Below are 111,849 nucleotides of genomic sequence, written 5' to 3'. Positions count from 1 at the left end.
CGATGGTGTAGCCGAGGATGTAGTCGGCGGCCTTGGCGGCTGGCACGTCCTTGCACGGCCGTTCGATGACGGCGACCAGTTCGCCCTCGTGATGCACCGGGTTGGCGTCGGCGGGAAGCTGAATCGCCACGTTGGGCCCGATGATGGCGGTGTTCGGTTTGAGGAAGATCACCGGCGATTCGGGCGCTTCGCCGCCCATCTCGCGGGCGTGCGCCGCGTAGTTCTTGCCCATGCACACCACCTTGCTGGCCAGGATCGGTGCGAGCAGTCGCACGTCAGCCAGCGGCCAGCTGCGGCCGGTGAAAGTGGGGTTGCGCGAGAGATACTGCTCGGCGATCTCGCGGCACACCGCATCGGAGTTCGGGTCGCCTTCGATGACTACGAAGGCGACGCCGTCGGGACTGGCGATTCGACCAAGACGCATCCGCCCAGCTTAGTGAGGGTGTGTGCTCACCCCTCGAACTGGGCACGCAGGAACGGCGTGGAGTCCGGGATGGAGGCCAGCACGGTGCCGGAATGGTCCTCGTCCGGATAGATCTTCAGCGTCACGTCCTGGCCGTTGGCCCGCAGCTGGTCGTCGAGCGCGATCGACATGCTGGGCGGCACATCACGGTCCTGCATTCCGACACCGAGGAAGATCGGCCGGTCGTACCCGCTGGTCGGGGTGCCCATGTAGGCGGCGAGAGCGTCGGTGATCCCGGGTAGGGAGGCCAACGGGGCGCGGAAGAACCCCGGCGGCGTCAGCCCGTCCAGTGCTTGGCCCAGCGCCGCGGTGCAGAGCGTCTCGGCCTTGTCCGCGCCGGCGCGTCCCGCTGGCGTGAGCACGCTGTCGATACCCAGATCGGGCCGGGCCTCGCGCAGCCCGGCCAGGATGTAGGCCGTGTAACTGGCCGCGACGGGTCCGAGGCCGGGGGGCAGCGGCATGTCCGGGCCACCCTGCCCGACGATGCCCTCGACGTTGAACGGCGTACCGGTGGCGACCACGCCGCGGTAGTCCAGCCCGGTGCCCCGGGTGAACTCGGTGGCCCAGCGGGCACTGTTGACGGCGGCACCCCCGCCTTGCGACTGACCGACGATGGCCCACTTCGGCGACAACGGCAGGTCCAGATCATGCGCGGCGATCACCGAGTCGACGACGCTGTGCGCGGTCGAGACGCTGTTGAGGTAGCTCATCAGCCCCGGCGTGCCCAGGCCCGCGTAATCCGAGCCGACCACCACGTAGCCCTCGTCGAGCCAGTGCGACAGGTATTCGTCGTCACGCTCGCTGCGCGGCAGTGCCGACGGGGTGCAGTCATCGCCCAGGCCGACAGTGCCGTGCGCCCAGGCGATCACGGGCCAGCCGCCGGCGGGTGCGGCGCCGCGGGGGACGAAGACCGCGGCCGTGCTCACCGCCGGTGAGTCGTGTTGGTCGATGGTCGAATACAGGAACCGGTAGGCAGCCGCGGCACCCGGGACCCACAGCGAGTGGTCCAGCGGGACCGACGAGATGAGGTGACCCGGTGCGGGCACCGGGGCGCTGTGATGGCGGGCGTCCAGTCCGGACCAGTCCAACGCGGCCGCCGAAGCAACGGGGACAGGTGACGCGACCGCGATCGATCCGGCGACCAGCAGGGCAGCGACTTTGCGCAGATTCACCGCCCCAGGCTATGGCAGTCTCCAGCCGTCCCACAGTTTAGGATTCTTGTTCAACATTTTGGGAAACCCGTGGCAACATGGCTGCATGCCCACCACGACGATCGGTACCACCCGTCGCTGGTCCATGCTGGTGATCGCGCTCACCGCGACCACATGCGCCAACGTCTTCATCAACGGGGCGGCGTTCCTGATCCCGACCCTGCACACCGAGCGCGGACTCGACCTCGCGCAAGCCGGCACGCTGTCGGCGATGCCCAGCCTCGGCATGGTGACGACGCTGATCCTGTGGGGGTACGTCGTCGACCGGTTCGGCGAAAGGCTGGTGCTGAGCCTGGGTTCCGCCCTGACCGCCGCGGCCGCCTTCGCCGCGGCGTCGGTGGACTCACTCGTCGCGGTCGGCGCGTTTCTGCTGATCGGCGGAATGGCCGCGGCCAGCAGCAATTCGGCCAGCGGCCGATTGGTGGTCGGCTGGTTCCCACCCGAACAGCGCGGCCTGGTGATGGGTATCCGGCAGACCGCCACCCCGCTGGGTGTCGGACTGGGCGCTCTGGTGATCCCGCGACTGGCCGAATCACATGGTGTGGCAACGGCATTGCTGTTCCCCGCCGTCGTCTGCGCGCTGGCGGCGGTCATGTGCCTGATCGGTGTGATCGACCCACCGCGGCCGCCGCGCGCCGAGGCGCCCGACGGGCATCTGGCCAACCCCTACCGCGGATCGTCGATGTTGTGGCGTATCCATGCCGTATCGGTCTTGTTGGTGGTGCCGCAGTCGGTGGTCTGGACGTTCACGCTGGTGTGGCTGATGACCACCCGTGACTGGTCGGCCGCGTCGGCCGGACTGCTGGTGACGGCGGCCCAGATACTGGGCGCCGCCGGACGCATCGCCGCCGGGCGGTGGTCCGATGTGACCGGATCGCGACTGAAACCGATCCGCACCATCGCCGCGGGTGCCGCGGCCTCGATGGCCCTGCTGGCGTTCACCGACTGGCTGCACTCCCCCATCAGCATCGCGCTGGTGGTGATCGCCTCGGTGATCACCGTGTCCGACAACGGATTGGCGTTCACCGCGATCGCCGAGATCGCGGGGCCGTTCTGGAGCGGGCGCGCGCTGGGCACCCAGAACACCAGTCAGCACCTGGCCTCCGCGGCGGCTTCACCGCTGTTCGGCGCACTCATCGGCGTGTTCGGATTTCCGGCGGCATTCGCGGTGTGCGCACTGTTTCCCGTCGTGGCAATTCCGCTGGTGCCCACCGACCCGCAGCCGTGAATCAGGCGCTCATATCCCCTGTTTCGGGAATCCCGTCGGCCAGTCCGTAGCGCAGGTGCACGGTGCCCTTCGGGCTGGCCGCCGGCGGTTCCAGGAGCGTCAGATTCGAGGGCACCGCACCGCCGTCGAAGATCCGCTTTCCGGTTCCGAGCACGATCGGGTGCACCCACAGGTCCAGTCGGTCGAAGAGCTTCTCCCGCAACAGGGTCTGCACCAGGTTCAGGCTTCCGACGACGCGCACCTGTTCATGCCGGTCCCGAATGTCGCGCACCTCGCCGGCCAGGTCGGAACCGATCTGGGTCGATCCGGCCCAGGCCAGATCAGGCGTGCCGCGAGACGCGACGTATTTCGGGATGCTGTTGAACAGCGTGCCGAACTCGTCGTCCTGGTGTGGCCAGTACGCGGCGAATATGTCGTAGGTCCGCCTGCCGAGCAGCAGGGCGTCGGTGCCTTCGTACGCGGCAGCGACCTGTGCGCCGGCGATCTCGTCGATCAGCGGCGCCTGCCAGCCGCCGAAGGAGAAGTCCTCCGGGTCCTCGTCGGGACCGCCCGGGGCCTGCCCGACGAGGTCGAGCGTGGCGAAGAGTTCGATCTGAATGTTTCCCATATCAGGCAGACCGGCGGACGCCGCCAGATTCATCGCGCGGCAGTATCCGCAACGCCGCGACCAGAAAACACAGTGCGCCGACGAACGTGCCCAGGTTGGCCAGCCGCTCGTCGACGGTCACCCCGGTCTTGGTGACGAATGCCGCCAGCGCGGACACCCCGAACGCGACGCAACCCAGCAGATTGATCCATTCTGCTTGCCAGTCAACCGATTTCGGCGCCCATAACCCGATCACCAGCACGCCGAGCACGCCCGAGATGAGAAAGGCCGTGGATCCGGTGGCGTCCGGGGCCCACACGTAGCGCCGCTCACCGTGAATAGTGTGCGCCCACACCGACGCCCCGGTGCTGATGTTGAACAGGATGGTGCCGGCGAACTGCACGGCCGAGGACCACCAGGCGGTCCCGCGCTCGGAGAGCCGCAGCTGCATCCACGCGGCGGTGGTGAAGAACCACGATCCGATGAAGCACAACGCATTCGCCGCGCCCGATCCGGCGGCGGCCGAGAATCCGGGTACCGTCGCCGCCGCGAAGAAGGCCGAACCGACGGCGAACAGGTAGCACTGTCGGCGCAGAGTGGCGAATCCGGCCATCACCCCGCCTCGAGGTTTTCCGCGCACCGGGTCAGCAGTTCGGCCAACTGGCCGCGGCTACGGTCGGCCAACCCGTCGAGCATCACCTCTTCGACCCCGAAAACGGCGTTGTCGGCGTCGTGCAGGCGATCCCGGCCGTCGTCGGTCAGGCGCAGCGCCTGGCTGCGACCGCGGGGCGGGCCGGAGGACTCCACCAACCCCGCGGCACGCAGACCAGCCAGCAGATCCTGCAGGGTCTGGCGTGTCACGAAGCATCGCCGGGACAATTCGGCGGCCGACGCCTCGGGCTGATCGGCCAGGGCGCGCATCACGACGTACTGCGCCATCGACACCCCGAGACCGCGCAGCGCCGCATCCGAGCGTCGCCGCAGCGAGTGCTGAACACGTTTCACGAGATACCCCGGGGAGGCGTCCGGATCGAACCGTTCCATGACAGGAACCTTACATTGGGCTAGGCTTGCATGTAAGGAACCTGACACAAGGAGGATTGATGACAACCATCAGCACCCAAGGCGACTGCGCCACGCTGATCAACGTGTTCACCGTCGAACCCGACCTCGCAGCAGAACTCGCCGACCTGCTGACCGACGCCACCGAACGGGTCATGCAGTTCCTGCCGGGTTTTCGCAGCGCCAACATTCACGTCAGCACCGACGGCACGCGCGTCACCAACTACGCCCAATGGGCGGATGAGCAGGCCTTCCGGGCGATGCTCGACGATCCGGCCGCCCGTGACCACATGGGCAAGGCCGCCGCGCTCGCGGTGAGCTTCGACCCACACTTCTACACCGTGCACTCGGTGCACGAGCGGACCACCTAGAGCAGCGAGAGGATCCGCTCGCCCACCTCGGCGGTGGACTGCTTGTCGTCCGCGCGGGTCGCCAGGTGCTCGGTGACGGCCTTGTCGACGCGGGCCGCCGCCTCGGTTTCGCCGAGATGGGCCAGCAGCAGCGCCACGCTCATCACGGCGGCCGTCGGATCAGCGATGCCCTGCCCCGCGATATCGGGCGCACTGCCGTGCACCGGCTCGAACATCGACGGATTGGTGCGTGTCGCATCGATGTTGCCGCTGGCGGCCAGCCCGATACCACCGCACACCGCGGCCGACAGGTCGGTGATGATGTCGCCGAAGAGGTTGTCGGTGACGATCACGTCGAACCGGCCCGGATCGGTGACCATGTGGATGGTGGCCGCGTCGATGTGCTGGTAGGCGACCTCGACGTCCGGGAACTCCGCGCCCACCTCGGCGACGACCCGGGACCACAGGCTGCCCGCGAAGGTCAGCACGTTCGTCTTGTGCACCAGCGTCAGGTGCTTACGCCGGGACTGGGCGCGCGCGAACGCATCCCGCACCACCCGCTCGACACCGAACGCGGTGTTCACGCTGACCTCGGTGGCGACCTCCTGCGGAGTGCCGACGCGCAGGGCGCCGCCGTTGCCGGTATAGGGACCTTCGGTGCCCTCGCGCACGACGACGAAGTCGATCCCGGTCACGCCGGCCAGCGGGCTGGTGACACCTGGGTACAGCCGGCCCGGACGCAGGTTCACGTGATGATCAAGGGCGAACCGCAATTTGAGGAGCAGGCCGCGCTCGAGCACGCCGCTGGGCACCGACGGGTCGCCGATCGCGCCGAGCAGGATGGCGTCATAGCCGCGCAGTTCCTCGATGGTTTCCGCGGTGAGCAGTTCGCCGGACGCGTGGTAGCGCCGAGCGCCCAGGTCGTACTCGGTGCGGTCCACTCCCGGTAGCACGGTCTCGAGCACCTTGAGCGCCTCGGCGATGACCTCGGGACCGATACCGTCGCCGGCGATGACAGCTAGTTTCACGACAGGTCAACCACTTCCAGTGTGGTGGCACCGACCGCCTTCGCGATCGCGGCGCGCACGTTTTCGGGGACGTCGGTGTCCAGGCGCAGGATGATGGTCGCGCTGTCGCCGCCGGCGTCCTGGCTCAGCTGGGCGGCCAGGATGTTGACGTCCGACCCGCCGAGCTCGGTGCCGATCTTGCCCAGGGCGCCCGGCTGATCGCTGTAGTTGACCACCAGGTTGTAGCCCTCGGCGCGCAGATCGAAGTTGCGGCCGTTGATCTGCACCAGCTTCTGCACCTGCTGCGGACCGGACAGCGTGCCCGCCACATTGAGCGCATTACCGTCGGCGTAGACCGCGCGCACGTCAACCACGCTGCGGTGGTTCGGGCTCTCGGTGGCCGTCGAGATCTCGGCGGTCACGCCGCGATCCTTGGCCAGCGCGGGCGCGTTGACGAACGTCACCTGTTCGTCGACGACGGCCGAGAACAGGCCGCGCAGCGCCGAAAGCTTCAGCACCTCAACCTCTTCGGCGCCTCCAGCGGCCAGCTCGCCGCGCACCTGCACGTTCAGCGACACCGGCGCCGCGTCGGACAGCGCGCCGACCAGCAGACCCAGCTTGCGCACCAGGTCCAGCCACGGCGCCACTTCCTCACCGACCGCGCCGCCGCCGACATTGACCGCGTCGGGCACGAACTCGCCGGCCAGGGCCAGTTTCACGCTGGCCGCCACGTCGGTGCCGGCCCGGTCCTGGGCTTCTTCGGTGGACGCGCCGAGGTGCGGGGTGACGACCACCTGGGGCAGTTCGAACAGCGGGCTGTCGGTGCATGGTTCGGTGGCGAACACGTCCAGACCGGCGGCACGCACGTGCCCGCTGGTGATGGCGTCGGCCAGCGCCTGCTCGTCGATCAGGCCACCGCGGGCAGCGTTGACGATGATGACGCCGGGCTTGGTCTTGGCCAGGTTCTCCTTGCCGAGCAGACCGGCGGTCTCCTTGGTCTTGGGCAGGTGCACCGAGATGAAATCGGCGCGCCCCAGCAGTTCGTCCAGCGCCAGCAGCTCGATACCGAGCTGTGCGGCGCGGGCCTGCGAGACGTAAGGGTCATAAGCGGTGACGTGGGCGCCGAACGCGGCGAGGCGCTGCGCGACCAGCTGGCCAATCCGGCCCAGGCCGACGACGCCGACCGTCTTGCCGAAGATCTCGGTGCCCGAGAAGGACGACCGCTTCCAGGTGTGCTCGCGCAGCGTGGCATCGGCGGCCGGGATCTGGCGGGCGGCCGAGAGCAACAGCGCCAGCGCGTGCTCGGCGGCGCTGTGGATGTTGGAGGTGGGGGCGTTGACCACCAGCACACCGCGAGCGGTGGCAGCGTCGACATCGACGTTGTCCAGACCCACACCCGCGCGGGCGACGATCTTGAGCTTGGACGCCGCGGCCAGCACCTCGGCGTCGACGGTGGTGGCCGAACGGACCAGCAGGGCGTCGGCGTCGACCACCGCGGCCAGCAGCTTCGGGCGGTCCGGGCCATCCACCCAGCGGACCTCTACCTGGTCGCCGAGGGCGGCGACGGTCGATGCGGCGAGTTTGTCGGCGATCAGTACAACGGGGAGACTCACGCGGGTCAGGATAGTGTGTGGCGGCCACCACGCCCGCACCGCGTGCGGTGTACTGAACGCGTGGACGTCACGATTGTCGGAAGTGGACCCAACGGCCTGACGGCCGCCGTCATCCTGGCCAGGGCCGGGCTCGCGGTGCGCGTCATCGAGGCACAACCCACCCCGGGCGGTGGCGCACGCACGCTGCCCGACCCCGAATATCCCGGGGTCACCCACGACATCTGCTCGGCGGTGCATCCGCTGGCGCTGGCATCGCCGTTCTTCGCCGCCTATGACCTGACCGCGCGCGGGGTCGAATTGGCGGTGCCGGAGATCTCCTATGCCAGCCCGCTGCCCGACCGCCCGGCGGCGATCGGGTATCTCGACATCGAACGCACCTGTGCCGAACTGGAACACGGGGCGTCATGGCGCCGCCTGCTCGGCCCTCTGGTCGACGACTGGGATGCGGTGGTGCGGCTGATCCTCGGCGACAAGCGGTCGGTGCCCCCGCTGGCGGCGGCACTGAAGGTGGGCCCGCGCCTGCTCACCCAGGGCAGCCCACTGTGGGGGGCGCTGCAGGGCGCAGACGCGCGCGCCCTGTTCAGTGGTGTTGCCGCGCATACCATTTCGCAGATGCCGTCGCTGGTGTCCAGCGGCGCCGGCCTGATGCTGGGCACGCTGGGGCACGCGGTGGGCTGGGCCATCCCGGTCGGCGGATCCCAAGCCATCCCCGACGCGCTGCTGGCCGACCTGCTCGACCACGGCGGTGAATTGGAACTGGGCGCAGAGGTGACCAGTCCGCCCGCCGGGGTGGTGCTCTATGACACCGCGCCGACCGCACTGCTGTCGATCTATGGCGACGCCCTGCCCTCGGGATACGCCAAGGCCCTGGAGCGCTACCGGTACGGACCGGGCGTCGCGAAGGTCGATTTCGTGCTGTCTGGCGACATCCCCTGGACCGATCCCCGGCTGGCCCAGGCCCCGACCCTGCACCTCGGCGGCAGCCGGGAGCAGATGGCTCTGGCCGAGGCCGAGATCGCCGCGGGCCGGCACGCCGAGTGGCCGATGGTGCTGGCCGCACTGCCCCATGTCGCGGACCCGAGCCGGGTCGACAGCGCCGGCCGCCGTCCACTCTGGACGTATGCCCATGTGCCGCATGGCTCTTCACGGGATATGACCGAAGCGGTGACGGCCATCTTCGAGCGGTTCGCGCCCGGCTTCCGCGATGTCGTCGTCGCCGCCCGCAGCGTCCCCGCGTCACGACTGGCCGACCACAACGCCAACCTGGTCGGCGGCGACATCGGCGTGGGCGGCAACAACATGATCAGCGCACTCGCCGGTCCGACACCGCGACTGGATCCGTGGAGCACCCCGATCCCCAAGGCGTATCTGTGCTCGTCGGCCACCCCGCCCGGCGGCGGCGTGCACGGGATGGCCGGGTACTACGCGGCACGCACGGTGCTGCGCCGCGAATTCGGGATCAAGGAAATGCCCGCCCTGGCACCGTGAGGCCGGCGCCGTTGTGGGTATTACCACCGGGTGAGCAAAGATCTGCACAAAGGCGACAAGGTGTCCTGGCAGAGCCACGGCACCACCGTGCCCGGCACCGTCGAAGAGAAGATCACCTCCGACACCGAGGCCGCCGGACGACAGGTGCGGGCCGACGCCGACGACCCGCAGTACCGGGTGCGCAGCGACAAGTCCGGCCGTGATGCCGTGCACAAACCGGACGCCCTCAAGCGGCGCACCTGATGGCGCGACTGGACGACGCGCACGCACGTCCCGAGGGCGTGAGTGACGACACCGTCGAGGCCGTCGGGAAAGTGTCCGAGGCGCTGGAGTACGTCGAGCGGGCGCGCGGCCACCTGTACTCGTTCCATCAGTTGATGGGTCACGCGGACCTGCTGCTGGGCGAGGCGGCCGACGCCCTGCGTGACGCCGGGCACCGCGACATCGCCGGCCGCCTCAGCGAGGACATGGTCGGGCGCAACGTCATCCGCGGCCGCTGGACTTTCCAGGTCGTCGAGGAGTTCGACGACGACTACTGGTCCAGGTTCCGTGAGCACGAGAAGCGGGTGCGCGACGAACTGCTGGACGGCAACCGGCATGTGTTCGAGGCAGAGATGAAAGAGGACCGCCGCACCAAGGGCCGCGACGGTCACGAAGCCACCCCCTGAACGCCGAAAGGCCAGTTATTGCACGCCATTTCGAGCTCGGCGTGCAATAACTGGCCAGTGGGCGTCTGGTTAGGCCGTTTCGGTGATCGGCCGGTCGACCCAGCTCATCAGGTCGCGCAGCTTCTTGCCGGTGACCTCGATGGGGTGCTCGGCGTTGGCCTTGCGCAGACCCTCGAGCTCGGTGTTGCCGTTCTCGACGTTGGCGACCAGGCGGCGGGTGAACTCGCCGGACTGGATGTCCTTGAGGATGTCCTGCATGCGCTTCTTGGTGTCGGCGTCGATGACCCGCGGGCCCGACAGGTAGCCACCGAACTCGGCGGTGTCGGACACCGAGTAGTTCATCCGGGCGATGCCGCCCTCATACATGAGGTCGACGATCAGCTTGAGCTCGTGCAGCACCTCGAAGTAGGCCATCTCGGGGGCGTAGCCGGCCTCGACCATGACCTCGAAACCGGTCTTGACCAGTTCCTCGGTGCCACCGCACAGCACGGCCTGCTCACCGAACAGGTCGGTCTCGGTCTCTTCCTTGAACGTCGTCTTGATGACGCCGGCGCGCCCGCCGCCGATGGCCGAGGCGTAGGACAGCGCCAGGGCCTGACCCTCGCCCTTGGGGTCCTGGTCGACGGCGATCAGGGCGGGGACGCCCTTGCCGTCGACGAACTGCCGGCGCACCAGGTGGCCGGGGCCCTTGGGCGCGACCATGCCGACGGTGACGTTGGCCGGTGCCTTGATCAGGCCGAAGTGGATGTTCAGACCGTGCCCGAAGAACAGCGCGTTGCCGTCTTCGAGGTTCGGCTCGATGTCGTTGCGGAAGATCTCTGCCTGCGCGGTGTCGGGCGCCAGCAGCATGATCACGTCGGCCCACTTGGCCACCTCGGCCGGGGTGTCGACCTCCAGGCCCTGCTCCTCGACCTTGACGCGGGACTTCGAGCCCTCTTTCAGGCCGACCTTGACCTGCACACCGGAGTCGCGCAGGGACAGCGAATGGGCGTGGCCCTGGCTGCCGTAGCCGATCACCGCGACCTTGCGGCCCTGGATGATCGACAGATCCGCGTCAGCGTCGTAGAACAGTTCGATTGCCACTGAATTTTCCTTCTCTTGTCTCTTTGGTTCGTTCTGTGAAGCTATTTGGCGGTGCCGATGCCGCGCGGCCCGCGCGACAGCGACACAATCCCGGACTGCACGATCTCACGGATCCCGTAGGGCTCCAGCACCCGCAGGAACGCCTCCAGTTTGGCCGGGGTTCCGGTGGCCTCGATGGTCAGGGACTCGGTGGACACGTCCACAACCTTGGCACGGAACAGATTGACCGCTTCAATCACCTGGCTGCGAGTGGTCGCGTCGGTACGCACCTTGATCAGCGCGAGTTCGCGCGAGACCGACTGTTCTTCGTCCTGCTCGACGATCTTGATCACGTTGATCAGCTTGTTGAGCTGCTTGGTGACCTGCTCAAGGGGGAAATCCTCGACCTGGACGACGATCGTCATCCGGGACAGGTGCTTCTGCTCGGTGGCACCGACGGCGAGGCTCTGGATGTTGAAGCCACGCCGGGAGAACAGCGAGGCGACGCGGGCCAGAACACCCGGCTTGTCCTCGACGAGGACGCTCAGGGTGTGGGTGGAGATCGTCACGCGTGCCCCTCTTCCGAATCGAACAGCGGGCGGATGCCGCGTGCTGCCTGGATCTCGTCGTTGCTCGTGCCGGCGGCGACCATCGGCCACACCTGCGCGTCCGCGCCGACCACGAAGTCGATGACGACCGGCCGGTCGTTGATGGCCCGCGCCTGGTTGATCACGTCCTCGACGTCTTCGGCACGCTCACAACGCAATCCGACGCAACCCAGCGCCTCGGCCAGCTTCAGGAAGTCGGGGATCCGGCGGCTGTGCGTGGACAGGTCGGTCTGGCTGTAGCGCTTCTCGTAGAAGAGCGTCTGCCACTGCCGGACCATGCCCAGGTTGCCGTTGTTGATGAGGGCGACCTTGATGGGCGCGCCCTCGATGGCGCAAGTGGCCAGTTCCTGATTGGTCATCTGGAAGCAGCCGTCGCCGTCGATGGCCCACACCTCTGCCTCGGGCCTGCCGAACTTGGCGCCCATGGCGGCCGGCACCGCGTAGCCCATGGTGCCCAGGCCTCCGGAGTTCAGCCAGGTCTTGGGGTTCTCGTACTTGACGAACTGCGCGGCCCACATCTGGTGCTGACCGACGCCCGCGACGTAGAGCGCTTCGGGTCCGGCGAGCTGACCCAGCTTCTCGATGACGAACTCGGGGCTCAGGCTGCCGTCACTCTGCGGGCCGTAGCTCAGCGGGTACGTCGACTTGATGCTGGACAGGTACTCCCACCAGTTGTCCATCTTCAGCGACGCCGCGTTGGTCCCGTCGCGGCGCAGGACCTCCAGCAGATCGGTGATGACGTTGCGGACGTCACCGACGATCGGCACATCGGCGTTCCGATTCTTGCCGATTTCGGCGGGGTCGATGTCGGCGTGGATGACCTTGGCGCCGGGTGCGAACGAGTCCAGCTTGCCGGTCACCCGGTCGTCGAAACGGGTGCCCAGGGCGATCAGCAGATCGGCCTTCTGCAGCGCCGCGACGGCCGACACCGTTCCGTGCATGCCGGGCATGCCCATGTGCTGCGGGTGGCTGTCCGGGAAGGCGCCGCGGGCCATCAGCGTGGTGACCACCGGGATACCGGTCAGTTCGGCCAGGTCCATCAGCTCGTCGGTGGCCTCGCCACGGATGACGCCGCCGCCGACGTAGAGCACCGGCTTGCGGGACTCCGCGATCAGCTTGGCGGCTTCGCGAACCTGCCGGCTGTGCGGCTTGGTGTTCGGCTTGTAGCCGGGCAGATCCATCACCGGCGGCCAGGCGAAGGTGCACTGGCCCTGCAGGATGTCCTTCGGGATGTCCACGAGCACTGCACCGGGGCGTCCGGAGGCGGCGATGTGGAATGCCTCGGCGATCACCCGCGGGATGTCGTCGCCGTTGCGCACCAGGAAGTTGTGCTTGGTGATCGGCATGGTCATGCCGGTGATGTCGGCCTCTTGGAAGGCGTCGGTGCCGATCAGGCTCCGGCCGACCTGGCCGGTGATGGCGACGACCGGGATGGAATCCATCTGGGCGTCGGCCAGCGGGGTGACCAGGTTGGTGGCACCGGGACCCGAGGTGGCCATCATCACACCGACCTTGCCGGTGGCGTGGGCGTAGCCGCTGGCGGCGTGACCGGCGCCCTGCTCGTGCCGGACCAGCACGTGCCGCAGCTTCTGCGAGTCGTAGAGCGGGTCGTACACGGGCAGCACCGCGCCGCCGGGGATGCCGAAGATCACCTCGACGCCGATCTCCTCCAGCGAACGCACCACCGACTGCGCGCCGGTGAGTTCAACGGGGGCAACATGTTTCGGTTGCGGGGCGGGCTTGCTCGCCGGCGGGTTCTCGCGCTGGGCGGACTCGGGGGGCCGCGTGGTGGGAGCGCTCACGGTGTCCTCTTCGTGGTCGGAATCTGGGGTTCGGCTGTGTCGGATCTGGTTCTCGGGCAACAAAAAACCCCCGTCAGCGGAAGCCGCTGTACGAGGGTTGGCGCGTCGATGCTGTGTGCTATGCCCCAATGAGGGCCAGCGCGGCATCAACGCGCCAACCAAGTACTACGACAATCTCGGGGTTCTGCATAACAACCGACGGTAGCCCGCGCACTGGTCAAAGGTCAAATTGCCTCGGCACCGCGACAAAGGCACTGCGGCGCAGTGCGAAGATGGCATGGTGAGTTCCGCTCGTGCGCAGACCGACGTCGTCATCCGCATCTCCCCGATGGCCCACTTCGGGGTGGGTTTCTTCACCCTGGGCCTACTCGCCTTGATCTTCGCCTGGCCGGGCTACGCCGCAGTGCTGCTGATCATCCCGATCCTGTTGTCGGCGGCCATCTTCCGGTATCGCACGGTGGCAGATCGGGAGCAGGTCAACGTCCGCACCCTGTTGGGCAGCCGCACCGTGCGCTGGGCGGAGATCGACGGCCTGCGCTTCACCAAGAGTTCGTGGGCGCGGGCCCGTCTGACCGACGGCAGCGAGACCGTCCTGCCCGCGGTGACCTTCTCGACGTTGCCGTTGCTGAACTCGGTCAGCGGCGGCCGGGTGCCCAACCCGTACGAGTGACTAAGCGATCGGATTCGCGCCGTTGAGCAGGATCCAGAACCCCACGCCGACACCGATGCCCAGCAGCAGCGCCAGGAACGATCCGACGAAGGGACGCCGCGCCCAACCGCGCCCGGCATCCAGCCCGTAGCGACCGGGACCGGTCAGCGTCAGCGCCGCCGCCACCAGCACGAGGGTCACCTGATGCTCATGGCCCGATGGGATGACGAAGCTGACGAAGCTGTGGTCGGGTGTCGCCGCGATGGACGCCAGCAGTGCGTTGATCAGGTATGCCAGCGCGGCCGCAGCGGCCAGCGGCGTGAACAGCCCGAGCACCAGCAGCACGCCCGCGCCGATCTGCGCGCCCGCCGCGACGTAGGTGATGAGGCCGGCGTGCTGATAGCCCAGGTCGCTCAGCGAGCCCTCGAAACCACCCAGGCCCGCGCCACCCCACCAGCCGAACGCCTTCTGCAGTCCGTGGATGACCAGAAGTACGCCCAGCCCGGCACGCAGAAGGAACAGACCCAGGTCGGTGGTGCCGCGCCGGCCCGCAGCGCGAATGCGCTGGTCGGCGTCGTGCGGCTCGATCTCGGTCGGGACAGCGGGAGGTGCGGCCGCGTACGGGTTCGCCACCGCGGGCGATACATAGGGCAGCGGCTCGGGGTCGCCGAGCAGTGCGTAGCCGGATTGCTCCGGCTTGGCGGACCCGGCCGAGCCGTCCACGTCATAACGTGGAATGGCCGTGGTCTCGAAATCGCCGCCGTAGGTCGAGGAAGGAAGGTCGTCTTCGGGGTCGACCAGCCGCGCCGACGCCGGCCGTTGCCAGTCGGTCATGCCATGAGGTTCAGCGGTCACGATTGCCAGGGTAAATGCAGAACACGCCGCAACCCTGGATTGGCGCGTCACAAACCTGCATGTATTCACACTGTTGCCCAGTTGTGACACGGTGCTGTTGTGAGAGAAGGGGCGCGACGGGCACCTTCATGGCACCGCCGGAGAATTGATCCGTAGTCTGGCCTGCATGAGATTGGGCGGCCCGACGCTGACGGCGCTTCGAGGCGTTGCGGTGCTGTGCACGGTGATGACGGCAGCCGTGGGCTGCGCCCGCTTCGATGACGCCCAGTCGCAGCCGTTCACCACCGAGCCGCAAATGGAGGCCCCGCCTTCGTCGTCGCCGCCGCCTCCCCCGCCGCTGCCGGGCGCACCGTTCCCCAAGGAATGCCCCGCGCCGGGCGTCATGCAGGGCTGCCTGGAAAGCACCAGCGGCCTGATCATGCTGCCCGACAGCCAATCCGCACTGGTGGCCGAGCGGGTGACGGGTGCCGTCAAGGATGTGTCGACGAAGGCCGAACCGAAGGTCAAGGTCGTCATCCCCGTCGACCCGTCCGGTGACGGCGGCCTGCTGGACATCGTGTTGTCCCCCACTTACACCCAGGACCGGCTGATGTACGCCTACGTCAGCACGCCGAGCGACAACCGGGTGATCCGCATCGCCGACGGCGACGTGCCCAAGCCGCTGCTGACCGGTATTCCCAAGGGCACCGCCGGCAATGCCGGTTCACTGATCTTCACCAGCCCGACGACGCTGGTGGTGCAGACCGGTGACGCCGGCAACCCGGCGCTGGCCAATGACCCGGCCTCGCTGGCCGGCAAGATCCTGCGCATCGAGCAGCCCACCACCGTCGAGCAGGCCCCGCCGACCACCGCGCTGTCCGGGATGGGTGCTGCCGGTTCGATGTGCATCGATCAGGCCGACGGCTCGCTCTACGTCACCGACCGGACCCCGACGGCGGATCGCCTACAGAAGATCACCAAGGACTCCAAGGTCTCCACGGTGTGGTCCTGGCCGGATCGGCCCGGGGTGGCCGGCTGCGCCGCGCTCGACGGCGCCGTCCTGGTCAACCTGGTGAACACGAAACAGACCGTCGCCGTGCGGATGGCGCCCGACACCGGTGCGGTCACCGGCGAGCCCGAGGTGGTGCGCCAGGACCAGCACGGCCACGCGTGGGGCCTCGCGGTGTCCCCGGACGGCAACGTCTGGGGCGGCACCATCAACAAGACCTCCGGCGATGCCGAGAAGCTCGACGACGTGGTGTTCCCGCTGTTCCCGTCCGGTGGCGGCTTCCCGCGGAGCAACGCCGACAAGACCTGATCGTCAGCCGATCCGCTCCCACAGGCACGGCCCGCTCAGCGTGATCGTGAAGTCCGCAGGCAGCACCTCGAACGTCGACACCGCGCCGGGCTGACCGGTCACCACCGTCGGCGCCGCCACCCCGGCGTCGGTGACCGCGGCCTGCTCGACACTGCACACCTTGCCGGCGTCCATGGGGGTCGCGGTCCACTGGCCGGACAGGATCTGCGGATTGCGTCGCCCCTGCCCGCTCAGCGTCAGACCCGGCCCCGGGAAACTCGCCCATCGGTCCCCCGGCGCGAATGGTTCGGCCACCGGCTGCCACGAACCGCCGGCACACTCGATGAAAGCCGAACCGTCCGAGGTGAAGACGTCACTCCAGTCCGCTGGGCAGGACGCTCCCGCAGTCGGTGCTGCCGAGGCGACGGGCGCAGCGGCGACGGCGAATACGGCCAGTCCGAGCGCCCACCGAATCACGCTAGACCGCAACCAGATTGAGTGCGCTCAGATCGGTCTTCATCAGCGCCACGTTGTAGTTGCCCCACAGCGACATGTTCCAGTACAGGTACTGGGGATCCTCCGGGCTACCGTCGGTCTTGTCCAGCAGATCGGTTCCCGACCACGGGTGGATCATCGGCGCGTACAACCCCGGGTACTGGGTGGAAGTCACCAGCGTTGTCGACGTCGACCATGTCCCGGTCGGCGAATCCGCCGTCCGCAGCTGGACGTTGTTGTTGCCGTCGGTGTAGAGCATCACGTACTTGTTCAGATACGTGTTGTACTGCACCGACAATTCACCGGCGCTGGGGTACGTCGTCTTCTTGAACAGGCCGAACAAGCCGCTCGTCGTCTTGCCCGGCAGCACGGGTGCGGCCTTGGACGCATCGTTGGTGACCCAACTCTTGCCGGTCCAGTACTGGTACTTGCTCACGGTCAGGATGTCGGCTTCCTTGACCCGCGACAGATACACCGTGCCGTTGCGTCCGGACGGCGTTCCGTAGGCGTAGAGGTATCCGGCGGTCGCGTCGGCAGAGCCCTCCGGCGGCCGCACGAAGTTGACCATCTGGAACTTGTAATCGCCGTACTTGTAGCCCACCGTCGAGCGGCCCGAACCAGCCGACCGCACCGAGGATTTCGGCACGACGGACCAGTTCTGCCCGTTGTCGTCGGAGTAGGCGATGGCCGAGTAGTTCGTGGTCCAGGCGCCCGGCGAGTCCCACGATTTGACGGACATGATCGAAATGTATTGCCGTGTGGCTCCATTGACACCCGCCCCGGGGACCGAGATGGCTCCGGTCGGGATGATCGTCACCTGGGTGGCTTTGGAGTACGGGTATTTGCCGATGATCTCGCGCGCGTAATCGGCGACGGTGAGGCTCATCGGCGAGCCGCTGTAGGCGCCGTCGGGAATACCCGGCCTGTCGACGATGCCGTTCGGGATGGAGATGCCGTTGGACAGCACGTTGTCGGCGGTCCGTAACAGCACGTTGTTGCGCCATCCGGTCGTCATCGCGGCATTGGTGAAGGTGTCCCCGAACGCGATCAGGATCTGGTGTTGTTCGACGATCGGGGTCGACGGATCGTCACCGGTGACGCCGTTGTCCCACATGATGCCCAGGTCCGTGCCGTAGATCCCGAACCGGTCCATCGTGTCGTTGATGCTGTTGGAACCGGTGAGCCAGGCCACCCAGTTGGTCGCCGGGACCGATGTCACCGCGGCCAGGGCCTGCGCGGTGGCCACGACGTCGGTGCTGACGACGGTGGTCTGCCGTGCGGTCTCCTTACGGGTCGCCCAGCCCAGCATCGCCACCGCGGCGGCCACGCCGCCCGAGGGTGCCGGCGCATCGGCCGCACGCGGGGTCAGTCCGAATACCGCCATGATCGGGGTGAGTGCCTTCTGCACCGCGGCGCCGACGGCTTTCACGGCCGCCACCAGCGGTGGCGCGCTCGGGGTGGTCGTCCGGGTCTGGGTGACCGCAGCCGCGGTCGCCTGCGTGGGGGCGACGGTCGCCACCAGCGAAGCTTTGGCCGCCGCGGGGGCGACGGAGCCTTGAACGGCGGCGGCGGGTTCTGGATCGGCCTGCGCTTGTGCGATCGCCGCAGGCTTGACCTTGGCGGCGACCTGCGGTGCGGCCTTGGTGACCGAAACCTTGGGTGATTTCGCCGTCCTGGTGTGCGCGGTACGCGTGGCGGGTGCCTGCGTCTCGGCAGCGGCCGGACTCTTCGGCGGCGACTGAGTGTGCGGCGTGGTCTCGGCCTCGGCGGGCGTGGCCGGCTCCGGCGGTGCCTGCGCCGCGTCCACCGCCGGGCTCACGGCGGGGTCGTCCCCGGTCGTGCTTTCTTGGGCTGCCGCCGTGGCCTTCTGCCCTGCGGGCTTCTTCGGGGTGACCTTCCCCGATTTCTTCTTCTCGGTCTTCTTCTCGTCGCCCTTCCCGCCGGCCGGGGAACCGTTGCCCTGCGCACCGGTCGACGAACTCGCCGCCGACTGTGCCGTCGACCCCGCGTCGCTACCTGCGCCGGTATCGGCCGACGCGATGCCCGTGGCCGACGCCACGCCGATCCCCATCACCATCGCCAGAGTTCCGACACGACCGGCTCCACGCATGATCAAACTCCAAGCACATCGGCCCCGACGCCTATTTGAGCCTCAATAGTCTCATCTTTCACAGGCGTTGGGAACATTCTCACCGATCGAGACGAGGTGCGGTCGCCTCAGGAGCTACACGCGGCGATCACCAGTTCGCGCACCCGCGCGGCGTCGGCCTGGCCCTTGGTGGCCTTCATCACCGCACCGACGATGGCGCCCGCGGCCTGCACCTTGCCGCCCCGGATCTTGTCCGCGACATCGGGATTGGCGGCCAGGGCCTCGTCGACCGCGGCCTGGATCAGTGAGTCGTCGCGCACGACGACCAGTCCGCGGTCGTTCATGACCTGCTCGGGTTCACCCTCGCCGGCCAGCACACCCTCGATGACCTGGCGGGCCAGCTTGTTCGACAGCTTGCCGTCGTCGACCAGCTTGACCACCGCGGCGACCTGCTCGGGGGTGATGGCCAGGGCGTCCAGTTCGATCCCTGACTCATTGGCCTTCTGCACCAGGAAGTTGCCCCACCACGCGCGCGCGGCCTCACTCGCGGCGCCGTGCGCGACGGTGGCGGCGACCAGATCGATGGCACCGTTGTTCACCAGGTCGCGCATCACCTCGTCGGAGATGCCCCACTCGTCCTGAATCCGCTTGCGCGACAACCACGGCAGCTCGGGAATGGTGGTGCGCAGCCGGTCCACCAATTCACTGCTGGGGGCGACTGGTTCCAGGTCCGGCTCCGGGAAGTACCGGTAATCCTGTGCGGTCTCCTTGCTGCGGCCCGCGGTGGTGTGACCGGACTCCTGGAAGTGCCTGGTCTCCTGGGTTACGGTGCCGCCGGCGGTCAGCACCGCCGCCTGGCGGCGCATCTCGTAGCGCACCGCGACCTCGACGCTCTTGAGCGAGTTGACGTTCTTGGTCTCGGTGCGGGTGCCGAATTCGCTGTCGCCCTTGGGTTTCAGCGACACGTTCGAATCGCAGCGCATCGAGCCCTGGTCCATCCGCACATCGGAGACGCCGAGGCCGCGCAGCAGGTCGCGCAGCGCGGTGACATACGCGCGGGCGATCTCGGGCGCCCGCTCACCGGTGCCCTCGATGGGGCGGGTCACGATCTCGACCAGCGGCACGCCGGCCCGGTTGAAATCGGCCAGCGAGGTGGTGGCCCCGGAGATCCGGCCGGTGTCGCTGCCCAGGTGGGTCAGCTTGCCGGTGTCCTCCTCCATGTGGGCGCGTTCGATCTCGACCCGGAAGGTGGTGCCGTCGTCCAGCGGGACGTCGAGGTAGCCGTCGACGGCGATCGGCTCGTCGTACTGCGAGATCTGATAGTTCTTCGGCTGATCCGGATAGAAGTAGTTCTTCCGGGCGAACCGCCCCCACGGCGCGATGGAACAGTTCAGCGCCAGGCCGATACGGATGGCCGCCTCGACGGCGGACTCGTTGAGCACGGGCAGCGCGCCGGGCAGGCCCAGGCACACCGGGCACACCTGGGTGTTGGGCTCGGCGCCGAACTCGTTGGCGCAGCCGCAGAACATCTTGGTGGCGGTCGACAGCTCGACGTGCACCTCCATCCCCATCACGGGGTCGAACGCGGCGAGGACCTCGTCGTAGTCGAGGAGGTCGGCGGTATCGACAGACATGACGTTGATCCTAGTTGCCGTTCACCGGCCATTTCCCTGGCCCGGTTACCGTCCGCGGATGCTTGCTCGTATCGGTGCCCTGCTCACCGCGTTCACCCTGACCGCTGCGCCCGCCGCCTATGCCGCTCCCGACGGTTTCGACCTGCAGGCCCACCGCGGCGGCCGGGGCGAGACCACCGAGGAGTCACTGCGCGCCTTCACCAAGGCCCTCGAACTCGGCGTCACCACGCTGGAACTCGACATCGTCCTGTCCAAGGACGCCGCGGCGATGGTCTGGCACGATCCGACGGTCCAGGCCGACAAGTGCGCCGACACCGGACCCGCGACCCCTGGCGACCCGCAGTACCCGTACGTCGGCAAGCTCGTCCACGACCTCACGTTGGCGCAGCTGCGCACCCTGAACTGCGGCAAGCTGCTCAGCGGCTTCCCCGGCGCCGAGGTGGTGAGCGGCAACAAGATCGCCACGCTGGACCAGGTCTTCGCCCTCGCCGACGCGCATCACGCCGGCGTCCGCTACAACATCGAGACCAAGATCGAAGCCGACAAGCCCGAAACATCTGCCGCGCCAGAACAATTCGTGGACGTGATCCTGGCCGCCGTGCGGGCGGCGAACAAGCTCGACAAGGTGGAGATCCAGAGCTTCGACTGGCGCACACTGCCGTTGGTCCGCCGGCAGGAGTCGGGCATCCCGCTGGTGGCGCTGTGGGACGAGACCACCTGGGTGCCCGACTCGGTGTGGACGGCGGGGGTGAATCCTGCGGTGGTCGGCGACCCGATCATCGGGGCGATGTCGGTCGGGGCGAACATCCTGTCGCCGGAGTACTCGTTGGTCGACAGGGCGTTCGTAGACCGTGCACATGCCAAGGGGCTCAAGGTGATTCCCTGGACCGTCAACGACGCCGGCGCGATGCGGGCCCAGATAGCCGCCGGCGTCGACGGCATCATCACCGACTACCCGTCCCGGCTGCGCGCGGTGCTGGGCGAACTGGGCATGCCCCTGCCGACGGCGTACCGCTAGCCGAAGAACTCGGCGCCGTCGTCGTACCGGGTCTGCGGCACCAGCTTGAGCTGCTGGACGGCGTCGGCCAGCGGCACCCGCCCGATGTCCTGCCCACGCAGCGACACCATCATCCCGAACTCGCCGGCGTGCGCGGCGTCGGCGGCGTTGACCCCGAACCGGGTGGCCAGCACCCGGTCGTAGGCGGTCGGGGTGCCGCCGCGCTGCACGTGGCCCAGTACGGTGACCCGCACTTCCTTCTTGATCCGCTTCTCCACCTCGACGGCGAGCTGCTGGGATACGCCGGTGAACCTCTCGTGGCCGAATTCGTCCATCCCGCCCTGGCGTAACTGCATGGTGCCCTCAGCCGGTTTGGCGCCCTCGGCGACCACGCAGATGAAGTGCGACGACCCATGCTGGAAACGCTTCTTGACCAGCCGGCACACCTCTTCGACGTCGAAGGGCTGCTCGGGGATCAGCGTCATGTGCGCACCGCTGGCGATGCCGGCGTTCAGCGCGATCCACCCGGCGTGCCTGCCCATCACCTCGACGAGCATGACCCGCTGGTGCGATTCGGCGGTGGAATGCAGCCGGTCGATCGCCTCGGTGGCGACCTGCAACGCGGTGTCGTGACCGAAGGTCACGTCGGTGCAGTCGATGTCGTTGTCGATGGTCTTCGGGACCCCGACGACGGGCACGTTCTCCTGGGACAGCCAGTGCGCCGCGGTCAGCGTGCCCTCCCCACCGATCGGGATGAGCACGTCGATGCCGTTGTCCTCCATGGTCTGTTTGATCTGGTCCAGACCGGCCCGCAGCTTGTCGGGGTTGACCCGCGCGGTGCCCAGCACGGTGCCGCCCTTGGCCAGCAGCCGGTCATTGCGGTCGTCGTTGGCCAGCTGGATGCGGCGGTCCTCCAACAGACCGCGCCAGCCGTCCAGGAAACCCACCACCGACGAGCCGTACCGCTGATCGCATGTCCGCACCACCGCGCGGATCACGGCGTTCAGGCCGGGACAGTCACCTCCACCAGTCAGCACGCCAATTCGCATGCCGACCATCTAACCCGGTTACAGCGCCGTCGGCAGCGATCCGCGGGCCGCCTCATAGGCCGCACCCACCCGGTAGAGCCGGTCATCGGCCAGTGCGGGGGCCATGATCTGCAGTCCGACCGGCAGTCCGTCGTCGGCCGACAAACCCGAGGGCACCGACATGCCGCAGTGCCCGGCCAGGTTCAGCGGCAGGGTGCACAGGTCGAACAGATACATGGCGAGCGGGTCGTCGACCTTCTCCCCCAGCCGGAACGCCGTGGAGGGGGTGGCCGGGGTGGCCAGCACGTCGACCTGCTCGTAGGCGCGGTCCAGGTCGCGCCCGATCAGCGTGCGCACCTTCTGCGCCTGGTTGTAGTACGCGTCGTAGTAGCCCGCCGACAATGCATAGGTGCCGATCATGATGCGGCGTTTGACCTCCGGCCCGAAACCGGCGGCCCGGGTCAGCGCCATGACTTCCTCGGCACTGTGGGTGCCGTCGTCGCCGACCCGCAGGCCGTACCGCATGGCGTCGAAACGGGCCAGGTTGCTCGACACCTCCGAGGGCAGGATCAGGTAATAGGCCGCCATCGCGTGGTCGAAGTTCGGGCAGTCGACCTCGATGATCTCCGCGCCCAGCGCGGTGAGCTGCTCGACGGCGGCGTTGAACGAGGCGAGCACGCCGGACTGGTAGCCCTCGCCGCGCAGCTGCTTGACGACGCCGACCCGCACGCCCTTGAGGTCACCGTGGGCACCCTCGCGGGCCGCCCCCACCACATCGGGCACCGGGGCATCGATCGACGTGGAGTCGCGCGGGTCGTGACCGGCGATCACCTGGTGCAACAGCGCGGTGTCGAGCACGGTGCGGGCACACGGGCCGCCCTGGTCCAGTGACGACGCGCACGCGATCAGGCCGTAGCGGCTGACCGTGCCGTAGGTCGGTTTCACCCCGACGGTCGCGGTGAGCGCCGCAGGCTGGCGGATGGACCCGCCGGTGTCGGTGCCGATGGCCAGCGGGGCCTGGAACGCCGCGAGCGCCGCGGCGCTGCCGCCGCCGGAGCCGCCGGGCACCCGCTCGACATCCCACGGGTTGCGGGTGGGGCCGTACGCGGAGTTCTCGGTCGAGCTACCCATGGCGAACTCGTCCATGTTGGTCTTGCCGAGGATCGGGATACCGGCCGCCCGCAGCTTGGCGGTGACCGTCGCGTCGTACGGCGAGCGCCAGCCTTCCAGGATCTTGGACCCGGCGGTGGTCGGCGCGTCGGTGGTGGTGAAGACGTCCTTGAGGGCCAGCGGCACACCGGCCAGCGGCGACGGCAGCGTCTCGCCCGCCGCGACCTGGCGGTCGACCTCGGCGGCGGCGGCCAGCGCCTGCTCCGCGCCGACGTGCAGGAACGCGTGGAAACGCTCGTCGGTGGCGGCGATCTGGTCCAGGTGCGCCTGGGTCACCTCGGTCGAGGTGACCTCCCCGGCGGCGATCTTGGCGCCCAGCGCTGCGGCGTTCTCGCGGATCAACTCGGTCACTCTGCTTCTCCCAAGATGCGCGGCACCGCGAAACGGCCGTCTTCGGCGCGCGGCGCGGCGGCCAGGGCCTCGTCCTGCGACAGCGACCCCACCACCTCGTCCGGACGCGCGACGTTCACCTCTTTCAGAGGATTACCGGTCGCTTCGACGCCGGTGACGTCGACGGATTGGATCTGGCCGACGTGGGCCAGGATGGCGTCGAGCTGGCCGGCGAAACCGTCCAACTCGCCATCGGTGAGGGCAAGTCGGGCCAGTCGCGCTAGGTGGGCAACCTCGTCCCGGGAGATCTGTGACACGACAAAGCAGCCTAGTCGTGACGGCGAGCTGGAAATGCCCCGCCCCGGCGGCTATGACAGGGTGTTGCGCGTGCCGTCATATCTGCTGCGGGTCCAGCTGGAGGACCGACCGGGCAGCCTCGGCTCGCTGGCCGTCGCGCTCGGGTCGGTGGGCGCCGACATCCTGTCCCTCGACGTCGTCGAGCGCGGAGCGGGCTACGCCATCGACGATCTGGTGGTCGACCTGCCCATCGGCGCCATGCCCGATTCGCTCATCACGGCCGCCGAACACATCCAGGGCGTCTACGTCGACAGCATCCGGCCCCATACCGGCCTGCTGGAGGCGCACCGCGAACTCGAGCTGATCGACCACATCGCCGCGGCTCACAACCGCCAGGACAAGTTACAGGTGCTGGCCGATGAGGCGCCGAAGGTGCTGCGGGTGGGCTGGTGCTCGGTGCTGCGCCGCACCGACGCCGGACTGGACACCATCGTCGGCAGCCCGGGAGCCCCCGAGACGCACGCGCAGAGCGCACCCTGGCTGCCCCTCGAGCACGCCGCGGTCCTCGACGGCACCGCACCGTGGGTGCCGCAGATCTGGCGCGACATCGACACCACCCTGACCGCCGCTCCCCTGGGCGACCACCACACCGCCGTGTTGCTGGGCCGCCCCGGCGGGCCCGCCTTTCGGCCGTCAGAGGTCGCCCGGCTCGGCTACCTCGCCGGCATCGTCGCCACCATCATCCGCTGACGGTTCGGGTCCGTCCGCCAGCAGCGCACGGAAACCGTCCTCGTCGAGCACCGGCACCCCGAGCTCGATTGCCTTGTCGTACTTGGAACCTGGGGCATCGCCGGCCACCACGTAGGCGGTCTTCTTCGACACCGAGCCGGCGGCCTTACCGCCGCGGGCCAGGATGGCCTCCTTGGCTTCATCCCGTGAGAACCCGGTCAGCGATCCGGTGACCACGATGGACAGCCCCTCCAGCGTCCGCTCGACACCCTCGTCGCGTTCGTCGGCCATCCGAACCCCGGCGGCCCGCCACTTCTCGACGATGGCGCGGTGCCAGTCCACGGTGAACCATTCGACGACCGCGGCCGCGATGGTCGGCCCGACGCCTTCGACGGCGGCGAGTTGCTCCTCGGAGGCAGTCACCACCGCGTCGAGGTTGCCGAATTCACCGGCCAGGGCGCGCGCCGCGGTGGGCCCGACGTGACGGATGGACAGCGCGACGAGCACCCGCCACAGCGGCTGGGATTTCGCCCTGCCGAGGTTGGCCAGCAGCCGCTTGCCGTTGGCCGACAACTCACCGGCTTTGGTGGTGAACAGGTTGGTGCGCAACAGATCTTCGGCCGCCAGGGTGAAGACGTCGCCTTCGTCTTCGATGGCCCCGGCCGACAACAGCGCGGTCGCCGCCTCGTAGCCCAGGCCCTCGATGTCGAACGCTCCGCGCCCGGCGACGTGGAACACCCGCTCACGCAACTGCGCCGGGCAACTGCGGGTGTTCGGGCAGCGGATGTCGGCGTCGCCCTCCTTGGCCGGCGCCAGCGTGGTGCCGCACTCGGGACATGTTGTGGGCATGACGAATTCGCGTTCGGTACCGTCACGCAGGTCGACCACCGGCGCGAGCACCTCGGGAATGACGTCGCCGGCCTTGCGGATCACCACGGTGTCACCGATGAGGACGCCCTTGCGTTTCACCTCCGAACCGTTGTGCAGGGTCGCCAGTCCGACGGTGGACCCGGCGACCTTGACCGGCTCCATGTAGGCGAACGGGGTGACCCGGCCGGTGCGGCCGACGTTGACCCTGATGTCGAGCAGCTTGGTGGTGACCTCTTCGGGCGGGTACTTGTAGGCCACCGCCCAGCGCGGTGCGCGGGAGGTGGAGCCGAGCCGGCGCTGCAACGCCACCTGGTCGACTTTGACCACCAGGCCGTCGATTTCGTGTTCCACGTCGTGGCGGTGCTCACCCCAGTAGGCGATCCGCTCGGCCACCGCTGCGATGCCCTGCACGCGGGTGGTGTGCGTCGAGACGGGTAGCCCCCACGCACCCAGCGCCCGGTAGGCGTCGTGCAGCGAGGGGAACGTCGCGCCGTCCACCTGGCCCAGCCCGTGGCAGATCATCCGCAACCGGCGCCGCGCAGTGACGGCCGGGTTCTTCTGGCGCAGCGACCCGGCGGCACTGTTGCGGGGATTGGCGAACGGCGCCTTGCCCTCAGCCACCAAGCCGGCATTGAGGTCTTCGAAGTCGGTGAGCCGGAAGAACACCTCACCGCGCACCTCGAGGACGGCGGGCAGCGGGAACTCCTCGGATTCGGTGAGCCGCTCCGGGATGTCGGTGATGGTGCGGGCGTTGAGGGTGACATCCTCACCGGTGCGGCCGTCCCCGCGCGTCGCCGCCCGGACCAGCTTGCCGTCGCGGTAGACCAGGGCCAGTGCGACACCGTCGATCTTGAGCTCACACAGATACTCGGTGTTCTCACCGGTCTCGGCGCTGATCCGGGCGGCCCATGCGGACAGCTCGTCACTGTCGAAGACGTTGTCCAAGGACAACATCCGCTCCAGGTGGTCGGCGGAGCCGAAGTCGGTGGCGAAACCCGCGCCACCGACCAGCTGCGTCGGCGAGTCGGGCGTGCGCAGCTCGGGGTGCGCTTCCTCCAGGGACTGCAGCTCACGCAGCAGCGTGTCGAATTCGGCATCGGAGACGACGGGAGCGTCTTTGACGTAATAGCGGAATTGGTGGCCCCGCACCTCTTCGGCCAGTTCCTGCCAGCGTCCACGCACCTCAGAGTCCGATGAGCTCACGCTCACGAGGCTAGTCGAGCGCTCCGACAGGTCTCACAAGGTCGGCCACAGCCGGAACCGCACCACGTCGCGCCAGGTGGTGCCTTCCCAACCCTGCAGCACGAACCCGTGCGGTTCGACGAGCTCGCGCAGGCTCTGCACGCTCTGGCGGTCAGGATCGGGGAATGCCTCGACGAACACCAGAAGGCCGCCCGGGCGCAGCACCCGGCGCAGTCCACGGATGCAGATGTCCTTGTCCGGCACCTCGCCGAGCACCGCCGCCAGGAATGCCACGTCGAAGCTGTCGTCGTCGAACGGCAGTCCCGCGCTCGCGTCACCGGAATGGAATTCGGCATTGTGGCAGCCGGCCGCGTCGAGGGCGCTACGCGCCTTGTCCAGCATCTGCGGCTGCACGTCGAACAGGTGCAGCCGACCGGCCGGTACCCGCTTGGCGATCTCGGTACTGAAATAGCCAGGGCCAGGGCCGATTTCGAGCACCCGCTCATCGCCGGCGAGCAGCAGCCCGTCGATGACGGCACCGGGTCGGCCGATCCGGCGGCGGATGGGATTGTTCAGAAAGATCGAGGCCCAGTGCGGGTACGGGAAATCCCCGGCCTTGCGGGTCTGATGTATCACGGTGTCCAGCCACGATGTCGGCATCTCACCCTCCTCAGCTGCGTAAGTAAGGCGACCCTAACCCAGTGATGGGCCGGATAGACTCCTACCTGTGCCGCATCCCGTGATGTTCAGCGATGACGACTTCGGACTGGCCGAGATCCGCGAGATCGCGCTCGCCTTCCCCACCGCCTTCGAGAAGGTCTCGTGGGGTCGCCCGGTGTTCTGCGCGCCGAAGATGTTCGCGATGTTCGGCGGCAACGTCAAAGGTGAGGACGGGATGATCCCCTACCCCAGCTCGCTCCTGATCAAGGTCGACGACTCCGATCGCCGCGCACTGGAGGCGGACAGCCGATTCTTTTTCCCGGCCTACATGGGGCCGTTCGGCTGGCTGGGCCTGGACCTGACGGCGGGCAGGGTCGACTGGACCGAGGTCCGCGAACTCGTCGATGCGTCGTTCCGGCTCATCGCCGCCAAGAAGCTGATCCGGCAGCTCGATGACCGTTGAGCCCGCGCGTCATACGCGGATGTCGTCGAGCCGTCGGTCCGGCACCCCGCCCACTTCGGTCTCCCGATGATCGGGGCGCCTGAGATAGTCGACGAGGCCACCCGGCGCATATCCGGCGAGATGGCTGTGCCGGAACACCGCACTGGAGGCGACTGATTCGTGACCGCGTGTGGCAGCACCGATTTTCCGGTGAAACGGTCCGATCCATCGATATAGGCCCTTGCGGGAATCCTCGAATGCGCCGTTGGGATGGGGAGCCACGCATATCTGTGCGCGAGTGGCTTCTTCAGCAGTCAGCGGGTCCGAAGCCGAACACCGGGTGAACGCATCTTCCCGGTAACTCAACCCGCGAGCTCCTGCCCTGTGCGCCATCCACAACAAGGGGATATCGCTGAGGCTGCGCTCGACACTGCCGCCACCAACGTCACAGTGCGCGCCACTGAACCAAACCTGTTCGACGACTTGATCTTCGGGTGGCGGGCTCTGTTGCGACCACAACGTGGGCCGGAACGGGCCGCGTTGTTCGTCGATGGAGACCGCGTGAAATGCGGCATCCACGGTGGTGCTCAGATCTGTATCGTGAAATTGCCAGCGCCGGTTCAGCCAACTGATCACGTGCAAGCCATCGACGGGAACACCCAACGCGCCCACTGTGTCCCAGACTCCGATGAACCGAATCCGTGACTCGTAGGAGTAGGAGCGCCGGAAGATCGTCGCTGCGAGGCTGCGGGGATGTTTGTTCCGGTCGCGGTACAGCTTGTACGCCTCGTCGATGCGACCTTCCTCCTGGCGGCGCAGAATGCCGCAGTTGCGTACGAAACCTGCTGTGCTGCGGGCGGTGAAGGCGCCGCGACTGAACCCGAAGAAGTACAGCCGATCGCCCGGATCGTAGTTCTGCACCAGGAATCGGTAGGTGTCGCGGACATCTCGTGAGAGGCCGAAGCCGAAAGCCCCGCCGCGCAACCGCTCCCGCGGACTGGACCCGACTCCCTGATGATAGAAGACACGCTGCTCCCGCCCGCGATCGTCCACGTCGGCAAGGGCCAGCGCCATTTTGGTGACGTTGGTCGGACTCTTCTGATCGGGCGTGTTCCACGTGCCGTCACAACAAATGACCAGACTCTTCGACATCGCCATTCCCCCTGGACACGATTGATCGGTATGTCCACGATGAACTGCGGGTCGGAAGCGACGATGAGTAATCCGATACCTGTGTTGCCGATATCGGGTCAGGCGGTCTTGTCGGCGTCCGCGCCCAGAGTCAGGAACGTGCGCAACCTGTCGAGCACCAATTCCGGACGCTCCTCGATGATCCAGTGCCCGGCACCGGGCACCAGTTCCAGCTCGAAATTCGAGCAGTGCTCGGGCAGCACCCGCAGCAGTTCCGGCGTCAGCACGGAGTCCGCAGTGCCGTGCAGCCACCGCACCGGCACGGTCACGTGATACTGGTCGAATTCGCCGCGCATCCACCGGGACGCCTCGCGGGTCTGGAAGGTGCGGTACCACTTCGAGCCTGCCAGAGCATATTTCGGCCGCGACATGCACGCCCGGTAGAAATCCATGTCCTCCTCCGGGGTTTCGAACTCGCCACCCACCCAGGAGCCCAGCAGCCGGAAGAAACGCATCTTCGGGTCGGCGATCACCCGCGGTCCGATGACCGGCAGCAGCATCGGGATCTGGTACCACATCCGCCACAGGTTGACGAAGGCCGTGAGATCGCGTTTGAGCCATGGGACGGCGGTGTTGATACCCATGAACGACGCCACCTTCTCGGGATGGCGCAACATGAAGATGGTGGCGACGGGGCCGCCCCAGTCGTGCGCGACCAGGCGCACCGGGCCGACACCGAGGCGGTCGACGACCCCGGCCAGATCATCGGCGAGGTCGTTCTTGAAGTAGTGGTCGCCCGGCGGGGTCGAACTCCAGCCCGCGCCCCGCAGGTCCGGGCACAGCACCCGGTAACCGTCCGCGGCCAGCGGCTCGATATGGCGCCGCCACTCCCACCAGTTCTGCGGGAAGCCGTGCACCAGCATCATGGGCGGCCCATCCTCGGGGCCGGCCTCGGCGACGTGAATCGTCACGCCGTCGCCGAGATCGAGGTAGCGGTGCTGCACGCCGGGGAGATCGGGCGGGTTGTCCATAGGGACAACCTACGGTATCCGGTACCGCCGGTACTAGTGCACCGCGAGATGGGACGCCGACTTCGCGGCCCGGGCCTGCCGGTACCCCAGCGCCGCGCCGCCGAGCGGAATGAGCAGGAGACCGGCGAGGCCGAACCAGGACGTCATCGGCTGCCCGGGACGCGCGCTGTCCCAGCCGCTGGACGCCGAAAGGTCCAGCCGTGCGCGCGGCCTGTCCACGGCCTGCGGTATGCCCAGTGGCACAGGCGCCGGTACCACCATCGCCGGCAATGCGACGGTGACGCCCTGTTGCGGCAGCGAAACAATGGGGTGGATCGCGCCCTCACCGGGAGTGCGCCCGTTGCCGAAGGTCACCTTCGGGGCCACGAGGTCGGGCGCGGCCGCGAGCACACCAGAGCCCGACGATGCACCGGCATCGGCGGCAGACGCGCTGGTTGTCGGCGTCGGCGCCTCGGAATCGCCCGTGCTCGCCACCGCCTGCGGTGCGCGACTCGCAGTAGTGGCAGTGGTGGCTGCGGGGCGACTGGTGCCGCCGCTGTTGGTGGTGCTGGTGGCTTTGCCACTGTCCTCGCCACGGCCAAATCCGTTGCTTTCGCCCCGACGGGAATCGTTGCGGGGTCGATCGTTGCGGGATCCGTCGTCGCGGCCCTGGTTGCCGCCGCGGTCCGAATCGCGGCCACCGTGCGAATGACTCGAATCACCGGGCCGGGCCACGGCGGTCGCCGCCGTAGGCCCGCTGAACAGCACGAATGCGGCGAGCGCGGTGGCACTCGCCGCTACTGCACGCTTCGCTCGATGCACAGGACTCCCCACAGTCTTCCCTCACCATACTGTGAACCGATGTTTGCGGACTAGATTGCGTCGGGATCCTGACGCAGACCGTCCGCCGCCTTCTGCGCCAGTCCGATCGCCGTCCGCGCCCAGTCCACCGTGGCGCCGGCCAGGCCACAGGCGGGCGTGATGCCGATCCTGTCGCGCAGCACCGTGCGCGCAAAGCCCAACCGGTCGGTGATCTTCGCCGCCGCGGCCGCCACCTGCTCGGCTGTGGGCCGGGTCAGCGGAGCGGCTGACGGCACGACGCCGAGCAAGACGGTGCGGCCCGACTCCACGAACTCCCCGACCCCGTCCAGGTCGGCCACTCCCAGCACCGCAACATCAACGGATACCCCACCAATTGCACTGTCCTGCAACATTTTCCATGGAATATCCGAGGCGCAGCAGTGCAGTAGCACTTCACCGCCGATGCGTTGGGCGCATTCGTCGAGCAATGCCCCGGCCACCGGTGCGTCGACGGGATGCACCGAGGACAGGCTCGTCACCCCGGTGAGCCGGCCGGCCAGCGCCGCGGGCAAGGACGGCTCGTCGAACTGGACCACCACCTCGGCGCCGATCCGGCGGGCCACTGTGGCGCGATGCGCGGCGACCCCCTCGGCCAGCGATCCGGCGAGATCGCGCAGCGCTCCGGGATCGGTGATCGCGCGGTGTCCATTGGACAACTCCACCTGGGCGGCCAGCGTGATCGGACCGGGCACCTGCACCTTGACGGTGCGTCCCGACACACCCCGCAGGCCGGCCTTCTCCCAGGCCTCCTCCAGGGCGTCCAGATCTTCGTCGAGCAGGCTGACCGCGCGGCGCTGCACGGCGCTGCGGCCAGGGGTGATGCGGTAGGCCCGCGGTGCGGTGTCCATCCCGATGTCGACCAGCAGGGCGCCCGCCCGGCCGATCAGATCGGCCCCGATTCCGCGGGCGGGTAGTTCGGCCAGATGCGGCAGCGTGTGTAGTTCGCCGACGATCACCGCCGCCGCCTCGCGCGCGGATGTACCGGGCCAGGATCCGATGCCGGTCGCGCTGGCGAAAATACTCACGCGGCCAACAGTATTCGATGGGTTAACCTGCACGGGTGCGGGCCTTGGCGACGGCGGTGGGGATCCTGCTGCTCGCCGGGTGCAGCCAGACCGTCACAGGTGAGGCCCACCGCACCGTGCCCGGTCTCGATGACGGGTCCCGCTCTCCCGTCGACGTCGAGGCCGTCATCCTGGATCAGTCCCGGATGCGCGCCCTCACGGGCGCCGGCGAGGACCTGACCATCGTCCCGACCATGGACGGCAAGCTTCCGGTGGACATCGACGCGCTCGCGGCGACGGTGCCCGACGTCTGTGCCTGGCTGTTCGCCGAGACCCAGACCTTCGGTACCGAGGTCGAGGAGTTCCACAAGACGACCTTCCAGAACCCGCCCGCCGGCGGACTGATCTCCGAGGCCGTCGCCGCCTATCGTGACGAACCCACCGCGCGACGCGCCTTCGCCGACCTCGTCGGCCGGATCGACGGCTGCGCCGAGACCCCCGCCGGTCCACGGCTGGTCGGCGACACCGACATCACCGCCGAGACCGCGCGAACCCGCACACCCGGTGGGTGCGGGCGCGACTATCGAGTGAAATCTGTGGTGCTCGCCGAGGTCACGGCGTGCCGGTTCTCGCCGGCGATCCCGGAGCTGGTGCTGACGAACCTGCTGGACAACGTGCCCGGCTGAAAGTCAGCGCACGATGGTGGCGCTGCCGAGGACCTCGTCGCCCGCCGGATCGGTGCGGTAGAGCACCATCGTCTGGCCGGGCGCCACACCACGAAGCGGGGTGCGCAGCTCGGCGTGCAGTTCACCGTCGCGCAGCTCGACGACCGCCTCCACCAGGCCGCCGTGGGCGCGGACCTGCAGGACGCATTCCACCGGCCCGTCGAACGCCGTTCCGGAGGTGAACACCGGCTTCTCGCCGCGCAGCGTCGACACCTCGAGGTCGACGGCCGCACCCACCCGCACCGTGCCGGTCTCGGCGTCGATCCCCGTGACGTAGCGGGGCGCACCGTCGGGACCAGGTCCGGCGATACCGAGACCCTTGCGCTGGCCGATGGTGAAACCGTGCACACCGTCGTGCTCGGCGAGCACGGCGCCACCGGCGTCGACGACGGCGCCGGGCCGGATGCCGATCTTGGCGCCCAGGAATGCCTGGGTGTCACCGGACGGGATGAAGCAGATGTCATGGCTGTCCGGCTTGTCCGCCACCGCCAGGCCGCGCTGGGCGGCCTCCTCGCGAATTCGCGGCTTGGCGGTGTCGCCCACCGGGAACAGCGCGTGGCGCAGCTGTTCGGCGGTCAGCACGGCCAGCACGTAGGACTGGTCCTTGTCGGCGTCCACCGCTCGGCGCAGCCGGCCGCCGTCCAGGCGCGCGTAGTGTCCTGTGGCCACCGCGTCGAAGCCCAGGGCCAGCGCGCGCGCCGAAAGAGCCGAGAATTTGATCTTCTCGTTGCAGCGCACGCACGGGTTCGGGGTCTCACCCCGCGCGTAGGACTCGACGAAGTCGTCGATCACGTCTTCTTTGAAGCGGTCGGCGAAATCCCACACGTAGAACGGGATGTTGAGGATGTCGGCGACGCGACGGGCGTCCCCGGCGTCCTCTTTCGAGCAGCATCCGCGCGATCCGGTGCGCAAGGTGCCGGGCGTGCTGGACAGTGCGAGGTGCACGCCGACGACGTCGTGGCCCGCGTCGACCATCCGCGCGGCCGCCACCGAGGAATCGACACCGCCGCTCATCGCGACCAGGACGCGCATCACGCCACCCCGGCGCTGGCCAGCGCCGCCGCCCGGGCCCGCTGCACCGCGGCGGGCAGCGCCTCCAGGGCGGCGTCCACATCGGCATCGGTACTCGTGTGCCCCAACGACAGTCGCAAGGATCCGCGGGCGGTGGCCGGTTCGGCGCCCATGGCCAGCAGCACATGCGAGGGCTGGGCCACGCCTGCCGTGCAGGCCGACCCGGTGGAACACTCGATTCCCTTGGCGTCCAGCAACATCAGCAGCGAATCACCTTCGCAACCGCGAAAGGTGAAGTGCGCGTTGCCGGGCAGCCGTGCGTCGCCGAGCGCGCCGTTGACATCCACATCCTCGATGGCGGCGCGCACACCGTCGATCAGCCGGTCACGCAGCGCGCGGACCCGTCCGCTGGTGGCTTCCAGTCCCTCGACCGCCACCCGAGCGGCCGCAGCCATGGCCACGACACCGGCGACATCCGGTGTGCCCGAACGCACATCGCGTTCCTGCCCGCCGCCGTGCAGCAGCGGCACACACGCCGTGTCGCGGCGCAGCAGCAACGCACCGACCCCGGTCGGGCCACCGAACTTGTGCGCGGCGACCGACAGTGCCGACAAACCGCTGGCCGCGAAGTCGACCGGGATGTGGCCGACGGCCTGGATCGCGTCGCTGTGCATCGGGATGTCGAATTCCGCTGCGATGCTGGCCAATTCAGTGATCGGCAGGATGGTGCCGACCTCGTTGTTGGCCCACATCGCGGTGATCAGGGCGATGTCGTCATGCTCGGCCAGTACCGCGCGCAACGCCTCGGGCGACACCACGCCGTCCGCGCCGACCGGCAGCCACGTGACCTCGGCGCCTTCGTGTTCCACCAGCCATTCGACGGCGTCCAGGACGGCGTGGTGCTCGATCGGCGTCGTGACGATCCGGCGCCGGTGCGACTCGGCGTCGCGCCGGGCCCAGTAGATGCCTTTGACCGCGAGGTTGTCGCTGTCGGTGCCGCCCGCGGTGAAGATGACCTCCGACGGCCGCGCACCGAGCAAGCCGGCCAGCGCTTCGCGGGCCTCCTCCATCCGGCGCCGCGCCGCGCGACCCGCGGTGTGCAGCGAGGACGCGTTGCCGACCGTCGCGAGCACGGCGGTCATCGCCTCGATGGCAGCAGGGTGCATCGGGGTGGTCGCGGCATGGTCGAGGTAGACGGCGGTCATAGCCTGTCCAGGATAACCGCCCGCAGATGGCCCCCCGGCGGCGCAGGTCAGGCCGCTACCGTTTCCCCCGTCGCCGGACTCTCCGGCGCCGCGTGCCCGTGCACCCGGTGGCCCGTCTCGCCGCGCACGGCAGCCTCACACCGCGCCTTGAGCTCGCGCCGCGACGTCCCCGGCAGCTCCAGCGAGGGCACCCGCACGTGCACCACGGTGCGTCGGGCGGTGACCAGGCGCCGGATCGACGTCAGCAGCGTGTCCTCGCCGATGTAGGCCGGCACGGTGGACGGGCTGCCGTCGCGGTGGTGGTAAGTCAGCCGCAGCGGCTGCACCGGCCGCGCGGCGTCGACCGCCGCCTGGAACATGGCCGGCCGGAACTCGCCGTAGCCCAGCCCGCACCACGTGGTGCCTTCCGGGAAGGCCACCACGGTCTGTCCGTTGCGCAACCGGGCCGCCACCGCGTTGACCACGGCGGGCAACCGGCGCAGGCTCTCCCGTTCGATGGGGATGACCTTCATGATCCGGGCCAGCACACCGAGGGCCGGCCAGTCGATCAGGTCGGCGCGCGCCACGAAGGAGCCCGGCATGACGGCCCCGATGGCGAAGATGTCCACCCAGGACACGTGCCCGCTGACCACCAGCACGCCGCGCAGGTTACGAATCGGGCCGCCGGACACGGTGATTCGCACCCCGATGCAACGCAACATGAGCCGGCAGTACCCGCGCTGCAGATGCGAGCGGCCGGGAAGCGGGACCGCGAGGATGGGCACCGCCAAAATCAGCAGCAGTGCCGCCGTCACCCGAAGCGTGGTGCGCACCCACACCATGGGGCGCGGGCCCACCGGAGCGGAGCCGGCGTGCATGCAACTGTCGTCGCAGGAGGCCTGCGGCAGCCAGGAATGGCTCATGGTCAGGCTCCCGTCTCGGTGGCCTGCGAGACCGACCGCAGGCGTTTCAGGTACCGCACATCGGCTTTGCGTTTGTCGAGCAGCGCCGGGAAGTCGCCGACCCCGAAGTCGGGATCGTGGGCGGGTTCGCCGCACACCTCGGCGCCCAGGCGCAGATACCCGCGCATCAGCGCCGGGACGCTGACCCGGGCGGGTGGGTCGATCTCGTCGAGCGTGCGCCCGTCGATGGTCACCGGCCGGTAGGGGTGCACCGTGAACTCCGCGGGCGCGCTGTGGCGGCGCAGGACGAAGTCGCGGACCCCGCGCAGCTGGCTACCCGGATCTTCACCTTCAGGGTGCGTGGGCACCGACACGCAGCCGGTGACGTAGTCGTAGCCGCAGCGGTCCAGGTAGGCCAGGATGCCCGCCCACATGAGCAGCACCACGGCGCCGTTGCGGTGATCGGCGCGCACCACCGCGCGCCCCATCTCGACCAGGGAGGGCCGCAGCGTGTCGAGCGCGCTGACGTCGAATTCGGTGGCGGTGTAGAGGCTGCCCGCGGCGATCGCGCCGGGCGGCGGGAGCATCCGGTAGCAGCCGACCAGTTCGCCGGACCCGTCCTCGCGCACCAGCAGGTGATCGCAGTACTGGTCGAAGCGGTCGGCGTCCAGACCGTCGGCGGTCGAGGTCAGGGTGAACCCGGGTTCGGAGGTGAACACGTCATGGCGGAGACGCTGCGCGGCTTCGATGTCGCAGGCGTCGGTGGACAGCAGCAGGGTGTAGCGCGGTCCGTGGGTCGCTGAACCCTCAGCGGCCATCTGATCGGTGTCATCGGCCGGTATGAGTACAGATGCGGTGCTCATAGTCAGCACGGTCGCCCAGTCGGGTCTCGAGGCGGCATCGCTGGCGTGACGTGTCCGTGCACGCCACGTGAACACCGTGGGCAAACACAAAACTGCCCCGAAACCGAGGTTTCGGGGCAGTTTCGAAGTGCTGACGGACTAGCCCTTACGAGCCTTGACGGCGTCGGTGAGCTGCGGGGTGACCTTGAACAGGTCGCCCACGATGCCGAGGTCGGCGATCTCGAAGATCGGCGCCTCTTCGTCCTTGTTGACCGCGATGATCGTCTTGGACGTCTGCATACCGGCCCGGTGCTGGATCGCGCCCGAGATGCCCAGCGCGATGTAGAGCTGCGGCGACACGGTCTTGCCGGTCTGGCCGACCTGGAACTGGCCCGGGTAGTAACCCGAGTCCACCGCGGCACGCGAGGCGCCAACGGCGGCACCGAGCGAGTCGGCGAGGTCCTCGACGACCTTGAAGTTCTCTTCGCTGCCGACACCACGGCCACCGGCGACCACGACGCTGGCCTCGGTGAGCTCCGGACGGTCGCCACCGACGACCGGCTCGCGGGACGTGATCTTGGTCGCATTTTCGGCCTGGGCCGGAACCTCGACGTCGACGACCTCACCGGCACCGTCGGCCGGCTCGGCCTCGATGGCACCCGGACGGATCGTGATCACCGGCATTTCACCCGTGGCCTCGGCCTCCACGGTGAACGCGCCACCGAAGATGGAGTAGACGCCCACGCCGCCGTCCTTGAGGCCGACGATGTCGACGAACAGACCCGAGCCCAGGCGCGCGGCCAGCCGGCCGGCGACCTCTTTGCCCTCGGCGTTGGCGGCGACGACCACGGCGGCCGGGGCGGCCGACTCGGTCAGCGCGGCCAGCACATCGACCTTCGGGGTGACCAGGTAGCTCTCCACGTCGGCCGACTCGGCGACGTAGATCTTGGCGGCACCGGCGGCCTTGAGGCCGTCGGCCAGTCCGGCGGCGGTCCCGGGAGCACCCACCACGACGGCGGACGGTTCGCCCAGGACGCGGGCGGCGGTGATGAGTTCGGTGCTGACCTTCTTCAGCGCACCATCGGCGTGCTCGACGAGCACAAGTACTTCAGCCATGAATGTGTCCTTATGTGAGTGAGAAGAGTGGGATCGGCGACTAGATCAGCTTCTGGGCAACCAGGTACTCGGCGACCTTGCTGCCGCCCTCGCCCTCGTCGGTGACCTTCTCGCCTGCGGTCTTCGGCGGCTTCGGGGTGGACGACAGCACCTTGGTGCCGGCGTTGGCCACGCCCACCTCGTCCGCCTCGACACCGATCTCGGCCAGCGTCAGGACGGTGACTTCCTTCTTCTTCGCGGCCATGATGCCCTTGAAGGACGGGAAGCGCGGCTCGTTGATCTTCTCGTTCACGCTGACCACGGCGGGCAGCGTCGCTTCGAGGCCGAAGACGCCGTCATCGGTCTCACGCTCGGCGGTGACCTTGCCGCCCTCGACGTTGAGCTTGCGCACGTGGGTCAGCTGCGGCAGGCCGAGGTACTCGGCGATGACCGCGGGGACCGCGCCGCCGACGCCGTCGGTGGCCTCGTTACCGGCGATGACCAGTTCGGTGCCCTCGATGGTGCCCAGCGCACGGGCCAGGGCCCAGCCGGTCTGGATCAGGTCGGAGCCGTGCAGGCCGTCGTCCTTGAGGTGGACCGCTTTGTCGGCACCCATGGACAGGGCCTTGCGGATGGCTTCGGTGGCACGCTCGGGACCAGCGGTCAGCACGGTCACCGTGCTGTCGCCGCCCTCACGCTCCTTGATCAGCAGCGCTTCTTCGACCGCGCGCTCGTTGATCTCGTCGAGAACGGCGTCGGCCGCTTCCCGGTCGAGGGTGTAGTCGCCGTCGGTGAGCTTGCGCTCCGACCAGGTGTCAGGGACCTGCTTGATCAGGACCACGATGTTCGTCATGACTGTGGTTCGTCCTCCTCGATGAGGCCGGCAGCCGGCCTGGGCATATCACGTTTCTTGTAACGGCCACCAGGTTACTCGCCGGTAACTTTGACGGCACGCAAGGACACCATAACCGGTCAGTTGGTTCGCTCAGACCCCACGGTCGCCAGGGCATCCGTTCGCGAACTGGCCATTACGGGTTAGCCTGCCTTCCAATGAGCACATTCGGTTCGGTCGACAACCCGGGCGCGCAGCCATCCCTGCCGCTGACGGGGGAACGCACCATCCCCGGCCTGGCCGAGGAGAATTACTGGTTTCGCCGGCACGAGGTCGTCTACCAGCGCCTCGCTGAACGCTGCGCCGGGCGCGACGTCCTGGAGGCCGGCCCCGGCGAGGGGTACGGCGCTGATTTGATCTCCGGGATCGCCCGGCAGGTCATCGGCGTGGACTATGACGAATCCGCGGTGGCGCACATCCGGGCCCGCTACCCGCGGGTGCGGATGCACCTGGGCAACCTCGCCGAGCTGCCACTGGCCGACGCCTCGGTGGACGTGGTGGTGAACTTCCAGGTCATCGAGCACCTGTGGGATCAGGGCCAATTCGTGGCCGAATGTCTGCGGGTGCTCCGGCCGGGCGGGGTGCTGCTGATGTCCACCCCCAACCGGATCACCTTCTCCCCCGGCCGCGACACCCCGCTGAACCCGTTCCACACCCGCGAGCTCAACGCCGCCGAGCTCACCGAGCTGCTGGAGCTGGGCGGGTTCACGATGGAGGCGATGCTCGGGGTTTTCCATGGGCCAGGGCTGCAGGCCATCGACGCCCGGCACGGGGGATCGATCATCGATGCGCAGATCGCCCGCGCGGTCGCCGACGCTGCGTGGTCGGACGAACTGTTGGCCGACGTCGCCGCGGTGAGCGTCGACGACTTCGACCTGCTTGGCGCCGACGCATCCGACATCGACGACAGCCTCGACCTGGTGGCGATCGCGACCCGGCCATGAGCGAGTGCGACCATCGGCAGGTTCCGGGCCAGTTCACCCTGGTCCTACACACCCACCTGCCCTGGTTGGCCCACCACGGCCGCTGGCCGGTCGGCGAGGAATGGCTCTACCAGTCGTGGGCGGCGGCATACCTGCCGCTGATACGGGTGCTGCGCACGCTGGCAGCCGAGGGCCGCGGGCACCTGGTGAGCCTCGGGATGACCCCGGTGGTCACCGCCCAGTTGGACGACCCGTACTGCCTGACCGGGATGCACCACTGGCTGGCGAACTGGCAGCTGCGCGCACTCGAAGCCACCACCGTGAAGTCCGGCACGGCCTTCGCCGCGCCAGAAGCCATGCGCCAGTTCGGCATTCACGAGTTCGAAGCGGCCGAACGCGCGCTCGACGAGTTCACCTCGCTCTGGGCGCACGGCGCCAGCCCGCTGCTGCGTCAACTCATCGACGCCGGCACCATCGAACTGCTGGGTGGCCCGCTGGCCCACCCCTTCCAGCCGCTGCTGAATCCCCGGCTGCGCGATTTCGCGCTGCGCGAGGGCCTGGCCGACGCCCGGTACCGGTTCGCGCACACCCCCAAGGGCATCTGGGCCCCCGAATGCGCGTACGCGCCGGGGATGGAAAACGGTTATGCGGCAGCGGGTGTCAGCCATTTCATGGTCGACGGCCCGTCGCTGCACGGCGATACCGCCATGGGACGTCCGGTCGGCGACTCGAACGTCGTCGCCTTCGGCCGCGATCTGCAGGTCAGCTACCGGGTGTGGTCGCCCAAGTCGGGCTACCCCGGACATGCCGCCTACCGCGACTTCCACACCTACGACCACGTGACCGGGCTCAAGCCGGCGCGGGTGACCGGCCGCAACGTCCCCTCCGCCGAGAAGGCCCCCTACGACCCGCTCCGCGCGGACCGCGCGGTGGATGCCCATGTGGCCGATTTCGTCGAGATGGTGCGCCGCAGGCTGATCGACGAGGCCGACCGCACCGGGCGCCCCGCGCATGTGGTGGCGGCCTTCGACACCGAACTTTTCGGCCATTGGTGGCACGAGGGCCCGCTCTGGCTGGAGCGGTTGCTGCGGGCACTGCCCGAGGCCGGGGTCCGGGTCGGCACGTTGTCGGACGCCATCGATGCCGGGTTCGTCGGCGCACCGGTCGAATTGCCGCCCAGCTCTTGGGGTTCGGGCAAGGACTGGCAGGTCTGGAACGGCGAGCAGGTGACCGACCTGGTGCAACTCAACGCCGAGGTCGTCGACACCGCGCTGGCCGCGGTGGACAAGGCGCTGGACCAGACCGAGGCACCGCACACCCGCGATCGGGTGGCTGACCAGATCCTGCGCGAGACGCTGTTGACGGTGTCCAGCGACTGGCCGTTCATGGTGAGCAAGGACTCGGCGGCCGAATACGCCCGCTACCGTGCACATCTGCATGCGCACGCCACCCGCGAGATCTCGGGGGCGCTGGCATCCGGACGCCGCGATCACGCAGAGCGCCTGGCCCAGGACTGGAACCGCGCCGACGGGTTGTTCGGTGCTCTCGATGCGAGGCGGCTACGGTGACCAACCCCCTTTCCGCGAGCGTGCGCGTCTGCGCACCGACACGCTGTGAATACCGTGCATTCTGCGCACGCTCACCCCTCGCCGAAGGCGCTCCCGCATGAAGATTCTGATGGTGTCGTGGGAGTACCCGCCGGTGGTGGTCGGCGGCCTCGGCCGGCATGTACACCACCTGGCCACCGCCCTGGTCGACGCCGGCCACGAGGTGGTCGTGCTGTGCCGTCGACCCACGGGCACCGACCCGAGCACGCATCCGTCCACCGACGAGGTGAGCGAGGGCGTGCGGGTGGTCGCCGCCGCCGAGGATCCACACGAATTCGACTTCGGCACCGACATGATGGCCTGGGTGCTGGCGATGGGTCACGCGATGACCCGCGCCGGGCTGGCCTTCGGCACCCGGGGTGAACGCACCTGGTACCCCGACGTCGTACACGCCCATGACTGGCTGGTGGCTCACCCGGCCATCGCGCTGGCCGAATTCTTCGACGTCCCTTTGGTTTCCACCATCCACGCAACAGAGGCCGGCCGCCACTCGGGCTGGGTGTCGGGCGCGATCAGCCGCCAGGTGCACGCCGCCGAGTCGTGGCTGGTCCGCGAATCCGATTCGCTCATCACCTGTTCGGCGTCCATGGGCGAGGAGATCGTCGAGCTGTTCGGCCCCGGATTGGGCGAGACGCGGGTGATCCGCAACGGGATCGATGCGGCCGCATGGCCGTTCGCCAAGCGCACCGCGCACGACGGTCCGCCCCGGTTGCTGTTCCTCGGCCGACTGGAGTACGAGAAGGGCGTGCAGGACGCCATCGCCGCGCTGCCGCGGATCCGGCGTACCCACCCCGGCACCACACTGATCGTCGCCGGCGACGGCACGCAGCGGGAGTGGCTCGGCGAGCAGGCCCGCAAGCACAAGGTGGTCAAGGCCGTCGAGTTCGTCGGGCGCCTGGACCACGCCGAACTGGTGCAGATGCTGCACACCGTCGACGCGGCCGTATTACCCAGTCACTACGAGCCTTTCGGCATCGTCGCCCTGGAAGCCGCGGCCACCGGCACTCCCCTGGTGACCTCGAATGTCGGTGGACTCGGCGAAGCCGTCATCAACGGCGAGACCGGGGTGTCCTTCCCGCCGCACAACGTCGCCCACCTGGCTGCAGCCGTGCGCACCGTGCTCGACGATCCCGCGGCCGCCCAGCAGCGCGCCGTGGCCGCACGCGAGCGGCTCAACCACGATTTCGACTGGCACACCGTCGCCGCCGAAACCGCGCAGGTCTACCTTGCCGCCAAACGCGGTGAGCGTGAACCACTTCCCCGTCGGCGCATCGTCGAGCACGCCCTACCTGATCGCTGAAGTCACAGCCCTTTCGCCCACGCCCACGCCGACAACCGCCAGTCCACGTCGATCTTGCGAAGCGCCACGGTAAACAGCGAGTCGGCCTGAGTCACCGCCCGGCCGGCCATGTCGAACGTCAAGGTCGCCGGGACGACGACATACGCGAAGTCGCCGTTCACCCGGACATGACGCGGTTCGTCCAACGCGATGTGGAGGCCCGAAACCCCGGCGCTCTCGCCCGCCGCGAGCACGTCATTCCACCAGTCGTCGTTGGCAGTCGGTCCCTGCCATACGTGCGGCGCACCGACGTCGAGGATCTGCATCGGGTCTGCGCACAGTGCTGCCATGGCGTCGCCGTCGCCCGCGTTCATAGCCTCGATGTACCGGCGTACCACCGCTATCGGATCTGAAGAAGTAGGCACTGCACATCCCCCGTCGCTGGTGAGCACATCCAGCATGCGTTCCCGGCACGGCCGGTTCAAGGTTCGGCCGGGACCGAATCATTCCGGCCATAGCGTCGCGGTATGCGCTCCACCTACACACTCATCGCCGCTTACCTCGGCCTGTTCGTAGGGCTGGTCGACAGCAACGCGGTCAATCTGGCGCTGCCCGCCCTGCGCACCGAGTTCGGGGGCGGGGTGTCCGCCGCGCAATGGGCCGCCGACGCCTACAACGTCGCTTTCGCCGCGGTGTTGCTGACCGCGGGGGCGGCCGGGGACCGCTTCGGCCGCCGCAGGCTCCTGCGACTGGGCCTGGGGATCTTCGCGGCGGCGTCACTGGGCTGCGCGCTGGCGCCGAGCCTGGATGCGCTGCTGGCGGCGCGGGTTGTGCAGGGTGTGGCCGCGGGCGTCATGCTGCCGCAGGGGCTGGCCATCGCCGCGGCCGCCTTCCCCGATGCCGCAGGCCGAGCCAGGGCCACCGCGGCCTGGGCGATGGCGGCGGCCTCCAGCGCCGCGCTCGGTCCGGTGATCGGCGGTCTGCTGACCGACACGCTCGGCTGGCGCTACATCTTCTGGCTCAACGTGCCGGTCTGCCTGGCCGCGCTGGCCATGTCGTACCGCTTCCTCCCCGAATCCCGTGATCCGGATGCCCACCGGACCGACATCCCGGGACAACTGTTGGCCATGGCGAGCCTGGCCACCCTGACCCTGCTGTTGGTGGAGGGCCGTGCGCTGGGTGCGCTCAAGGCCGGGCCGCTCCTCGTGCTGCTCACGGTCACCGCAGCCGTCTTCGTCTGGTGGCAGCGCCGCGCCCCCGAACCGACGATCCCGGCCGATCTGACCCACAACCGGCAGCTCGGCGTCGGCCTCGCCGCCACGTTCGCGATGACCTTCGGGGTGTACGCCCTGATGTGGTTGAACAGCCTGGGGTTCCAGCAGCAGCGCGGCGCCAGCGCGATCGCCACCGCCCTGTGGTTCCTGCCGCTGCCCCTCGCGTATCTCGTGCTCATCCCCGTGGTCACCCGCGTCGCACGCCGGACCGGACCCCGGCTCCCGATGACCGTCGGACTGAGCTTGATGGGCGCGGGCATCCTGGCCTATGCCGCCGTCGGCCCCGAGGCCGACATCCGGGTCATCACAGCCATTTTCGTCATCGTCGGGGCCGGGCTGGCGTTCAACACCGGACCGGCGGTGACGATGGTCCTCTCCGCGGTCCCGGTGCACCGCGCCGGGCTGGCGTCCGGTTTGGCCAACCTGGCCCGGCTGATCGGTGTCACGATGGGTATCGCGGTGGTGGGCACCGTGCTCGCCGTCGCAGGGATGCGCACCGCACTGCTCGCCGGTGGCATCGTCGAGATCGCGGGCGCCGTCGTCGCCTACAGCCCACGTGTCAAGGAGGTGTGCCATGCGTGACGTGGCCGAACTGCCCACCCACGGCGATGCCGACATCGCCAGCGTCGCCGCCCTGCTGGCCGACCCGGCGCGGTGCAAGGTGCTGCTGGCCCTCGACGACGGCCGCGCGCTGCCCGCCAGCGTGCTCGCCACCGAGGCCGGGATCGCCCGGTCCACCGCGAGCGGGCACCTGACCAAACTGACCGACGCCGGCCTGCTCACAGTGCGGACCCACGGCAGGCACCGCTACTACCGGTTGGCGGGACCGGAGGTCGCTGCCCTGCTGGAACAGCTGGGCCGTCTGGCCCCCGCACAGCCCGTGCGGTCCCTGCGAGAGGGCACCCGGGCGGCCCGATTGCGTTCCGCGCGCACGTGTTACGACCATCTGGCCGGCCGCCTCGGCGTCGCCGTCATGGGCAGCCTGCTGGACCGCGACGTGCTCGCCGGTGGCGATGGCTGCTACCGGCCGGACCGCGACCACCACGACGCGCTGAGCCAACCCGGCCACGACATCCACTACGAGCTCAGCCCGCCGGGGCGGGCCGTCCTCGACGATATCGGGATCGAAATACCAACCGGATCAAGGACTCTCGTCGGGTACTGCGTCGACTGGACCGAACAGCGCCATCACCTGTCGGGCGCACTCGGCCGGGCCGTGCTGGACCGATTCGTGTCGGCGGCCTGGATCAAACGCGCCACCACCGGACGTGCGGTGCTCGTCACCGATCGCGGCCAGGCGGCGCTGGCCGAGCATTTCGGCATCGACTGGAGTCAGCGCGCCGACACGACGGATTGTGGCGCGGGAAGCCCCGAAACACCCAAGAAACCGTAGTTTCGGCGCGGATCTAGCGAGCGGCTTTCTTGCGCTCGATATCGGCGAGCGCCGCGGCCAGTTCGGCCCGGTCGTCGGCCGACGCATCCCACGCCACCTTGCGGTTCTTGACCACCTTGGCCGGCGCGCCGACGGCGATGGAGAAGTCCGGGATGTCGCCCTTGACCACGGCGTGCGCGCCCAGCACGCAGCCGCGCCCGATCGACGTCCCGCGCAGGATGGTCACCTTCGCGGCCACCCAGGTGTCGGGCCCGATCCGCAACGGGCTCTTGATGATGCCCTGGTCCTTGATCGGCAGCTCGAGGCTGTCCATCTTGTGGTCGAAGTCGCAGACGTAGCACCAGTCGGCCATCAGCACCGAGTCGCCGAGCTCGATGTCCAGGTAGGTGTTGATGACGTTGTCGCGGCCCAGCACCACTTTGTCGCCGATGCGCAGCGACCCTTCGTGACACCGGATGGTGTTCTTGTCCCCGATGTGCACCCACCGGCCGATCTCCATGGTGGACAGTTCCGGGGTGGCCTGAATCTCCACACCCTTGCCCAGGAACACCATGCCGCGGGTGATGATGTGCGGGTTGGCGAGCTTGAACTTCAGCAGCCGGAAATAGCGCACCAGGTACCACGGGGTGTAGGCCTTGTTCTTCAGCACCCAGCGCAGTGAATCAACGGTCAGGAATTGGGCCTGACGCGGATCACGCAGCCGCGAACCACGCCACCTCTTGTGAAGGGGCGCGCCCCACATCGTCGTCATGGCCGGTCAGCCTATCCGAGGGTGGCACGGGCTAGTCTCGGACCTCGATGCCTGCTTCCACGACGTTGCCTGCTTCCACTACGGCGATACGCCGGTTCGCTGCTGTGCTGGGCGCCGCGGCGCTGACCGTGACCGCCTGCGGGAACACCGACTCCTGGGTGGACGCACACGCCACTCAGGGGTGGTCGGCCCAGTACGCCGACGCCGCCAACAGCAGCTACAGCCCGGTCGGCGGCGCCGGTGACCTGAAGCTGGAGTGGACCCGGGCGGTCAAGGGCACCCTGGGCGCGCAGGTGGCGCTCGGCAACGGTGGCTACCTGGCCGCCAACGCCCAGACCGCGGACGGCTGCTCGCTGATGCTGTGGGAGAGCGCCAACAACGGGCGTCAGCGGTGGTGCACCCGGCTGTGGCAGGGCGGCGGCATCTCCAGCCCGCTGATGGACGGTTTCGACAACCTCTACATCGGTCAGCCCGGCGGCATCATGTCCTTCCCGCCCACCCAGTGGATCCGCTGGCGCCAGCCCGTCATCGGAATGCCGACCACGCCGCGGCTGCTGAACCCGGGACAACTTCTGGTGGTCACCCATCTCGGGCAGGTGCTGGTGTTCGATGCGCAGCGCGGCACCGTGATCGGCACACCACTGGATCTGGTGGAGGGTGTCGATCCCACCGATGCGCAACGCGGGCTGCCGGACTGCCCGCAGGGCCGGCGCGGCTGCCCGGTGGCGGCGGCGCCCGCGTTCTCGGCGGCCACCGGCATCATCGTGACCACCTTGTGGGAACCGCAGGCTCAGGCCCCGGTCCTGGTGGGGCTGCGCTACACCCCGGACCAGACGCCGATGGTGACCCGTGAATGGACGAGCACCGCGGTGGGCGGCGGACCGATCGCGGGCGCGGTGCTCTCGGACGACGGCCGCACCGCCTACGTCAACGGCCGCGACCGCAGGCTGTGGGCGGTCAACACCGCCGACGGCACCGCGAAATGGTCGGTGCCCCTGGACTATCAACCGCAGACACCGCCGTCGGTGTCTCCGCAGGGCGTCATCGTGGCCGGCGGCGGGCCGGGCGCGAAACTCGTCGGAGTGACCACCGAGGGCAAGATCGCCTGGACCCGCACGGACACCGAGCCGCTGTCGACGTCGAGTCAGGCCGGCGAGCATGTCGGCTACACGGTGGCCCGCGACGGGGCGAACGGGTTGGCGCTGCTGGCATTCGACCCCACCGACGGGCACACGCTGAACAGCTATGCCCTGCCGGAGGCGACGGGAGCCCCGGTCGGTGTCTCCATCGGCCACGACCGCCGCGTGGTCACGGCGACCAGCGACGGCCAGGTGTACGGCTTCGCGCCGGCCTGAGTCAGGCGATCATCGCGTCGATGGGCCCGCGCGGCACCGACACCTGAACGGCTCCGGCGGATTCGGGCAGCAACTCGCCCTGACCGAAGAAGAAGATCAGCGCGTCGTCGGTGATCGCGAAATTCTGGTAGTTCGCCGGGTCCAGACCGGCCAGCGGTGACACCGGATCGGGCAGTCCCGACTGCTTGGTGAGCTCGGCCTGCACGACCGGGAAGACCACCGGCAGCGGCAAGGTGCCTGCCCGGAACAACGTGTCGAACGTGATCGGCTTGCGGTTGGCGCGGTCCCAGTTGAACGCCTTGTAGAAGGTCTGCGGGTGCGCCCCGCCGATGTTCTGATAGGTGGTGAACACCACCGTCTGCGTGCCGCGCGGGGGCTCCGCCGAGCTGTACTGGGTTGTGGTGGTGTCCAACTCGTAAGGCATGCCGCGCGAATCGGGCGTCTTGGCCACGTTGATGAAACCGTCCCGGGTCTGCTTCACGTAGTCGAAGACGGCGTTCTGGTCCGGGTAGTCGGTCGGGAAGTTGATGTTGAGCGTGTAGGCCGGATCGTTCGCCTGGATGACGCAGGCGGACCCGGCACCGGCCGTCCCGCCGACATCCGAACATTTGGGCGGGTTGGCGACCGCCACCCCCGCCCCCGCCGAGCCCAGCAGCACAAGCGATACAGCCAGCGTGAGAGCGCGCATCGGGTGAATCCTCCGGGTCCAGGGACGGCATCGGCGCCGACGCCGCAAGGGTACAGGTGGCGCTATCGCGACGGCCGACAAATGAACGCCACCGCGCGACTTGCCGCGCCCGTGCCGATCCGGGTGATGACCACACTGAGTTGCGCCGCGCCCCGCGGTTTCAGCCGCTTGCGCAACGCATCCGGGTCGACATCCAGCCCGCGCACCAGGATTTCGACCGCGCCCGCGTCGCGCGCGGCGAGTTCGCGGCGCAGTACCTTCACGTCGAAGCCGATCTCGGCGAGTACCTCGAAACCCCGCACGCCGTCCGGCAATTCGTCCCCCGACAGGTAGGCGATATCGGGGTCGAGCTGCCACAGTGCGTACCGCGTTCCGTACTGACGCACCAGTCCGGCCCGCACCACGGCGCCGTCGGGGTCGACGATCCAGCGGCCCACGGGGGCCACCCGGCACTCGTCGGGATCGGCGTCGGTGACCTCCTCACCCCGGTCGAGCAGGGTCGCCCGGCGCCCGGCCGTCGCCAGGCCCGGGGACCACAGGCACGCTTCGCGCACACTGCCACCCAGCGAGGTCACCTCGATCTCGCCGCGGAACCCGAGCTCGTCGAGCTGGCCGAAATCCACACCGGGGGCGCATTTCACCACCAGGTCGCGGTCGCGGTACGCGTCCAGCAACAGGTCCAGTGCCGGGGTGTAGTCGCGCGGGTCGAACCGCCGCCGGCCCGCGCTGCGCCGGGCCGGGTCGGCCACGACGACGGTGTCGCGGCTGACCGGGACCAGCGCGTCGGCCCGGCACAGGTCCACTCCCCCAACGTTGTTGCGGGCCATGGCAAGCCGGACGGGGTCCAGATCACTGCCCAGCACCAGGGCGGCGGTGTGCCGCAGGGCGGCCAGTTCCGCGCCGACCGAGCAGGTCACGTCGTGCACGCGCGCCCCGGCCAGCCGCCGGGCCCGGTTCCCCGCCACCGGCTCGGCGGTGCACTGTTGCAGAGCGTCGTCGGTGAACAGCCACGCCGATGGGTCGGCGAACTTGGCCGCGGCGCGCCGGCGCAGCAGCACCGTCTCCACCAGCAGGGCCGTCCGGTCACCGAAACGTGTTCGCACCGACGCGATGTCGGAGACCCTGGTGGCGTCGGTCAGCCGGTATCCCGCGACGTCGGCCAGTGCCGCGCGACCCTCATTGCTGCGCAGGTACCCGACATCGCCGAGCCCAAACTGGACAGCCACCTCGGGTCGCTTCGCTCCTGCCCGCCGTCAGGACGGCTTGACCCCGGTGACCATCACGTTGTAGAACCAGCCCTTGGGCACCACCCGACGCCACACGTTGGCGTCCACCCAACTCAGCGACGTCCAGCTGTTGAACGCGAATTTGGCCCAGCCCCAACCCAATCGGCCCGGGGGCACCGAAGCTTCGAAGGTGCGGATCGGCCAGCCGAGCATGGCGGCGGTGAATTCCTCGCTGGCCGTGGCGACCTCGACGGCACCGGCATTGGTGGCCATCCGTTCCAGGTCCGACGGCTCGAACGTGTGCAGGTCCACCACGGCTTCCAGCGCCGCGGCGCGCGAGGACTCGTCGAGCTCGGCCTGCGGGCGGCGCCAGTTCTCCAGCCCGGGCAGCTTGGTGACCCGGGTGGACACCTGCCAGGTCAGGTTCGACAGGTGGCGCGCGTAGACGTTGCCCTTGCTCGTCGGCTCACCGGCGAACACGAACCGGCCGCCGGGCTTGAGCACGCGCACCACCTCGCGCAGCGACAGCTCCACATCGGGGATGTGGTGCAGCACGGCGTGGCCGACCACCAGATCGAAGGTGTTGTCCTCATACGGGATGCCTTCGGCGTCGGCGACCTTGCCGTCGATGTCCAGGCCGAGGCCCTGGCCGTTGCGGGTGGCGACCTTGACCATGCCCGGGGACAGGTCGGTCACCGAGCCGCGCCGGGCGACGCCGGCCTGGATCAGGTTCAGCAGGAAGAACCCGGTGCCGCAGCCCAGCTCGAGGGCGCGGTCGTAGGGCAGCTCGCGCTGCACCTCGTCGGGGACGATGCCGTCGAACCGGCCGCGGGCGTAGTCGACGCAACGCTGGTCATACGAGATGGACCACTTGTCGTCGTACGTCTCGGCTTCCCAGTCGTGGTACAGCACCTGCGCCAGCTTGGTGTCCTTCAGCGCGGCTTCGACCTGTTCGGCCGTGGCGTGCGGGTTGGGGGCAGGCGCACCGGCGTCGGTGGCCTGGGTGTGGTCCGTGCTCGTCATATGGGCAGCCTAACTGCCGGTGAACGTCCGGAAGACTTCGACGTAGTGCCGTACCCCGTCACCTGCGTCGTCGATCATTCCCTTGGCTGCCGCGAGCACATGTGGGGGCGCCTCCAGGAAGCGCCGCGCGCGGGCCAGCGCGGCGTCGTAGACACCGTCCGGGGCCACCATCTCGTCGATGAGCCCGAGTTCCAGCGCTTCCTCGGCGCCGACGAACCGGCCGCTGAACACCAGGTCCTTGGCGCGGCTGACCCCGACCGCGTGGACCAGGCCGGCGGTGCCCGCGGCGGGCAGCAGCCCGGCCAGCGACTCGGTGGCGCCGAACTTCACGTTGTCGCCCGACACCCGCCAGTCGGCGGCCAACGCCAATGCCAGCCCGGCGCCCAGCGCATAGCCGGTGACGGCGGTGATCGTCGGCTTCGGGATGCCGGCGACGGTGGCCACGGCGGCGCGGCACGCTGCGGTGACGCTCTCGGCGTCGCTGGGGTGCAGCTTGCGCAGTTCAGGCACGTCGTCGCCCACGCAGAACACCTCGTGGCCGCCGAACAGGATGACGGCGGCAACGTCCGGATGCGCACCGAGTTCCACCGCCGCCTCGCCGATCTCGCGGTACACCTGCCTGGTCAGCGCGTTGCCGGGCGGCCGGGACAGCACCAGGGTACCGATACCGTCGGCCACCGCGGTGGTGACGAATTCACTCACGCCCGTAACCCTGCGGTGCGCGCCGATTGCGGGCCTCGTTGTAGCGGGCGCCGTCGAAGAACTCGATGTCCCAGTCGCCGGTCCCCTTGTCGGCCGACAGGCTGGGCTCCATCGCGACGATCTTGCGTTCGGTGGCCAGCACGTCGGTCACGGTGCGCCCGTTGAGCGAATCGAGCTGCGACCAGGTCGGCGGCAGCAGGAACGAACGGCCCTCGGCGAACTCGTCGAGGGCGGCCTGCGGAGTGGACCAGAACGCGCGGTCACTCTCGGTGTTCTCGCCGTCGGCGCGCTGACCCTGCGGAATCGCGCCGACGAAGAAGTACGTGTCGTAGCGGCGGGTGCGCTCCTCTTTCGGGGTGACCCAGTTGGCCCACGGCCGCAGCAGATCGGCACGCAGTACCAGCTTCTCGGCCCGCAGGAAGTCCGCGAAGGACAGCGAGTTGTCGGCCAGTGCCGCCCGCTGCTCGCGGTACACCGATGCATCGTCGACGAGGATGTCCGAGTCGTCCGCCGCGCCGGCGAACAACACCCCGGACTCCTCGAACGTTTCGCGGGCCGCCGCGCACACCAGCGCCTCCGCGAGGTCGACGTCGACGTTCAGCCGATCGGCCCACCAGGACGGTTCGGGGCCGTACCAGGCGATGTCCTTCTCGGTCCGGTCGCGCTCGTCGACGCCACCGCCGGGGAAGACCATCACGCCCGCGACGAAGTCCATCGCCGAGTGCCTGCGCATCAGGAAGATCTCCAGCGACTCGGGTGTGCCATGGTCACGCAGCAGCATCACCGTGGAGGCCGGCCTGGGAATCAACGGGTCGGTCACGCGCGCCTCCTGTGTGCCGCACGGCTGCGGACGCGCCGTGCGAAATAACGTCCGTCGACCATCTCCAGGGCGATCGACTGCCCGAAGGCCGTGGACAGGTTCTCCGATGTCAGCACATCGGTGAGCAGACCGGAGGCGACCGGGACGCCCTCGGACAGCAGCAGGCAGTGGCTGAAGCCGGGCGGGATCTCCTCGACGTGGTGGGTGACCAGCACGATCGCCGGGGCGTCCGGATCGGCGGCCAGATCGGCCAGCCGGGCCACCAACTCCTCACGGCCACCCAGGTCCAGACCGGCCGCGGGCTCGTCGAGCAGCAGCAGTTCGGGGTCGGTCATCAACGACCGCGCGATGAGGACGCGTTTGCGTTCGCCCTCGGACAGGGTGCCGTAGGTGCGTTCCGCCAGGTGCTCGGCGCCGACGCTCTCCAGCATGTCGACGGCCTGCTCGTAGTCGACGTCTTCGTAGGATTCGCGCCACCGGCCCAGAACGGCGTAGCCGGCCGAGATCACCAGATCGCGGACCACCTCTTCGTCGGGGACGCGCTGGCTCAGCGCGGAGCTGGACAGCCCGACACGGCTGCGCAGTTCGGCCATATCGGTGCGGCCGAGCCGCTCGCCGAGCACGAATGCGGTTCCCGACGACGGGTGGTCGACGGCGGCGGCGATGCGCAGCAGCGAGGTCTTGCCCGCCCCGTTGGGCCCGATCACCACCCAGCGTTCGTCGAGTTCGACGGCCCAGTCCAGCGGTCCGACCAGCGTCTTTCCGCCGCGCCGCAGACTGACCCTGGCGAAATCGATCAGCAGGTCGGGATCGGCTTCACGTTCGCTGTCGGGCACTCGCCCATCGTAGTGTCGGGCCCCTGCCCGGCTCGGGAGCGCCCCGCGGCCCCGAAATCGTGGAACAGCAGCCGTCTGGGCATGATCCGCAGGATCAACTGGACCAACGGGCCGATTCCGAACGCGTACACCAGGGTTCCGACGCCGACGGTGCCGCCGAGCGCCCAACCGACCGCTAGCACTCCTGCCTCGATCGAGGTGCGAACCAGCCGCACCGACCACCCGGTGCGGGCGACCAGCCCGGTCATCAGGCCGTCCCGCGGGCCGGGACCCAGCCCGGCCCCGATGTAGAGCACCGTGCTGATGGCGTTGAGCAGCACCGCGCCCAGCATCAGGGCGATGCGCGCGGGCAACGATTGCGGGGCGCTCAGGAACACCAGGCCCGCGTCGACGGTCACGGCGATGACGATGACGTTGGCGACGGTGCCGATGCCCGGCTTGTTGCGCAGCGGGATCCAGGCCAGCAGGACGGCGACGCCGACCACCGCGGAGGCGAGACCGATGGTCATCGGGGTGTGCCGGGTGAGGCCCTGATGGAAGACGTCCCACGGGTCCAGGCCCAGGCCGGCGCGGACCATCATGGCCATCGACAGGCCGTATCCGATGAGCCCAAACAGCAGCAGGGACGCCCGGCTGAGCGTCCGCATCACGAGTGGTCCGGGAAACGAGCCCGGATGGCGTCGAGCTCGTTGCGCACCCGGCGGGCGTCGGTGTCGTTGCGTGTCACGCGGTTGTACGGCCCGGAGCGCGGATACTTCGAGGCCAGTCGAGATAGCCAGTTCTTCGTCATGGTTCCAGTTTCCGACCGGATTGGCTTGCCATTCAATAGCCAGTTCGGCGATACTGGCATCAAATGTTGACGACACTGGCTCGTGAATTGGGAAACTGGCGCACTTCCAGCGCCAGTGGACCGGCGTACTCCGGACTGGCCGACGCCATCCGGCTACTGATCGTCGACGGCCGCGTGCCGGTCGGATCCCGGCTGCCCAGCGAACGCGCCCTCGCCGACGAGCTGCGGGTCTCACGCACCACCGTCACCGCGGCGTTCACTGCGCTGCGCGAGGACGGGTACCTGCAGGCCCGCCGTGGTGCGCGCAGCACCGCCGCCCTGCCACTGCGGCCGCAGGTGGTCGCCGAACCCGCATCCGCCACCACCGTCAGCTTGGCCGCCGCGGCGATGTCGGCACCCAGCGGTCCGGTGCTGGAGGCGTTCGCCGCCGCCACCCGCGACATCACCCCGTATCTCGGCGAAACCGGGCTCGACCCGACGGGAGTGTGCACCCTGCGCACCGCCGTCGCCCGGCGGTACACCGAACGCGGTCTGCCCACCGATCCCAGCCAGATCATGATCACCAGCGGTGCGCAGCACGCCATCGCACTGATCCTGGCGGCGTTCACCGAACCCGGAGACCGTGTGCTCGTCGAGCAGCCGACGTATCACGGTGCGCTGTCGGCCATTTCGACTGCGGGGGCCCGTGCCGTCCCCGTCCCACTCACCGATGACGGCTGGGAACTGGACGCGGTGCATGCGGCCATCCGCCAGCTGTCGCCCAGCCTGGCCTACCTGATTCCGGACAATCACAACCCGACCGGGTTCACCATGCCCGCCGATCAGCGAATTCAGTTGGGCCGCATCATCTCCGAGTCTCGAACCCGGACCGTCATCGACGAGTCGATCATGGACATGTGGATCCACGAAGCACCGCCGGCACCACTGGCCGCCACGGTGGCGCGCCGCGATCTGGTGCTCACTGTCGGGTCGATGTCGAAATCGTTCTGGGGTGGACTGCGCGTCGGCTGGATCCGGGCCGAACGCAGCACCCTGGCGACCATCGCGGCCATCAGGCCGTCGCTGGATCTCGGTACCCCGATACTCGAACAGCTCACGGCGGCAAGACTTCTCGAACAGCGCGAAGAGGTTTTGGCCGAACGCCGGCAGTTGCTGCGCACCCGCCGGGCCTACCTGCTGGATCTGCTGGCGCGCCGGTTGCCCGACTGGCGGCCCGGCCCAGGGCCGAACGGGATCTCGCTGTGGGTCAAACTGCCCGCGCCGATGAGCACGGCGCTGTCGGCGTCGGCCTCACGGTTGGGGCTGGATCTGCCTGCCGGCCCGCGATTCGGCGTGGACGGCACCCTGGAACGATTCGTCCGGGTGCCCTATGCCCTGCCCGAACCCGCCCTCGACGAAGCCGTCGACCTGCTGGTGCGGGCCTGGGGTTCGATCACCGGTGCCGTCGAACCGGAGGCACACGCGTTGGTGGTCTAGCCGCCCTGGCTCTGCTGCAGCGCGATGCACTTGCCGTAGTTCTCCGGCGTGCACGGGATACCGGCGACCGTGGAGTAGCCGTTGCCCGGCAGGTAGTTGGTCAGGGGCGGCCGTGCGTCGGGAGGTGACACGACGGCGTTTCCGCTGGTGCTGCTGCCCTTGCCGGCTCCGGCGACGCACACGCCCTCGAAGTGGCTGGGCCGGGTGCCCCACGGGCAGTCGGCCGAGGCCGGTGCGGCCAACACGATCGCTCCCCCGGAGATCGCAGCGGCGCATGCACCCAGAAGTATCGTCCGTTTCACCAGCAACATGCCTCCACTGTAAACGTGCGAGGCCGTCAGGGCCGCACTAGTCGGGGATATCGACCCGGCGCACGGTGCCGTCGGCCGCGTCGGCGGCTTCGATCTCGCCGCGCGTCACTCCGAGGATGAACAGCACCGTGTCCAGATATGGGTGGCTCAGCGACGCGTCGGCGACCTCGCGCAACGCGGGTTTGGCATTGAACGCCACCCCGAGCCCGGCCGCCGACAGCATGTCGATGTCGTTGGCGCCGTCCCCGACGGCGACCGTCTGTTCCATCGGGACACCGGCCTGCTGGGCGAAGTCGCGCAGGGCTTTGGCCTTGCCGGGCCGGTCCACGACCGGGCCGATGACGCGCCCGGTCAGCGTGCCGTCGATGATCTCCAGTTCGTTGGCGGCCACGTAGTCCAGCATCAGTTCGTGGGCCAGCGGGTCGATCACCTGCCGGAAACCACCCGAGACGACCCCGCAGTGGAAACCGAGCCGGCGCAGCGTGCGGATCGTGGTGCGGGCGCCCGGGGTCAGCTCGAGTTCGTCGGCGACGTCGTCGACCACCTCGGCGGGCAGGCCGGCCAGGGTGGCGACCCGCTCCCGCAGCGACTCCTCGAAATCCAGCTCGCCCCGCATGGCGGCCTCGGTGATGGCCGCGACCTTGGCCTCGGCCTCGGTGCCGGCGCGTGCGGCCAGCATCTCGATGACCTCGCCCTGGATCAGGGTCGAGTCGACGTCGAAGACGATGAGCCGTTTCGCCCGCCGGGACAGGCTGTAGTCCTCCAGCGCGATGTCGATACCCAACTCGACGGCGACCCGCGCCATGGCGGCCTGCAACTGGCCGTAGACACCGCCCGCGGGCACGGACACCCGCAGTTCCAAACCGGTCACCGGGTAGTCCGACACACCCCGGATGGTGTCGATGTTGACGTCGAGTTCGGCGGCCTCGCGGGCCACCACCCCGAACGCCTCGGCGGTGATCGGGCGGCCCAGCACCACGATGGTGTGGGTGGAAGGCTCACGCATCACCGGAAGGTCTGCGCTGCCCTCGATGGTGACGTCGAGTCCCACGCCGTGGATGGCGGTCCGGACGTCGTCGGCGAACACTTCCCCGTCGGCCACCTCGGCGGGTGCCGAGATCAGCACCCCGAGGGTGAGCCGACCCCGGACGACCACCTGCTCCACGTTGAGCAACTCGACGTGGTGCCGTGAGAGCACTTCGAAGAGCGCCGACGTGACGCCGGGTTGGTCGAGTCCGGTGACGGTGATCAGTACCGACACCTTGGAATCACTCACCGAATCAGGTGCGGACGTTTTCGCCGTCGAGCCGGGTGACATCGCCGTCGGCAGGGCCGTGGGCGCGACCGATGTGCGCCTCGGCCCGCATCCGCTCGACCATGTGCGGGTAGTGCAGCTCGAACGCCGGGCGCTCCGAACGGATCCGGGGCAGCTCGGTGAAGTTGTGCCGCGGGGGCGGGCAGGACGTCGCCCACTCCAGCGAGTTGCCATAACCCCACGGATCGTCGACCATGACCGGTTCGCCGAAGCGCCAGCTCTTGAAGACGTTCCACACGAACGGCAGCGTCGAGATGCCCAGGATGAACGCTCCGATCGTGGAGACCACGTTCAGCGTGGTGAATCCGTCGGTGGGCAGGTAGTCCGCGTAGCGGCGCGGCATGCCCTCATCGCCCAGCCAGTGCTGCACCAGGAAGGTGGTGTGGAAGCCGATGAAGGTCAGCCAGAAGTGCAGCTTGCCCAGACGCTCGTCGAGCAGGCGGCCCGTCATCTTCGGGAACCAGAAGTAGATGCCCGCGTAGGTGGCGAACACGATGGTGCCGAAGAGCACGTAGTGGAAGTGCGCGATGACGAAATAGCTGTCGGTGACGTGGAAGTCGATCGGCGGGCTGGCCAGCAGCACACCCGACAGACCACCGAGCAGGAAGGTGATCAGGAAGCCGACCGAGAACAGCATCGGTGTCTCGAAGGTCAACTGCCCCTTCCACATCGTGCCGATCCAGTTGAAGAACTTGATACCGGTCGGCACCGCGATCAGGAATGTCATGAAGCTGAAGAACGGCAGCAGCACGGCGCCGGTGGCGTACATGTGGTGCGCCCACACCGCGACCGACAGCGCCGCGATACCCAGCGTCGCGTAGATCAGGGTGGTGTAACCGAAGATCGGCTTGCGGCTGAAGACCGGGAAGATCTCCGAGACGATGCCGAAGAACGGCAGCGCGATGATGTACACCTCGGGGTGTCCGAAGAACCAGAACAGGTGCTGCCACAGCAACACACCGCCGTTGGCCGGGTCGTAGACGTGGGCGCCGAGGTGCCGGTCAGCCGCAAGGCCGAACAGTGCGGCGGTCAGCAGCGGGAAGGCCAGCAGCACCAGGATCGAGGTCACCAGGATGTTCCAGGTGAAGATCGGCATCCGGAACATCGTCATGCCGGGGGCGCGCATGCAGACCACGGTGGTGACCATGTTGACGCCACCGAGGATGGTGCCCAGACCACCGACGGCCAGACCCATGATCCAGAGGTCGCCACCGGCGCCCGGGGAGTGGATCGCGTCGGTCAGCGGCGAGTAGGCGGTCCAACCGAAGTCGGCGGCGCCGCCGGGGGTGATGAAGCCGGCGATGGCGATCAGCGCGCCGAACAGGAACAGCCAGAACGAGAAGGCGTTCAGCCGCGGGAACGCGACGTCAGGGGCGCCGATCTGCAGCGGCAGCACCAGGTTGGCGAAGCCGAACACGATCGGGGTCGCGTAGAACAGCAGCATCACCGTGCCGTGCATGGTGAACAACTGGTTGAACTGCTCGTTGGACAGGAACTGCAGGCCCGGCAACGCAAGCTCGGTACGCATCAGCAGCGCCATCAGGCCGCCGATGAAGAAGAAGATGAAGCAGACGACGCAGTACATGATGCCGATCAGCTTGTGATCGGTCGTCGTGATCAGCTTGTAGATCAGGCTGCCTTTGGGGCCCATCCGCTGCGGGAACGGCCGCCGTGCCTCGAGTTCTCCGATTGGGGGCGCTTCGGCTACCAACAGATCCTCCATAAAAAGTCGACGGGTCATCCCGGCACTGTCTGTTCGTGATCTTATCCCCCATCACCGCCCACGGCGGCATGGGTCCTACAAACCGTCGTAGTTTCGCGTCGGCCGGTGGATGTTACCGTCGGCGACGTGCTGTTTCCCACCGCGCGCATCGCCAGGGCCGCCGCTGTCACGACGATCATTTCGGCACTTTCACTGCCCGTGCTGGCCGGTTGCGGCGGTCAGGAGCAGGGCGCGCCGACCCCCGCCGCGGGGGCACCCGTCACGAGCACCACGCGGATCGCCAGCGCCGGCGTATTGGGTAATCAGCGCCGTCCCGACGACTCCTGCGCGCCCGACTCCGGTCCGGCGGACCCGGCCCCGCGTGCGGTGCGCAATGCGCCCGCCGACGGTGTGCCGGCGACCACCGAGGTCGGTGGCGATCCGCAGCGCATCGTGGCGTTGTCCGGCGACCAGCTCGACGCGTTGTGCGCGCTGGGTCTGCAGCGCCGGGTCGTCGGCACGACGCAGCCCCAACCCTCGTATCTGGGCGCCGCGATCCACGACGTGCCCGGCGTCGGTGACACGACGTCACCGGACCCCGAAGCCGTCGGCCGGGGCACCCCCGATCTGATCCTCGGCTCGTCGGTGCTGACACCGACGGACTTCGGCGCCCTGGCCCAGATCGCACCGACCGTCTTCACCGGGGCGTCCGGGGCGGGCTGGCAGGACACCCTGCGTGCGGTCGCCGCGGCGGTCGGGCGGCCCGAGGCGGCGGTCCGGATCATCGACGGTTTCGACGCCGATGCCCGCAAGACCGGGCAGCAGAACGACGCGCCGCACTACCAGGCCTCCGTGGTGCAGTTCACCGAGAACACCGTCCGGGTCTACGGTGCGGACAACTTCCCCGCCAGCGTGCTGCGCACGGTCGGCGTCGATCGCCCTGCCGCCCAACGGTTCACCGACAAGCCGTATCTCGAACTGGCGCCCGACGCGGACCTCTCCGCCGCGGACGGCGACATCGTGTACCTGTCGTTCGACTCCCCCGCCGCCAAGGCGCACGCGGCGGCCGTGCTGGACAGCCCGGCCTGGCGCAAGCTCTCCGCGAACCGGGACAACCGGGTGTTCATCGTCAACAACGAGATCTGGCAGACCGGTCGCGGTGTGGTCGCCGCCCGCGGCATGCTCGACGACCTCCGGACGCTCAACGCACCGATCAACTGACTATTCGGCACCTTGTAACGCCTGCTGACCGAACTGGCCCAGTCCCAGCGAGCCCTCCGGCAGCACCAGTTCACCGGCCTCGATCCGCCGACGCAGGTAGGCGAACGTCTGCGCGGTCTGCGCGAACAGGTGCTCACCGGCCCGTAACGTGGGGCGCGACTTGGCATCTGGCGTCGCGAACTGCGGGAGCGGTTTGACCTCGGTGTCGTAGTCGACGTTGAAGAACAACGGGAACGAGTACCGCTCCTCGGCCACCTTGCGGACCCGATGGCTGGTGGCCACGAACGCGCCGTTCGTCCACAGTTCCAACAGGTCACCGACATTGACCACGAAAGCCCCGTCGACCGGCGGGACGTCGATCCAATCGCCTGCCCCGTTCATCACCTCCAATCCGGGTGCGGTCGGCTTGAGCAGGGTGAAGCACTCGTAGTCGGTGTGGGCGCCGATCCCCAAGCTGTCCTGGGCATCCGGGTTGTGCGGATAGTGGATCAGCCGTAGCTGGCTGGGGGTCTTGGTGGCATGCCGGGAGAACACATCGGGATCCTCGCCGAGTGCGACGGCGAACGCCCACAGCAGCCGTTGCCCCACCGCCAGCAGAGCCTGGTAGTAGGCGGTCACCGCCTCGGCGAAACCCGGGAGGTCCGGCCACGTGTTGGGGCCCAGCATCGGGTTTCCCGCCAGGTAATCCGGATCATCGGCGGGCAGGTCCAGGGCGGTGTCGAAAGCCTCCTTCTGGTCGGGCGTGATGCCGTCCGGGCCTTCCTCCCCGACGGGCACATATCCGCGGTGGCAGCGCGACAGTCCGATGTAGTTGCGCATCTTCTCCTCCACCGGCAGCGCGAAGAAGTCCTTGACCGCGGCCAGCATCGTCGCGAACAGGGACTCGTCGATGCCCGTACCGCTGATGTAGAAGAAGCCGACGTTGGCGGCCGCGCGGCCGATCTCCGCTGCCACCCGGTCCTGCTCGGCTTGCTCGGGTGCGTACAACCCGCTGATGTCGATGACGGGCACCGACGTGAATGACGTGACGCCACTCATGTAGTCACATTCCCTTCCGATTGATCCACCGTCCAGCGCACGCCGTTGGCCTGGATTTCGTTGCCGGAGATGATGATTCCGAGTGCCTGGTATTCGGCGCCACCGGCGGACCCGATCAGCACCTGCGCTCCGTCGGCCCAGCCGAACAGCGCGCCGGCCCGTACCAGCAGTGCGGGTTCGCCGCCCGGCCCGGACAGGAACAGTGCTCCGGTGGCGGCAGTCGTATCGGGTTCGCGGACCCAATGCTCGACGTAGTCCTCGTGCACGCCGGTCTCGATGAGTACGTCGCCGTCCCAGCTCATGACACCGGCGTCCGGGAAGGGCCCCGGGGGTTGCACATTCACGGTGCGGTGCCATTCGAAGACGTCACCGGTCTGCGACAGCGTGCCCGCGAAGCCGCGGGAGTCGACGTAGGCCGTCCGGCCCTGCAGCCACTGCACGCCGGGTTCGTCGTCACGGCTGCCGTCCGCCTCGATCAGCAAGGTACGGCGCCACAGCCCTGCGTAGTCGATCATCGCGACGACTCCGCCCACCGGTGGTGCAGGGTCTGCAGCCCGTCGGCGGTGGGCACGCCGAGCGCACGCACCCTGGCGATTCCGCCGTCCGGATAGGCCTGCACCCGCAGTGCCGTCACGCCGGGCACGTCGACGGCGAACACCTGGCGCGCATCGGGCAGGAGCCTGGTACGCGCCAGCACCGGGATGTCGAAAGCCACCAGCCCCCAGCCGTGTTCGCGATCGGGTTCGCAGCGGGTGCCCAGCACCGACACCTCGGCACTCGCGTTGAACACGTAGTAGGAGGTGTCGATCTCGATCCGGCGCAGGTCGGCGGGCACCGCGAACGAGACGATCACCGCATCATGGGTCTCGGGGCCGACATCGCGGCGCCTGCGGGTCTCCCAACCGTCGCCCATGTTGTGCGGCCGGTTCGGCGCGATCAGGGGCGTGGCGCTGGAATAGAAACTGTCACTGCACCATTCGACGCGCCCACCCTGCTCGAGGCCGGACACCTCGACGGTGACACCGGTCCACAGCACCGGGTCGGGCACCACCTCACCCAACGCGCGCAGCCGCGCGACGCCGCCGTCGGATTGCAGCCGCAGCCGCAGGTGGGTCCACCGTCGGCGGTCCGCCACGGTCAGCAGATTGTGCGAATCAGCCTTCAGCACAGTCATTTCCACCACCGGCGTCCAGGTCACGCCCCCGCCGCACGGATCCTCGGTGCGCTCCAGAGCACACACGTCCACGGCGCACGCGGTGGGGTGATTTCCGGAGAAGAACCGCGTGTCGACGTCGATGGTGTGCAACCGCCCCGGTGCACCCAACCGGATGATCGCCCAGTCCCCGTCGGGGCCTGCGTGGCGCTTGGTCTCCCAGCCGTCGACGACTTCACCGCGCAGGTCATAGACCCCGGGCACGAAAGCCGGTTCGGACGGGTCGACGAGTCGTTCCTTGAATCCGAAGGATTCGTCGCTGGCTGCGACCACGCTGCCGCCGACGATGCGCGAGGCCAGATCGACGTCGGTCACAGGCCCAACCCCGTCGAGAGCGGCCAGTGGCTGCGTGGGTTGTCCGGTCCGGGGGCATAGACCCCGGACTTGCTGGTGGACAGGCCCATCCCGACGATGGCCTGCGCCAGCGCGACCGCGGCGGCCACGCCGTCCACGGCCGGTACGCCGAGCTTGGCGGAGATGGCCGCCGTCACCCCGGCCATGCCCGCACAGCCCAGGCAGATCACGTCCGCCCCGTCCTCGGCGATCGCGCGGGCCGCCTCGTCGACGATGGCCTGCACCGCACCCGCGGGGTCCGCGTCCACCTCGGCCGTGCCCAGGCCGCAGGCGCGTACGGAGGCGCAATGGGCGTTCAGCCCGGCCAGCAGCAGCCTGTCTTCGATCGGCGGGATGGACCGCGCCAGGGTGGTGATCACCGAGAAGCGGCGCCCGATCAGATGTGCCACGTGCGCGGCGCATTCGGCGATGTCGAACACGGGCACCGACAACATCTCGGCCAGCGCATCGCGGCCGTGTTCGCCGAACCCGGCCAGCACCACCGCGTCGAAATCGAACGATCCGTCCCGCGTCAGCCGGGCAACCACATCCATCACCCCGACGGCGGAGAGGTAGCTCTCCGCCGCGGAATCGATGGCCTCCGCACCGAAACTCGGTGACAGGGCGACGATCTCGGTGTCCGGCCGAGCCGCCTCCCGGGCGGCTGCCGCGATCTCGGCGGTCATCGCCGCCGACGTGTTGGGATTGAGCACCAGGATTCTCATACCGGCTCCCCTATCCGTTCCAGGGCCGGGGTACCGGCCACCCAGGTCTGCCATACCGCACCCCGCAGGCTGACACCGTCGTACGGGCTGACGGGGTGCCGGTGCCGCAGCGTTGCCGCACGCACCGTCTCGTCGGCGTCGGGATCGAAGGCGCACAGGTCGGCCCGCAACCCCACCGCGATCCTGCCGCGGTCGGTATAGCCGGCCAGCGCGGCGGGCCGTTCCGACATCCACCGGCTCAGGTCCGCGGGCCCGAAGCCACGCCGAACGGCTTGGGTCCACACCGCGCGCGGCCCGAGTTGCAGTGAGCTGACGCCGCCGAACGCCCGGCCGAAGTCGCCGCCCGCCTTGTCCTGCGGAGTGCACGGGGAATGGTCGGACACCACCAGGTCCAGGGTGCCATCCGCCAGCGCCGGCCACAGCAGCTCGCGGTTGGCACTGCCGCGGATCGGCGGGCAGGCCGCGAACTCTGTGCCGCCCACCGGGATGGTCTCGGCGTCGAAAGTCAGGTAGTGCGGGCAGGTTTCGGCCGTCACCGCCAGTCCTTCGGCTTTGGCCGCGGCCAGCAGGGGCAACACACGCGCGCTGGAGACGTGCACGATGTGCGCCCGCGCCCCGGTCGCTCGGGCGGTGTCGATGACGAGGCTGACTGCATCCTCCTCGGCGGAGTCGGGGCGCGATGCCAGAAACGACCGGTAGTCATCGCCGGCCGGGTGTGGGCTGGCGTCGATCACCGCGTGGCTTTCGGCGTGCACCAGCAGGGGGGCATCCACGTCGGCGACGCGAGCCATCGCGTCGTGGAACTGCGCGGGGCTCAGGTGCGGGAAGTTGGGGTTGCCCGAGTCGGCCAGAAAACACTTGAAGCCGCGCACCCCGGCGTCCGCCAGGGCGGGGACGTCCGCCAGATTGCCCGGGACGATGCCGCCCCAGTACCCGACGTCGACGTGGCATTTGCCCTCTGCCGCAGCCTTTTTGACCTGCAGCGCGGCGACGCTGGTGGTCACCGGGTCGGAGTCCAGCGGCATGTCCACCAGCGTGGTGATGCCGCCCGCGGCCGCGGCCGCCGTGGCCGTCGCGAACCCTTCCCAGTCGGTGCCCGGATCATTGACGTGCACGTGGGTGTCGATGAATCCCGGCAGCAACACCACCTCGCCGGGCAGCCGGATATCGTGCGCCGCCGGGCAATCGGCGTCGACGGCACCGACGAAGGACACCAGTCCCCCGTCGATGCCGATCGACGCCGGGACCAGGTGCCCGTCGATGAGAACCCGGTCCGCGCGTAGGACGCCGTCCATCACGACGGGACCGGCCCGAACCTGTCGTGGAAATGCTGGGTGAGTTCCGGCCACACGTGCGGGTCGTGACCGGGAATCAGCTGGTAGCCCTTGTCGGCGGCGAGCCGCTTGAGCCTGCGGATCGGTTCGACGGTGTCCTGCGGATCCACATCGATGAAGCCGCCGATGGCCAGCTCGTGCTCGATGTTCTCGGTCAGATCGGCGGCGTCGAAGGCAAATACGAAGCCGTCACCACCCACCGACTCGTCCAACTCCACCACGAAGCTCTGGTGCCCCGGGGTGTGCCCATAGGTGGGCACGGCCGTGATCCCCGGGGCGATCTCGGCTTCCCCGTCGGCCAGATGCCACTCGATGTTGGGATCGTCGAAGTCCACCCGCACGATCGCATTGCGTTCGGGTTCAGGATGATTCGACAGCCCGTACTCGAGTTCGCGGCGCTGGGCGTGTACCGGGACCTTGCCCGCGAACAACTTCAGGCCGCCGGCGTGGTCATGGTGCAGGTGGCTGACGGCGACGGTGTGGATGGCGTCGAAGTCCACCCCCACCTCGGCGAGGCGCTGTTCGATCGGCTCGCCGGGGCCGGGTAGCACCGGCCGGTACTCGACGGTCGGGAAGAACCGCCGGTACAGCGCCGGGTCCCGGACCAGGGCGGTGTTGAACCCGGTGTCCAACAACACCCAGCCGCCGTCGGTCTGCAACAGCACACCGGGCACGGGTTCGCGCATCCGTTCCTCGGGCGGCGCCCCGTAGACCGACACCGACTTCGGCAGTTCCTCCCAGCCGAGCGTCAGCAGGATGATCCGCCGCACTCCGCTCTTGCGGACCAGCGTGGCCATCAGCCCGCCGACAGCGCCGCCAGGCGCAGCGAGTTCGGGTTGGTCACCACGTGTGCCTGCTCGACGCCCTTGAGCCAGGGCTGGGCCACCATGAAGTCGTCGACGTCGGCGACGTTGAGCCAGCATCCCGTCTTGACCGCTTCTTCACCGGCGGTGGAGAAGTCGGCGTCCGAGTCGGCGGGCAGGCCCTTGGCCAGCGCCGCGGTGACCGGCGGTGCCGAGCAGCCGAAGAAGTTCAGGCCGCCGTCGGCGTCCCAGGAGATGTGCCCCCAGGTGTAGGGCGACGGCGCGTCCGGCCAGCCCACATAGGTCATGATCTCCGGCGCGGATTGACCGTCGCTCCCGACCCAGCCGTAGATCTCCGACGTCGGGTAGGCCTGCACCTTGGCGTTCAAACCGGCTGCGGCCAGCTGGGTCTGGATCAGGTTGCTGATCAACTGGTTGTCCGGGTTGCTGGAGTCATACCCGATGGTGACGGCCTTCTGGTCGGCGGGCAGCCCGCCGGCGATCCCGCTCAGCACCGACGGGTCGTGCGGCACGGTCTGCTTGCCGAATTCGGCGGCCATCATGTTCGGCGGGTAGATCTGTTCGGCCTTCTTGCCGCGCCCGAAGTAGGTCTGCTTGACCAGTTCGTCGACGTCGATGGCCTGCAGCACCGCGGTGCGGTTCTTGGCGTCGGTCATCATGCCCTTGCGCGGGTTGATGTACACGTAGTTGGCCATCATCGACGGAAGCGAGTAATTCGCGAACGCTTTGTTGTCCAGGTAGGACTGCACGGCCGAGGACGGCAGGTCGTGCAGGATCGCGGCGATCTGCCCGTTGTTGAACTGCAGCTGCTGGGCAGAGACATCGGTGACGACCGGCAGCTCGACCTTCTCGAAATAGGGCTTGGTGCCCCAGTAGTCGCCGAATGCGGTGAGCTCGTACTTCGAGCCCACCTCGGCGGCGGTCAGCGTGAACGGGCCGGTGCCCAGGTCGTGATTGGTCAGGTAGCCCTGCGCGTTGTCGGTGCCGGCGTTCTTCGTCAGGCCTTCGGGGCTGAGCATCCGCGGGCCGTACGGGCAGGCCAGGTAATCCAGGAATGCCGAGTTCGGCGCCTTGAGCGTGACCGTCACCCCGTAATCACCTTGGGTGGAGACCGATTCGACGTCGGCGACCATGTAGGCCGGGCCCTGATTGACGGCGGCCCGCCGGTCGAAGGACGCCTTGACCGCCGCCGAGGTGAACGGCGTCCCGTCGTGGAACTTGACGCCCTCCCGCAGCTTGAACGTGAACACCTTGTTGTCCGGTGAGGCCGTCCATTCGGTGGCCAGCAACGGTTCCAGTTCCGGCTTCTCGGTGCCCGCCTTGTACTGCAGCAGACCCTCATAGGTGTTGGTCGTCAGCAGCAGGCCCTGCCCGGCGTAGTAGATGTCCGGGTCCGGCGGCTGGCCCGGGTCCTGCAGGAACGACAGGTGCAGCACCTTGTCGGTCGGCGCGGCGTTCGGGGTGCTGCCGCCACCGGAGTTCGAACCGCCACAGGCGGTCACGGTCAGGGCCACGGCAGCGCCGACGGCCACGAGCGTGMGCAGTTTCTTCATCGGGCGGCTCCTTCGAGGACGGGGGTGGAGATGTCTGAAAACGCTGTGAGGATTTCCTCGGTGGTCCGCATCGCGCCGGACTGCAGGTACTCCATGGCGTCGAGCGCCGCGTCGTGCCGGTACTCCGAGGAGCCCCCGACGCAGTCGGTGACGACGCGGACGTAGAAGTCACGCTGGTGCGCGTCGGCGAAGGTGTAGTGCACGCAGACGTCGGTGAGACCGCCGATGAGGATCAGGGTGTCGGCCTTCAGACCGGACAGCACGATCTCGAATTCGGTGCCGATGAAACCCGAGTAACGCCGCTTGACGATGTGGAACTCGTGGTTGGGCCCGTCGAAGTGGGGTTGCAGTTCGGGGTGCAGCGGGGTGCCCGGCCTGCCATCGATGCAGTGCGGGCCCTCGACACCGTCGAGTTCGCGCCCGAAGTCGATGCCGTTGGCGCGGTGCACTTCCTGGAAGAACACCACGGGGATGCCTGCGGCGCGGGCAGCGGCGAGCAACTGCTGGGCACGGCCGATCCGGTCGGCGTATCCGGCCATGTGCGGGATGCCCACCTCCTCGACCGGCATGTCACCGGACTCCTGCATGTCGACCACGACAAGCACGGGGTTGCCCACGATGAGTGGCTGTTTCGGCACCTAACCTCCTATGACTGCGATGCGGGGATCTGCGGCGGCCTGGAGCAGGTCCACGGCCGTGTTGATGAAGACGTACAGCGCGCCGAGCATCAGCGTGACGCCGGCGATCGCCGGGAAGTCCGCGACGGGGATGCTCTGGGCGATGTACTGGCCGATTCCGGGCCAGCCGAACACCTGCTCGACCACGAGCACGCCCGAGAACATCAGGCCGACTTGAAGTCCCGTCATGGACAGGGCCGCGCCGATGGAGTTGCGTAACACGTGCTTGGCCATGATCCGGCTCTCGGAGAGGCCTTTGGCCCGGGCCGTGCGCGCGTAGTCACTGTCGATGTCGGTCATCAGACTGCTGCGCAATACCCGCCCGATCGCCACCGCCGGCCCGATCGCGATGACGAACGCGGGCAGGATCAGGTGGTGCAGCGCGTCGGCGAACACGTCGAACCGGGCGTGCAACAGGCCGTCGACGGTGAGCAGCCCGGTGGGGCCGTCGGGCGCATTCGGCACGGCGATCCGTCCGTTGGCGGGCACCCAGCCCAGGGTCTGGTAGAAGACGATCAGCCCGAGGATGCCGAGCAGGAACATCGGGGCAGAGGACCCGGTGAACAACACCGCCCGCAGCACGCCGGCACCGCGCCACTTCAGCGTGGTGCTGAAGGCCAGCAGCACGGCGAGCACGATGGCGATCGCCAGCCCGCACATCGCGAGCTCCAGGGTCGCCGGGAAGAAGGAACCTAGATCGGACATCACCGCGTGCCGGGTGCGGTAGGAGGTGCCCAGGTCGCCGGTGACGGCACCGGACAGGTAGTGCCAGAACTGCACGAGGACAGGGTCGTTGAGCCCGAGGGCCTCCCGGCGGGCGGCGACGGCCTGCGCGGAGGCCTGTGCGCCGAGCTGCGCCTTGACCGGATCCAACGGCGATATGTTCTGCAACACGAACAGCACCGCGGTCAGCGCCACCAGGATGGCTGCCATCGCGCCCAGTCGGGACGCCACGAACGTCTTCATCGTGTCACTCCGTCTTCATCAGATTGCGCAGACAGTCGCCGGCGATGTTGGCGATCAGCGCCAGCACCAGGACACCGAGGCCGGGCATTACCGGAATCCACCACTGCTGCAGGAAGTAACTGAGGTTGCGCGCCGAGTCGGCACCCAGTTCGGGGGCGGGCGCGGCCTGCCCGAGGCCGAGGAACGACAGCGCGGCCAGGGTGAGGATCAGCGTCCCGATGTCAAGGCTGGCGGCGACGAGCGAGTTGGGCAGTGCGCCGGGCAGCAGGTGCCGGCCGGCGAGCCGGAATCGGCTGACACCGGCCAGTTTCGCCGCTTCGACGTGTGGCCTCGCGGCCAGCCGGACCACCTCGCCGCGGACCAGCCGGGCATAGAACGGCCACCAGACGATGGACACGGCGATCAGCGTGTGCAGGAAACCCGGGCCGAGCGCGGCCACCACCGCGATCGCCAGTACCGGTGCGGGTAGCGACAGGAAGCCATCGGTGATGCGCATGAGCGTCGTGTCGACCCATCCGCCGGTGGCGCCGGCGATGAGGCCGACGAGTCCGCCGATCAGCAGGCCCAGTGCCACCACGGCCAGCGCGGCGAACCAGCTGGACCGCGCGCCGTAGAGCACGCGGGACAGGATGTCGCGTCCCACGCTGTCCGTGCCGAGCAGGAAGCCGTTCTTGCCCGGCGCCTGCAGCGGTATCCCCACCGGTGTCAGTGGGTCGTGCGGCGCGAGCAGCGGCACGGCGATGACGAGCAGGGTCACCAGGATCACCAGGGCGAAGCCGGCCCAGTTGACGATCGTCGACCGGGACTGCGGCAGGGCAGGCCGCCACCGTGCGTCGCCTCGGACCAGGGTGGGCGCGGAGATCGCCACCGCCATCAGACCGCCTTCCGTTCGATGCAGGCGACCTGGTGGGGGTGGCCGGGAAACCCCTCCAACCGGACGTCGAGTTCGTCACCGCCGCAGGCGTCGACGGATATCGGGCAGCGTGGATGGAATGCGCAACCGGTCGGCGGCGACAGCGGGCTGGCGGGTTCACCGGGCAACACCAGGGATTCGCGCCCGAGGTCGGGAATCGAGTCGACCAAGGCCCGGGTGTAGGGATGGGCGGGATCGCCGATCACCTGTTCGGCCGGACCCACTTCGACGATCCGGCCCAGATACATCACCGCGATGCGGTCGGCGACCACGCGGGCCACCGAGAGATCGTGCGTCACGAACACGACGGACATGTCCAGGCTGCGGCGGAGGTCACCGATCAGGTTCAGTACCGAGGCGGCCAGCGATACGTCCAGCGCGCTGGTCGGCTCGTCGCACAACAGCACCGGCGGCGGCACCACGGTGGCGCGTGCCAGCGAAACCCGTTGGCGCTGACCACCGGAGAGTTGACCGGCGCGCGACTTCGCCACCTCGGCGGGCAGCCCGACCCGCTCGAGGACATCGATGACGGCAGCGCGGCGCTGGGCGCGGGAGATCTTCGTCCCGCGCAGCCGCTCGGCGATGAGTTCACCGACCGACAGCCACGGGGTCAGCGACGCGCCCGCGTCCTGGAACACCATCTGCGGGCCTTGGTCGCCCGTCAGTTTCACCGTGCCGGAGGTCGCCTTCTCCAGACCCGCGATCACCCGTAGCAGGGTGGACTTTCCCGAGCCGCTCTCCCCCACCAGTGCCACCGATTCGCCGTGCCCGACGCGCAGGGTCACTCCGCGCAGCGCCTGCAGCTTGCCGCGCCTGGCCACCGTGAAGGTCTTGATGACATCGGCCAGTTCGATCGACGGCGGCCGGTCGGTCACCGGGGCCGAGATCGTCTGTTCGGCAGCGGTTTCCCCGCCGGCGGCGGACTCCTCGGTCCCGTCGATCTGTCCTGCGGGCAACAGACAGGCGCTCACCCGGGCGGGCCCCACGGAGGTCGGCTCCGGCAGTGACTTCGTGCAGTCGTCGGTGGCGAGGTCGCAGCGGGGGACGAACGCGCATCCCGGCAGCGGTGTCAGCGGGCTGGGCACCGAGCCGGGTAAAGCCGCCAGCCGCCGGCCGCGCGCGGTCTGCAACGTCAGCCTGGAGCGCAACAGCCCGCGGGTGTAGGGGTGGGCGGGCGTCTGGAGTACGTCTGCGGTGGGCCCGATCTCGGCGATGCGACCCGCGTAGAGCACCGCGATCCGGTCCGAGATCTGCGCGGCCACCCCGAGGTCGTGGGTGATGAAGACGATGCTGCAACCGATCTGGTCGCGCAGCCCCTGCAGCAGGGTCAGCACCTGAGCCTGCACCGTGACGTCGAGCGCGGTGGTGGGTTCGTCGGCGACGATCAGCTCGGGGTCACCGGCGATGGCGATGGCGATCATCACCCGCTGGCGCAGACCTCCGGAGAGTTCATGCGGATAGGACCGCATCCGCCGGGCCGGGTCCGGGATGCCCACCGCCGTCAGCAATCGCAGCGCTTGGTCGGTACCGCCCGCGGCCTCGGCGACCTGCTTGCCGATCCGCATGGTGGGGTTCAACGAGGTCATCGGATCCTGGAACACCGCGCCCAGGTCGAGGCGGCGGACCTTGCGCAGGTCCTTGGCGGTGCCGTGCACCATGTCGGCTCCGGTAACCGTGATGGTGCCGTCGATGCGGGCCTGGCGGGGCAGCAGTCCGAGCATGCCGAAACCGAGCACACTTTTGCCCGAGCCCGATTCGCCCACCAGCCCGAGGATCTCGCCCGGGACGACCGTCAGGTCGACCCCGCGCAACGCGTGCACATCCTGGCCGTTGCGGCGGAACGTGACGTGCAGGTCGCGAATGTCGGCGACGGGGGCGGAGTTCGATGGCGAGTCGGGGAGCACCTGCGGCTCGACCGCGGAAACGACATTGCCCATGCGCGCATCCTCCCGATCTGTCAGCGGTGCCATCACTGGCCTGTCAGTTGACAGTTTTCACGGCCGCCGCCCTCGATGGGTGTCGCTGGCGTAACCAATTCCGGGCGCCAGGTAACCGAGGTGTATCGCGCGTTTCTGTCATGTGACAGATACGGCGCGGCGTACCGATCGGGCCTGCCATGGGTCACGATGGGACCATGTCGCTCACCCGCGCCGGCCGACCCCGTCTGCAGACGCAGCGGCGCCCAGGGATGACGGCCCGTGACGAAATACTCGATGCGGCAGGCGAATTGTTCACCACCATGGGCTACGCGGGCACGTCGACCCGAAGCATCGCCGAGTCGGTGGGCATCCGGCAGGCCTCGCTGTATCACTACTTCAAGACCAAGGACGACATCCTGTGCGCCCTGCTGAGTCAGACGGTCACGCCCACGTTGTCGTTCATTCCGGTCCTGCTCGGGGCCGGCCCCGCACTGACGGCCGCCGAGCATCTGCACGCGCTGGCCGCGTTCGACGGTGACCAACTGCTCAGTGGCAGCTGGAATCTGGGCGCCCTGTATCTCCTGCCGGAACTGCGCGACGCCCGGCTGGAACCGTTCTGGTCGGACCGTGAACGTCTGCGCCTGCACTACCTGGCGCTGAGCCGGGCGGTGGTGGACCGTACCGGGGTGCATCCCGCGGCCGCCGACCTGCCGTTCCGGCTGGTCGAGTCGCTGGTCAACATGTGGTCGGTCCCGGCGGGCCCGCAACGCTCGGAGCTGCCGGTGCATGTCGCCGACGCCTGCCTGCGGGTGCTCGGCGATCCGACGACACCCGAACTGCGGGAACGCAGCCGGCGGGTCGTCGCGGATCACCCTGCGAGCTGACCGACGACCACCAGCGGGGTTCCGGGTTCCACCTGGTGTCCCGCCTGCACCAGCACGTGGGTGACGACACCGTCGGACGGCGCGGTGAGCACGGTCTCCATCTTCATGGCCTCCAGTGCGAGCAGCGCCTGGCCGGCGATGACCCGCTCCCCCACCGCGACATCGACTTTCCACACACTCGATGAGAACGGGGCGTCGACCCGGTGCGCGTCGTCGTCGAGCACCAGGTCATCGGCGGTGGGCGTGGCATGCGCCTGGGCTCGCTCGGCCCGGTCGAATTCGCCTGCGGCTGCCCAGGCCGCACGTTCGCCCGCGAATGCCGCGGTCTGGAGCGACCGGAACCGCTCGATCGAGTCGGCGTTGTCGGCGAGAAAACGTTCGTGCTCGGCCAGCGAGAACGTGCCGGGGGTGATGTCGACGGTGCCGCGGCCCGCGGCGACGTCGGCCCGCAAGTCCATCAGTTCCTCCGGCGACACCGGATACCACGAAATGCGGTCGAAAAAGCGTAGAAGCCAAGGGTTTTCATCGGATCTGCGGGGAAAACGGTTCCACACCTGCGTGGTACGCCCGACGAACTGATAGCCACCCGGTCCCTCCATGCCATAGATGCACAGGTAGGCCCCGCCGATGCCGACGGAGTTCTCCGCGGTCCAGGTGCGGGCGGGGTTGTACTTGGTGGTCACCAGCCGATGCCGCGGATCGAGCGGAGTAGCCACCGGCGCACCGAGATACACGTCGCCCAGACCGAGCGTCAGGTACTCCGCGGCGAACACGATGTCCATCACGTCGGCGTGTGAACCCAGACCGTTCACCCGGCGGATGAACTCGATGTTGGACGGACACCAGGGCGCGTCGTCGCGCACACCCGACATGTACCGGGCGATCGCCTCCCGGGTGGCGGGGTCGTCCCAGCTCAACGGGAGCCGCACGGAGCGGCTGGGCACCACCAGTTCGGTGCTCGCCGGCAGGTCGTCCTCCAGGTCGCGCAGCAGCCCGAGCAGCGTGGTGATCGGCAGCACGTCGGGGTCGACATGGACCTGCAGGGAACGGATTCCCGGTGTCAGATCGACGATTCCGGTCACCGATCCGCCGCGCACCGCGTCTGCCAGCCGACCGTGCAAGGCGTGCACCCGAGCCCGCAACCCGAGGTCGAGCACCATGTCGCCGTACTCCACCAGCACGTTGTCATCACCGCTGCGGCGATACACCACGACAGGGGCGCCCAGCGCCGCGTGCCGTGCGAGCACGCCGTCATCCCCGTCGCCGCCGGCGGGAAGCGTTGCGCTGCGCGAGCTTCCGAGATCGCCGCGCGACGGTGCGTCCTGCGCCCGCACCGACACGAACCGCACCGTGTCACCCGGGCGCAGCTGCCCGAGTTTCCACCGCTGCGCCGAGATGACCGTCACGGGGCAGACGAAGCCACCCAGGCTGGGGCCGTCGGGGCCGAGCAGGATCGGGGTGTCGCCGGTGAAGTCCAGCGCGCCGACCGAATAGGCGGTGTCGTGGATGTTGGACGGATGCAACCCGGCCTCGCCGCCGTCGGCACGCGCCCACTGCGGGGTGGGCCCTTCCAGCCGCACCCCGGTGCGCGCCGAGTTGAAGTGCACCCGGTAGCGGGCGGCGTAGAGGGTGTCCATATCGGCCCGGGTGAAGAATTCCGGTGCGGCGTGCGGACCTTCGGTGACGGCGAGTTCCCACTCGGTGGGCATCGCCGGGCGCAGTTCGGCGGGCACCGGCGCGGCCGGCACCTCGTCGGCCGGGGGGACGGCTCGCAGCACATCGCCGGTGACCAACTGACGGCCGCCGTGGCCACCGAAACGTCCGAGCGTGAAGGTCGACGCACTGCCGAGGTAGCGCGGAACGTCCAGCCCACCGGCGAACAGCACGTAGGTGCGCAGACCGGCGACCTCGGCGGCACCGATGTCGAGCAGGCCGCCGGCGGCGATGTCGATGGGCTCCCACATCGGGGCGGGCACGCCGTCGACGGTGACCAGGCAGTACGCACCGGTGACGCACACAGTCGCGGCCTGGCTGAAGCGCAGGGCGGGCCCGGTTGCGGTGCACTCCAATCCGGGAGCACCACCGTCGTTACCCAGTGCGCGGTTCCCGAGCCGGAAGGACAGGTCGTCCATCGGACCGCTGGGCGGGACGCCGACATCCCAGCGGCCCACCCGACCGGGCAGGTCCTGCACGGTGGTCAGCAACCCGGGGCGCTCGACGGTGATCCGCGGGCGCGGATCCACCACGGCGGCCAGCGTCGCGGTGGTGTGCCGGGCCGCCCGCACGTCGTCGTGCCCGAGCGCGGCCCGCAGCAGGCCGATGTTGACCTCGATACCGTGCAGCACGGTGCCGGCCAGGGCCGCGTCGAGCGCATCGAGGGCCGTGTCGCGGTCGGGTGCCGCACCGATGATCTTGGCCAGCAACGGATCATAGGACGCCGACACCTCGGACCCCCGTTCCACCCAGGTGTCCACCCGGACATCGGTCGGGAAGGTGACCTCGGTGAGCGTGCCGGTGCTGGGGCGGTATTCGCGGGACGGATCCTCGGCGTAGATGCGCGCCTCGACGGCGTGGCCGGTGGTCGGCAACGCAGGGGCCAGGCCGTCGAGCAGGTCGCGTTCCCCGCGCGCCAGCCGGAACATCCACGCCGCCAAGTCGATTCCGGTGACGGCCTCGGTGACCGGGTGTTCGACCTGCAGCCGCGCGTTGACCTCCAGGAAGGAGGCTTCCCTGCGGCGCGGATCGTAGATGAATTCCACGGTGCCCGCCGACCGGTAGGACACCGCCGCGGTGAGCGCACGCGACGACGAATGCAATTGCGCCCGTAGCTCATCGGGCAGGTCGGGGGCCGGCGCCTCCTCGATCACCTTTTGGTTGCGGCGCTGCAGGGAACAGTCGCGGTCCCCGAGGGACACCACCCGCCCGGCTCCGTCACCGAAGATCTGCACCTCGACATGGCGGGCATCGGCCACGAACCGCTCGACGAACACGCCGGCCGCCGCGAAGCTACGTCCCGCCAGCCGGGACACCTGGTCGTAGGCGGTTCGCAGTTCGGCGGCATCGCGGCAGACCTGCATACCGATGCCACCGCCACCGCCGGTGGCCTTGAGCATCACCGGGTAACCGATGTCGGATGCGGCGGCGAGTGCGGCGGCCACGTCGTCCAGCAGGCCCGAACCGGGAAAGACAGGGACACCGGCGGCCACCGCTGCCGCGCGGGCGGTGTGTTTGACCCCGAAGACCCTCAATTGTTCGGGGGTAGGACCGACGAACACCAGCCCGGATTGTTCGACGGCAGTGGCGAATTCGGCGTCCTCGGACAGGAATCCGTAGCCGGGGTGAATCATGCCGGCAGCGGTGGCCCGCGCGGCGTCGAGGAGCGCGTCCACCCTCAGATAGCTTTCCGACGGTGCCGCCGGGCCCAGCCGGATCGCGGTATCGGCCAGCCGCACGTGCGGCGCCGCCCGGTCGGCATCGGAGAACACCGCGACGGTGCGCAGATCCAGTGCGCGGGCAGCCCGGATCAACCGGACCGCGATCTCGCCCCGGTTGGCTATCAGCACCGTGCCGGCATCGCTGCTCAACGGACTCCCCCACGTCGCCGTTCATTTCTGTCAATCGACAGTTTGGCGGGCGGCGCGGGCGCTGTGGTTGCGGCGGCGTAACCGATCGCCGCCGCGTGTTAACGCCGTGCAACACATGTGACTGTGCGGTGACACCGCTGCCCGGATATTCTCGCGGCGTGTTTCACGTTCTGAGCCTGACGTACCTGCAGCCCGACGACGTCGTCGATCAGACCCGGCCGGCGCACCTGGCATGGCTGGCCGAGGAGGTGGCCGCGGGCCGCATCCTTCTGGCGGGCAGGACGGAAACGCAGGGAGCAGTCCTCATCGCCGGCGACATGTCCGCCGACGAGGCCGACGCCGTGGCCGCCGCCGACCCGTACACGCAGGCGCGTGTGGCCCGCTACGACCGGGTGAGTTTCACCGCCGGCTTCCGGGCACCCGGCCTATAACCCGATTCACAGCAAGAACCGGGACTAGACCGGACCAGGTCGCTGTTGGAACAACCGGCGGTGCAAAGTCGCGCCCGCTGCCGAGCCATGTTCGGTTTCCTTCGCTAGCGTTGAGCGGAGGCGCTTATTGCGCATTCAAAGAGGCATGTCGAGGAAGAGGATCACCACACCATGACCACCACCGTTTCCGCCTACGCCGCCAACGAGGCGTCCGGCCACCTGACCAAGACGACCGTCGAGCGCCGCGCCGTAGGGCCGCACGACGTGGCCTTCGACATCAAGTTCGCGGGCATCTGTCATAGCGACATCCACACCGTCAAAGCCGAATGGGGTACGCCGAACTACCCCGTCGTGCCGGGTCACGAGATCGCGGGCGTCGTCACCGAGGTCGGCTCCGATGTCACGAAGTACAAGGTCGGCGATCACGTCGGCGTCGGCTGCTTTATCGACTCCTGCCGCGAGTGCGACAACTGCAAGGAAGGCCTGCAGCAGTACTGCACCGGCGACTACGGCATGCACGGCACCTACAACTCCACCGAGCGCGACGGCAGCCCCACTTACGGCGGCTACAGCACCGCCATCGTCGTCGACGAGAACTACGTGCTGCGCGTCCCGGATTCCATCCCGCTGGACAAGGCCGCTCCCCTGCTCTGCGCTGGCATCACCCTGTTCTCGCCGCTGAAGCACTGGAACGCCGGCCCCGGCAAAGAGGTGGCCGTGATCGGCCTCGGCGGTCTGGGCCACATGGGCGTCAAGCTTGCTCATGCGATGGGCGCGCACGTCACGGTGCTGAGCCAGTCGCTGAAGAAGATGGAAGACGGCCTACGGCTGGGCGCCGACGAGTACTACGCGACCGCCGACCCGGACACCTTCACCAAGCTGGCGGGCAAGTTCGACCTGATCCTCAATACCGTGTCGGCGAACCTTCCGATGGGCGACTACCTGGGCCTGCTCAAGGTGAACGGCACGCTCGTCGAGCTCGGCATCCCGGAGCATCCACTCGAGGTGCCCGCGTTCCCGTTGGCCGGCGGACGCCGCAGCATCTCGGGTTCGATGATCGGCGGCATCCCGGAGACCCAGGAGATGCTGGACTTCTGCGCCGAGCACGACGTGACCCCGGAGATCGAGGTCATCGACGCGTCCTACGTCAACGAGCTGCACGCTCCGGGGCGAACCCGCGGCCGCTGTCGGCCGTGCGCCACTCGTGGTTGTGGGCCGTCAGGATCGTCGCGATCTCGTCCAGGCTCATCATCCCGGTCTCGCGCCACATCTGGATCAGTCCGATCCGGTGCAGTTCCTCGGGGCCGTACCGGCGCCAACCGGAGCCGAGCTGGACCGGGTGCAACAGGCCCCGCCGCTCCCAGTACCGCAACGCCGATTCGGCGAGACCGAATCTGCGAGCGGCCGCGCCGATTCCGATGAACGCCATGGCACGCCCCCCATCAAGTTAGGTAACCCTAACAAGAGGTGCGGCAGCCCGGGGCCCTAGCTTCCGTCGGCGCTACGATGACAGCGTGACCGGCATCACGTCTGCCCTGCCGCCCGGACCGCGCCTGCCCCCGGTTGTGCAAGCGGCCTTGTTCCTGCGCTACTGGCCCCGGTTCGTCGCGGCCTGTCACCGCCGTTACGGCGATGTGTTCACGCTGCGGGTGACCTCGCTGGGCACTGTCGTATATCTGGCCGACCCCGCGGACATCAAAGAGGTGTTCGCCGGCAGCCCGAGCATTTTCCATGCCGGCGAAGCGAATTCGATGCTCAGTGGTCTGCTCGGCGACAGTTCGGTGCTCGTCGTCGACGACGACGTACACGCCGACCGGCGCCGCCTGATGCTGGCACCGTTCACCCGTGCGGCCGTGGAGCGCCAGGCCACCGCCATGGCCGAGATCGCCGCCGAATCCATCGCCGGCTGGCCGGTGGGCCGCAGCTTCGCCGTGGCGCCCCGGATGTCGGCGATCACCCTTGAGGTCATCCTGCGCACCGTGGTCGGCGCCAGCGACCCGGCTCGGCTCGCCCAGTTGCGTGCGGTGCTGCCGCGCCTGCTGAGCCTCACCACCTTCGACAGCTTGTCGATCGCCGACAGCCGGCTGCAACAACGCAGGCCCTGGCAGGGGGTGCGGGACCGGATCTCCGCCGTCGACCGGCTTCTCTATGCCGAGATCGCCGACCGGCGCAGCGATCCCGCGCTGGCCGAACGCACCGATGCCTTGGCCCTGCTCGTTCGCGCCGCAGACGACGGTGGACGTGCAATGACCGACCATGAGCTGCGGGACCAGTTGATGACCCTGCTGCTGGCCGGCCACGACACGACCGCCACCGCATTGTCCTGGGCGCTGGAGCGGCTGACCCGCCATCCCGCCGTCCTGTCGAGGGCCGTCCGCGCCGCCGAGACCGGCGACGACGACTACCTCGACGCGGTTGCCAAGGAGACGCTGCGTATCCGTCCGGTGGTGTTCGATGTCGGGAGGGTGCTCACCGAACCGGTCGGCATCGCCGGATACCGACTACCCGCCGGGGTGATGGTGGCGCCGGGGATCGGCCTGGTGCACGCCGACGCCGGCCGGTATCCGGACCCCGACCGTTTCGACCCGGATCGGATGGTGGGCGCGACCCCCGGCCCCACCGTGTGGCTGCCGTTCGGCGGCGGGAACCGCCGCTGCCTGGGCGCCACTTTTGCGATGACGGAGATGCGGGTGGTGCTGCGCGAGGTGCTCAAACGCGTGGAACTGGACACGACGACCGCCCCTGGTGAACGCCAGCGCGTCAAGCACGTCATCCTGACCCCGCACCGCGGTGGCCGGATCACGGCACGGGCCATCCGGCAGGTGCCCGTCGACGGTAGGGCGGGCGGGTCGGCGACCTGCCCGGTCCACCCGGTCTAGTTCTCGATGTCCTCGACGCCGGACAGCGGCCAGCCGGCGGCCGCGAGTTTGGCGGCGACGCGACGGACGTTCTCGGGGCCGGCGTCGTGGTGGGTGACCTCGGCGATGAAGGTTTCGATCTCGTCGCGGGCGATCTCGCCGTCGGCCAGCGCAGGCGAGCCCGCGGCGGTGATGTGGGCGACGACCTCTTTGACCTGATCTTCGGTCAGCGGGGTGTTGCGCAGCAGCGCGAGCAGCGGCACCCGGTCGGTACCGGGCACGCCCTCGGGATACCCGGCGCGCAGCCAGTCCAGGATTCGAGCGACGAGCGAAGTCGAGGTGGTCACGCGTTCAGTTTCTCGGGTCGCGCGGGAGAGCGCCACCACCGAATTGCACAGTTCTCCCGGCATTCACTCCGGGTTCATCCCGCATGCACGCTGTAGCGCGCGCACAACACTGTGTTTACCGAGATCGATCTTGAATCCGTTCTGGCTCAGCGGCGTGGCCCCGGCCATCAACAATTCGGCGGCGCGCCGGAACACCGCGTCCCCGGGACGGCGGCCGACGAGCGCGTCCTCGGCCGCCGCCACCCGCCAGGGCAGCGCGGCGACGCCGCCGAGCGCGACCGCCGCCGAGGCGATCACCCCGTCGGCCAGTTCCACGCCGGCCGCCACCGACACCAGTGCGAACGCATAGCTGTGCCGGTCGCGCACCTTCAAATACCAGCTGTTCTCCGCGAAAGACGTTGGTGGTAACTCGATCCCGGTGATCAGTTCACCGAGGGCCACGGTGTTGTCCCGCTCCGGACGGGCTCCGGTGTAGAAGTCGGCGATCGGGATGAGGCGCGCGCCCGCCGGACCTTGCACGTGCACGGCGGCGTCCAGCGCGGCCAGGGCGACGGCCATATCCGAGGGGTGCACGGCCACGCACCGATCGTCTGTGCTGAACAGCGCATGCTCTCGGTTGAAGCCGCCCAACGCGGCACATCCCGACCCCGGGGCGCGCTTGTTGCACTGTCCGAACGCCGGGTCCATGAAGTACGGGCATCGGGTCCGCTGCATCAGATTGCCGCCGGCGGTGGCCATGTTGCGGAGCTGGGTGGTGGCACCGGAGAGGATGGCCTGCGACAGCACCGGATAGCGGGCCCGGATCAGCCGGTGATTGGCCACCGCACTGTTACTCGCCGCGGCCCCGATCAGCACCCCGCCGGCTGCGGTGGGCTCGATGCGGTCCAAGCCGATCCGGCCGATGTCGATCAGCGCGGGCGGTGCTTCCACGCCCGTCTTCATCAGGTCCAACAGATTCGTGCCACCGGCGAAGTAGCGCGCGCCCGCGGCGGCGGCATCGATCGCGTCGGACACGCTTGCCGCGTGCCGGAATTCGAAGGGCTTCACGGCGCGTCCCCGGCCACCGCGGAGATGGCCGCCACGATGTTGGCGTAGGCACCGCACCGGCAGATGTTTCCCGCCATTCGTTCACGGATCTCGTTGCGCGACAGACATGGTGGGCCATCGACGACGTCGGAGCGCGAGCCGTCGAAGGTGCTGGCACACAGGTCTCCTCTGGCGTGCTCGCGCACCAGGGCATGCGCAGAGGCCAGCTGGCCGGGTGTGCAGTAGCCGCACTGGAATCCGTCGTGCTCGATGAAGGCCTGCTGCAGCGGTGTCAGGTTGTCCCCCTCGGCCAGGCCCTCGACCGTGGTGACGTCGGCACCGTCGATCGACACGGCCAGCGTCAGGCAGCTCAGCACCCGCTCACCGTCGACGTGCACGGTGCATGCGCCGCACAGTCCGTGATCACAGCCCTTCTTGGTGCCGGTCAGCCCGAGCCGTTCCCGCAGCACGTCGAGCAGCGTGGACCGGACATCGTTGTCCATCTCGGTGATGGTGCCGTTCACGCGTAACTTCACGGGGTCTCCTCGGCGAATGGCCGCATCAGGTTCTCACACGTGATCGGCAGATCCCGCAACCGTTTCCCGGTCGCGTGGTAGATGGCGTTGGCGACGGCCGCCGGCACCCCACAGGTGCCGATCTCGCCGATGCCGCGCACCCCGACAGGGTCCAGCCCGTAGTCGGGCACATCGACGAATTGGATGTCGAATTCCGGCCGATCGGCGTGGGTGGGCACGTAGTACTCGCCGATCAACTGGGCGGTGCGCGGGTCGTGCGGCACCTGCTCCAGCAGCGCCATCCCGATGCCGAAGGTGACACCGCCCATCACCTGATTGGTGGCCAGCTTCGGATTGAGCACGCGGCCACAGTCCAGCACGGCCGTCCAGCGGGTGACGGTGGCCCGGCCGATCTGTTCGTCGACCTCCACTTCGCAGAAGTGCGCCCCGAACGACTGCGAGACGGGGCCGGATTCGTCGGCACCTTGACTCGTGGTCGTGAAGCTCAGTGCCGCAAGGAGTTCAGCACCGCCGCGGCGCAGGGCATCGGGCAGCCCGGCCGGGTCGCCATCGTAGTCGGGGCAGTGCTGTGCCAGGCGGTGGCGCCATTCGAGTGCCGCCGCATGGACCGCGGACCCGACGGTCGCCGTGGTCTGCGAGGCACCACTGTAGGGAGCATCCGGAAATCGTGAGTCACCGGACGAGAAGCGCACCTGACCGAGCGGCAGGCCGCAGCCCTCCGCGGCGAGTTGCGTCATGACGGTGCGCACCCCGGTGCCGATCTCGTGGGTGGCCGACGCGAAGCGCACCACGCCGTCGACGCCGGTCTGCACGGAACAACCGGCCGGCATCCGGCGGCCCGGGTAGGTGGCGGTGGCCATCCCCCATCCGACCTGGACTCCGTTGCGGCGCATTGCCCGTGGTGCGGCGGGACGGCTCGCCCAGCCGAAGCTCTGTGCGCCGCGGCGGTAGCAGTCGGCCAGGTGTTTGCCCGAATACGCTCTGCCGCTGGGCTGGTCGACGTCAGCGTCGTTGGCCAGCCGCAGCGCCACCGGATCACGGCCGAGTGCCGCCGCGAGTTCGTCCATCGCGACTTCCAGCGCGAACAGTCCCGGCGCCTCGCCCGGGCCGCGCATGAAACACGGAGTCGGCGCGTTGATCCTGGCCACCTCGTGTGACACTGCGAGTCGGGGCGAGTGGTAGAGACCCCGCGCCGACAGGCCGACCGGCTCGCAAAAGTGGGCCACCGTGGAGGTCTCGGTGCGGGTGTGTTGCTCGGTGCTGAGCAGGGTGCCGTCGGGCTCGGCGACCAGGGCCAGTCGCTGGTCGGTGCGCGGCCGGTGCCCGGTCGAGGTGAACATCTGGTTCCTGGTCAGCACGAGTTTCACCGGGCGCCCGACTTCGCGTGCGGCGACGGCGCACAACACCACGTGCATCCACAGAAAGCTCTTGGAACCGAAAGCACCGCCCACGAATTCGGACACGATCCGCACGCGTTGCTCCGCTATACCGAGGTAGGCAGCCAGGGCGCGGCGTTCGCCGGTGATCCACCGGGTGCTGTCGTGCACGGTCAGATCGTCACCCACCCATTCGGCGATGGTGGCCGACAGTTCGATCGGATAGTGGGTGTTGCGGGCCGTGGTGTAGCGCGCGGCGACCCGCACCCCGGCGGGTTCGTCGACCGTTCCGCGATGGTCCTGCAGCTTCTCCTCCGCCAGTTTGACGAAGTGGTCGGGACGGTAGGTGCCGTGCCGGACCACCCCGTCGGCCCCGTCGGCGGGCACCGGCTCGGCGAGCACCTGATCCACACTCAATTGTGCTGGTGAACTTCGATATTCGAACCGCATCAGCGCGGCAGCGTACGCGGCGTTCTCCGGTGAGTCGGCCACCACCAGCGCCAGGTGCTGCCCGGCGTACTGCACCGTCAGGTCCGAGAGGGGCGGCCGGCGCTCAAGTGGCAGGTCCCAGGTCAGATCCTTCGGCAGCACCTGCAGGGGCGGGCAGTTCAGCGGGGTCAGCACGTGCAGGACCCCGGGTGCCGCCGCCGCGGCCGCCGCTGCGACGGCCACCGATTCGCCGGTCACCTCGCCGTGCGCGACCTCGGATTGCACCAGCGCCGCATACGTCACGCCCGGCGCCGCGGTGTCCGCGGTGTAGCGCGTCGCCCCGGTCACCTTGTCGCGGCCTTCGACGCGGTCGACCGACGTCATGCCAGGGCGTCCAACGGGTTGCTCTTGCGGACGATCAGCGGGTCGGCGGGAGTGAACGGGAAGGTCGGCAGGTCCTCGATGTGGGTGTCGAACGCGGCTGCCAGCACCTCGCGAGAGTACGCGCTGGCCGAGGCGCGGTAGCCGATGTCGGCGGGGAACGGCTGATCGAAGAAGATCAGGAAGTGCCAGGGGTCTTGACCCGTGTTCTCGATGTGGTGCGGGTAGGCCCGCGGGATGAAGTACATGTCGCCGGTCGTCATGGCCCAGGTGTCCAGCGTCCCATCGGGATTCATGATCGTCATCCGCGCGTCGCCGTGCTGGACGTACCCCATCTCGGCGGTCACGGGGTGCCAGTGCGGTTCGCGCATCCCGTCCTCGGTGACGCGCAGGGAGTACATGGAGATGTTCTTCAACGCCGGCCAGAACTGGTCGCGGGCGAAGCGGGCGTCGCCGTAGGCGTACGTCAATCCCGGTGGCAGGCCTTCAATGTCGAACTTGTGGGGGTCGTTGAAGTACGCGCTCGCTGGGATCTCGGGATCGCCGATGCGGGCGGCGAGCTTGCGGTCATGTGTCGTACGGCGGATCTTGGCCATATCGGACGCCGGCAGGTCGTAGGTGTTGCCGAGCACCGCGTCGGTGAAGGCGCCGAACGTCGCGCCCAGGCCGAAATCCTCGGGGCGTTCGTCGCGGAACGCGATGATGAACTCGCACACCTCGGTGCCGATGTTCTCGATGTGGTGCAGCGAGCCGGACTCGACGTGGAACATCTGCCCCGCCGTCACGATGAAGCTGGAGAACTTGCTTCCGTCGTCCAGCACGGACACCAGCGCGGTTCCGGCCACACAGTAGGTCAGCTCATTGGCGTTGGCGTGCCAGTGCGGGGTCCGCATGGCGCCCGGATTCAACAGCACGCGCTTGATGGACAGGCCCTTCAAGATGGGCAGGTTGTCGGCGGTGACGCGGCGCATCGAACCGAGCTCGTTCTCTTCGACGATCTCCCCGTCGAGCAGGGACAGGGTGTGTGCACTGCGGGTCAGTGATGCGGTCATGTCGGGCTCCTCGCTGGGTTGTTCGATGACTTCAGCCTGCTCTGCAGCTGGACCGGTGTCTGCGAAGCTGGCCGCCAATGAGCGGGTAGTGCTAACCCCCATAGCGACCTTCGTCGGTGCCCCACGGCCGGCGGGATGCGAGAATGTCGCGTGCCCATTCGAGTTGTCCTCGCCGACGATGACGTACTGCTGCGTGAGGGGCTCGCCAGCCTCCTGCAGCGATCCGGTTTCGAGGTCGCCGGGCAGGCCGGCGATGCGGACGGGCTGCTGACGGCGGTGCGCGAACACCGACCGGCGTTGGTGCTCACCGACATCCGGATGCCGCCCACCCACAGCACCGAGGGGCTGGACGCCGCGCGCACCATCCGCGCCGAGTTTCCCGACACCGGGATCGTCGTGCTCTCCGCGCACATCGACGTCGAGCACGCCACCGAACTGCTCTCGGGCGGACGCGGCATCGGCTACCTGCTCAAGACGCGCGTCACCGACGTCGACGATTTCGTCGACACGTTGAACCGGGTGTCCGGCGGCGCCTCGGTCATCGATCCGGCCCTGGTCACCGAACTGGTGTCGGCGCGGCGGCGCAATGACCCGCTGGCCGCGCTAAGCGCACGGGAACGTGAGGTGCTGTCGCTGATGGCCGAGGGGCTGTCCAACGCCGGGATCGGCCGTCGGTTGTGGGTGACGGAGGGCACGGTGGAAAAGCACGTGCGCAGCATCCTGACGAAGCTGGATCTCCCGGAGACCGGGGACGATCACCGGCGGGTCCGCGCGGTGATCGTCTACCTCGATTCGCTCTGAGTTCAGCGGGCGAGCAGGCCCCGGATCGCCTCGGGCGACAGCGCGAATTTCGGTAGGAAGCCGCGCGCCGGGCTGGCGGCGATCAGATCGGCGAAATCCTGCTCGTCGTGTGTGGAGATCAGGATCACCGGGACGTCGGTGAGTTGCTCGGCGACGTCGAAACCGCTGTCGGCGCCCAGGTCGACGTCCACGAGCGCCACATCGGGCGCCAGTCGTCTGCTGGCCGTCAGCGCGCCTGCGCCGTCAGTGGCGGTGCCCACCACGGTGATCCCGCCGTGCGCCAGCATCGTCGTCGCCGCGTCCCGGAAGGCGGCGCTGTCATCGACGATGAGCGCACGCATCACAGGGGAACCGGACATGGGTCAAGCTTGGCAGCACCCCGCCGGTGAGGCATTACCGCTAGCCGGAAAGGTTTCTGTGAACTTCCGCAATAACATCTCCGGAGTGAACTGGCATTCGTGGCCGTCGCGCCTGTTGGCGCTGATCGTGCGGCCGACCGCACGCCCTGTGGGCTGGGGCGTCGTGGTGGCGGCCGCGTTCATCACCGCCGAGACGCTGTTGTTCCTGTGGCTCAAGAGAGTCGCCCCCGACGACGCGTTCGGCGCGGTGTTCCTGCTCGGGGTGCTGGTGGTGTCGGCCGGCTGGGGGTTCGGCCTGGCACTGGCGACGTCGCTGGCCAGCGCCCTGGTGTACGTGTACTTCCACCTGGACGGCCAGGACACCCTGGCGCCGGCGGTCAGTGTCTTCCTCACCCTCGCGCTGGTGACCAATGTGCTTGTCGGACAAGCCCGTCTGCGGACCGCGGAAGCCGAACAGCGCCGCCGCGAGGCAACCGCACTGGCCGACCAGCAGGCCGCATTGCGCCGGGTGGCGACCCTGGTGGCGCGGGCCGCGTCACCGTCGGACGTCTATGACGTCGCGGTGTCGGAGCTTGCGCACAGTCTCGGCGCCGAACACGTCACGCTGCTTCGCTACGAGCCCGACGACCGGGCCATGGTGCTGGCAGCGAGTGACCCGAGGGCTTTCGTTGTCGGACAACGGTTCTCGTTGAGCGGCGACAATGTCGGTGCCCGCATCCGCAACGCGGGCGTGGCGGCGCGCATCGACGACTATCGCGCGGCGGCCGGCGAGGTGGCCACCGCGCTCAGCGGGCTCGGGATGCGTTCCGGTACCGGCGCCCCCGTCATCGTGGACGGTGCGACCCGGGGTGCGCTCGTCGTGGCCTGGACCGCCTCGGATGCCATCCCCGACAACGCCGAGGCACACATCCGCGACTTCGCCGACCTGGTGTCCACCTCGATCGCCAACGCGGAGACCCGCGCCGAACTCACCGCCTCGCGGGCCCGCATCGTCGCCGCCGCGGATCAGGCCCGACGGGGATTCGAACGGGATCTGCACGACGGCGCGCAGCAGCGCATCGTCGCACTCAGCCTGCAGTTACGTGCGGCCGAGGCGGCCGCGGACGGTGCCGCCCGGGCGCAGCTGTCGGCCATCGTCGACGGCCTGGCCGGGTTGTATGCGGACCTGCAAGAGCTGTCGCGGGGTATGCACCCGGCCATCCTGTCCAAGGGCGGGCTGGTCCCGGCGATCCGGACGCTGGCGCGCCGCTCACCGGTCCCCGTGGAGCTGGAATTGCATGTCGAGGCCCGGCTGCCCGAGTCGGTGGAGGTGGCGGCGTACTACGTGGTGGCCGAGTCGCTGACCAACGCGGCCAAATACGCCGAAGCCGAGGTGGTGACGGTCTGTGCGATCGCCGACGAGGCCGGACTTCGGCTGTCGGTGACAGACGACGGCGTCGGCGGCGCGGTGGCGGGCGGCGGTTCGGGTCTGGTCGGTCTCAGAGACCGGGTGGAGGCACTGTCCGGCGAGTTCGGCGTGGTCAGCACTGCGGGCGCGGGAACGACAATCACCGCGACCATTCCGCTCAGCGCGTGAAGGGCAGAACCTGGCAGATGTGCTCGGGCACCGGCGCGGGACGCGCCATCGCCACGTTGCCGATGTAGGACGGGTGCCTGCGCTTGGCCAGCACCAGAGCGCGCATGTTGTGGCGGGCACGACGCGGCGCGAGTTCGACGACGTTGCTCTCGACATTCCCGATGGTTGCCATGACGTTCCTCCTATGCGGTAGTTCAACCGACATCTTCGAGACTGCGCTGCGAACAGAGGAAGTCCTTCAACGTTTGCCGTGAACTTCCTAAGAAAGACCTGCCCGCGATGTGACGGCACCCACACTGACCAGTCCCGCCAGGTGTAGTCACCGCCATCCGGGGGTACTACCGACGGCACAAAACACCTGGTGAGGGAGAAACCATGCGATTGCGGCGAAGTGCGCTGACGACTCCCGGGATCACGCGGAAGCGGCGCGGGAAGGGGTTCGCCTACTACGGGCCCGACGGGGCCGCGCTGAGTGACGACTCCACCGTCGCGCGGATCACGGACCTGGTGATACCGCCCGCGTGGAAAAAGGTGTGGATCAGCCCGTTCCCGCAGGGACACATCCAAGCGGTGGGTACCGACGTGGCCGGTCGGCGCCAGTACCTCTATCACGTGCAGTGGCAGCAGGAGCGGGCCGAGGAGAAGTTCGACCGGGTGCTGGAGATGTCCACCCGACTGCCCGACTGGCGGGCTCATGTCGCCGAGGACCTCCGCGGCAAAGGTCTGAGTCGCGCGCGGGTGCTCGCTCTGGCACTGCATCTTCTGGACAGGGGGTATTTCCGGGCGGGCGGTGAGCAGTATGCGGAGGAGAACGAGTCCTACGGTCTGGCCACACTGTTGTGCTCGCACGTCCGGGTCAGTGGCAGTGCGGTGTCGTTCGACTACCCGGCCAAGAGTGGAGTGCAACGACAGCTGGAGATGGAGGACCCGCAGGTGGCCCGCGCCGTGAAGGCGTTGCTCCGCCGCGGCAGCGGTACCGAGCGGCTGCTCGCGTGCCGGGCGGCGTCGGGCTGGACCGATATCCACGCCGACGACCTCAACGCGCGGTTCAAGGAACTGGTCGGGGCCGACTACAGCGTGAAGGATTTGCGTACCTGGCACGGAACGGTGCTGGCCGCAGCCGCGTTCGTCGACGCCGATCCCCCGGCGTCCAAGAGTGCGGTGAAACGGGTGGAGTCCGCCGTCATGAAGGAGGTGTCCGCCGAGCTCGGGAACACCCCCGCCGTGGCGCGTAGTTCGTATGTGGATCCGCGGGTGGTCGCCGGGTACGAACAGGGCCTGACCATCGCCGCGGCCGCCCGCCGCGCCGCGAAGACCGCAGATCCTGTTGCAGCGCAGGCGATCCTGGAGAAGGCCACGCGCAACCTGATCAACAAGATCGACAAGGGCAACGCCGCGTCACGTCGACCCACGGGCGCCCCGATGCCCGCGGCCGCCTGACCGGTGTGACTCGGGCGCCGGACGGGTAACCCTCAGACATGGACCACAAGTCGTCTGTCAACGGACCGTTCGCCGGGTTCGTGTTCGCCCTACTGTTCACCGCTCCCGTGGTGGTCTGCATCGCGGCGCTCAGCCTGGGCTGGGCCGGCCCCGGTGTGGTGGCGGCCATCGTCGCGCTCGCGGCGCTGGGCATCGGACTGGGTATCTCGAATCAAGAGGGACGCAGACACAGCCGTCGATGAGCAGGAACAGCTAGAAGTCCCAGTCCTCGTCTTCGGTGACGACGGCCTTACCGATCACATAGCTGGACCCTGAGCCGGAGAAGAAGTCGTGGTTCTCGTCGGCGTTGGGGCTCAGCGCGGACAGGATGGCCGGGTTGACGTCGGTCTCGTCCTTGGGGAACAACGCCTCGTACCCGAGGTTCATCAGTGCCTTGTTGGCGTTGTAGCGCAGGAACTTCTTGACGTCCTCGCTCAGTCCGACGGCGTCGTAGAGGTCCTGGGTGTACTCCACCTCGTTGTCGTACAGCTCGAAGAGCAGCTCGTAGGTGTAGTCCTTGAGCTCCTGTCTGGTCGCCTCGTCGACCAGGGCAAGGCCCTTCTGGAACTTGTAGCCGATGTAGTAGCCGTGCACGGCCTCGTCGCGGATGATCAGCCGGATCATGTCGGCGGTGTTGGTCAGCTTGGCCCGGCTGGACCAGTACATCGGCAGGTAGAAGCCCGAGTAGAACAGGAAGCTCTCCAGCAGCGTGGAGGCCACCTTGCGCTTGAGCGGGTTGTCGCCCTTGTAGAAGTCCATCACGATCTGCGCCTTGCGCTGCAGATTCGGGTTCTCCTCCGACCAGCGGAACGCCTCGTCGATCTCGGTCGTGGAGCACAGCGTGGAGAAGATGTTGCTGTAGCTCTTCGCGTGCACCGACTCCATGAATGCGATGTTGGTGTAGACGGCTTCCTCGTGCGGGGTCAGCGCGTCGGGGATGAGGCTGACGGCGCCGACGGTGCCCTGAATGGTGTCCAGCAGGGTCAGGCCGGTGAACACCCGCATGGTGAGCTGCTTCTCGGCGGCGGTCAGGGTGCCCCAGGACGGGATGTCATTGGACACCGGCACCTTCTCCGGCAACCAGAAATTGCCGGTCAGCCGGTCCCACACCTCCGCGTCTTTGTCGTCCTGGAGCCGGTTCCAGTTGATGGCCGAGACACGGTCGATCAGCTTCATTCCATCGGACACCTTGGACCCCAATTCGAAACGTGGTGAGTTGCTGCCACGACACTACAACTGGGGTACGACACCGCGGCGCAACACAACAACTTGTGTTCGCGTGTCGGCGTCATCTAACTGCTGAACTCGTATTCGGCGGGTTGAAACTGCCGCGTCGCCAGCCAGTATTGCCAGGTCATCCCACTCCACAGGGTGCGATTCACGCCATGGGAGTCCATGTACCAGCTCTGGCAACCTCCGGTACTGAACACCGTGTCGGCCAGATCGTGCTGCAACTGGGCGTTGAAATCGTCCTGGGCCCGCCGGGTCGGGGACAGCGCCGTGGCCCCGGCCGCGTCGGCGGCGGCGATCGCCTGCGCGACGTAGCGGATCTGCGACTCGATCATGAACACCACGGAGTTGTGCCCGAGGGCCGTGTTCGGCCCCAGCAGGAAGAACAGGTTCGGCATGCCGGCCACCGCGATACCGCGGTGCGCGGCCATACCCTCCTTGTTCCAGCGGTCCACCAGGTCTTCGCCGCCGGCACCCTTGATGTCGACGTACGTGTAGGAGTCGGTCACGTGGAAGCCGGTGGCCCACACCACCACGTCGGTGGGGTGCTCGACGCCGTCGCGGGTGACGATGCCCGTCGGCGTCATCCGGGCGATGCCCTCGGTGACGACGTCGGCCTTCGGGTTCGCGATGGCCCGGTAGTAGGTGTCGGAGTTCAGGATTCGCTTACAGCCCGCCGTGTAGCTCGGCGTGAGCTTGCGGCGCAGCACCGGGTCTTTGATGCTGCGGTTGATGTTCCACTTGCCCAGCAGCTCGCCGATCTTGAGCAGCCGGGGCTGCTGCGTCATCGCGAACCCGACGCCCTCGTGGATCCAGTAGATACCGGCCCGCATCAGCGCACGGGCGCCGGGGACATAGGTGAACAGCCGCCGGATCCATTGCGGGAAGGCGTTATTGGGCCGGGGCATCACCCAGGCCGGGGTGCGCTGGTACAGATCCAGTCCGGCCACCTCGTCGATGATCGCCGGCACGATCTGGATGGCGCTGGCGCCCGTGCCGATCACCGCGACCCGCTTACCGGAGATGTCCACCCCGTGGTCCCACTGCGCGGAGTGGAACACCGCGCCGGTGAACGTGTCGGCGCCCTCCACCTCGGGGACCGAGGGGATGTGCAGGCCGCCGGCACCAGACACCAGGAACTGCGCGATGAACTCCTGCCCCGTCTTGTCGAACACGTGCCAGCGTGAGTCGCTCTCGTCCCAGTGCGCGCGGTCCACGTACGTGTCGAACCGGATGTTGCGGCGCAGCCCGTGCTTGTCGGTGACGCCCTTGAGGTAGTCGAAGATCTCCGGCTGGAACGACCACATGTGGGTCCAGTCCGGTTTCGGCTCGAAGGAGAACGAGTACATGTGCGACGGGATGTCGCAGGCGCAGCCCGGGTACGTGTTGTCCCGCCAGGTGCCGCCGATCTCGGCGGCCTTCTCCAGGATCAGGAAATCCACGCCTTGGCGCTTGAGGGCGATGCCCATACCCAGCCCGGAGAATCCGGACCCGATGATCAGTGCGCGGGTGGTGATGGCGGACATACTGACGACCTTACCTGGGAACGGCGGTACCAGATACCCGCAACAGGTCAGGCCCGCAGGTCGATCTGCTGGAGCTTGACGGCACTGCTGATCGGCTGGTCGGGGTCGATGACGACGCCGACCAGTTCCCCGGTGCCGTTCACCGCGCCCATCATGATCGTCGTCATATGGGCGACGAACTGATCCATAGGCATGCGGCGGGTGCCGTCCTCGTCGGCGCCCAGCCACCAGTCGGTGGCCGCCGCGGCGGTACCGAACAGTGCGAAGGCGGCCAGTTCGAACACCGCCGGGTCCAGATGCATGTCCTCGAGTTCGCCGCTGACCATCTCGGCGATGGCCAGGGTGATGTCGCGCCCGCGGTTGACGGTGCTCATCGCCGCCGACGACTGGTCGGCGAACCGGCCCTGCAGCAGGAACCGCACCACGTTCGGATGCTGGTCGACGAGCTCGACGTAGTGCTGCACGGCCCGGCCGATGATCTGGCGGGCGGTGTCCTTCTCGATGTCGATCGACGGGATGACGGCGGCCCACAACATGTCGCGCATGCGCTCGCCGATCTGCGCGAACATGTCGGACTTGTCGGTGAAGTGCCGGTAGATCTTCGGCTTGGCGGTGCCGGCTTCCTCGGCGATCTCGCGGACGCTGACGTTGGGGCCGAGCCGGTCGATGGCCCGGAACGCCGCGTCGATGATCTCCGCGCGCACCTTCTTGCGGTGCTCACGCCACCGCTCGCTGCGCGCGTCGACCTTCACTCCGGGTTGCCCACCGGGCAGCGGAATGGCGGGAAGAGATGGTCTGCGCACCCGCCTACTGTACCGGGCTGGTGGTCTCTGACCTGCTCTGACCGCACCGGTCGCCATCCACCGAATGATCAGCTACGAATAACTTCGGTAGCATCGAACGGACACAAGGACTTTGAATGGGGCGGAACAATGACGGCCAGATATGACCTGGTCATCGCGGGTGGGGGCCCTTCTGGATCGGCGGCTGCCTGGCAGGCCGCGCAGACGGGCGCACGGGTGATCGTCTTGGACAAGGCGGATTTTCCCCGGGACAAACCCTGCGGTGACGGACTGACCGCGCGTGCGGTCAGCTACTTGCAGAAAATGGGCTTGGCCGACGAGGTGGCCCAGTACCACCGGATCAACAAGGTCACCGTGTACAGCCCGAGCGCCTGGGAGCTGTCCTTTCCGCGCCGGCCCGGGATGCCCAACCATGGGCATACGGCCAGCCGCACCGACCTCGACCTCAAGCTGCTCAAGCACGCCGAGTCGGCGGGCGCCGAGGTGCGCCAGGGTGCCGAGGTGGCCGGTCCCGAATTCGATGCCAACGGTCGGGTCGTCGGCGTCGTGCTCAAGAGCGGCGAGAAGGTGCTCGGCGACGCCGTTATCGCGGCCGACGGTGCCTACTCCCCCATCAAGCGGGCCCTCAAGCTCGATTCGGAGTACAACGGCTATTCGGCGATCGCCATCCGCTCCGAGATGCACGCCAACCGTCCCGACGGCGACAGCATGGACATCTACCTGAAGCTGCTGTTCCAGGGTGACCAATTGCCCGGCTACGGCTGGGTGTTCCCGATGGGCAACGGCGTCTTCAACATCGGACTGGGTTACGTCAACAGCTACAAGAACTGGCAGTCCATCAACGCCACCCAGTTCCTCGGCGAGTTCCTGCGTTCGCTGCCGCACGAGTGGGACCTGCCGCCGATCGAGGACCTCAAGAAGAACAAGAGCGTGCGCGCGTGGCGCCTGCCGATGGGCTTCACCGCCTGGCCGCCGTGGCGCCCCGGGGTGCTGTTCACCGGCGATTCGCTGGGGGCCGGCAAGCCGGCGTCCGGTGCGGGCATCTCCAAGGCACTCGAATCCGGTTTGGCCGCGGGCGAATGTGCCATCGCGGCGCTGCAGAACGGTGGCCCCGACGACTTCACCAACTACGCGCAGCGGATGGAAGCCGCGTGGGGTCGTGAGTATCGCCGGGGACGTTATATGCACAAGCTCATCGGCTACCCGAAGCTGGCCGACGCCGGCATCAAGCTGGTCGACAACGCCGCGTTCCGGGAGCGGATGCTCAAGTCGCTGTACAAGAAGGCGCAGGGGCCCGCGCACCACAAGGTCTGACGGATCTGTTCGGGGAGCGGGCTCGCCCGGGTCGCGTTTCGCTACGCGCCGCCGCGGCGCCTGCTCTTGGTCAGTTCCACCGGATCGATGGTCGCGCTGGACCACCGAGCCGCCATGGCCAGGCTGTGGGCGCGCCCGGAGTGCACATGGTGGAAAGCCGACGCCGCGGCCCGATCTGGGTCGTGCGCGGCGATCGCCTCGAGCAACTCCTCGTGTTCCTGGCACTGCACGGCGGCGTCGCGATCCTTGGTGAGATGAAAGAGCCACTGCACGCGCGCCTCCAGCGGGCGGAGTAAGGATTCCAGCAGGGCATTGTCGGCAAGGTCGACGATGATCGTGTGAAAGGTGGCGTTCGCAGCCGCGATTGCCGGTTTGTCGTGGCGCTCGGTCGCACTCCGTGCGGTATCGAGTTGGGCCGCAAGCTGATCCAACCCTTGTGCGTCCGCCCGTTCCGCTGCCAGTCGTGCCGCTAGCACCTCGAGGCTCTCGCGTACGTCGAACAGATCCCGTACGTCGGCAACGGTGAACGGCGACACGATCGCCCCCTGCCGGGGCACCACGACGACGAGCCCGTCCTGCCGGAGGCGCTGCATGGCCTCCCGCAACGGGATCCGGGACACGTTGAGTTCCTCGGCGAGATCCCGCTCGACCAACCGGGTGCCCGGCGTCAGTTCCAATCCGACGATGCGCGCCCGAAGCACGTCATAAGCGTGTTCGCGCAACGACTTCCGGCTGTCCTGCGCTACAGATGTCATGGTCACCCCTTTCGGTGTGGATCTGCCGAGCCTAACCCACTCACATTTAGCGGTATACCATTAACTCGACTCTTACATCCGGTTAACGGGACCGAAATCACCACAGCCGAAGCTTCTGCATAACGGTATACCGCTAAGTGGTAGCCATCGACCGCAGGAGATCGCCATGAAAGTCCCCTCTTTCAGCAGGGCCCTTGCCCTGGCAGCCGTCACCACCTTCGCGCTCGGCACCAGCGCCTGTGGTTCCTCCGAGGGAAGCGCCGGCCGCGACGGCGCGCTCTCGGTCGGCGTGTTCCTACCGGGCTCGGTCAACGACACCGGCTTCATGCAGTCCGGATATCAGGGCTTCCAGCGCGTCCAGTCCACCCACGGCGACCGCGTCGACGCCAGCTACGTCGAGCAGGTCGCCGCGGCGGACTATCAGCAGGCCCTGCAGCGCTTCGCCGCGAAGAACGACCTGGTGATCTCGGTGGGCGGCCAGACCGACGCCGATGTCCGTAAGGTCGCTCCGCAATTTCCCGACGTCAAATTCGTCGAGATCGGCGGACCCTCGGACGCCGAACCGATGCCCAACCTCGCCTACTACGACCCCCAGCAGGCCGAGGCCGAATTCCTCTCCGGCGCCGCTGCCGCCGCGGCATCCAAGTCGGGCAAGGTCGGATTCATCGGCGGCGTCGAACTTCCCGCGATCGTCAACGCGGCCAACGCGTTCGGCAACGGCGCACGTTTCACCCGCCCCGACGTCACCGTGCTGACCCCGCAGTACGTCGGCGACTTCAACGATCCCGCCAAAGCCAAGCAAGCGGCCGGAACCGCCTACGCCGGCGGTGCCGATGTGCTCGGCCAGATCGTCAACCTCGGCAAGCAGGGTATCGAGCAGGCAGCCAAGGAGTCCGGCAACACAATGCACGGCGGCCCGATCCCGGGACAGTGCTCCGACGGCGTCTACTCCGGCTTCGTGCGCACCGACATCGGCACCGAGATCGAGTACGCGGTGTCCGCCGCCCTGGACGGCAGCTGGAAGGCCGCGCAGGTCCCGTTCGGCGTGACCACCGACAAGGGTGGCAGCGACTTCGTCAGCTGCTCAACCGATCCCGCCGTCGCCGCAGCCGTCTCGGGTGCGAAATCGGCGATCGTCGCCGGCACGATCAAGCCGTACTGAGCAGCGCGATGACCACCACCGCTGAAGTGAGCGCCCCGGACCGCACGGCCATGCTCGCCATGACCGGAGTCGGCAAGTCATTCGGGTCGGTACGCGCGCTCGATGCCGTCACCATGACCGTCAAACCGGGTTCGGTGCACTGCATCCTCGGTGAGAACGGGGCAGGAAAATCGACGTTGTGCAACAGCATCTACGGCACCGTCTCCCCCGACACCGGCACCATGATGTTGGGCGGCAACAACTATCGCCCCAGCAATCCGGCCGATGCCTTGTCGGCCGGGGTTGCGATGGTGCACCAGCACTTCTCGTTGATCCCCACCATGTCCGTGGCCGACAATCTGCTGCTCGGCAGGGACGGGTTCCGGCCACCGCGGCGCCGGCTGGCGGCCGATCTCGACCGCATCGCAGAAGACTACGGACTTCGCGTCGACCCATCGGCCACCGTCGGCAGCCTCACCGTCGGAGCGCGACAGCGCGTGGAGATCGTCAAGGCGTTGCTGCGCGATCCGCGGCTGATCCTGCTGGACGAACCGACCGCCGTGCTGGACACCACCGAGATCGACGCTTTGATTGCCACCTGTGCCGCGTTGAGCGCCGACGGCAAGTCCGTCGTCCTGATCACCCACAAACTGGGTGAGGTCGCGCGGGCGGCCGACGAGGCGACGGTCCTGCGGGCGGGAACCGTTGTCGGCGGCGGCAAGCTCTCCGAGGTAGCGCTGCCCGACCTCCTGGAACTGATGCTCGGCGGCATGGCCCCGCCGGCACAGAAGCGGATCCCCAGGAACAGACCCGCAACCCTCGACGCCGAGATGCTGCGACTCAGCGGCATCAGTGTGACCCGGCCCGACGGCAGCGCCGCCCTCAGCGAGGTCGACCTGACCGTCGCGCCCGGGGAGATCGTCGGCATCGCGGGGGTCGAGGGCAACGGTCAGTCCGAGTTGACCGCCGTGCTGTCCGGTGCGCTGTCACCGCACACCGGCACGGTCGTCGTCGACGGTGCCGACCTCACCACCGCCGGCCCGGCCCGGCGCACCCGGGCCGGACTGGCGGTCATCCCCGAGGATCGCCACGCCGAGGGCATGATCGCCGAGTTGTCGATCGCCGAGAACATCGCCCTGCCCCGGCTGCCCGGCTACCGGCGCTGGGGTCTGTTGAACCGCAGCCGGATGCGAACCGACGCCGCCGCGGCCATCGCCGAGTACTCCATCCGCGCACCCGGGCCGGATACCCCGATCGGCGCACTGTCCGGCGGGAACCAGCAGAAGGTGGTGCTCGCGCGCGAGTTGTCCACCGCCGGACTTCGCGTCGTCGTCGCCGCCCAGCCCACCCGCGGCCTCGATGCCGGAGCCGTCGCCTTCGTCCTCGACCGGCTTCGGAGCGCAGCCGACGACGGGGCCGCGGTCCTGGTGACCTCAAGCGAGATCGACGAACTGATGGCCGTGGCCGATCGCATCGTGGTGGCCTACCGCGGCAGGCTACTCGGCGCCGTCGACCCCCAATCCCGCACTGCCACCGAAGAAATCGGGCAACTCATGACGGGAGTCGAGGCATGATCACGCTCAGACCCGCACTGCGCGTACGACCGATGTCGCTCGGCGTGCATGCCCGGCATCCGCTGGTGGTCGCCATGGGAGCGATGGTGGTCGCGGCTGCGGCCGGGCTCGCCCTCGCGGCCTCGGCAGGCGCCGGGCCCGCCGAGGTCGCCGACGCCCTCATCGAGGGCACGCTGGGCTCGCCGTTCGCCATCGGCACCTCCCTGAACAGCGCCGCTTTGCTCATGCTGGTCGCCGCCGGTTTCACGGTGGCCTACCGGGCGGGCCTGGTGAATGTCGGCGGCGAGGGACAGCTCTGCCTCGGCGGCATCGCCGCCACCGCTGTCGGTGTCGGCCTGCCCGCGGGCCTGCCCGCCGGGGTCGGCCTGGCCGCGACGTTGCTCGCGGCCTCGCTGGCCGGCGCCGCATGGGCCGGCATCGCCGCCTGGTTACGCGTCCGGCGCGGTACCAGCGAGATCATCACCACCTTGCTGCTCAACTTCATCGGCCTCGCCCTGGTGGTGCTGATGGTGCAGGAACCGGCTCTGCTGCGTCAGCCCATGACGTCCTCGGAGACACTCCCGCAATCCGAACCGCTCGCCGCGTCGGCGCACCTGCCGCTGCTCGGCCTGCACAAGAGTCCGGCCACCATCGCGATCCTGCTCGCACTGGTCCTCATCGCTGCGGTCGGAATCACGCTGCAGCACAGCGCCGCCGGGCTACGACTGCGGGCAGTCGGGCTGTCGGGGACAGCATCGGCGCGCCTCGGGGTACCGGTGGACCGGACAGCCATGTTCGGGCTCACCGCCGCCGGAGCCTTCTCGGGACTGGCCGGCGGATTCCTGGTGACCACAGCACCGTTCATCCTGGCCGACGGATTCTCCTCCGGCTTCGGTTTCGCCGGTCTGGTCGTCGGATTGCTGGCCCGCGGCTCGATGATCGCGGTCGCGGCGGTGTCCCTGCTGTTCGGCTTCCTGGTATCGGGCGGGATCAACCTGCAACTCGCCGCGGGAGTGCCGTCGTCGACCATCACCGTCGTCCAGAGCGTGCTCATCATCGTCATCGCGGGCGCCGCCTGGTGGACCAGCGCCGGTGCTCGGCAACCCAGGAAGGTGGCCGCATGAACGTCACCATGATCACCGAAATCATTTCCAGTGGAGTGGCATTCGCCATCCCCCTACTTCTCGCCGCCAGCGGTGAGTCGATCAGCGAACGTGCCGGCGTCCTGAATCTCAGCATGGAGGGCATGATGCTCACCGGCGCCTTCGCCAGCGTGCTGGCGGCGGTCGGCACCGGATCTGCCCTGCTGGGCGCCATCGCGGGAACACTGGCCGGGTTCCTCTTCGGGGTCGGCCAGGCGCTGCTGAGTGTCCGCTTTCGCGCCGATCAGATCGTGGTCGGTATCGCGGCGAACGCTCTTGCCCTCGGCCTCACCACCTTCGGCGCCCGCGTCCTGCTCGCCGACGGGAAAGGTCAGAATGTTCCGGCCTTCACCGGGTTGCATATCCCGGTGCTCAGTGAGCTGCCCGTCATCGGGCCCGCGCTGTTCGGGCAGACACTGCTCGGTTACCTGTGTGTGCTCGTCATCGTCGCCCTGGCACTGCTCTTCTCGGGCCGCACCATGGCCGGTATCCGCGTCGACGCCGTCGGCGAGAACGCCACCTCGGCCGGCTGGACCGGCCTGGCGGTGAACCGCACCCGGACGCTCGGTGTGCTCATCGCCGCGAGCGCAGGCGGCCTTGCCGGTGCCCAGCTGGCGCTGTCCGAGGTGCGGTCGTTCAGCGAGAACATGACCGCGGGCATGGGTTATCTGGCCGTCGTCGCGGTGATCGCCGGGCGCTGGAGAATCCTCGGAATCCTCTGGGCCGCATTGTTCTTCGGGATCGCTCGCGCCATGCAGTTCGCACTGCCCGCGCTGGGCGTGCACATTCCCTACGCCGTGCTGGTGATGCTGCCGTATGTGATCGCCCTGGTCGCGATCAGCGGCTTCGTCGGCGGCCGCAAGGCACCCTCCGGGCTGACGGTCCCCTACGTCGGCCGGGTCTGACCCACCTCTCACCGAAAGGCTCTTTCACCATGACCATGGTGCTCACGCATTCCGACATCACCACGTTGATCGACCGTCCGACGATCTACGACGCCGTCGAGCGGGCCCACGCCGACCTGGCGGCCGGCACGGCAGGCAACCCCGCCCCTCCTGTCCTGCCACTGGCCACGGGCGGCACGGTGTTACCGATGGTCGCCACGGCCATGCGGCAGCGGGCGAGTTCGGTGAAGATGTTGTCCGACATGCCGTTCAACAGGGACGCCGGTCTCCCGACGCAGCGGTCCACCATTCTGCTGATGTCCGCCGACACCGGTGAATGCGAGGCGGTGCTCGACGGTCGGCTCATCACCGCGGTGCGCACCGCCGCCGCCAGCGCGGTGGCCACCGCGCATCTGGCCAGGTCCGGTAGCAGCGCCCTCGGCCTGATCGGCGCGGGCACCCTCGCAGTGGAGCACACCCGTGCCATCACCCGGATCCGGCCCATCGAGAAGGTGTTCGTCTGGTCCAGAAGCTCGAGTACCGTCGACGAATTCCGTTCCCGGATAGCCGATCTCGATGTCGACGTCGTGCATGCCGAATCGCCCCGTCACGTGCTCAGCGCAGCCGACCTGGTGTGCACACTGACCCCCGCACGCGAACCGGTCGCCGAAGGAGCGTGGTTTCGGCCCGGTCTGCACCTGAACGCCGTGGGTGCGCCGCCGCGGGCCGATCACCGGGAGATCGACGGTGCCGGTATGGCCGCGGGCCGCCTCATCGTGGACAGTAGGAGCACCGCACTGACCAAGTCGGGTGATGTGCTGCTGGCCATCGAGGAGGGGCATCTCACCGAGGCAGACGTGGTGACCGAACTCGGCGATGTCATCGTCGATCCCCGATCGGGGCGCCGCAGCGATGAAGACATCACGTTGTTCAACTCGGTCGGCATCGGGTTGCAGGATCTCGTCACGGCGCGGGTGCTCGTCGATCTGGCCGTCGAACGCGGTGTCGGCACCCGGGTGGAGCTCACGGCATGAGCGACAGGTTCATTCGGCGCGCCATCGAACTCGCCGTACACGCCGGCACCGCAGGCAACCGGCCGTTCGGTGCGGTCATCGTCGCCGCCGACGGATCGCTGCTGGCCGAAGGGGAAAACGACGCCACTTCTCGCAACGATGTCACCGCACACGCCGAGCTGATGGCACTGCGCCGGGCCCAGAGCGACGGTCGGGCCGCAGCACTGACCGGTGCCACCGTGTATGCCAGCGGTGAGCCGTGTCCCATGTGCGCTGCCGCGCTGGTGTGGGCAGGGGTGGGGCGGATCGTGTTCGCCGCCTCGACCGCCGCCTTCGCCTCCGTACTGCCCGGCGGCCCCCAGTTCGACATCGGCTGCGCCGAACTCATCAGCCGCTGCGATGCCGGCATCGCGGTCGATGGCCCCATCCATGAGGACGAGGCGATCACGGCGATGCGATCGGTTGGCCTGGGATAGCCACGTAGGGGTCGGATTTCCGCCAGCACACCACCGGTGCCCGTTCCTAGCGTCGAGGGCATGCACTCCACCAGATCCCTGTCGATGCCCACCGTGTGGTTCATGGCACTGGCCGCCGCGCTCGGTACCGCCAGCATCTATCCCCTGCAGCCGGCGATCGCGGATGTCGCCGGATCCCTGCAGGTGTCCTTCGCCGCGGTCGGTGCCGCACTCGCGTGCGGACCGATCGGTTATCTCCTCGGGCTCGCCACGCTCGTGCCGCTGGTCGACCGGTTCCGCCCGGCCCGCGTGATCGCCACGCAGTTTGTGGTGATCGGGTTCGCCCTGGCCGTGAGCGCGGCGGTCAGCACGCCGTGGGCTCTCGCTCTCGTCGTCGGCGCGGTCGGGGCGGGGTCCTCGGTGGGAGCGCAATTGAGCTCCATCGCTGGACGTTTCGCAACCGTGGACCGTCGGGCCACCTCCCTGGGCATCGTCACCGCCGGTATCGCCGCAGGGATCCTGGCCGGGCGGGTCGTCGGGGGTTGGCTGACCGAGGCGCTCGGTTGGCGACCGATGCTGTTGGTCCTGGCGGCCGCGTGCACCGCTGTCGCCCTCGCGGCGTTCTTGGCACTTCCCCGTGCCGGCGCGACGGCTACGGGAAGTTATCTGAGCTCCGTTCTCGGGCTCCCCCGACTCTTGGTCGAGGTGCGAGCGCTGCGTTCGGCCGCGTGCCGCGGTGCGTTGTGGTTCTTCGCCTTCTGCGTCGTGTGGTCCGGGCTGGCTGCGGCGCTGGCCCAACCGCCACTGTCGTATTCGGCCGAGCAGATCGGGTTGTTCGCCGTCGCCGGCGTATCGGGCATCGCCGCCACTCGCGTCGCGGGCACCTGGACAGACCGCGTCGGAGCCCGCCGCGTCATTCTCGTCGGCCTGACCGTCGCGGTCATCGCGTCGGGGGCCCTGGCCTTTTCGTTGGGCCACACCGCGGCCACGGTCGTCGGCCTGGCGCTGTTCGACGCCGGCCTGTTCGCGGCCCAGGTCGCCAGCCAGAGCACTGTGCTAACCATCGACCCGTTGGCACCTGCCCGGTTTAACAGTGCCTACATGGTCGTCTACTTCATCGGCGGCAGCCTGGGTACGGCCCTCGGCACGGTTGCGGTGGAGCACCTCGGCTGGCCGGCCACTGCGCTGATCGCCGCGGTAGCCGTTGCGTCGGCGGCCCTCTTGGTGGGCGTGCAGCGGACCGGCGAAAGACTTCTTGAGCGCAGCGGGAGCGACGAGCGGTAGCAGTACCACCCCGGTCGCCGGGCGTTGCTAGCCTAATTGGCATTGACGTTAAATATCGGCCACCGACACGCCGAAACGGGGAGGGGGGTCGTGGTAGGGGTATTTCGTAGCTTTCAAGTATTTACCCGCGATGTGGGCAAGTGGTGGCACGAACCCGTCGACTATCCGGGGCAGGTGCAGTACTTTGCGCGGCGATCGCTCGCTAGTGCCATCCGCGTGCTGATCGGAGCCGGCATCGGTCTGATGGCGCTCATATCGATCGCCGTTCTGCTACCGGTTATCGGACAAGATTCGACCGCATCGCGCGTTGCCGTCACGCTCTTCGCAACGCTGACAACAGTGTGGTCCATCGTATGGTGTAGCCGCACATGGCCTTCCAGGCGTGTGTCACGGGCATTCATCGTCTCCGCTGACGTCGGCATCACCGTGGTCGCCCTCCTGGGCTCGAGCTGGCCAACCGGGCTGTTCGCCCTGAACTGCTTCGCACTCATCTCGGTCTACCTGATGTTCTTCGACGGGGCGAAAGCACTCACCCTGCATTCGGCGCTCATCCTCGCCACGACGGCCGCCTTCACCGCTCAGGTCCCCGCCGGGGATTCCCTCTCGAGAACGAGCCTGACAGCGACGGTCTTGGGAGCTGTACTACCCACGATCGCCACTCCGCTGGGCATCCAATTCGGCATCTGGACCTTGCGCAACGACGCCAATGAGTCGGTGACCGACCCGTTGACGGGGCTCCTCAACCGCCGCGGACTGCATTTGCACTTCGCGAGCATGCTGAGCGCCAATCGCACCTCGTCGGCCGCCCTGATTGTGGTCGTCGTGGATCTGGACCGGTTCAAAGACATCAACGACAAGTTCGGGCATCCCACCGGCGACAAGGTGTTGATCCACTGCGCTCGGCGCATCAGCGAGACGGTCGGCCAGTCGGCTCTGGTCGCCCGGATCGGCGGCGAGGAATTCGTCGTCGTCCAACATGTCGACCGGCACCGGGACGACCAGCTGCCGGAGCGCATCAGACTCGCGATCGCGGCTCCGGGCGAAACCCCTTCCGTGACGGCGAGCCTTGGCGTCACCGACGTCGCGTACAGGCAGTTCGCGGCTCCGGATTCCGATCATGTTCGCCTACTGGATGACATTCTCGCGCGAGCCGACGTTGCCATGTTCGACGCGAAACATGTTGGCGGAAACACGATCCGGCGAGCCTGATCGCTACTCCGCGTGCAGCGGGCCGGCGAAGGACTTCCTGAGCGCAGCGGGAGCGACGGCCGGCAGCAGCGCGGCCAGCAGTTTGCGCTTCAATCCTGTTGGATTCCTGACCAACTCGATGTCGACGGCCGTGCCGCCGCCTATCGGTTCGAGCTGGAAAAGCCAGCCGCCGCCGGGCCCGAACACTTTGGAGTCGTGCGTGGTGATCCTGAGACGGCGAGCGGCGTAATCCCAGTCGTAGCGCGCGCGTTCCCACGCGGAGGCGGTACCCTCGGTCACCTCGGCCCAGGTTTCGCCCAGCGCGTGGACGGTGTAGTGGTCCTCGTCGATGCTCGGCCAGCGGGTGGGGCGAGTGGGTCCGAAATCGGTGAGCACCGCCATCAGTTCCTCGGGCGCGAGTGTGGAGGTCAGATGCAGTCGGACGGTGGGCATTTCGGGTCCTCTCCAGGGGTCGTGACGATGCCCCTCCATCAGACCGTGTGCCATCCATCAAGTCCAACGATGAATGTGAATCCCTTCCATCTACATAACAGATGTTTCAGGCCCTGGCCCAGGTAATCTCGGCGCGCGATAGCCGATCGCGAGTCGTGCCCGAATTCTTCGCACCATCCGAGACTCGACCGGGCCGGCCGATGGCCGTCATCGACGTGGCCTCCCACGAGGACGGAACGTCGAACTCCCGGGTGATCGCGTCGCGGTCGAACGCCCGAAACTGGTGGGTACCGAGTCCCATGCTCAGAGCCTGAATCGTCATATGCGCCACAGCCTGCCCGAGGTCGTAGCGGGCGAACTCGGAGTATTCCCAGTCAGTTTCGTCGACGTAGAGGTGCGCCAGGTTCACCACCAACACCGAAGCATCCGCCGCCCACCGCAGAGAACTCGGTGCCAGGTGGCGGGTAATCCTGGAGTGGACCGCGTCGCCGCGCCGACCCACAACGAACATCCAGGGCTGGGAGTTACCCGCTGACGGCGTCAGCCTGGCGGCATCGAGTAATACGTCGACGTCCGCGTCACCGAGCTCCGCATCCCGATCGAACGCCACAGGACTGAAACGTCCCAGCAGCGCGGGATGAACGCGCGGCTCACCGGCTTCGTCGCAATCGACCATGGCTCAATTGTGACGTCACTCGCTATGGGTGAGTTGCTCGGTGTAGGCCGCACCCGCATCGCCGGTGAGCTTGGCCGCGTCGAAACCGTAGGCGACGGCGTCGCCGCGGATCGCGCGCAGCGGATCTTCGAAATCGCGGAAATAGCCCATGGCCCACGCACCCTCTTGATAACCGATCAGCTTGAGCAGGTCGTCGTCCAGTGTGCGCGCGATTTCGGGTGGTACCGAAAGGAATTGGTTCTCTTCCTGGCGGACCCAGCCGACGCAGTAGTTCACGTTGATGGCGCGCCGGACCTGCTCGCTGCGATTGGCTGCGCCGCTGTGCACGATCTTGCCGGAGTACAGCAGCACCGAGCCGCGGGTCATCTCCGCCTGCAGGCACTCGTCGTCGGCATAGTCGGTCGGCTTCTTGTCACCGACCTGACTCCCCGGCACCACCCTGGTCGCGCCCATCTCGGCGGTGTAGTCGGTCAACGCCCACAAGGTGTTGCACTGCACGTGATAGTCGTCGGGAAACGGGTAGAAGTCGAAGGCATTCTGATCACGGTGCAACGCCTGGTCCGATTCGCCCGGCTCGATCGAGATGACCTGGGTCAGCATCAGCTGGAAGGCACTCGCGTGGCCGAGGAAGTCCTTGCACATACCGAGAATGGTCGGATCCTGAATCAGGGTGCGGCAGGCGGGCGAACGCGCGATGAGCGCACCGGTCCGGCGGGTCTTGCGGCCGATCATCGCGTTGTAGCCCATCGGCGTCGCGTCGAGGTAGGGCGCCAGCTCGTCGCTGATGGTGTCCATCAAGGAATCCGGCACCAGGTTGTCCACGATGACGTAGCCGTTGCGGCGCAGGTGGTCGGCAAGGTCGGCTGCGGAGGTGGTGGCCGGAACGTGCGTCAGCGCGGTCATCAGTCGAGTATCTCGAAGCATGTGTGTTGACCAGGTAAAACAGCGTCACGCAGCCGTTACGGCTGGCGGCTCACCGCTCGACTGTGGTGCTTGTGCACGAAAATCTGCCCAATCGCGGGCGTAACCCCCACAGTCGAGGAAGGCCTCAGCGCCGGCCGCGCTCGGTCCGGCCGGGCTTGCGGGCGACCTTCCCAGCGGCCGCACGCGCGGCTTGTTTGGCGAGGGTCTTCTCCCGTGCGGAGCGCTTCGGCGTCGACTCGGCCTGCCCCCGCGACGAACTGGGCTTGCGCCCCCGCACGATCCCGATGAACTCCTCGACCAATTCCGGTTGCGGCCCTTCCGGAAACGCGAGCACCACCGGACTGGTGGGTGCATCGGTGATCGGGCGGAAGGTGAGGTCCTTGCGGTGATACAGCCGCGCCAGTGACTGGGGGACGATGAGCGCACCCATCCCTGCGGCGACGAGTTCGATTGCGTCCTCGGTCGTTTCGGGCCGGTGCTCCACCGGAGTCCCGGGCGCACCCACCCACGCCAGGACGTCATCGCGCGGCAGCAGCGTCGGCTCGCCGTCCAGGTCTGCGGCGACGATCTCGTCAGCGGCACTGAGAAGGTGATCGGTCGGCACCACGGCCACCGTGGTCTCCTCGTACAGCGGGATGACGGCCAGTCCCGTCGTGTCGGCCGGCAAGCGGAGCACAGCCACGTCGACGGTGCCGGCCCGGACCGCGTCGGCCGCATCGACCGCGGCGACGGCGCGTAACTGCAGCGGGATGGTGGGGTGACGGTCCGACCAGATCCTGGCCCACTTCGCGGGCGTCCCGCCGGGGACATACCCGAGGGTGAGGGAGATCGGGGTCACCGAATCAGGCTACCGATAAGCTCTGCGCATGAGCAGGCCGAATGCGCAGTCCATGAAACCCGCCACCGCGGCGAAGAAGCTGGACGTCTACCTGCCGGCGACACCACCGGAGTTCCAGGAAAATGCGATCACCCGCGACGAGCTGGCTGCCCTGCAGGAGGACCCGCCGCAGTGGCTGAAGGATCTCCGTAAGAACGGCCCGCACCCGAAGAACCTTGTCGCGGCCAAGCTCGGCATCTCCATCGCCGGCCTCGCGCGCGGTGGTGTCGGGGATGCACTCACCACCGACGAGATCGACGCGTTGGTCGAGGAGAAGCCCGAGTGGCTGGTCGCCGAACGCGAGAGCTACCAAGAAGTGCTGAGCGAGCAGCGCCGGGTGAAGGCCTTGCAGGCGGACAAGCCGCGCAAGAGCTGAGTATCGCTACCGGTCGAACAGGTCGCTGATGCGATCGAAGAAGCGATGGACGCGCTGCTCCAGTCGAGACCCTTTGCCGCGCTTGTCCCATACGTAGATCAGCCCGAACATCGCAGCGACGATCCCGAAGACCAGGGCGGTGATGAGGATCGCCTCGACAGTTGTCGACACCGGGACATCATCGCGCACGGGGGCACCTGGTACCCGCGTATCCGCTCCGGTGACCGCCTCGTCAACACCAGCAGCCGCCGAACGATGAGGTGTGCTCGTCGGTCTCGATCGACTCCTCGCGCACCACGGCGGAACCGCCCCGCGGGTCGAAGTGCAGCACCGAGCTCACCGGGTCGTGCCGGATCCACACGGCCACCGACAGCGGATGCGTCGGACGGAAAATATAGGACACCAGTTCGATGTCGCCGGGCTTGCCGAGACTGCGGACATCGGCCACCGCCGCCCGTATCCGCTGCCCCGACAGATCTGCCGCAGTAAACGCCGTCTCCCCGGCATGCAAATCGGCGATCGAGTCCACGTCCTCCACCTCGCCGTCGCGCACCCAGTACTTGTGAAGCTGACCGTCAGCGGCGACGGCCTCAACCGAGATCAGATTGGACGTCACGTCCACACGCCGCATCGGCAGCTCGCCGAGCCGGGCGCGCACCACGTCGAGTTCCGCGTCCAGCCGTTGCGCGGAGAACAGCGGTCCACTCGCCCCGCCGCTCAACGCCCGGCTGAGCCGACCCGGAACGTCCCCGACGACCATGACCACCGCGGCGATGGCCACAACGATCGATATGGCCACGGCCAACACGTACTTGACCCGATGGTCCGGTCGTGGTGCGTCCGGTGCGGTCCCCGCCGTGCTCATGGTCGGATGGTTTCACACAGCACATTCAGCCCCGTCACCCCACCGCGGCGTCCAACTCCTCGGCGCCCTCCTCGACGGCGGCCGGGTCCATCCAGAAGATCTGCCACGAGTGACCGTCCAAGTCGGTGAAGCTGCGGCCGTACATGTCGCCGTGATCCTCGGTGTCGCCGGTGGTGCCACCGGCTGTGTGGGCACGGTCCACCAACTCGTCCACGCACTCCCGGCTGTCCACGCCCAGACAGATCACGCACTCCTTCACCGAGGGCGCCGCAGTCTCGAACGGGTGTAGCGCATCGAAGGCATCGCGTTGTATCAGCATCGCGAACTGGTTCCCGCCCAACACGACTGTCGCCGCGGTCGGTCCCGAGAATGTCGGGTTGAACGAGTAGCCGAGGTCGGCGAAGAACTTTCTCGAGCGCTCGACGTCGGCGACGGGCAGGTTCACGAAGAGGGCGGTATGCATCGGGGGCTCCTGTGGTCCGCGGCCTCCGGAAGCGGGTGCCGTCACGGTGGTAGACCGGGCTGGGCTCCGGAACTCATCGCGCACAGAGATAACAGAAACGAGCAGTTGTTCCCAACCCGCGTCCAAGACAGGCCAGGGGACGTGTCCCCTGGCCTGTTTCCTTGACTATGCGAGCGCTACAGCATGCAGCTGACGCAACCCTCCACCTCAGTGCCCTCCAGGGCCATCTGGCGCAGCCGGATGTAGTACAGCGTCTTGATTCCCTTGCGCCAGGCGTAGATCTGCGCCCTGTTGACCTCACGGGTATCGGCAGTGTCCTTGAAGAACAGCGTCAGCGACAGGCCCTGGTCCACGTGCTGGGTGGCCGCGGCGTAGGTGTCGATGATCTTCTCGTACCCGATCTCGTACGCATCCTGGTAGTAGTCCAGGTTGTCGTTGGTGAGGTACGGCGCCGGGTAGTAGGCGCGACCGATCTTGCCTTCCTTGCGGATCTCGATCTTGCTGGCCACCGGGTGGATCGAGCTGGTCGAGTGGTTGATGTAGCTGATCGAACCGGTCGGCGGCACGGCCTGCAGGTTCTGGTTGTAGATGCCGTGCTTGCGCACCGAATCCTTGAGTCGCCAGTCGATATCACCACGAAGAGGGTCTAAAGGATGCGTAGGATTCAGAGCCGACGGCAGTCTCTGAACTCGCCGTACGCGAGATTCGAGACGGGCCGCTGACCCGCCTGTCCAGCAGAGAGCTCAGAATTGGCAACTGACGGGCGCGACACGACAGTCAAGCGCGAAGACATCAAAGACTCTGTGCGCAACGCACTATGGGCCCGGACTGCTGGCCGATGCACGTTCTGCAACCGCCGCCTGCTTGGCGATTCAAGAACCTATTTGCACTCGGTATTGCTCGCTGAGCTTGCGCACAACATTGGAGCCGTCGCTGGGCCGGATTCACCGCGCCGCAAGGATAATGACGGTGTTGTAGACACCGAGGCTGAGGAGAACCTGCTGCTTCTTTGCCACGACTGCCACAAGATCATCGACCACCCTGACCACATTGACTTCTTCCCGCCCGACAAGCTGCGTGAGATTAAAGAATCGTTTGAACGACGCATCGAGATGGTCACCCAGAACGGCGGACTGACGAGGACCGCCGCGTTACGCGTCGGAAGCAAAATCCGGGGTTCGCTTGCACTCGCGTCTCAGCGGGAGGTCGCCGAGACGCTCCTGTCAGTGAATTATCTAGGTCTGGTCGAGACGCAACGCAGCGGGGATTTCACCTGCCGGATCAACGGTGCTGCCGGTGGCCGAGGATTTTGGGAGAGCGCTCAGCAGTCGATCGATGACACGATCGATCTTGTGAGACAAGCGGTCAACTGCGGCGACGTCGAGCACATTTCCGTCTTCGCAATTGCTCCGATCCCGTTATTGGTCTACCTCGGGTGGCAGCTAGACGACAAGACGCCGACCCGGATCTTCCAAAAGCACCGCGATCAGTTCGCAGGTTGGTCTTGGACCGATCAGAGCGAACCCGTCGATTTTGAGGTGCTCACGCCCGAGACACAAACGGATGCTAATGACGTTGTGCTCATCTGCGCGGTGACCAGTGAGGTTGACACCGACCGGCTCCCTGCATACCTCGCTGATTCACCTCGCATTGAAATCCGCCCGGTCGCGATTCCACCAGGGCCCACGCTAATGTCACACGAGGCGTCGCTGTCCAACTTTGCGCACCGCTGGCGCGCCGCGCTTGCCGCGTCCGAATCGTTGTACCCATCAGCGCAGCGTTGGCACCTCATCGCGTCGGCGCCCGTCAGCGTTGCCATCGAGGCGGGGCGTTCAGTGATGAAGAGCGCCCATCCGGCCGTTGATTTGTATGAGCGAATCGACGATTCCTACGTAAGCGTGCTGGTTCTCAACGACTGACAAACAGCGGCCCGAGTTTTACGCTGCTCCGACCGAATCAGCGTCTGAGCCAACGGACGGAGGAGCAATAACGAAAGCACGCAATGGCCCTGCCTCCCCGTGTGGCAGAGAGATCAGGTGCGTGCCAGACAACACGCCGTCTTTTCCGAGATGCGCGCCCAAAATACTCACCAGGCTGGCAGCAACCCCGGCCAAATCAGCTGCCGAGCCGTGGAATGTCGGTGTCGAACAGCCTCGCGTAGGGATCAGTTGATCCTCATGTGAAGACGAATTCCAGAGCACGTGGAACGCCTCGAGCGAACCGTCGGTCACTATCTGCTTGCCGGCTCGGCGGTCGATCGCCATTGGGCCGTCTCGCAAGGGGGACGCTGAGACGGTCATAATCCCCATCGTCCCGGTACGAGCATCGGTGGCAATTTGCGCCAGTAACGGGCGGTTGCCCGAGGTGCGAGCGATGTCATCGAGCAGTCGACCAATTGCGATGTTGACCGTGGCATCAATAATGACGTCACAGCCATCGATCCCGTCAGCGGGAATCACCTCGTCATGCGACACTACCTCTACCGTGTCGCTGATTGCCCGAAGACGTTGAGCGAGGGCATCGACCTTTGTGTTGCCGACATCGGCCTCAATGAAGTTCTGGCGTACGAGCAGACCACCAGAGATTGTGCCGGGGTCACACAGAACCACCTTCTTAGCGCCAGCCCTCACCACAAACTCTGCAACCCAAGAGCCGAGGCCACCGCAACCCCAGACGTGAACAGTCCTGCCCGCGTATCCCGCCACTGGCCGCGTCGCGTCGCGTCGGGTCGTGACGTCCTCACGCTCATCGGACACCGGCCACCATTCCAGCGGTGTGGCCGGGTCGAGGTGCTCCGGATCGATTTCCATTATGCAGCGCCCGCTAGATTTCGCTCGGACGAGCGCGCGAATGTGGTCAGCACCACGAGCCGGAACATTAGCGGCCAGCAGATGCGGTGGTCCGCCTGCCGGATGAGGCACCGCGACGATCAACCGTTGCGGGCTCCCGTCCACCTTACGGATTGCGCTCGCGCCTAAGACGGTCAATATCATGGCCGCCAGGCCAGTGACCGCTCCTGAGCCCCAACAAGCAGAGCCTGGGGCCGGCGGGTGACCGAGATAAGGATCATCAACCACCTGCAGGAAGCTTCGCAAATCGATTCCGGCACCGAATGGTAGGTCGGCATCAAGTGTGACGACCGGGACTTGGTTCACTCCCCCAGCCCCCGGTGGCCGTTTCAGACACAAGTCGAATCGATGTGGCGTTCGGTCTACAAGCCAACCGTGCTGAGCGCGCACTTCAGTTCGAACTGCTTCGCGCACAACGATAGTGGGAGCTCGCTTGTCAGCATGAATGAATCCACCGACCGCATGGTACAACGCCGTCTGCGCGTCGAATCGTCCAGCCGCAGCGTCGTGGAACCACTGGAAGAGGCGATCGAGAAATCCACGAAAACCGCTGGCGGGATCCCATTCCCGCGACGGATCCAGATAGACGCACAGGCGGCGTCCGGCCAGCACATGTGGGTAGTGCAGGAAGCGGAGATGATCGACTTCCACAATGGGAGGCGTTAACTCTGCGCGGCCAACCGTGACAATCACTTCCTCTTGCGAACCGAGGTGCAACCCACCGGCGACGCGAGGGATATCGGCAGTGCGGAGACTCAGTCGCAGTTGCATTGAGCCTGATTGCTGAAGTCGGTACTTTCCCAGCATCACAACATCGCCCGGGTACGCAGCAGCGACCGCGTCCAGGTCGGCCAGGACCTGACGCTGCCACTCACTCAGGCGAGGCTTTGTCACCCCGCGCGCCCCGAAAGGCTCACGGTCGCGGGACTAGCTGCACCTGCACCAGCACCGACGGCGGCGTACTTTCCGCTCGACGAATCGGCCTTCGGGGCCGTGAACCCGTCACCGAACAAGGCTTGCCATTTCTTGACGCTCTCCTCGAAGTCGGTCTCTTTGTAGGCTGCCTTGATTTCGGCAGCGTGAACATGGATCCGATCCCGGAAGTAGGCATATGTCTCCTGCGTCCAGCGATGATCGAATGAAGTGCCCGTTTCAGCCGGGTCCATGATGACTGGCTTGTAGGGCCGGGCCTGCAGCCAATCATCAAGGTCGGCAACAATATGCAGCAATGCTGTCGGCAAGTCACTGTAGTAGCCCGCGTCGACGATTTTGCGCCACTCCTCAACTCGCTCACCAAGCAGTGTTGTTAGCAGGATTGACTTTGTGCCGGTGAACGAATTCTTGTGGTCACGAAGGAATTTCATGATGCGAATAACCTTCCGCAGGTTTCGATTCGCAATTTTGTCCTTAGCCTTCATCCAGGCAGTGAAGCCGTCGGTGTCGGTGCGTTCCCATTCGTTGTCATCTCGGTTGATGATCCACTGGGCACCGTTTGCGTCGATCACGAACGGAACAATGTCGAGATGCATCGCGTTGTTGGCGTACTGGAGGTAGACGCAGCGACACCTGCGACCGTGGGGCATGTCCTTGTACGGCGAAGTATTGTGCAGCACGCGATAGATGGCGTCACCGTACTTCTTCTTGTCGGCCTCCCAATCGGGGTTCTGGACCATTTGCACCATGAAGTCGCCGTCGAACGCCTTGCCATTCTGTGGCCGAATGATCGTCTCCTGAGGCCATGAACCTTGCGGAATCTTCTTCTTGATCAAGGGCCCAACATCGGCGTCGGCTTTCAAAACTCCGTAGACGGTGTCGACGCGGGCGCTCAGCAGGTCCAGGTTGAACCGCGACATGTTGACCGTGTTCTCGAGAAAGTTCTTGAAGTAGTCGTCATGTTTCATGATTCGCCTCCAGGCATTGTGGCCGGAGCAAAGCCCGGCTGGTGATTGGGGGTGTACGGGCTCGCGATGTGGTCGGCGAACTTTTCGACGTAAACCGGGCCGAGGACTCGGCTCTGACCTGCCGCGAGCCCAGCGAGCGCAGCTGGGTCCGCCCGATCCAGCGTGAACACGTCACCAGGCACCATCGCGTCAAAGCGGGCGAAGCTCTCTTTGCCGACTAGATGCGTCGCCGTCCCTTGCATGCCACGACCAGAGGCCGTGATCATCAGCGGTACAGCAGCTTTCATCCAACTAGCCCAGCCGCCAGTGTCGAGACGTTCACGGTGATTGACTCGCTGGTCGATGGTGCCGATGTTCAGCACC

The 111,849-nt window shown here is 68.0% G+C and carries 113 protein-coding genes and 2 pseudogenes (2 of these 115 only partly in view); 38 read left to right on the top strand and 77 right to left on the bottom strand.

Annotation, left to right across the window (positions count from 1 at the left end):
* Both AC1DY7_RS18830 and AC1DY7_RS18825 read right to left on the bottom strand, forming a co-directional pair.
* A protein-coding gene (locus AC1DY7_RS18830; protein ID WP_477495216.1) for a fumarylacetoacetate hydrolase family protein crosses the window boundary here: on the bottom strand, positions 1-424 show its 5' portion. 359 nt of this gene lie to the left of the window's left edge; only the first 424 of its 783 coding nucleotides appear in the window; it begins with the start codon at positions 422-424; the stop codon falls past the left edge of the window.
* 26 nt (positions 425-450) lie between these two features.
* Positions 451-1,608, bottom strand: coding sequence for an alpha/beta hydrolase family protein (locus tag AC1DY7_RS18825; protein ID WP_477495276.1), 1,158 nt, complete (start codon positions 1,606-1,608; stop codon positions 451-453).
* A gap of 112 nt (positions 1,609-1,720) precedes the next feature.
* On the opposite strand from AC1DY7_RS18825, the gene AC1DY7_RS18820 reads away from it, so the two are divergent.
* Positions 1,721-2,902 carry an MFS transporter gene (locus AC1DY7_RS18820; RefSeq protein WP_477495215.1) on the top strand — a complete coding sequence of 394 codons (1,182 nt, stop codon included), beginning with the start codon at positions 1,721-1,723 and terminating at the stop codon, positions 2,900-2,902.
* 1 nt (position 2,903) lies between these two features.
* Here AC1DY7_RS18820 and AC1DY7_RS18815 read toward each other — a convergent pair whose 3' ends face one another.
* The 3 genes from AC1DY7_RS18815 to AC1DY7_RS18805 are packed head-to-tail and all read right to left on the bottom strand — an operon-like array spanning position 2,904 to position 4,532.
* Entirely contained in the window at positions 2,904-3,509 is a 606-nt protein-coding gene (locus tag AC1DY7_RS18815) for a dihydrofolate reductase family protein (RefSeq protein WP_477495214.1), read from the bottom strand.
* Position 3,510: 1 nt separating this feature from the next.
* Positions 3,511-4,101 carry a hypothetical protein gene (locus AC1DY7_RS18810; RefSeq protein ID WP_477495213.1) on the bottom strand — a complete coding sequence of 197 codons (591 nt, stop codon included), beginning with the start codon at positions 4,099-4,101 and terminating at the stop codon, positions 3,511-3,513.
* Positions 4,101-4,532: a MarR family winged helix-turn-helix transcriptional regulator gene (locus tag AC1DY7_RS18805; RefSeq protein ID WP_477495212.1), complete on the bottom strand. Its 432-nt coding sequence runs from the start codon at positions 4,530-4,532 to the stop codon at positions 4,101-4,103. Before AC1DY7_RS18805 ends, AC1DY7_RS18810 begins: the two co-directional genes overlap by 1 nt.
* Positions 4,533-4,591: 59 nt before the next feature.
* Here AC1DY7_RS18805 and AC1DY7_RS18800 point away from each other — a divergent pair, with 59 nt between their 5' ends.
* A complete protein-coding gene (locus AC1DY7_RS18800; RefSeq protein WP_477495211.1) occupies positions 4,592-4,921 on the top strand; it encodes an antibiotic biosynthesis monooxygenase family protein in 330 nt (109 codons plus the stop codon).
* Here the strand turns inward: AC1DY7_RS18800 and AC1DY7_RS18795 are convergent.
* Together AC1DY7_RS18795 and serA are read right to left on the bottom strand one after the other, a co-directional pair.
* A complete protein-coding gene (locus AC1DY7_RS18795; protein ID WP_477495210.1) occupies positions 4,918-5,928 on the bottom strand; it encodes a 3-isopropylmalate dehydrogenase in 1,011 nt (336 codons plus the stop codon). The two genes, AC1DY7_RS18800 and AC1DY7_RS18795, sit on opposite strands and share 4 nt — an antisense overlap.
* Complete coding sequence (gene serA, locus AC1DY7_RS18790) at positions 5,925-7,520, bottom strand: phosphoglycerate dehydrogenase (protein WP_477495209.1); 1,596 nt, start codon at positions 7,518-7,520, stop codon at positions 5,925-5,927. The genes AC1DY7_RS18795 and serA overlap by 4 nt, the downstream gene beginning before the upstream one ends.
* A gap of 60 nt (positions 7,521-7,580) precedes the next feature.
* Between serA and AC1DY7_RS18785 the strand changes: the two genes are divergently transcribed.
* From AC1DY7_RS18785 to AC1DY7_RS18775, 3 genes are read left to right on the top strand one after another with little or no spacing between them, the layout of a single operon-like run.
* Positions 7,581-9,008 carry a phytoene desaturase family protein gene (locus AC1DY7_RS18785; protein WP_477495208.1) on the top strand — a complete coding sequence of 476 codons (1,428 nt, stop codon included), beginning with the start codon at positions 7,581-7,583 and terminating at the stop codon, positions 9,006-9,008.
* 30 nt (positions 9,009-9,038) lie between these two features.
* A complete protein-coding gene (locus tag AC1DY7_RS18780) occupies positions 9,039-9,251 on the top strand; it encodes a hypervirulence associated TUDOR domain-containing protein (protein WP_477495207.1) in 213 nt (70 codons plus the stop codon).
* Positions 9,251-9,676, top strand: coding sequence for a hypothetical protein (locus AC1DY7_RS18775; protein ID WP_477495206.1), 426 nt, complete (start codon positions 9,251-9,253; stop codon positions 9,674-9,676). Before AC1DY7_RS18780 ends, AC1DY7_RS18775 begins: the two co-directional genes overlap by 1 nt.
* A gap of 69 nt (positions 9,677-9,745) precedes the next feature.
* On the opposite strand, the gene ilvC is transcribed toward AC1DY7_RS18775, so the two are convergent.
* Genes ilvC through AC1DY7_RS18760 form a run of 3 tightly spaced genes read right to left on the bottom strand, consistent with a single transcriptional unit; the run spans position 9,746 to position 13,148 of the window.
* The gene (gene ilvC / locus AC1DY7_RS18770; protein WP_477495275.1) at positions 9,746-10,747 is read right to left on the bottom strand and encodes a ketol-acid reductoisomerase; all 1,002 of its coding nucleotides are present in this window, start codon (positions 10,745-10,747) and stop codon (positions 9,746-9,748) included.
* Between the two features lie 53 nt (positions 10,748-10,800).
* A complete protein-coding gene (gene ilvN / locus AC1DY7_RS18765) occupies positions 10,801-11,307 on the bottom strand; it encodes an acetolactate synthase small subunit (protein WP_477495205.1) in 507 nt (168 codons plus the stop codon).
* A complete protein-coding gene (locus tag AC1DY7_RS18760) occupies positions 11,304-13,148 on the bottom strand; it encodes an acetolactate synthase large subunit (RefSeq protein WP_477495204.1) in 1,845 nt (614 codons plus the stop codon). Before AC1DY7_RS18760 ends, ilvN begins: the two co-directional genes overlap by 4 nt.
* Before the next feature lie 277 nt (positions 13,149-13,425).
* On the opposite strand from AC1DY7_RS18760, the gene AC1DY7_RS18755 reads away from it, so the two are divergent.
* Positions 13,426-13,818: a PH domain-containing protein gene (locus AC1DY7_RS18755; protein ID WP_477495203.1), complete on the top strand. Its 393-nt coding sequence runs from the start codon at positions 13,426-13,428 to the stop codon at positions 13,816-13,818.
* Here the strand turns inward: AC1DY7_RS18755 and AC1DY7_RS18750 are convergent, their stop codons facing one another.
* Complete coding sequence (locus AC1DY7_RS18750; protein ID WP_477495202.1) at positions 13,819-14,652, bottom strand: DoxX family protein; 834 nt, start codon at positions 14,650-14,652, stop codon at positions 13,819-13,821. It lies immediately after the preceding gene.
* Between the two features lie 166 nt (positions 14,653-14,818).
* On the opposite strand from AC1DY7_RS18750, the gene AC1DY7_RS18745 reads away from it, so the two are divergent.
* Entirely contained in the window at positions 14,819-15,949 is a 1,131-nt protein-coding gene (locus AC1DY7_RS18745) for a PQQ-dependent sugar dehydrogenase (RefSeq protein WP_477495201.1), read from the top strand.
* A 3-nt stretch (positions 15,950-15,952) separates the two neighbouring features.
* Here AC1DY7_RS18745 and AC1DY7_RS18740 read toward each other — a convergent pair whose 3' ends face one another.
* The 3 genes from AC1DY7_RS18740 to gatB all read right to left on the bottom strand — a co-directional run bounded on the left by AC1DY7_RS18740 (position 15,953) and on the right by gatB (position 20,146).
* Entirely contained in the window at positions 15,953-16,405 is a 453-nt protein-coding gene (locus AC1DY7_RS18740) for a hypothetical protein (protein WP_477495200.1), read from the bottom strand.
* A 1-nt stretch (position 16,406) separates the two neighbouring features.
* The gene (locus AC1DY7_RS18735) at positions 16,407-18,533 is read right to left on the bottom strand and encodes a DUF4185 domain-containing protein (protein ID WP_477495199.1); all 2,127 of its coding nucleotides are present in this window, start codon (positions 18,531-18,533) and stop codon (positions 16,407-16,409) included.
* Between the two features lie 107 nt (positions 18,534-18,640).
* Complete coding sequence (gene gatB, locus AC1DY7_RS18730; protein ID WP_477495198.1) at positions 18,641-20,146, bottom strand: Asp-tRNA(Asn)/Glu-tRNA(Gln) amidotransferase subunit GatB; 1,506 nt, start codon at positions 20,144-20,146, stop codon at positions 18,641-18,643.
* A gap of 58 nt (positions 20,147-20,204) precedes the next feature.
* Here gatB and AC1DY7_RS18725 point away from each other — a divergent pair, with 58 nt between their 5' ends.
* Positions 20,205-21,164: a glycerophosphodiester phosphodiesterase gene (locus AC1DY7_RS18725; RefSeq protein ID WP_477495197.1), complete on the top strand. Its 960-nt coding sequence runs from the start codon at positions 20,205-20,207 to the stop codon at positions 21,162-21,164.
* On the opposite strand, the gene AC1DY7_RS18720 is transcribed toward AC1DY7_RS18725, so the two are convergent.
* From AC1DY7_RS18720 to gatC, 3 genes are read right to left on the bottom strand one after another with little or no spacing between them, the layout of a single operon-like run.
* Positions 21,161-22,192, bottom strand: coding sequence for an ATP-dependent 6-phosphofructokinase (locus AC1DY7_RS18720; RefSeq protein WP_477495196.1), 1,032 nt, complete (start codon positions 22,190-22,192; stop codon positions 21,161-21,163). The two genes, AC1DY7_RS18725 and AC1DY7_RS18720, sit on opposite strands and share 4 nt — an antisense overlap.
* Positions 22,193-22,210: 18 nt before the next feature.
* Positions 22,211-23,692, bottom strand: a complete 1,482-nt coding sequence (gatA, locus tag AC1DY7_RS18715) for an Asp-tRNA(Asn)/Glu-tRNA(Gln) amidotransferase subunit GatA (RefSeq protein WP_477495195.1) — start codon at positions 23,690-23,692, stop codon at positions 22,211-22,213.
* Positions 23,689-23,988, bottom strand: coding sequence for an Asp-tRNA(Asn)/Glu-tRNA(Gln) amidotransferase subunit GatC (gatC, locus tag AC1DY7_RS18710; RefSeq protein ID WP_477495194.1), 300 nt, complete (start codon positions 23,986-23,988; stop codon positions 23,689-23,691). The genes gatA and gatC overlap by 4 nt, the downstream gene beginning before the upstream one ends.
* Before the next feature lie 70 nt (positions 23,989-24,058).
* On the opposite strand from gatC, the gene AC1DY7_RS18705 reads away from it, so the two are divergent.
* Complete coding sequence (locus tag AC1DY7_RS18705; protein ID WP_477495193.1) at positions 24,059-24,718, top strand: ACT domain-containing protein; 660 nt, start codon at positions 24,059-24,061, stop codon at positions 24,716-24,718.
* Here AC1DY7_RS18705 and ligA read toward each other — a convergent pair.
* Positions 24,662-26,770 carry an NAD-dependent DNA ligase LigA gene (ligA, locus tag AC1DY7_RS18700; RefSeq protein WP_477495192.1) on the bottom strand — a complete coding sequence of 703 codons (2,109 nt, stop codon included), beginning with the start codon at positions 26,768-26,770 and terminating at the stop codon, positions 24,662-24,664. The two genes, AC1DY7_RS18705 and ligA, sit on opposite strands and share 57 nt — an antisense overlap.
* A gap of 33 nt (positions 26,771-26,803) precedes the next feature.
* Positions 26,804-27,394 (bottom strand): class I SAM-dependent methyltransferase, encoded by a 591-nt coding sequence (locus AC1DY7_RS18695; protein WP_477495274.1) that lies wholly within the window; start codon positions 27,392-27,394, stop codon positions 26,804-26,806.
* A gap of 82 nt (positions 27,395-27,476) precedes the next feature.
* Between AC1DY7_RS18695 and AC1DY7_RS18690 the strand changes: the two genes are divergently transcribed.
* The gene (locus AC1DY7_RS18690) at positions 27,477-27,872 is read left to right on the top strand and encodes an MmcQ/YjbR family DNA-binding protein (protein WP_477495191.1); all 396 of its coding nucleotides are present in this window, start codon (positions 27,477-27,479) and stop codon (positions 27,870-27,872) included.
* Positions 27,873-27,881: 9 nt separating this feature from the next.
* On the opposite strand, the gene AC1DY7_RS18685 is transcribed toward AC1DY7_RS18690, so the two are convergent.
* The 4 genes from AC1DY7_RS18685 to AC1DY7_RS18670 all read right to left on the bottom strand — a co-directional run bounded on the left by AC1DY7_RS18685 (position 27,882) and on the right by AC1DY7_RS18670 (position 31,878).
* Complete coding sequence (locus tag AC1DY7_RS18685) at positions 27,882-29,003, bottom strand: DUF2235 domain-containing protein (protein WP_477495190.1); 1,122 nt, start codon at positions 29,001-29,003, stop codon at positions 27,882-27,884.
* 98 nt (positions 29,004-29,101) lie between these two features.
* A complete protein-coding gene (locus tag AC1DY7_RS18680) occupies positions 29,102-30,013 on the bottom strand; it encodes an alpha/beta fold hydrolase (protein ID WP_477495189.1) in 912 nt (303 codons plus the stop codon).
* 33 nt (positions 30,014-30,046) lie between these two features.
* Entirely contained in the window at positions 30,047-30,814 is a 768-nt protein-coding gene (locus tag AC1DY7_RS18675; RefSeq protein ID WP_477495188.1) for a hypothetical protein, read from the bottom strand.
* Between the two features lie 50 nt (positions 30,815-30,864).
* Complete coding sequence (locus tag AC1DY7_RS18670) at positions 30,865-31,878, bottom strand: uroporphyrinogen decarboxylase/cobalamine-independent methonine synthase family protein (RefSeq protein ID WP_477495187.1); 1,014 nt, start codon at positions 31,876-31,878, stop codon at positions 30,865-30,867.
* A gap of 35 nt (positions 31,879-31,913) precedes the next feature.
* Here AC1DY7_RS18670 and AC1DY7_RS18665 point away from each other — a divergent pair, with 35 nt between their 5' ends.
* Complete coding sequence (locus AC1DY7_RS18665) at positions 31,914-32,543, top strand: sensor domain-containing protein (RefSeq protein WP_477495186.1); 630 nt, start codon at positions 31,914-31,916, stop codon at positions 32,541-32,543.
* Between the two features lie 3 nt (positions 32,544-32,546).
* On the opposite strand, the gene mnmA is transcribed toward AC1DY7_RS18665, so the two are convergent.
* The 6 genes from mnmA to AC1DY7_RS18635 all read right to left on the bottom strand — a co-directional run bounded on the left by mnmA (position 32,547) and on the right by AC1DY7_RS18635 (position 38,469).
* Positions 32,547-33,614, bottom strand: coding sequence for a tRNA 2-thiouridine(34) synthase MnmA (gene mnmA / locus AC1DY7_RS18660; RefSeq protein ID WP_477495185.1), 1,068 nt, complete (start codon positions 33,612-33,614; stop codon positions 32,547-32,549).
* On the bottom strand, positions 33,614-34,798 hold the full coding sequence (locus tag AC1DY7_RS18655) for a cysteine desulfurase family protein (RefSeq protein WP_477495184.1): 1,185 nt from the start codon (positions 34,796-34,798) through the stop codon (positions 33,614-33,616). Before AC1DY7_RS18655 ends, mnmA begins: the two co-directional genes overlap by 1 nt.
* A 47-nt stretch (positions 34,799-34,845) precedes the next feature.
* Entirely contained in the window at positions 34,846-35,700 is an 855-nt protein-coding gene (locus AC1DY7_RS18650) for a lysophospholipid acyltransferase family protein (RefSeq protein ID WP_477495183.1), read from the bottom strand.
* Between the two features lie 2 nt (positions 35,701-35,702).
* Entirely contained in the window at positions 35,703-36,542 is an 840-nt protein-coding gene (locus tag AC1DY7_RS18645; protein WP_477495182.1) for a GNAT family N-acetyltransferase, read from the bottom strand.
* Between the two features lie 138 nt (positions 36,543-36,680).
* On the bottom strand, positions 36,681-37,637 hold the full coding sequence (locus AC1DY7_RS18640; protein ID WP_477495181.1) for an electron transfer flavoprotein subunit alpha/FixB family protein: 957 nt from the start codon (positions 37,635-37,637) through the stop codon (positions 36,681-36,683).
* A gap of 40 nt (positions 37,638-37,677) precedes the next feature.
* Entirely contained in the window at positions 37,678-38,469 is a 792-nt protein-coding gene (locus tag AC1DY7_RS18635; protein WP_477495180.1) for an electron transfer flavoprotein subunit beta/FixA family protein, read from the bottom strand.
* 197 nt (positions 38,470-38,666) lie between these two features.
* Between AC1DY7_RS18635 and AC1DY7_RS18630 the strand changes: the two genes are divergently transcribed.
* From AC1DY7_RS18630 to AC1DY7_RS18620, 3 genes are all read left to right on the top strand, one after another.
* Entirely contained in the window at positions 38,667-39,452 is a 786-nt protein-coding gene (locus AC1DY7_RS18630) for a class I SAM-dependent methyltransferase (protein WP_477495179.1), read from the top strand.
* A complete protein-coding gene (locus AC1DY7_RS18625) occupies positions 39,449-40,999 on the top strand; it encodes a 1,4-alpha-glucan branching protein domain-containing protein (RefSeq protein ID WP_477495178.1) in 1,551 nt (516 codons plus the stop codon). Before AC1DY7_RS18630 ends, AC1DY7_RS18625 begins: the two co-directional genes overlap by 4 nt.
* Positions 41,000-41,096: 97 nt before the next feature.
* A complete protein-coding gene (locus tag AC1DY7_RS18620; protein WP_477495177.1) occupies positions 41,097-42,338 on the top strand; it encodes a glycosyltransferase family 4 protein in 1,242 nt (413 codons plus the stop codon).
* 2 nt (positions 42,339-42,340) lie between these two features.
* Here AC1DY7_RS18620 and AC1DY7_RS18615 read toward each other — a convergent pair whose 3' ends face one another.
* Positions 42,341-42,778, bottom strand: a complete 438-nt coding sequence (locus AC1DY7_RS18615; RefSeq protein WP_477495176.1) for a nuclear transport factor 2 family protein — start codon at positions 42,776-42,778, stop codon at positions 42,341-42,343.
* Positions 42,779-42,844: 66 nt separating this feature from the next.
* Between AC1DY7_RS18615 and AC1DY7_RS18610 the strand changes: the two genes are divergently transcribed.
* On the top strand, positions 42,845-44,173 hold the full coding sequence (locus AC1DY7_RS18610; RefSeq protein WP_477495175.1) for an MFS transporter: 1,329 nt from the start codon (positions 42,845-42,847) through the stop codon (positions 44,171-44,173).
* A complete protein-coding gene (locus AC1DY7_RS18605) occupies positions 44,166-44,984 on the top strand; it encodes an ArsR/SmtB family transcription factor (protein ID WP_477495174.1) in 819 nt (272 codons plus the stop codon). Before AC1DY7_RS18610 ends, AC1DY7_RS18605 begins: the two co-directional genes overlap by 8 nt.
* A gap of 13 nt (positions 44,985-44,997) precedes the next feature.
* Here the strand turns inward: AC1DY7_RS18605 and AC1DY7_RS18600 are convergent, their stop codons facing one another.
* Complete coding sequence (locus tag AC1DY7_RS18600) at positions 44,998-45,735, bottom strand: acyltransferase (RefSeq protein WP_477495173.1); 738 nt, start codon at positions 45,733-45,735, stop codon at positions 44,998-45,000.
* A gap of 47 nt (positions 45,736-45,782) precedes the next feature.
* Here AC1DY7_RS18600 and AC1DY7_RS18595 point away from each other — a divergent pair, with 47 nt between their 5' ends.
* A complete protein-coding gene (locus AC1DY7_RS18595) occupies positions 45,783-47,090 on the top strand; it encodes an outer membrane protein assembly factor BamB family protein (RefSeq protein ID WP_477495172.1) in 1,308 nt (435 codons plus the stop codon).
* Position 47,091: 1 nt separating this feature from the next.
* Here the strand turns inward: AC1DY7_RS18595 and AC1DY7_RS18590 are convergent, their stop codons facing one another.
* The 8 genes from AC1DY7_RS18590 to AC1DY7_RS18555 all read right to left on the bottom strand — a co-directional run bounded on the left by AC1DY7_RS18590 (position 47,092) and on the right by AC1DY7_RS18555 (position 53,175).
* Positions 47,092-47,778 (bottom strand): esterase, encoded by a 687-nt coding sequence (locus tag AC1DY7_RS18590; RefSeq protein WP_477495171.1) that lies wholly within the window; start codon positions 47,776-47,778, stop codon positions 47,092-47,094.
* A 62-nt stretch (positions 47,779-47,840) separates the two neighbouring features.
* Positions 47,841-49,004, bottom strand: coding sequence for a THUMP-like domain-containing protein (locus tag AC1DY7_RS18585; protein ID WP_477495170.1), 1,164 nt, complete (start codon positions 49,002-49,004; stop codon positions 47,841-47,843).
* Between the two features lie 27 nt (positions 49,005-49,031).
* Positions 49,032-50,027 (bottom strand): class I SAM-dependent methyltransferase, encoded by a 996-nt coding sequence (locus tag AC1DY7_RS18580; protein ID WP_477495169.1) that lies wholly within the window; start codon positions 50,025-50,027, stop codon positions 49,032-49,034.
* 9 nt (positions 50,028-50,036) lie between these two features.
* Positions 50,037-50,729: an enoyl-CoA hydratase gene (locus AC1DY7_RS18575; protein WP_477495168.1), complete on the bottom strand. Its 693-nt coding sequence runs from the start codon at positions 50,727-50,729 to the stop codon at positions 50,037-50,039.
* A complete protein-coding gene (locus AC1DY7_RS18570) occupies positions 50,722-51,510 on the bottom strand; it encodes an NUDIX hydrolase (protein ID WP_477495273.1) in 789 nt (262 codons plus the stop codon). Before AC1DY7_RS18570 ends, AC1DY7_RS18575 begins: the two co-directional genes overlap by 8 nt.
* Positions 51,511-51,545: 35 nt before the next feature.
* Entirely contained in the window at positions 51,546-52,385 is an 840-nt protein-coding gene (locus tag AC1DY7_RS18565) for an ABC transporter ATP-binding protein (protein WP_477495167.1), read from the bottom strand.
* Positions 52,346-53,032, bottom strand: coding sequence for a membrane protein YczE (gene yczE, locus AC1DY7_RS18560; protein ID WP_477495166.1), 687 nt, complete (start codon positions 53,030-53,032; stop codon positions 52,346-52,348). The genes AC1DY7_RS18565 and yczE overlap by 40 nt, the downstream gene beginning before the upstream one ends.
* Positions 53,032-53,175 carry a hypothetical protein gene (locus AC1DY7_RS18555; RefSeq protein WP_477495165.1) on the bottom strand — a complete coding sequence of 48 codons (144 nt, stop codon included), beginning with the start codon at positions 53,173-53,175 and terminating at the stop codon, positions 53,032-53,034. Before AC1DY7_RS18555 ends, yczE begins: the two co-directional genes overlap by 1 nt.
* 63 nt (positions 53,176-53,238) lie before the next feature.
* Here AC1DY7_RS18555 and yczR point away from each other — a divergent pair, with 63 nt between their 5' ends.
* The gene (gene yczR, locus AC1DY7_RS18550) at positions 53,239-54,651 is read left to right on the top strand and encodes a MocR-like transcription factor YczR (RefSeq protein ID WP_477495164.1); all 1,413 of its coding nucleotides are present in this window, start codon (positions 53,239-53,241) and stop codon (positions 54,649-54,651) included.
* Here the strand turns inward: yczR and AC1DY7_RS18545 are convergent.
* Genes AC1DY7_RS18545 through ctaD form a run of 3 tightly spaced genes read right to left on the bottom strand, consistent with a single transcriptional unit; the run spans position 54,648 to position 57,988 of the window.
* Positions 54,648-54,962 (bottom strand): hypothetical protein, encoded by a 315-nt coding sequence (locus AC1DY7_RS18545; RefSeq protein ID WP_477495163.1) that lies wholly within the window; start codon positions 54,960-54,962, stop codon positions 54,648-54,650. The two genes, yczR and AC1DY7_RS18545, sit on opposite strands and share 4 nt — an antisense overlap.
* Positions 54,963-54,999: 37 nt before the next feature.
* The gene (serB, locus tag AC1DY7_RS18540) at positions 55,000-56,280 is read right to left on the bottom strand and encodes a phosphoserine phosphatase SerB (protein WP_477495162.1); all 1,281 of its coding nucleotides are present in this window, start codon (positions 56,278-56,280) and stop codon (positions 55,000-55,002) included.
* Positions 56,243-57,988 (bottom strand): aa3-type cytochrome oxidase subunit I, encoded by a 1,746-nt coding sequence (gene ctaD / locus AC1DY7_RS18535; RefSeq protein WP_477495272.1) that lies wholly within the window; start codon positions 57,986-57,988, stop codon positions 56,243-56,245. The genes serB and ctaD overlap by 38 nt, the downstream gene beginning before the upstream one ends.
* A gap of 138 nt (positions 57,989-58,126) precedes the next feature.
* Between ctaD and AC1DY7_RS18530 the strand changes: the two genes are divergently transcribed.
* On the top strand, positions 58,127-59,200 hold the full coding sequence (locus tag AC1DY7_RS18530; protein WP_477495161.1) for an iron-siderophore ABC transporter substrate-binding protein: 1,074 nt from the start codon (positions 58,127-58,129) through the stop codon (positions 59,198-59,200).
* Here AC1DY7_RS18530 and AC1DY7_RS18525 read toward each other — a convergent pair whose 3' ends face one another.
* The 11 genes from AC1DY7_RS18525 to AC1DY7_RS18475 are packed head-to-tail and all read right to left on the bottom strand — an operon-like array spanning position 59,201 to position 70,713.
* Positions 59,201-60,238 carry an isopenicillin N synthase family dioxygenase gene (locus AC1DY7_RS18525; RefSeq protein WP_477495160.1) on the bottom strand — a complete coding sequence of 346 codons (1,038 nt, stop codon included), beginning with the start codon at positions 60,236-60,238 and terminating at the stop codon, positions 59,201-59,203. It abuts the gene before it with no gap.
* Entirely contained in the window at positions 60,235-60,753 is a 519-nt protein-coding gene (locus tag AC1DY7_RS18520) for a hypothetical protein (protein WP_477495159.1), read from the bottom strand. The genes AC1DY7_RS18525 and AC1DY7_RS18520 overlap by 4 nt, the downstream gene beginning before the upstream one ends.
* The gene (alc, locus tag AC1DY7_RS18515; RefSeq protein WP_477495158.1) at positions 60,750-61,766 is read right to left on the bottom strand and encodes an allantoicase; all 1,017 of its coding nucleotides are present in this window, start codon (positions 61,764-61,766) and stop codon (positions 60,750-60,752) included. Before alc ends, AC1DY7_RS18520 begins: the two co-directional genes overlap by 4 nt.
* The gene (locus tag AC1DY7_RS18510; RefSeq protein WP_477495157.1) at positions 61,763-62,509 is read right to left on the bottom strand and encodes an aspartate/glutamate racemase family protein; all 747 of its coding nucleotides are present in this window, start codon (positions 62,507-62,509) and stop codon (positions 61,763-61,765) included. The genes alc and AC1DY7_RS18510 overlap by 4 nt, the downstream gene beginning before the upstream one ends.
* Positions 62,506-63,804, bottom strand: a complete 1,299-nt coding sequence (gene allB, locus AC1DY7_RS18505) for an allantoinase AllB (RefSeq protein WP_477495271.1) — start codon at positions 63,802-63,804, stop codon at positions 62,506-62,508. Before allB ends, AC1DY7_RS18510 begins: the two co-directional genes overlap by 4 nt.
* The gene (locus AC1DY7_RS18500) at positions 63,804-64,640 is read right to left on the bottom strand and encodes an N-acyl homoserine lactonase family protein (RefSeq protein ID WP_477495156.1); all 837 of its coding nucleotides are present in this window, start codon (positions 64,638-64,640) and stop codon (positions 63,804-63,806) included. Before AC1DY7_RS18500 ends, allB begins: the two co-directional genes overlap by 1 nt.
* Positions 64,640-66,220 (bottom strand): ABC transporter substrate-binding protein, encoded by a 1,581-nt coding sequence (locus AC1DY7_RS18495; RefSeq protein ID WP_477495155.1) that lies wholly within the window; start codon positions 66,218-66,220, stop codon positions 64,640-64,642. The genes AC1DY7_RS18500 and AC1DY7_RS18495 overlap by 1 nt, the downstream gene beginning before the upstream one ends.
* Positions 66,217-66,858, bottom strand: coding sequence for a cysteine hydrolase family protein (locus AC1DY7_RS18490; RefSeq protein WP_477495154.1), 642 nt, complete (start codon positions 66,856-66,858; stop codon positions 66,217-66,219). Before AC1DY7_RS18490 ends, AC1DY7_RS18495 begins: the two co-directional genes overlap by 4 nt.
* On the bottom strand, positions 66,859-67,863 hold the full coding sequence (locus tag AC1DY7_RS18485) for an ABC transporter permease (protein ID WP_477495153.1): 1,005 nt from the start codon (positions 67,861-67,863) through the stop codon (positions 66,859-66,861).
* Positions 67,864-67,867: 4 nt separating this feature from the next.
* Complete coding sequence (locus tag AC1DY7_RS18480) at positions 67,868-68,737, bottom strand: ABC transporter permease (RefSeq protein WP_477495152.1); 870 nt, start codon at positions 68,735-68,737, stop codon at positions 67,868-67,870.
* The gene (locus tag AC1DY7_RS18475; protein WP_477495151.1) at positions 68,737-70,713 is read right to left on the bottom strand and encodes a dipeptide ABC transporter ATP-binding protein; all 1,977 of its coding nucleotides are present in this window, start codon (positions 70,711-70,713) and stop codon (positions 68,737-68,739) included. Before AC1DY7_RS18475 ends, AC1DY7_RS18480 begins: the two co-directional genes overlap by 1 nt.
* A gap of 197 nt (positions 70,714-70,910) precedes the next feature.
* Between AC1DY7_RS18475 and AC1DY7_RS18470 the strand changes: the two genes are divergently transcribed.
* Positions 70,911-71,579 carry a TetR/AcrR family transcriptional regulator gene (locus tag AC1DY7_RS18470; protein WP_477495150.1) on the top strand — a complete coding sequence of 223 codons (669 nt, stop codon included), beginning with the start codon at positions 70,911-70,913 and terminating at the stop codon, positions 71,577-71,579.
* Here AC1DY7_RS18470 and uca read toward each other — a convergent pair.
* Entirely contained in the window at positions 71,564-75,163 is a 3,600-nt protein-coding gene (uca, locus tag AC1DY7_RS18465; RefSeq protein WP_477495149.1) for an urea carboxylase, read from the bottom strand. The genes AC1DY7_RS18470 and uca overlap by 16 nt on opposite strands.
* Positions 75,164-75,321: 158 nt before the next feature.
* On the opposite strand from uca, the gene AC1DY7_RS18460 reads away from it, so the two are divergent.
* Positions 75,322-75,594 carry a YciI family protein gene (locus AC1DY7_RS18460; RefSeq protein WP_477495148.1) on the top strand — a complete coding sequence of 91 codons (273 nt, stop codon included), beginning with the start codon at positions 75,322-75,324 and terminating at the stop codon, positions 75,592-75,594.
* A 171-nt stretch (positions 75,595-75,765) separates the two neighbouring features.
* A pseudogene (locus AC1DY7_RS18455) lies at positions 75,766-76,755 on the top strand (NAD(P)-dependent alcohol dehydrogenase); the annotation flags it as partial.
* Here AC1DY7_RS18455 and AC1DY7_RS18450 read toward each other — a convergent pair.
* Positions 76,742-77,023 carry a MerR family transcriptional regulator gene (locus AC1DY7_RS18450; protein WP_477495270.1) on the bottom strand — a complete coding sequence of 94 codons (282 nt, stop codon included), beginning with the start codon at positions 77,021-77,023 and terminating at the stop codon, positions 76,742-76,744. The pseudogene AC1DY7_RS18455 and the gene AC1DY7_RS18450 sit on opposite strands and share 14 nt — an antisense overlap.
* Before the next feature lie 85 nt (positions 77,024-77,108).
* Between AC1DY7_RS18450 and AC1DY7_RS18445 the strand changes: the two genes are divergently transcribed.
* Positions 77,109-78,473 (top strand): cytochrome P450, encoded by a 1,365-nt coding sequence (locus AC1DY7_RS18445; protein WP_477495147.1) that lies wholly within the window; start codon positions 77,109-77,111, stop codon positions 78,471-78,473.
* On the opposite strand, the gene AC1DY7_RS18440 is transcribed toward AC1DY7_RS18445, so the two are convergent.
* The 5 genes from AC1DY7_RS18440 to AC1DY7_RS18420 all read right to left on the bottom strand — a co-directional run bounded on the left by AC1DY7_RS18440 (position 78,470) and on the right by AC1DY7_RS18420 (position 83,599).
* Entirely contained in the window at positions 78,470-78,799 is a 330-nt protein-coding gene (locus AC1DY7_RS18440; RefSeq protein ID WP_477495146.1) for a DUF3349 domain-containing protein, read from the bottom strand. The two genes, AC1DY7_RS18445 and AC1DY7_RS18440, sit on opposite strands and share 4 nt — an antisense overlap.
* 63 nt (positions 78,800-78,862) lie before the next feature.
* Positions 78,863-79,846 carry an FAD binding domain-containing protein gene (locus tag AC1DY7_RS18435; RefSeq protein WP_477495145.1) on the bottom strand — a complete coding sequence of 328 codons (984 nt, stop codon included), beginning with the start codon at positions 79,844-79,846 and terminating at the stop codon, positions 78,863-78,865.
* A complete protein-coding gene (locus tag AC1DY7_RS18430) occupies positions 79,843-80,328 on the bottom strand; it encodes a (2Fe-2S)-binding protein (protein WP_477495269.1) in 486 nt (161 codons plus the stop codon). The genes AC1DY7_RS18435 and AC1DY7_RS18430 overlap by 4 nt, the downstream gene beginning before the upstream one ends.
* Before the next feature lie 29 nt (positions 80,329-80,357).
* Entirely contained in the window at positions 80,358-82,550 is a 2,193-nt protein-coding gene (locus AC1DY7_RS18425) for a xanthine dehydrogenase family protein molybdopterin-binding subunit (protein ID WP_477495144.1), read from the bottom strand.
* Positions 82,547-83,599 (bottom strand): cupin domain-containing protein, encoded by a 1,053-nt coding sequence (locus tag AC1DY7_RS18420; RefSeq protein ID WP_477495143.1) that lies wholly within the window; start codon positions 83,597-83,599, stop codon positions 82,547-82,549. The genes AC1DY7_RS18425 and AC1DY7_RS18420 overlap by 4 nt, the downstream gene beginning before the upstream one ends.
* A 135-nt stretch (positions 83,600-83,734) precedes the next feature.
* Here AC1DY7_RS18420 and AC1DY7_RS18415 point away from each other — a divergent pair, with 135 nt between their 5' ends.
* Positions 83,735-84,400 carry a response regulator gene (locus AC1DY7_RS18415; RefSeq protein ID WP_477495142.1) on the top strand — a complete coding sequence of 222 codons (666 nt, stop codon included), beginning with the start codon at positions 83,735-83,737 and terminating at the stop codon, positions 84,398-84,400.
* A 2-nt stretch (positions 84,401-84,402) separates the two neighbouring features.
* Here the strand turns inward: AC1DY7_RS18415 and AC1DY7_RS18410 are convergent, their stop codons facing one another.
* Positions 84,403-84,741, bottom strand: a complete 339-nt coding sequence (locus AC1DY7_RS18410) for a response regulator (protein ID WP_477495268.1) — start codon at positions 84,739-84,741, stop codon at positions 84,403-84,405.
* Between the two features lie 76 nt (positions 84,742-84,817).
* Here AC1DY7_RS18410 and AC1DY7_RS18405 point away from each other — a divergent pair, with 76 nt between their 5' ends.
* A complete protein-coding gene (locus AC1DY7_RS18405; protein WP_477495141.1) occupies positions 84,818-86,335 on the top strand; it encodes a GAF domain-containing sensor histidine kinase in 1,518 nt (505 codons plus the stop codon).
* Here the strand turns inward: AC1DY7_RS18405 and AC1DY7_RS18400 are convergent.
* Positions 86,325-86,507: a hypothetical protein gene (locus tag AC1DY7_RS18400; RefSeq protein WP_477495140.1), complete on the bottom strand. Its 183-nt coding sequence runs from the start codon at positions 86,505-86,507 to the stop codon at positions 86,325-86,327. The two genes, AC1DY7_RS18405 and AC1DY7_RS18400, sit on opposite strands and share 11 nt — an antisense overlap.
* Before the next feature lie 203 nt (positions 86,508-86,710).
* Here AC1DY7_RS18400 and AC1DY7_RS18395 point away from each other — a divergent pair, with 203 nt between their 5' ends.
* Positions 86,711-87,775, top strand: coding sequence for a DNA topoisomerase IB (locus AC1DY7_RS18395; protein WP_477495139.1), 1,065 nt, complete (start codon positions 86,711-86,713; stop codon positions 87,773-87,775).
* 38 nt (positions 87,776-87,813) lie between these two features.
* Positions 87,814-88,017: a LapA family protein gene (locus AC1DY7_RS18390; RefSeq protein ID WP_477495138.1), complete on the top strand. Its 204-nt coding sequence runs from the start codon at positions 87,814-87,816 to the stop codon at positions 88,015-88,017.
* Between the two features lie 10 nt (positions 88,018-88,027).
* On the opposite strand, the gene nrdF is transcribed toward AC1DY7_RS18390, so the two are convergent.
* The 3 genes from nrdF to AC1DY7_RS18375 all read right to left on the bottom strand — a co-directional run bounded on the left by nrdF (position 88,028) and on the right by AC1DY7_RS18375 (position 91,373).
* Entirely contained in the window at positions 88,028-88,990 is a 963-nt protein-coding gene (gene nrdF / locus AC1DY7_RS18385) for a class 1b ribonucleoside-diphosphate reductase subunit beta (RefSeq protein WP_477495137.1), read from the bottom strand.
* A gap of 116 nt (positions 88,991-89,106) precedes the next feature.
* On the bottom strand, positions 89,107-90,570 hold the full coding sequence (locus tag AC1DY7_RS18380; RefSeq protein ID WP_477495136.1) for a flavin-containing monooxygenase: 1,464 nt from the start codon (positions 90,568-90,570) through the stop codon (positions 89,107-89,109).
* Between the two features lie 47 nt (positions 90,571-90,617).
* Positions 90,618-91,373: a TetR/AcrR family transcriptional regulator gene (locus AC1DY7_RS18375; RefSeq protein ID WP_477495135.1), complete on the bottom strand. Its 756-nt coding sequence runs from the start codon at positions 91,371-91,373 to the stop codon at positions 90,618-90,620.
* Between the two features lie 129 nt (positions 91,374-91,502).
* Between AC1DY7_RS18375 and AC1DY7_RS18370 the strand changes: the two genes are divergently transcribed.
* A complete protein-coding gene (locus tag AC1DY7_RS18370) occupies positions 91,503-92,687 on the top strand; it encodes a geranylgeranyl reductase family protein (protein ID WP_477495134.1) in 1,185 nt (394 codons plus the stop codon).
* A gap of 41 nt (positions 92,688-92,728) precedes the next feature.
* On the opposite strand, the gene AC1DY7_RS18365 is transcribed toward AC1DY7_RS18370, so the two are convergent.
* A complete protein-coding gene (locus tag AC1DY7_RS18365; protein WP_477495133.1) occupies positions 92,729-93,442 on the bottom strand; it encodes a GntR family transcriptional regulator in 714 nt (237 codons plus the stop codon).
* 166 nt (positions 93,443-93,608) lie between these two features.
* On the opposite strand from AC1DY7_RS18365, the gene AC1DY7_RS18360 reads away from it, so the two are divergent.
* From AC1DY7_RS18360 to AC1DY7_RS18325, 8 genes are all read left to right on the top strand, one after another.
* Entirely contained in the window at positions 93,609-94,604 is a 996-nt protein-coding gene (locus tag AC1DY7_RS18360) for a BMP family ABC transporter substrate-binding protein (protein WP_477495132.1), read from the top strand.
* An 8-nt stretch (positions 94,605-94,612) separates the two neighbouring features.
* Positions 94,613-96,157 carry an ABC transporter ATP-binding protein gene (locus AC1DY7_RS18355; RefSeq protein WP_477495131.1) on the top strand — a complete coding sequence of 515 codons (1,545 nt, stop codon included), beginning with the start codon at positions 94,613-94,615 and terminating at the stop codon, positions 96,155-96,157.
* Positions 96,158-96,189: 32 nt separating this feature from the next.
* Entirely contained in the window at positions 96,190-97,260 is a 1,071-nt protein-coding gene (locus AC1DY7_RS18350; RefSeq protein ID WP_477495267.1) for an ABC transporter permease, read from the top strand.
* On the top strand, positions 97,257-98,183 hold the full coding sequence (locus AC1DY7_RS18345) for an ABC transporter permease (protein WP_477495130.1): 927 nt from the start codon (positions 97,257-97,259) through the stop codon (positions 98,181-98,183). The genes AC1DY7_RS18350 and AC1DY7_RS18345 overlap by 4 nt, the downstream gene beginning before the upstream one ends.
* 29 nt (positions 98,184-98,212) lie before the next feature.
* A complete protein-coding gene (locus AC1DY7_RS18340) occupies positions 98,213-99,196 on the top strand; it encodes an ornithine cyclodeaminase family protein (protein ID WP_477495129.1) in 984 nt (327 codons plus the stop codon).
* Positions 99,193-99,651, top strand: a complete 459-nt coding sequence (locus AC1DY7_RS18335) for a nucleoside deaminase (RefSeq protein WP_477495128.1) — start codon at positions 99,193-99,195, stop codon at positions 99,649-99,651. The genes AC1DY7_RS18340 and AC1DY7_RS18335 overlap by 4 nt, the downstream gene beginning before the upstream one ends.
* 60 nt (positions 99,652-99,711) lie before the next feature.
* The gene (locus AC1DY7_RS18330; RefSeq protein ID WP_477495127.1) at positions 99,712-100,914 is read left to right on the top strand and encodes an MFS transporter; all 1,203 of its coding nucleotides are present in this window, start codon (positions 99,712-99,714) and stop codon (positions 100,912-100,914) included.
* Between the two features lie 132 nt (positions 100,915-101,046).
* Positions 101,047-102,123: a GGDEF domain-containing protein gene (locus AC1DY7_RS18325; RefSeq protein ID WP_477495126.1), complete on the top strand. Its 1,077-nt coding sequence runs from the start codon at positions 101,047-101,049 to the stop codon at positions 102,121-102,123.
* Between the two features lie 3 nt (positions 102,124-102,126).
* Here the strand turns inward: AC1DY7_RS18325 and AC1DY7_RS18320 are convergent, their stop codons facing one another.
* The 4 genes from AC1DY7_RS18320 to AC1DY7_RS18305 form a co-directional block, all read right to left on the bottom strand.
* Positions 102,127-102,555 (bottom strand): hypothetical protein, encoded by a 429-nt coding sequence (locus AC1DY7_RS18320; RefSeq protein ID WP_477495125.1) that lies wholly within the window; start codon positions 102,553-102,555, stop codon positions 102,127-102,129.
* A gap of 106 nt (positions 102,556-102,661) precedes the next feature.
* On the bottom strand, positions 102,662-103,231 hold the full coding sequence (locus AC1DY7_RS18315) for a nitroreductase family protein (RefSeq protein WP_477495124.1): 570 nt from the start codon (positions 103,229-103,231) through the stop codon (positions 102,662-102,664).
* Positions 103,232-103,246: 15 nt separating this feature from the next.
* Complete coding sequence (locus tag AC1DY7_RS18310) at positions 103,247-104,134, bottom strand: phytanoyl-CoA dioxygenase family protein (protein ID WP_477495123.1); 888 nt, start codon at positions 104,132-104,134, stop codon at positions 103,247-103,249.
* 145 nt (positions 104,135-104,279) lie between these two features.
* Positions 104,280-104,993, bottom strand: coding sequence for a LysR family substrate-binding domain-containing protein (locus tag AC1DY7_RS18305; RefSeq protein WP_477495122.1), 714 nt, complete (start codon positions 104,991-104,993; stop codon positions 104,280-104,282).
* 28 nt (positions 104,994-105,021) lie between these two features.
* Here AC1DY7_RS18305 and AC1DY7_RS18300 point away from each other — a divergent pair, with 28 nt between their 5' ends.
* Entirely contained in the window at positions 105,022-105,408 is a 387-nt protein-coding gene (locus AC1DY7_RS18300; protein ID WP_477495121.1) for a DUF5997 family protein, read from the top strand.
* Between the two features lie 6 nt (positions 105,409-105,414).
* Here AC1DY7_RS18300 and AC1DY7_RS18295 read toward each other — a convergent pair whose 3' ends face one another.
* The 4 genes and pseudogenes from AC1DY7_RS18295 to AC1DY7_RS18280 form a co-directional block, all read right to left on the bottom strand.
* Positions 105,415-105,597 carry a hypothetical protein gene (locus AC1DY7_RS18295; RefSeq protein ID WP_477495120.1) on the bottom strand — a complete coding sequence of 61 codons (183 nt, stop codon included), beginning with the start codon at positions 105,595-105,597 and terminating at the stop codon, positions 105,415-105,417.
* Positions 105,598-105,640: 43 nt separating this feature from the next.
* On the bottom strand, positions 105,641-106,273 hold the full coding sequence (locus AC1DY7_RS18290) for a hypothetical protein (protein ID WP_477495119.1): 633 nt from the start codon (positions 106,271-106,273) through the stop codon (positions 105,641-105,643).
* 34 nt (positions 106,274-106,307) lie between these two features.
* Positions 106,308-106,736, bottom strand: coding sequence for a VOC family protein (locus AC1DY7_RS18285; RefSeq protein ID WP_477495118.1), 429 nt, complete (start codon positions 106,734-106,736; stop codon positions 106,308-106,310).
* A 176-nt stretch (positions 106,737-106,912) separates the two neighbouring features.
* Positions 106,913-107,362, bottom strand: a pseudogene (locus AC1DY7_RS18280) (class 1b ribonucleoside-diphosphate reductase subunit alpha); the annotation flags it as partial.
* Between the two features lie 123 nt (positions 107,363-107,485).
* Between AC1DY7_RS18280 and AC1DY7_RS18275 the strand changes: the two are divergent.
* Entirely contained in the window at positions 107,486-108,655 is a 1,170-nt protein-coding gene (locus AC1DY7_RS18275) for an SAVED domain-containing protein (protein WP_477495117.1), read from the top strand.
* Positions 108,656-108,673: 18 nt separating this feature from the next.
* On the opposite strand, the gene AC1DY7_RS18270 is transcribed toward AC1DY7_RS18275, so the two are convergent.
* The 3 genes from AC1DY7_RS18270 to AC1DY7_RS18260 all read right to left on the bottom strand — a co-directional run.
* Positions 108,674-110,356 (bottom strand): ThiF family adenylyltransferase, encoded by a 1,683-nt coding sequence (locus tag AC1DY7_RS18270; RefSeq protein WP_477495116.1) that lies wholly within the window; start codon positions 110,354-110,356, stop codon positions 108,674-108,676.
* 119 nt (positions 110,357-110,475) lie between these two features.
* Entirely contained in the window at positions 110,476-111,486 is a 1,011-nt protein-coding gene (locus AC1DY7_RS18265; RefSeq protein WP_477495115.1) for an SMODS domain-containing nucleotidyltransferase, read from the bottom strand.
* A protein-coding gene (locus AC1DY7_RS18260; RefSeq protein WP_477495114.1) for a CBASS cGAMP-activated phospholipase crosses the window boundary here: on the bottom strand, positions 111,483-111,849 show its final stretch. It continues 665 nt past the right edge of the window; the window shows 367 of its 1,032 coding nt (coding positions 666-1,032); the start codon falls outside the window, past its right edge; its stop codon occupies positions 111,483-111,485. The genes AC1DY7_RS18265 and AC1DY7_RS18260 overlap by 4 nt, the downstream gene beginning before the upstream one ends.

Source organism: Mycobacterium sp. P2_H7, from assembly GCF_056403275.1.
Note: the sequence above shows the minus strand (reverse complement) of the source record. Positions and strands in the feature narration are given on the sequence as shown.

Coding starts and splice junctions, on each gene's coding strand:
- AC1DY7_RS18820 (WP_477495215.1), top strand. CDS start 1,721: ATGCCCACCACGACGATCGGTACCACCCGTCGCTGGTCCATGCTGGTG.
- AC1DY7_RS18815 (WP_477495214.1), bottom strand. CDS start 3,509: ATGGGAAACATTCAGATCGAACTCTTCGCCACGCTCGACCTCGTCGGG.
- AC1DY7_RS18810 (WP_477495213.1), bottom strand. CDS start 4,101: ATGGCCGGATTCGCCACTCTGCGCCGACAGTGCTACCTGTTCGCCGTC.
- AC1DY7_RS18805 (WP_477495212.1), bottom strand. CDS start 4,532: ATGGAACGGTTCGATCCGGACGCCTCCCCGGGGTATCTCGTGAAACGT.
- AC1DY7_RS18800 (WP_477495211.1), top strand. CDS start 4,592: ATGACAACCATCAGCACCCAAGGCGACTGCGCCACGCTGATCAACGTG.
- AC1DY7_RS18775 (WP_477495206.1), top strand. CDS start 9,251: ATGGCGCGACTGGACGACGCGCACGCACGTCCCGAGGGCGTGAGTGAC.
- AC1DY7_RS18755 (WP_477495203.1), top strand. CDS start 13,426: ATGGTGAGTTCCGCTCGTGCGCAGACCGACGTCGTCATCCGCATCTCC.
- AC1DY7_RS18745 (WP_477495201.1), top strand. CDS start 14,819: ATGAGATTGGGCGGCCCGACGCTGACGGCGCTTCGAGGCGTTGCGGTG.
- AC1DY7_RS18735 (WP_477495199.1), bottom strand. CDS start 18,533: ATGCGTGGAGCCGGTCGTGTCGGAACTCTGGCGATGGTGATGGGGATC.
- gatB (WP_477495198.1), bottom strand. CDS start 20,146: ATGTCTGTCGATACCGCCGACCTCCTCGACTACGACGAGGTCCTCGCC.
- AC1DY7_RS18725 (WP_477495197.1), top strand. CDS start 20,205: ATGCTTGCTCGTATCGGTGCCCTGCTCACCGCGTTCACCCTGACCGCT.
- AC1DY7_RS18720 (WP_477495196.1), bottom strand. CDS start 22,192: ATGCGAATTGGCGTGCTGACTGGTGGAGGTGACTGTCCCGGCCTGAAC.
- AC1DY7_RS18685 (WP_477495190.1), bottom strand. CDS start 29,003: ATGTCGAAGAGTCTGGTCATTTGTTGTGACGGCACGTGGAACACGCCC.
- AC1DY7_RS18680 (WP_477495189.1), bottom strand. CDS start 30,013: ATGGACAACCCGCCCGATCTCCCCGGCGTGCAGCACCGCTACCTCGAT.
- mnmA (WP_477495185.1), bottom strand. CDS start 33,614: ATGCGCGTCCTGGTCGCGATGAGCGGCGGTGTCGATTCCTCGGTGGCG.
- AC1DY7_RS18655 (WP_477495184.1), bottom strand. CDS start 34,798: ATGACCGCCGTCTACCTCGACCATGCCGCGACCACCCCGATGCACCCT.
- AC1DY7_RS18650 (WP_477495183.1), bottom strand. CDS start 35,700: ATGAGCCATTCCTGGCTGCCGCAGGCCTCCTGCGACGACAGTTGCATG.
- AC1DY7_RS18645 (WP_477495182.1), bottom strand. CDS start 36,542: ATGAGCACCGCATCTGTACTCATACCGGCCGATGACACCGATCAGATG.
- AC1DY7_RS18640 (WP_477495181.1), bottom strand. CDS start 37,637: ATGGCTGAAGTACTTGTGCTCGTCGAGCACGCCGATGGTGCGCTGAAG.
- AC1DY7_RS18635 (WP_477495180.1), bottom strand. CDS start 38,469: ATGACGAACATCGTGGTCCTGATCAAGCAGGTCCCTGACACCTGGTCG.
- AC1DY7_RS18630 (WP_477495179.1), top strand. CDS start 38,667: ATGAGCACATTCGGTTCGGTCGACAACCCGGGCGCGCAGCCATCCCTG.
- AC1DY7_RS18625 (WP_477495178.1), top strand. CDS start 39,449: ATGAGCGAGTGCGACCATCGGCAGGTTCCGGGCCAGTTCACCCTGGTC.
- AC1DY7_RS18620 (WP_477495177.1), top strand. CDS start 41,097: ATGAAGATTCTGATGGTGTCGTGGGAGTACCCGCCGGTGGTGGTCGGC.
- AC1DY7_RS18615 (WP_477495176.1), bottom strand. CDS start 42,778: ATGCTGGATGTGCTCACCAGCGACGGGGGATGTGCAGTGCCTACTTCT.
- AC1DY7_RS18610 (WP_477495175.1), top strand. CDS start 42,845: ATGCGCTCCACCTACACACTCATCGCCGCTTACCTCGGCCTGTTCGTA.
- AC1DY7_RS18605 (WP_477495174.1), top strand. CDS start 44,166: ATGCGTGACGTGGCCGAACTGCCCACCCACGGCGATGCCGACATCGCC.
- AC1DY7_RS18600 (WP_477495173.1), bottom strand. CDS start 45,735: ATGACGACGATGTGGGGCGCGCCCCTTCACAAGAGGTGGCGTGGTTCG.
- AC1DY7_RS18595 (WP_477495172.1), top strand. CDS start 45,783: ATGCCTGCTTCCACGACGTTGCCTGCTTCCACTACGGCGATACGCCGG.
- AC1DY7_RS18590 (WP_477495171.1), bottom strand. CDS start 47,778: ATGCGCGCTCTCACGCTGGCTGTATCGCTTGTGCTGCTGGGCTCGGCG.
- AC1DY7_RS18580 (WP_477495169.1), bottom strand. CDS start 50,027: ATGACGAGCACGGACCACACCCAGGCCACCGACGCCGGTGCGCCTGCC.
- AC1DY7_RS18570 (WP_477495273.1), bottom strand. CDS start 51,510: ATGCTGCTGCGTGACCATGGCACACCCGAGTCGCTGGAGATCTTCCTG.
- yczE (WP_477495166.1), bottom strand. CDS start 53,032: ATGCGGACGCTCAGCCGGGCGTCCCTGCTGCTGTTTGGGCTCATCGGA.
- AC1DY7_RS18555 (WP_477495165.1), bottom strand. CDS start 53,175: ATGACGAAGAACTGGCTATCTCGACTGGCCTCGAAGTATCCGCGCTCC.
- yczR (WP_477495164.1), top strand. CDS start 53,239: ATGTTGACGACACTGGCTCGTGAATTGGGAAACTGGCGCACTTCCAGC.
- AC1DY7_RS18545 (WP_477495163.1), bottom strand. CDS start 54,962: ATGTTGCTGGTGAAACGGACGATACTTCTGGGTGCATGCGCCGCTGCG.
- serB (WP_477495162.1), bottom strand. CDS start 56,280: ATGTCACCCGGCTCGACGGCGAAAACGTCCGCACCTGATTCGGTGAGT.
- AC1DY7_RS18525 (WP_477495160.1), bottom strand. CDS start 60,238: ATGAGTGGCGTCACGTCATTCACGTCGGTGCCCGTCATCGACATCAGC.
- AC1DY7_RS18520 (WP_477495159.1), bottom strand. CDS start 60,753: ATGATCGACTACGCAGGGCTGTGGCGCCGTACCTTGCTGATCGAGGCG.
- AC1DY7_RS18510 (WP_477495157.1), bottom strand. CDS start 62,509: ATGAGAATCCTGGTGCTCAATCCCAACACGTCGGCGGCGATGACCGCC.
- allB (WP_477495271.1), bottom strand. CDS start 63,804: ATGGACGGCGTCCTACGCGCGGACCGGGTTCTCATCGACGGGCACCTG.
- AC1DY7_RS18500 (WP_477495156.1), bottom strand. CDS start 64,640: ATGGCCACGCTGGTCCGCAAGAGCGGAGTGCGGCGGATCATCCTGCTG.
- AC1DY7_RS18485 (WP_477495153.1), bottom strand. CDS start 67,863: ATGAAGACGTTCGTGGCGTCCCGACTGGGCGCGATGGCAGCCATCCTG.
- AC1DY7_RS18480 (WP_477495152.1), bottom strand. CDS start 68,737: ATGGCGGTGGCGATCTCCGCGCCCACCCTGGTCCGAGGCGACGCACGG.
- AC1DY7_RS18475 (WP_477495151.1), bottom strand. CDS start 70,713: ATGGGCAATGTCGTTTCCGCGGTCGAGCCGCAGGTGCTCCCCGACTCG.
- AC1DY7_RS18470 (WP_477495150.1), top strand. CDS start 70,911: ATGTCGCTCACCCGCGCCGGCCGACCCCGTCTGCAGACGCAGCGGCGC.
- AC1DY7_RS18450 (WP_477495270.1), bottom strand. CDS start 77,023: ATGGCGTTCATCGGAATCGGCGCGGCCGCTCGCAGATTCGGTCTCGCC.
- AC1DY7_RS18430 (WP_477495269.1), bottom strand. CDS start 80,328: ATGGACAACGATGTCCGGTCCACGCTGCTCGACGTGCTGCGGGAACGG.
- AC1DY7_RS18425 (WP_477495144.1), bottom strand. CDS start 82,550: ATGACGTCGGTCGACCGCGTCGAAGGCCGCGACAAGGTGACCGGGGCG.
- AC1DY7_RS18420 (WP_477495143.1), bottom strand. CDS start 83,599: ATGACCGCATCACTGACCCGCAGTGCACACACCCTGTCCCTGCTCGAC.
- AC1DY7_RS18415 (WP_477495142.1), top strand. CDS start 83,735: ATGCGAGAATGTCGCGTGCCCATTCGAGTTGTCCTCGCCGACGATGAC.
- AC1DY7_RS18410 (WP_477495268.1), bottom strand. CDS start 84,741: ATGCGTGCGCTCATCGTCGATGACAGCGCCGCCTTCCGGGACGCGGCG.
- AC1DY7_RS18400 (WP_477495140.1), bottom strand. CDS start 86,507: ATGGCAACCATCGGGAATGTCGAGAGCAACGTCGTCGAACTCGCGCCG.
- AC1DY7_RS18395 (WP_477495139.1), top strand. CDS start 86,711: ATGCGATTGCGGCGAAGTGCGCTGACGACTCCCGGGATCACGCGGAAG.
- AC1DY7_RS18390 (WP_477495138.1), top strand. CDS start 87,814: ATGGACCACAAGTCGTCTGTCAACGGACCGTTCGCCGGGTTCGTGTTC.
- nrdF (WP_477495137.1), bottom strand. CDS start 88,990: ATGAAGCTGATCGACCGTGTCTCGGCCATCAACTGGAACCGGCTCCAG.
- AC1DY7_RS18380 (WP_477495136.1), bottom strand. CDS start 90,570: ATGTCCGCCATCACCACCCGCGCACTGATCATCGGGTCCGGATTCTCC.
- AC1DY7_RS18370 (WP_477495134.1), top strand. CDS start 91,503: ATGACGGCCAGATATGACCTGGTCATCGCGGGTGGGGGCCCTTCTGGA.
- AC1DY7_RS18365 (WP_477495133.1), bottom strand. CDS start 93,442: ATGACATCTGTAGCGCAGGACAGCCGGAAGTCGTTGCGCGAACACGCT.
- AC1DY7_RS18360 (WP_477495132.1), top strand. CDS start 93,609: ATGAAAGTCCCCTCTTTCAGCAGGGCCCTTGCCCTGGCAGCCGTCACC.
- AC1DY7_RS18355 (WP_477495131.1), top strand. CDS start 94,613: ATGACCACCACCGCTGAAGTGAGCGCCCCGGACCGCACGGCCATGCTC.
- AC1DY7_RS18350 (WP_477495267.1), top strand. CDS start 96,190: ATGTCGCTCGGCGTGCATGCCCGGCATCCGCTGGTGGTCGCCATGGGA.
- AC1DY7_RS18345 (WP_477495130.1), top strand. CDS start 97,257: ATGAACGTCACCATGATCACCGAAATCATTTCCAGTGGAGTGGCATTC.
- AC1DY7_RS18340 (WP_477495129.1), top strand. CDS start 98,213: ATGACCATGGTGCTCACGCATTCCGACATCACCACGTTGATCGACCGT.
- AC1DY7_RS18335 (WP_477495128.1), top strand. CDS start 99,193: ATGAGCGACAGGTTCATTCGGCGCGCCATCGAACTCGCCGTACACGCC.
- AC1DY7_RS18330 (WP_477495127.1), top strand. CDS start 99,712: ATGCACTCCACCAGATCCCTGTCGATGCCCACCGTGTGGTTCATGGCA.
- AC1DY7_RS18320 (WP_477495125.1), bottom strand. CDS start 102,555: ATGCCCACCGTCCGACTGCATCTGACCTCCACACTCGCGCCCGAGGAA.
- AC1DY7_RS18315 (WP_477495124.1), bottom strand. CDS start 103,231: ATGGTCGATTGCGACGAAGCCGGTGAGCCGCGCGTTCATCCCGCGCTG.
- AC1DY7_RS18310 (WP_477495123.1), bottom strand. CDS start 104,134: ATGACCGCGCTGACGCACGTTCCGGCCACCACCTCCGCAGCCGACCTT.
- AC1DY7_RS18300 (WP_477495121.1), top strand. CDS start 105,022: ATGAGCAGGCCGAATGCGCAGTCCATGAAACCCGCCACCGCGGCGAAG.
- AC1DY7_RS18290 (WP_477495119.1), bottom strand. CDS start 106,273: ATGAGCACGGCGGGGACCGCACCGGACGCACCACGACCGGACCATCGG.
- AC1DY7_RS18285 (WP_477495118.1), bottom strand. CDS start 106,736: ATGCATACCGCCCTCTTCGTGAACCTGCCCGTCGCCGACGTCGAGCGC.
- AC1DY7_RS18270 (WP_477495116.1), bottom strand. CDS start 110,356: ATGCAACTGCGACTGAGTCTCCGCACTGCCGATATCCCTCGCGTCGCC.
- AC1DY7_RS18265 (WP_477495115.1), bottom strand. CDS start 111,486: ATGAAACATGACGACTACTTCAAGAACTTTCTCGAGAACACGGTCAAC.